Raw genomic sequence first — 84,204 nt, 5'->3', positions numbered from 1 at the left:
CTGGCCGCCCTCACCGGCCTCGTCGCCACCGCCGCGGGTGAACATCCAGATGCCACCGGCGGCGACCAGCACGAAGACGAGCAGCAGGATCAGAAGACAGCCGACCCACCAGAAGCGCTGGATGAAGCTCTTCTTCGGCGGTTCGCCCGCTCCGGTCGAGGCGGTCCAGCCGGATCCCGTGTCGACGCCAGGAGAACCCTGGTCATAGCCCTGCGCGGGGTAGTCCGAGGCCGAGCCCTGGCCGTATCCCTGTGAGGGAGAGCCCTGGCCGTAGCCGGGGGCGGGGGAAGCCTGGCCGTAGCCCTGCGCGGGGTGATCCGAGGCCGAGCCCTGGCCGTATCCCTGCGAGGGAGAGCCCTGGCCGTAGCCCGGGGCGGGGGAAGCCTGGCCGTAGCCCTGCGACGGAGAGGCCTGGCCGTAGCCGGGGGCGGGGGAGGCCTGGCCGTACTCCTGGCCCGCGCCCTGCCCGGCTCCGTCACCGTGCTGGGCCGCGACACCACCTGCGGCAACGCCACCTGCGGCGGCGCCCGCGGCAGCGGCCGAGCCGGCTCCCGCACCGGAGCCGTCGCTCTGCTGACCGTACTGGTCCTGGGCGCCGTAACCGTCTGCCGCAGCGGGCTCAGCTGTCTCGTAAGGGGCCTGCTGCGCGAGACCGGCCTCGAGATCAGGGCCCTGGTACTCGGCGGTGTCCGCAGCGCCTGCGTCCGGAGCGCTTGCGTCCGCAGCGCCTGCGTCCGCTGCGGGGGCGTCCTCCGCCGCTGCGGCCGTCTCCGACGTGCCGGAGGCGGCGGTCAGCGGCGCCTGGTCGTCGGCGGGCGCCGCGTCCAGGACGGGCTCCTCGGCGGCGGCGCGCTGGCTCGAGTCGGCGACATGGGTGGCGTCGTCCTGCTCGGAGCCGTCGGCGCCGCCGAGCGGGGCGGGATCCGCCACGTGCCGTCCACGGTGCTCCTCCGCCTGGGGCGCGGTGGTCTGCGGGGTCTCGGCCTGCGGCGCCGCAGAGCCGTACGGGTTCATCGACCCGTACTGACCGGCTGCTGCCGGGGTGGTGCCCTCGGTCGCGGCCGGCTCCTGCTCCGAGCGCTCTCCGGTCGATGCCACCCGGGTCGCGTCGTCCTCGCCGGTCGGGGCCTGCTCACCGGTGGAGGCCACATGCGTCGGATCGTCATCGGTCGTCGCAGCGGGGGCCTGCTCACCGGCGGAGGCGACGTGCGTGGCATCCTGGTCGGCGGCGGGCGCGGCATCGTCGGCGGCGGGAGCGGCCGGAGCCTGGTCGTCGGCGACCCAGAAGTTCCAGCCGTCCGGAGCGGGGCCCCACGACGGATCGGGCTGCCAGCCGGGAGGCGGGCTCCAGTTGGCATCCTCGATCGGCCAGTTCGGCGGAGGATTGAAGCGATATGCCATCGGGTAGCACCTTCCGGGGCGATGTGCGTGGACGGGCTCCCCCTCGGACCCCGACTCTCTCTCGCCCCGTATCGTAGAGCACAAGGGATCGCCGAGGCGTCAGCTCTCGCCCCTCGCCACCGTCACCAGGGGCCGTCCGCAGCCCCCCGCTCACGCATCAGGAGTCCGCATGACCGACGTCATCACCGAGCCGCGCAGTGTTCTCATCACCGGAGGGAACCGGGGGATCGGCCGCTCGATCGCCGAGGAGTTCCTACGCCGCGGCGACAAAGTGGCCGTGACCAGCCGCTCCGGTGACGGCGGCCCCGAGGGCGCCCTCACCGTCGCCGCGGATGTCACCGACGGGGACAGCCTCGACGCCGCGATCCGGAGCGTCGAGGAGGCGCACGGTCCGATCGAGGTGCTCGTCGCGAACGCCGGGATCACGGACGACCAGCTGCTGTTGCGGATGAGCGATGACTCCTTCGAGACCGTGCTCGACACCAACCTCTCCGGTGCCTTCCGCACCGTCAAGCGGGTCATCAAGTCCATGATGCGCAAGAAGAAGGGCCGCATCGTGCTCATCAGCTCCGTCGTGGGCCTGTACGGCTCGCCGGGACAGGTCAACTACGCGGCCTCCAAGTCGGGCCTCATCGGCATCGCCCGGGCGCTCACCCGTGAGCTGGGCTCCCGGGGGATCACCGCGAACGTGGTCGCTCCCGGCTACATCGACACGGAGATGACCCAGGCGCTGTCCGAGGATCTCCAGGCCTCGTACCGCAAGGCGATCCCGGCGGGACGCTTCGCCGATCCGGTCGAGGTGGCCAAGGCCGTCGCCTTCCTCGCGAGCGACGACGCGGCCTACATCTCCGGCGCCGTGATCCCCGTCGACGGCGGCCTCGGCATGGGACACTGACCCGGACCCGTCCCCACCCCGAACGTAAGGCGTGAACCCAACCCGATGTCATCCTCCGACCCCGACAGTCGCCTGCTGCTCCTGATGCGTCATGGCAAGGCGGAGAACGGCTCCGGCCGCTCCGACCACGACCGAGCCCTGGCGGACAAAGGCGTGACCCAGGCGCAGCTGGTGGGGGAGTACCTCCACGCGCAGAACGTGCAGGTCTCCCGGGTGCTGGTCTCCGATGCCCGCCGCACCGCCCAGACCTGGGAGGCGACAGTCTCGACGATGCCCGGCTTCGACGGCGAGGTGACCCTGGACGAGGACATCTACACCGGCGGTGCGGCGGAGGTTCTCTCCCTGGTCCGCTCCGTGGACCCGCAGCATCCGGTGGTGATGGTGGTGGGTCACGAACCGACCATCTCGACCCTGACCTCCCTGCTCGCCGTGGAGGAGTCCGACGCCGGCGCCGTCGCCCAGGCCAGGATCGGCATGCCGACAGGGGCGATGGCGGTGCTCGCCGGGCAGCTGGAGAGCTGGCAGGACCTGCGGGAGGGCTCGCTGACCCTCCACACCATCGTCCGTCCCTGACGGGCGGGCGCCGGTCCCACCTCAGCGCCGGTCGCGCCTCAGCTGCGGGCCGCGGACTGGAGATGCGGCCAGGCGTCCAGCAGGGAGGCGCCGTCGATCACCACATCGGCGACCTCGCGCAGCGCCGGCTTGGCGCGGAAGGCGATCCCGGTGCCGGCGGCCAGGAGCATCTCCCGGTCGTTGGCGCCGTCGCCAAGGGCGACGATCCGGGAGGCCGGCAGGTCGTAGCGGGCGGCGAGCTCCTCGAGGGTGCGGCGCTTCGCGGTGCCGTCGATGATCGGGCCGGACACCCGTCCGGTGAGCCGACCATCCGCGATCTCGAAGCGGTTGGCCTGGACGTGGTCGATGCCCGTCCGGTCCGCGAGCTCGTCGATCACCTCGTGGAAGCCGCCGGAGACCAGCGCGACCACCCAGCCGTCGGCCTTCGCCCGACGCACCAGCTCGAGAGCGCCCGGGGTGGGCACCAGGGCGGAGCGGACCTCGGCGAGCACCGATCCGTCCAATCCCTCGAGCAGCGCCACCCTCGCGCGCAGCGACTGGGCGAAGTCGAGCTCTCCGCGCATGGCGGCGGTGGTGATCTCCTCGACCCGGTCGCGCACGCCGGCATGCTCCGCGACCAGCTCGATCACCTCCTGGGTGAGGAGGGTCGAGTCGACGTCGGAGACCAGCAGCCCGGTCGCCACCACGGGGGACGCGTCGATCCCAGGCTCGGCCGTCACGGGGTGATGACCGTGCCCTTGCCGAGCACGGTGATGCCGGACTCGGAGACCACCCAGCCACGGGCACGGTCCTTCTCCGCATCCAGTCCGATCTGGGTGCGCGGCGGGACCACGACGCCCTTGTCGATGATCGCCCGATGGATCTGGCAGTGACGGCCGACGATCACGTCGTCCATGAGCACCGAGTCCGAGACGGTCGACCACGAGTTCACGCGCACCCCCGGAGAGAGCACGGAGCTGGAGACGGACGCGCCGGAGACGACCACGCCGGGAGAGATCACCGAGTCCACCGCGGAGCCGACGCGGCCGGGGCCGGCGTGCACGAACTTCGCCGGCGGCGTGTTGCGGTGGCCCGTGAAGGTGGGCCATTCGTCGTTGTACAGGTTGAACACCGGGTGGATCGAGATCAGATCCATGTGCGCCTCGTAGAAGGCATCCAGCGTGCCCACGTCCCGCCAGTAGTCGCGGTCGCGGTCGGTGGAGCCCGGGACGACGTTGTGCAGGAAGTCGTAGACCGCGGCGTCCTCCTGCGCGACGAAGGAGGGCACGATGTCACCGCCCATGTCGTGCTTGGAGGTGTCGTCCTCCGCGTCGCGGGTGACGGCCTCCACCAGCGCCTCGGCGGTGAAGATGTAGTTGCCCATGGAGGCGAGGATCGAGCCGGGGTCGTCGGCCAGCCCCTCGGTCTGCGTCGGCTTCTCGACGAACGCCGTGATGGTGGTGGGGTCCGACGGGTCGGTCTCGATCACGCCGAACTGGTCCGACATCTCGATCGGCTGCCGGATCGCTGCGACGGTGCAGGACTTCCCGGAGGCGATGTGGGCGTCCAGCATCTGCGAGAAGTCCATGCGGTAGATGTTGTCGGCACCGACCACCACCACGTAGTCGGGCTTCTCGTCGTGGATCAGGTTGAGGGACTGGGCGATCGCGTCAGCGCTGCCGCGGAACCAGTGCTTGCCCATGCGCTGCTGCGCCGGGACCGGAGCGACGTAGTTGCCCAGCAGCGAGCTCATCCGCCAGGTCTGCGCGATGTGCTTGTCCAGCGAGTGCGACTTGTACTGGGTCAGGACGACCACCCGCAGGTAGCCGGAGTTGACGATGTTCGACAGCGCGAAGTCGATGAGGCGGTAGATGCCGCCGAACGGCACTGCGGGCTTTGCCCGATCGAGGGTCAGCGGCATCAGCCGCTTTCCCTCACCGCCGGCGAGGACGATGGCGAGAACCTTTTTGGACGACATGGTGCGAGGATAGTCCAGACGTGGCACCCGTCACGCGCTGTCCCGTCCATTCGGACGACATGACGATCCGACATGACGAACCGACATGACGAATCGATCTGGGATGCTGGAGCGAGCACCCGCTGAAGGAAGAGGAGACGGACATGCGCGTCGATCTGCTGACCAAGGAGTACCCGCCCGAGGTCTACGGCGGGGCCGGGGTCCACGTGGCCGAGCTGACGAAGGTGCTCCGCCCCCACATCGACGTGCGGGTGCGGGCCTTCGGGGCCGCCCGCGAGGAGGAATCTACCTTCTCCTACAGCACCCCGGCGGAGCTCGAGGGCTCCAACGCCGCCCTCTCGACCCTCGGCACCGACCTGCTGATCGCCGCGGACTGCGCTGGATCGGACCTCGTTCACTCGCACACCTGGTACGCGAACTTCGCCGGTCACATGGCCTCGCTGCTGCACGGCGTCCCCCATGTGCTCTCCGCGCACTCCCTCGAGCCGCTGCGTCCGTGGAAGGCCGAGCAGCTCGGCGGAGGCTACGCCGTGAGCTCCTTCGCCGAGCGCACCGCCTATGAGGGGGCGGCCGGCGTCATCGCGGTCTCCGCCGGGATGCGCGAGGACATCCTGCGGGCCTACCCCTCGGTCGATCCGGCCACGGTGCACGTGGTCCACAACGGCATCGACATCGAGCAGTGGTCCCCGAACCCGGAGACCTCCGCGCTCACCTCCCGCGGCATCGACCCCGACGCGCCGACGATCGTGTTCGTCGGGCGGATCACCCGGCAGAAGGGGCTGCCGTACTTCCTGCGCGCCGTGCGCGAGCTGCCGGCGGAGCACCAGGTGGTGCTGTGCGCGGGCGCCCCGGACACCCCGGAGATCGCGCAGGAGGTGAACACGCTGGTGGAGGAGCTGGCGAGGGAGCGCGGCAACGTGCACCTGATCACCGAGATGCTGCCCCGCCACGAGCTCACCCAGATCCTCACCCATGCCACCACCTTCGCGTGCCCGAGCATCTACGAGCCGCTCGGCATCGTGAACCTCGAGGCGATGGCCTGCGGGATCCCCGTGGTCGCCTCCGCGACCGGCGGCATCCCCGAGGTGGTCGCCGACGGGGAGACCGGCTACCTGGTCCCTCTCGAGCAGGTCACCGATGGCACCGGCATCCCGGTGGACCCGGAGAAGTTCATCGCGGACACCCGCGACGCGCTGGTGAGGATGGTCTCCGATCCCGCGCGGGCGAAGCAGATGGGCGAGGCCTCACAGCGGCGCGCGGCCGAACACTTCTCCTGGACCTCGATCGCCGAGCGCACCCTGGACGTCTACCGCATGGTGATCGCTCAGAGCTCCTGAACCCAGCACCTCCAAGCCCGGAGCTCCGGAGCTTCGGACGACAGCCTCCGTGACGAGGGCTCAGCCCGTCTCCGCTGCGGCGATCCGCTCGAGGGTCTCCACGAGCGCGCCTCGCGCCGCATCGTGCAGCTCGTCCAGCAGCCCCCGGCGCGTGAGCGCTTCGGCGAGGTGCACGGTGTGGCCATGGCCCTCCTCGATCTCGGCCCGCGTGAGCAGCAGGGTCCGCGCGGTGAGCACCAGCAGGTGCGCGGCCGAGGGCTCCAGATGGCGGGGGAGCGCGGTCGAGGTCCAGGTGTCGGGGATGCGGGCCGTCTCGACGGGCTCCTCGGGGACCAGGTCGAGGTCCACGCTGCCCCCGGCGGTGCGACGCAGCGCATGCAGAAGCTCCTCGCGTGCACTGCCTGAACTCGCCGTCGGCGGCACCTGGGCACCCACCGGGGCGGGGACCTTCACCCAGGTGACGGCGCTGACCGGACGACCCTCGTGCTCGACCGGGGTGGTGATCGGGATCAGGGTGTGATCGGCGATGCCGGCGGCGGTGACCACGATCGCCTGCTCCGCCTCGAGCGCCGGACCGATCGCCGCCGGCGGGCCGACGAGCCCGGCGAGCCGGCCCGGGGCCGGCAGCACCAATCGCAGCTGGGCCAGCGGCAGCCGGCGCAGCCCTGACATCCACTCGTACAGGTCCTCGCCCTCTCCGCTGGGCCCGGAGCGACCCACCCCGAAACTCATCTGGGCCGCGTCGTCGGGCCCGAGGTCGCCGCGCAGGTAGGCGGAGGTCCACAGCATCAGCACGGCGGCGCGGGGGAGGGCGATGAGCTCGCGCCCGGCGGCGGCCTCGCTCACGCTCCGCGCCCGTCGGCCGCGGACCCCGCGGCAGCAGCGACGAACTCCGCTCGTCGACCGGCCGGATCCACGGACTCCAGCCGCACGGTCACGACCTCGCCGACGGCCGCGTCCATCGGCACCCAGGCGGTGACCGGGGGATCAGTCAGCTGGACCTCGACCCGGGTGGGGGCTCCGTCGCCGTTCTCGGAGGTGCTCGCCTCCCGGCGCTCGATGACCGAGGCCTCGAAGACCTCACCCACCCAGGCCTGGAGCGCCATCGCCTCCACGAGCTCGAGCGCCGCCCGCTCGAGGTTCCCGGACTGCGCACCGGTGGCCTGCATCGCCTCCGGGATCACGCGCAGCGCCTCCAGCAGCTCCGGGCTCGGGCCGCCGCCCGTGACGTGCGCGTGGCAGACCAGCAGCACGAAGCGGTCCACCAGCCGGCGCAGCGGCGCCGTGGTGTGGGCGTAGGGAGCGGCGATCGCGGCCTGTTCCGCATCCTCCGGCACGTCCTCACCTCTGGTGAACGCGACATAGGAAGCGCCGCGGAAGAGCGAGGTGGCCTGGTTCAGCAGTGCCAGGTGCACCGGGTCGCGCCAGTCCAGGGAGCGCAGGAAATCGCCATATCTCTGCTCGGTGGGCCAGGGATGGCCGAGCGCCTGGCTCTGGCGGCGGAAGCGGTCCACCGCCGACTGCTCCGCAGCGGGCATGGTGCGCAGGATCCCGGCACCGTTCTCGAGCATCAGCTGGGCAGCGGCCATCCCCGTCATCAGCGAGATCTGGGCGTTCGCGTCCTCGATCGGATTGGGCCGGCGCCATCGCAGGTGCACCTGTCCGTTCTCGGCCACCACCTCCTGCTCGGGCACGTTCAGGCTGGCCCCTCCGCGCTGGGCCTCCAGAGCGGTGCGCAGGGCACCGATCTCCTGCAGCAGGAGCATCATCGGTGGGCCCTCACCGCGATCGAGATCGTCCTGGACCTGGTCGTAGGCCAGCTTCTCCACCGAGCGCACCAGCGCCCGCTCCAGGCCGATCTCGCGCACCTCGCCGGCCGCGTCCAGTTCCAGCACCCACACGAAGGCCGGAGTGACCTGATCCGGGAGCAGGGAGCCGGCCCCTTCTGAGATCACCCCCGGATGCAGCGGGATCCGGCGGTCGGGCAGGTAGAGGGTCTCTCCGCGGCGCCGGGCCTCGAGGTCGATCGGCCCGTCGAGGTCGACGAAGGAGGGGACGTCCGCGATCGCGTACAGCACCCGGTACCCGCCGGAGGTGCGCTCGAGGTGCATCGCCTGGTCCAGGTCCGTGGACGTCTCGGGGTCGAGCGTCACGAAGGGGACCTGGGTGCGGTCGGTCCGCTCCCCGTCCTCACCGGGCTGCCGCGCGGCCGCCGCCTCCGCGGCGGCGAGGACCTCCGGCGGGAACTGGAGCGGGACCTCGCCGTCGTGGTCCGCGAGCAGGGCGTCGATGCCCGCCCGGAGCTCGTCGGCCGCGACCGAACCGCGGGGTGCGTGCAGGGAGAGCGGGTGATGGGGCACGGTGACCTCCTGGGAGGGACGGTTCGGGCCTGGTCAGTCTATGGGCGGGAGCACGCGCGGATGGGCCGGACGGGGCCACGGAACCGATAGGCTCGGGGCCATGTCCGTCGCAGCAGCAGCCCTGAACGATGTCACCGTCCGCCGCAGCGGGAGCGCGATCCTCGATGCGGTCTCCCTCGAGGTGGGGGAGGGCGAGCGCTGGGCGGTCCTCGGCCCCAACGGCGCCGGGAAGTCCACCCTGGTGCGCCTGCTGTCGGCCCGCATGCACCCCACCTCAGGACGCGTCGAGATCCTCGGCGAGCGCCTCGGCAAGGTCGACATCTTCGAGCTGCGCCCCCTGATCGGGCTGGCCAGCCAGGAGCTCGCCGACACCATCCCAGCCCAGGAGACCGCGGAGAACGTGGTGGTCACCGCCGGGTACGGCGTGGTGGGTCGCTGGCGCGAGGAGTACGACGAGCTGGATCTGGACCGCGCCCGCACCCTGCTGGCCGCCTTCGGCGTGGGAGACCTGACCGAGCGCATGTTCGGCACCCTGTCGACCGGGGAGCGCAAGCGCGTGCTCGCCGCACGCGCCCTGATGACGGATCCCGAGCTGCTGCTGCTGGACGAGCCCGCCGCCGGGCTGGACCTGGGCGGCCGGGAGTCGCTGGTGCGCACGCTGGGCCGGCTCGCGAAGGATCCCGCGACCCCGGTGACGGTGCTGGTCACCCACCACGTCGAGGAGATCCCGCCGGGATACACCCACGTGGCGCTGCTGCGCGAGGGCTCCGTGGTCGCCGCCGGACCGATCGCCGAGACCCTCACCTCCCAGAACCTCACCCGCACCTTCGGGCTGCCGCTGGTGGTCGAGCAGCGCGGTGAGCGGTTCACCGCCCGCTCGCTCTCGCTGAGCTGACCCCCGGTGGAGAACCCGCAGCTGCGGCGGATCACCGACCTCGCCGATCCGGCCCTGGACGACTACCTGCGCATGACGGACGTGAAGCTGCGCTCCCGCGTCGAGGTGGAGCGGGGCCTGTTCATGGCCGAGAGCTACGAGGTGATCTCCCGGGCGATGGACGCCGGCATGGCGCCGCGCTCCTTCCTCATGAGCGAGAAGTGGCTGGCGAAGTTCGCGCCGCTGTACGAGCGGTTCCCCGACGTTCCGGTCTTCGTGGGGGAGGAGGGACTGCTCGAGGAGCTCACGGGATTCCACCTGCACCGCGGCGCGCTCGCGGCGATGCAGCGGCCCGAGCTGCCGACGGTCCGCGAGGTGCTGCGCACCGCCCGCACGGTCGCGGTGCTGGAGGACATCGTGGACCACACCAACGTCGGGGCGATGTTCCGCTCCGCCGCAGCCCTCGGCGTCGATGCGGTGCTGGCGACCCCGCAGTGCGCGGACCCGCTGTACCGCCGCTCGATCCGGGTGTCGATGGGCACCGTCTTCCAGGTGCCGTGGACCCGGCTCCCGGCCTGGCCGCATGAGGGTGTGAACCTCCTGCACGAAGCAGGCTTCGACGTGCTCGCCCTGGCCCTCAGCGAGGAGGCGGTGGCGCTGGACCAGGTGGACCTGCGCTCGGAGCGCAAGGTCGCCTTCGTCCTCGGCACCGAGGGTCACGGGCTCACGCCTGCGACGCTGCGGGCGGTGGATCAGCACGTGGTGATCCCGATGGCCCAGGGAGTGGACTCTCTGAACGTCGCTGCGGCGAGCGCCGTGGTGTTCTGGCAGCGCCGCGCGCTGGTGAGCTAGCGGGCGGCGTTCCCCTTGCCCGCCCGTGCTGCGGGCGATACCGTCGGAAGCGCTGGTCAGGCAGCACCCGGTCCGCGGGAAGGGCTCAGCCCACCTGGAGCAGGATCCGGAGCGTGCTGTGACTGCCTCCTTTCGCCCGTCGATGCGGACATCGGGCCCGTCGAGAGGAGGTCCGCATGCCGACCCGTGAACTGCCCGATCATCCGAACCCGATCATCTGCGCGGCCAGGCCCGAGCCCTCCAGCGCGCCGTCCGCGCCGGGGGCGCGGAGGCACTCGCACGAGTGGCCGAGCGCGCGCCCGGAGATGTCACCGTGGACGCCGCGGCGTTCCCTCTGCATCAGGCGCAGCTCGTCGTGGCCCGTGATCACGGGTTCCCCAGCTGGGCACGGCTGCTCCAGTATCTGCAGACCATCGCCGCGCACCGCTGGGACCCCCGGGAGGAGGCACCGGATCGTGCCGAGACGTTCGCCCGTCTCGCCTGCCTCACCTACTCGTCCGCGGACGGCCCGGAGCGATGGGCCGAAGCCCGCGCGATGCTCGCCGCAGATCCGATGCTGGCCTCGAGGGACCTCCGGGTCGCGGCCATCGCCGGGGACCTGGCAGCGGTGATCCGTCTGCTCCGGGAGGACCCCTCCTCGGGGGCACGGCGCGGCGGCCCGTTCGGGCTGCTCGAGCAGCCCGATGTCGTGATAATGCCGGAGGGTCTTGACCGTCGTAACCCCGAGCTGGGCGAGACGACGGGTGCTCCATGCCATCAGGTCCATGCGGCGGAGCAGCAGGATGTCGCGCATGCCCGCCAGTATCGCGGGCGATGCCGGGCACGGGCAACCCTGCCGGCGCTCCGTGTCTCCTTGCTCAGCATTCACCGTGCCCCTGGGTCACGGTCTCGGCTTGAGCACAGGGAACTCCAGCAACGAGAGGGTCTGACCATGCCGACACCCCACAGCCCGGACAACAGCCCGGACGCCGTCGAACGACCTTTCGGCGCCCATCTCTCCATGCGCTGGTGGGCACCGGTCCTGCTCACCGTGATCGTCGTCGTCGCGACCTACGGCCTGCAGGCACTGTTCCTGGGCGCCGCCGCGCCCGTCGAAGTCGGCTTCTGGGGGAAGGGCCCGCAGGACGCCACCCTCACCCCGCTCACCTATCTCGCGAACAACCTCTCGATCATGCTGCTCGTGCCTGTCACGCTGCTGGCCCTACGGGCCCTGACCGGTACGCCGTGGCGCAGCGTGCTGGCCCTGAACAGGGCGTTCTCCTGGCGTCGCCTCGGGGGCTACACGGCACTGTTCATCGGGCTGATGGTGGTCCTGAATATCTGGTCCACCTCGTCCAGCCCTGTCCGGGCTCTGCCTTCGCCGTCACCGGGACCACGATCGCCCTCCTGGTGATCGTGCTCCTGACGACGCCGCTCCAGGCGGCCGCCGAGGAGATCGCCTTCCGCGGGGCGCTCACCGCCTCGTATACCGCGTGGATCCGTCCGGCACGTCCCGCTCTCGTGGTCGGGATCAGCCTGTCGACCGTTCTCTTCGCCCTCCTGCACACCAGCGCCGACCCGTGGATGCTCCTGAACTATCTCGGGCTCGGCGCGAGCACCGCGCTCATCGCCCTGATCAGCCGGGGCCTCGAGGCCGCCATTGCCTTCCACGCCATGAACAATGTGTTCGCCATGGCGATCGGATCCCTCTTCGCCTATGGCGGCGGCATCACTCAGGACCGATCCGCCGGTGCCGCCGGCCCGTACATGCTGCTCTTCCTGCTCGCCCAGGGGGCCGCCGTCCTCCTGGTGTGGCAGATCGAGAAGCGCCGCACCGCGGCCGCGGTGGAGGGCTGACCTCGAAGAACGCTCGAAGGCTCGTGAGCCGTCTGGTGGGTGCTGTCGTCGTATCGTGTCGGTGCGGCCGTCAGGGGATCGGTCGCCTGCACCCGACTTGCGAGGAGTTCCTCCATGCGTTCAGCCCGCCGCCCTCGCGGCTTGATGATCACCGTCGTCGGCATGGCCGCCCTCGCCGCCTGTGGGAACGCGGGCGGCGAGTATTGCGCCACGCTGACGGACCACAGCGAGGTCTCGGCCATGGTGTTCACTCCAGTCATCCCCGGCATGAACGACCAGGAGGGTCTGGACCTGCTCGCCGAGGTGGAGGATTCTGTCCCCGAGGAGATCTCGGAGGACGTCACCACTTGGCAGGCCTACCTCAAGGAGGTGGAGCCGCTGATCGGCTCCTAGGATCCCGAGGACACCACCGCACTCATCGGCGCGGGGACCGACGAGGTGTACGCCGCCGGGAGCGCGCTGTCCGAGCACTACACCGGCACCTGCATGGACTGAGCCTGGCGAGATCGTCACCGACCGCCCCTTCTGCATCGCGTCGACGACTCGGCGAAGGACCTGGTGGACCTCTTCGGGCAGCTTGATCGGATCTTCGGAGCCGCCGACGACGCAGTGCCGGGGAACCGACGCCCGCCGGTCCCGATCCACTCCCGCAGCACCGGCTCCACGATCTACAACACGATCGCCCAGTCCATGCGCGTCCCTCCCACCCGCGGGCCCGAGCGGTCTTCCTTCGCTGCGCACGGCATCAATCGCCTGGTCCGGGAGCTCACCGACCACGGTGCCAACTACCGCGCGAAGACCTTCGTTCGCGCTGTGAACGCGCATGCATCGCGACATCGTCATGACCTCATGCACCTAGAAGTTCGACCGTGCCGTTATCGGGGGCACATAGTCCCAGCAAGGCGCGGATCGTCGTGGTCTTCTCTGCGCCGTTCGGGGCGACAAGACCGAGCATGGTCCCGCGAGGCAGGGTGAAGGACAGGTCATGGATAGCGAAACCAGTGCGTTGCACCGTCAGGTTGTCGAGTCCTGCGGCGTGTTGGGTCATCGGGCTCTCTCAGGCCAGCGGCAGGTGGGGGACGAGCTCGTCGTGGGCGTAGTGGGCCGCCGACGATCGGGCCGAGGGGGCGCCCTCCTCCGAGGTCGGCCCGGGCAGCAGGAGTCCGTCGGCGGTCGGCGCGTGGGGCCCGTACCGGACCAGCGAGATCCAGGAGTCTCCGCCGATGGCGGGCCAGGTTCCCTCGATGGGGACGATCTCGAGGCATTTGAACAGACCGAAGTAGGTGGGTCCTCCGCTGGCCGGTCCGTCGTTGAGGCCGTTGCCGATCCGGGCGACCTCGCCGTAGGGGGCGTCGAGCGGACTGCCCAGCCCGGTCATCCGGCGTGCCGCGCGACGGAGGGCCTCAGCGGCCTCCGCCGGGTCGCTCAGGCCAGTCGGGAGCCCGCCGGTTTCGAGGGATGGCGTGAGCTGGCTGTTGTCCATGACGACGTCGCCGACGGCGAAGTGGTCGTGCGCCCACAGGTGGAAGAGCAGGTAGCCGCGGCTATCTGCATCGGCGCGACGGTTCCAGGCGCGCAGGACATCTACGGCCTCGGTGAGCTCGGCGATTCCTGTGCAGGCGGTGAGGAGGTCGTCGAGGACGATGTCCGCCAGGTGCGCCCGGGTGTCCCATTTCAGGTCCAGCAGATCCTGCGGCGAGATCGGACCGGGACGGTCCAGGGCCGCACGGGAGAGCGGGGACCGGATGTCACGGAGCTGGTCGGGAGCAGGCGCGATGCCGTCGGGGTACTGCGCAGGATCCAGCGGCGGGTCGCAGAACCACCAGGGCGTTTCGTTCACGTTCTGGACCCAGCCGCAGCGTGGATTCACGACCCGGGGCAGGCTCTGCGGTGGGTTCAAGCAGGTCCAGAGCTGGCCGGGATCATCGCCGGGCAGCAGTCGCCGGGAGTCGTTGAATGTCCCTCCGGGGCGAACCGGCGTGGCTCCGCAGAAAGCTGCACCGATCGACCCGCTCGAGTCCGCCGCGAGAATGTTGAACATCGGCAGCGGCCACTGCTCCTGCACATCGAAGAGCTGCTCCACGGTCTCGGCGAGGGACATCTGCCACCAGCACTCGAGCGCGGTTGTCACCGGCTGGTGCAGCACGCCGGCGACCCGGATCGCGACAGGGGTGCCGTCGGGTGCTTCGATGACCGGGCCGTGGAGGCTTCGTCGCTCTGTCACGCTCACAGGGTCGCTGTCACGCACGGTCACGAAGTGCTCGTGCGTTTCGAAAGGCACTCGGTCACCGTCGTGGAGGTAGCGGTCACCAGTCGCGTCCAGTGCGTAGACCCACAGCTGAGGGAGCGGGTTCACGGTGTGGGTCCACCCGATGTGCTTCGTGTAGGCGAAGGACTGCCAAGGCAGCCCGATCGGTGTCGCGCCGTGGCAGTTGCGCCCCGGCGAGAGGGTCCGCGCCTCGAACATCCGGTACGGGGCGATCCACGGAATATGGGGGTTGATCAGTAGCAGCGCCTCACCCGTCGACGACCTCTCCGCCCCGACGGCCCAGGCGCTCGATCCACCGCCCAGGAGACCTGGACCGCCGACGGGCGGGAAGGCCAGCCCCTGATCCCAGAAGCGTGAGAACTCGAAGAACATCGAGAAAGTGCGGGCCACGACATCGCGGGGGCCGACGGGCAGCACCTCTCGACGGTCCCCGCCGAGGGAAGAATTCTCCGCGCAGGCCTCGTTGATTCCCTCGCAGAATGCTTGCAACCTCGTGCGGGTGGCGGCGCTCTGTGCCTGCCACCAGGTCTCCACGGCGGCCTCGAGGCCGAGCCTCGCATGCTGGACATCGCTCTTGAGGAACTCCTCGCCCCACAGGGCCGCAGCGCTTCCCCGGGAGATCCCGTAGAGCTCCAGGATCGCGGTGGCGTGGGTGAGGGCCTGCGCGCGGCCGAATCCCCGGCAGGCCTCCAGCTCATCCTCGGCGGTGATGGTGGCCATCCCGTGCTCGTCCCAACTGATGTCCATGCTCACTGCTCCTCGTCGGTTGTGCGGTTCTGCGGGGGTGTCATTACAGGTAGGTCGCGAAGTGCTCCGCGATCGCCTGCTGAAGGCGGATCTGATTCTCCGGGTTGCCGAAGCCGTGCCCCTCGTCGTCGGCCAGGAGATAGCCGACTGCGACGCCTCGTTCGCGCAGCGAGGCGACGAGGGTGTCGGACTCCGTGCGCTGGACCCGGGCATCGTTCGCACCGTGGGCGATCAGCAGGGGAGTGGTGATCCGGTCGGCGTGGGTGAGCGGGGAGCGGGCGCGCATGTCCGCCTCCTGCGACGGGTCCTCGGGATCGCCGACGTAGGTGAGCCAGTTGCTGCGCAGGTAAGGGCGGCTCACCGGGGGAAGGCTTTCCAGGAAGCTGGCCAGGTCGGCGATGCCGACGATGTCCACGGCCGCGGCGAAGCGCTCAGGGGTGAAGGCGGCACCGACCAGGGCGGCGTAGCCGCCGTAGGACGCACCGAGGATCCCTACCCGGTTCGGATCGGCGATTCCCTGCGCGATCGCCCAGTCCACCGCGTCGAGCAGGTCGTCGTGCATCGCTCCGGCGAATTCTCCGATCGCCGCGAGGGTGTGGCGCCTGCCGTATCCGGACGAGCCGCGGTAGTTCACCTGCAGCACGGCATAGCCGCGGCTTGCCAGGTATTGTGCCTGCGGGTTGAAGCCCCAGCTGTCGTGCACCCAGGGGCCTCCGTGCACCTCAAGCACGAGAGGCAGGTCCCGCGGCGGGTGTCCAGGCGGGAGGGTGAGGAAGCCGTGCAGGGGCAGACCGTCCCGGGCGCTGAGCGCGACGGGCTCCATGTGGGCGAGATCTTCTGGGTCCAGGTGAGGGGAGGGCGGGAACAGTCGCCGGCTCTCCCCGGTGGTGCGGTCGTGGAACCAGGCCACATGCGGGTCCCGGTCGTGAAGGTAGGTCGCGACCCACCGGTGTCCGGAGAGGTCCGAGGACAGGGAGCCCAGCACGCCATCGGACAGCTCGGACAATGCGGCGTGCACCTCGGCGAAGGCGGGATCGATCACTTCGATGTGCGGTCTCGGTCCGGTGAACCGGGCGGCGAGGATCTCTCCGCTACGCCGGTCGGTGTACAGGGTCGGCGGCAACACGCCCGGAGCGAGCACGCTGAGGATGTCGAGGCTCCAGCCCTCTACCGCGGCGAGCACGCGGATCTTCCCGGTGCTGCGGTCCACGCGCACCAGTTGCATGTCGTCGCCGTCGAGATAGCTGCCGAGCACGAGGCCGGAGCCGTCGGGTGTCGCCTGCTGGATCTCCACCCCCATCGGGTGGTCCGCGCCGCCGACCCGCAGCAGCACCTGGTGCTGCCCGGAGGCCGGATCGATCGCGGAAAACTCTGTATCGCCCTCTTCGGTGACGCGGGCGAGGAAAGCCGGTGCGCCGTCACCGTCCAGCAGCAGATCCTGCCCGGGGCCCGGCTGCTCGTGATGGAGGTGGATTTCGCCTGAAGGCACGTCGATCAGGAAGGTGTCCAGCGCGGCGGGGCGACGGTTCATCGTGGCGAGCACCGTGGCAGGCCGGGACCGCAGTGGCTCTGCGGCGAAGACCCGCGATCCCGGGGGCAGCGGCGTGAGGTCGACGGCGGGTGAGCCCGGAGATCGCAGGTCGACCCGGAACAGGTGCCAGTCCTCGTTGCCGTCGGTGTCCTGGAGGTACAGCAGCCAGCGCGGGTCCTCGCAGAAGAAGAACGTGGAGATGCCGCGCCGCTCGTCATGGGTGACGCAGCGGGCGTCGTCATGGTCTTGACCGATCCCGCGTACCCAGATGTTGCGCCTCCCGTGTGCGGGCGCGAGGTAGGCGATCCGGTCCCCGTCAGGGGAGATCAGCGGGCTGGCAAAGGCGGGATCAGCGAAAAGCTCCTCGGCCTCGAGTCGGCGTGGGCGGCGATCGGTGCTGGTCATACGATGTGCTCCTCGGGGCGCAGTCACGAACGCCCTCATCCGACACCGTGCCCCAAGGGCACGGTCAAGGTCCCACTTCCCAACCTTCGTCCGACCTGTGACGATGGGAACATGGTCAAGGTGCCGAGAATCCGCTGATGGCGTGGAGTACGCGCCAGCTTGCCGCCCTCGTGGGCACCACGGTGAAAAGTGTGCGCCACTATCACGATGTGGGGCTGCTCGAAGAGCCCGCGCGTGCGGCGAATGGATACAAGCGGTACGGCACGCCCCACCTGGTGCGACTGCTGCAGATCACTCGGCTGCGAGACCTGGGGATGTCACTGGCGGAGATCGCGAAAGCCGGGGAGTCTGACGAGAGCTACCTCGACGCTGTGCGCGAGCTCGACGCCCAGCTCGCCGACTCCATCGCACGCCAACAAGCCGTTCGCACCGAGCTGGCTGGCCTGTTGGCTCACCCTGCAGGGCCAGACGTCCCCGCAGGCTTCGAACCCATCGCCGACAGCCTCACCGAGGCAGATCGGGCGATGATCACGATCAGCGGCGTGCTCCTCGATGAACAGGGCATGCGGGATCTTCGCCGAATCGCCACTGATCACCAGGAAGCCGACGAGGAGTTCAACACCTTGGCCGCTGATGCGGACGAGGACGCCGTTCGAGCCGCCGCGGCGAAGCTCGCACCAGTGTTGCGGACCATCCACGAGCGCTACCCCGGCACGCGGACTTCACCCGTGGCGGCCGATGGTCGGGAGCAAGAAGCGAAACAGGCGCTGAACCAGGCGGTGACGGACCTTTATAACCCCGCCCAGCTCGAGGCCCTGCGCCAGGCGTACCACTTCGCGCATCTAGGCGCCGAGCACGGATCCTGCGACTGACGGAGCTGCCGCGCGGATAGGGGACATCTGATCTGGCTTGCCCGTAGGGCGGCCTGTAAGGATGTGCACCATGCCCGCTCCCTACCCTGCGCCATCAAGGATGTGTTCTCCGGTCGAATCGTGGGCTTCTCGATCAGCGACCGCATCAAGGCGCGGCTTGCAGTGAGTGCCCTGGGCAACGCGATATCCAGGCGTCGCAACGCCGCTGGCTGCATCGTTCATTCGTACAGGTGACCTCAGTTCAGGTCACGGAAGATCGTGCACGCCCTGAACCGTCATCACCTCATCGGATCGATGGGCCAGGTCGGTGCCGCCGGCGACAACGCCGCGACGGGATCTTTCTTCTCGCTTCTTCAGAAGAACGTCCTGGCCCGCGAGCGCTGATGAACTCGAGAGGAGTTGCGGATCGCGATCATCACCTTGATTGAGAGGGCCTATCACCGCCGCCGTCAGGCTCGGCTGCGCCGATTGACCCCCCTCGAGGACGAGCCTTTCGGCGCATCCGGGCGCACTTATCCACACGGAAGGAGGTCTGCGAAGCTGCCTCGATCTTGTAGCCTCCGCGCGGGGTGGCCGGGGCATGTGAACAGCCTCCGAGAGTCCCTCTGGGATCGACCTGCGAGCCGTTGCACCGTCACCCTGCGCTTGCCGCTTCATGACAGCGTGATCTGCAGCTTCACATCCGTCGGCCGCCCCTCGAGGAAGCGTTCGAAGGCGCCGACCGAGTCATCGAAGGTGAAGGTCTCGCTGACGAAGCGCGAGAGGTCCACGGCGTCGCTCGCGGCGAGGTCGATCGCCTTCTGGTAGACGTTGGCGTAGCGGAACACCGTCTCCAGCGAGATGCCTCGGCTCTGCGCGGTGGCGATGTCGAAGGGCACCGGATCCACCGGCATGCCCACCAGAACGATGCGGCCGCCGGGGGCGGGCAGCTCCCAGAGCTTCCTGTAGGCGGGGGCGGCGCCGGTGGCCTCGAAGACCACCTGCGGGCCCCAGCCGCCGGTCTCGGCGCGGACGCGCTCACCGAGATCCTCCTTGGTGGCGTCGACCGTGACGATTCCCTCGAGCCCGTCCAGCAGGGCGAGCTTCTGAGGGAGCACGTCGGAGATGTAGACGGTGCTGGCGCCGCCGGCGCGGGCGGCGAGCGCGGTCATGATCCCGATGGTCCCCGCGCCGACCACTGCAGCGACGTCACCGGGGGAGATGCCGGCCTTGGTCGCGGCGAACATGCCCACGGAGAACGGCTCGATGAGCGCGCCTTCGGCGAAGCTGAGGCTGTCGGGCAGCTTGTAGGTGTAGGCGGCGGAGTGGATCACCTCGTCGGCGAGGCAGCCGTGCACGGGCGGGGTGGCCCAGAACTGCACGCCGGGATCCACGTTGTAGTTGCCCTCCTTGACGGCGCGGGAGGTGGGGTCGGGGACCCCGGGCTCCATCGCGACGCGGTCGCCGGCGGCCAGGTGCGTGACGCCCTCGCCGACCTCGACGACGGTGCCGGCGCCCTCATGCCCGAGGATCATCGGGGCCTCGACCACGAAGGGCCCGATCTTGCCGTCGGTCCAGTAGTGCACATCCGAGGCGCAGATGCCGACGGTGTGCATCGCGATGCGCACCTGCCCGGGACCGGGGGAGCCGACGGGGGCGACCTCCTCGATGGACATCCGGTTCTTCTCGTGCAGCATCAGCGCGCGCATGCGGGGTCTCCTCCGACGTTGGGGAAAGCGGTTCAGTCGTGTGCTGGAGACTCTGCCATACCGGTGCCATCTCGGCCGATGCCGGGTCGCCGCGTGGGCGGCGCGGCAGGGCGGGCCGGGGCCGGATGCACCGGCAGTCGCCCTATCCCGCAATGGTCCCGGAAGAGTGCGAAAGGTCTCGGGAGGGGGCGGGGTTCACGCTCTCGCAGTTCCCGGACAATTCCTCGGCGGGTGGCGCCAATCCATTATCACGAGGTGCTGACATATCAATCCGCTGCTCCCGCCGGACGATGACGACACGAACTGTCCCACCTGATCGCGGGAGCGGGAGTGAGATGCCGTCGATGCGCCCCGGATCAGGTAGTTCGCAGCGCCGAGCGGGCTGTCAGCAGCGCGGGAGCACCGTTCCTCCACCGCGACCACTTCTCCACATTTCCGGAGAGACCCTTCCTCCACACAAAGGCCTTATCCACATTATTTGCAGGTATCTGGGGGGCCCTTTCCAGCGGCACCGGGCGACGATAGAATCAGAGGAAAGGAGAAGATCTTCTCGATTCTCGCGGCGACATCGTCGGCGACCATATCGGGAGTCATGCCGGGAGGGGGTGTGGAGCATGGAAGACCTGCGCGATGGCGGGAGCGTGCCTTTCGAAGGAGAGGCCGCCCACGAACGGTCGATACCGCCCGATGATCCCGGCCACCTCGCCACGGCCGGCGATGACGCCGACGGCTCCGGCCCGGACCCGGAGCCCACTCCCGCTGCACCTGTGCTCCCGGAGCACCTGCGTCCCGTGCACGAGGCGTCGGTCGAGGAGAGCCGCCGCCTCGCCGCCCGCTTCACGGCACTCGCGCCGTCCTACCGTGACCCGGAGCGCGCGCAGCCCGACGAGGACGCGGCCGAGGCCGAGCTCCTCTCCGTCGCGCTCGCCCTGCGGTGTACGCGCACGGTCGCCGATCGCGTCCTCCACGACGCCCATGTGGCGGTGCACCAGCTCCCGCGCACGCTGCTGCGCCTGGAGTGCGGGGAGTTCCCAGCGGCCTGGTTCGACCGGATCCTGCGCCGCATCCGACACCTCACCCCGTTCCAGATGGAGCAGGTGGATGCCGCCGCCGCGCACTGGCCCACCACTCTCACCACGGAGCAGTTCCACCTCCGCCTCTCCCGCCTCCTCAGCCGTCTGGAATCCCAGCAGGAGACCCCCGCACATCTCACCCCGGAGGGGCGGCGCCGGGTGGAGCTGCTGCCCACCCGTGACGACGGGATCGGATGTCTGCGCGTGGTCGGCCCCGCCCCGGAGATCCTCACCCTTGCCCGGCGGCTCGATGACGCCGCCCGCGCGGTCCAGGCCGCTCAGCGCCGCGCCTTCGAGGCGGGGGAGAGACCGCCGGTGGACCCGCGAGGCACAGTCGCCGCGACGGGGATGACCGCCTCCCTCGCCCTCATCCAGTACGACCTGCTGGGCGGCGCGGCCTTCGACACCGATGGGGTCCATGTCCCCCAACCCCGCTTCCGCCTCAACGTCACCGTGCCCGTCCTGACGCTGCTCGGCGGCTCCCAGGAGCCCGGCATGCTCGAGGGCACCGTCCCGATCCCCGCCGCGATGGCGCGCGAGCTGGCCGGGCAGAGCGAGACCTGGCACCGAGTGCTCACCGATCCGTGCACGGGCGCCTTCCTGCCGCTGCCCGCCGAGCGCTACGCCCCCACGCGTGCCATGCTCGAGCACCTGCGCCTGCGCAACACCACCTGCGCGCTCCCCGGCTGCACACGCTCCACCTCCTGGGCCTCCGAGGCCGACCACATCGAGGAGTACGACCACGGAGATCCCGAGCACGGCGGTCTCACCGAGATCGAGAACCTCCATCTTCTGTGCTGGCAGCACCACCGTGCGAAGACCACCGGCCTGCTGGACCCCACCCGCCTGCCCAGCACGCCCGGGCTTCCGGGGCGGACCGCCTGGTCCATCGACGAACGGGTCCACGTGATCGTCCGCGACAACGAGGACCTCGCCAGCCCGCACATGACCAGGGAGCTCATGGACTCCTGGACCCGCTACCAGGCACGGATCGAGGCAAGGCGACGAGCCCTCGAGCGGCGGAAGAATCCACCGCTCCCGCCCTACTGACCTCGAAGCCCGTCCGGCTTGCTGGCAGAAGGTGGTCAGCGAACGAGCCGGACCTCGGCGAGGTCCAGCGTCTCCTCGACATGACGGGCACCATCAGGAGTAAAGCCGTTGCGCTCGTAGAATCGGCGCGCGCGGGGGTTCTCCGCGGCGACCCACAGCTGGGCGGGGACGTCGGCAGGCAGCACCGCATCGAGCAGAGCCTGGCCGACCCCGCTGCCGTGATGCGCGGAGAGCACATAGAGCGAGTACAGCTCATGATCGCGCACCGGCGCATGAGGACCGATCTGCCGCCCCGCATGCGCGATGGCGAGGCCGATGATCTGCCCAGCGGATTCCGCGACGGTCACGGCAACCCCGCCGTCGAGCCATCGCTGCCAGGTCGCAGCACGCTGCTCGAGCGTGTCGGTCTCCCAGTGCGACGCCGGAAGCAGCGCGGAGTAGGTCTCGACCCATGACGTGTGATGCACCGTCGCGCAACCATGGGCGTCGTCCGCCGTGGCGGAGCGGAGGGTGAAGGTCCGGCCCGGATCGGCCTGCCAACGAACCCACGCTGCCACTGTTCCGGGCCACGGCGCTGCGGTCGGCACGAACCCTTCCCGTTCGTAGAACCTGCCGGCATTCGCGTTCTCCGAGACGTACTCGGTGAGCAGAGCGCGGCCCTGCGCCCGCGCCCGATCCTTCGCAGCGGCGATCAGCTCGTGACCGATTCCTGAGCGCTGCTGCGAGGGCAGGACGTAGAGCTTCCACAGGACCAGATCATCCCCGAGCTCCGCGATCTCAGCCATGCCCACGATCCCCTGCGCGGTCTCGGCGACGTCGATCCCGCCGGCCTCGATGGCGGCACGGAGGGCATCGGCGCTCCAGTAGGTATCCAGCGCATCAAGGACATAGTGGGCACCCTTGAGCGGCCCATAGGTGGGAGGCCACGTCGAGAAGCCGATGAAGCGCACGGCGTCGAGATCCTCAGCGACGGCCCGACGGATTGTGATGCCCATGAACGGCATGTCTACCAGCCCTCGCACTGATCGATCCAGTCCGCACCTCCTCCCTCCTGCAGCTCGGAGCCGCCCCACCCCGTCTGTCACACCCCTCCCCGAGGCTTCGCATGTACGTTCGAAGTCACGACCTGGACACCTTGAGCACCACCTCTCCGAGGCGTACAGTTCGAACTCCTGTTCGAATATGTGTGCGAGCGGAGCGGCAAGGGCCGGGGAGGAGGAAGCGCGATGGGCACAGCCCTGCAGATGGAAGATCGCGAGCAGCGCCTGTCCCGGGCCCGGGCCGCTCTGGGCGCGGCCGAGCGCTCCGCCGCCCGCTGGGGCGGCCGCATCGATCGCACCGCCCTGCAGCCCTCGGCGCAGCCCGTCAGCGAGGCCGCCGACGACGGGCTCGGCACCCGCCTGCCGGTGCCCGGGGCGCTCACGACGCTGTTCCCCCGCAGCAGCCTGCGCGCGGGCAGCTCCGTGGCGCTCGAGGGCGCGGCGAGCACCTCGCTGCTGCTGTCCCTCGCGGTCGCCGCAGCGGGGGAGGACTCCTGGTGCGCGATCGCCGGCATGCCCGACCTGGGCCTGCGCTCCGCCCTCGACGCCGGCCTGGACCCCTGCCGCCTCGCCCTCGCCCCGGCGGGCGGCGACCAGCGCCCCCAGGTGCTCTCCGCCCTCGCCGACGGGGTGGGGGTGCTCGTGCTCGGTTCCGACCTGGACCTCGCCCCCGCGCTCTGGCGCAGCCTGCTGGGCCGGGCCCGCACCGCGGACACCCTGGTCCTCGCCGCGACCCCGCCCGGGCGCGCCGACCTCACGCTGCGCGCCCGCACCCAGGGCTGGACCGGCCTCGGTCAGGGCTCGGGACGACTGCGTCGGCGCCGCCTCGAGATCACCGCCGAGGGGCGAGGGATCGCCGGGCATCGCACCGCCGAAGTGCTGCTGCCGCAGGTGGACGGCATGATCGCGACCGCGCCGCAGAGCAGGTCGCAGCGCGCGGAGTCCCGGGAGCCGATGCGCCTGCTGCAGCCGGTGCGGAGGGCGAGCTGATGAGCGCCCCCGCAGCCCCCACCGTCCTCGCCACCCCCACTCCCACAGCCCTCGCCACTCCCGGGGCCGCCCCCACCGCGACCCGCACCGTCGCCGTCACCGTCCCGGACTGGCCGCTGGTGGCGGCGCTGGACCGCCACCAGCGCCGCAGCGAGAACGAGGCAGCAGCAGGGGAGGCCCCACCCACCCTCGACCTCGCCGCCGACCCCGTGATCCTGCTCGACCAGCACCGCGTCACCCATGCCGGTGCCGCTGCCCGCGCGGCCGGGGTGCTGGTGGGGATGAAGCGTCGCGCCGCCCGCGCCGCCTGCCCCGAGGCGCTCGTGCTGGAGGCCGACAGGGAGCAGGAGAGCTCGCTGTTCGAGCTGGTCGCCGCCGCCGTGGACACGATCGCCGCCGGGGTGGACGTGCTGCGCCCCGGCGTGCTGCTGATGTCCGCCCGCGGCCCTGCCCGCCACCAGGGCGGCGAGGCGGCACTGGCGGAGCGGATCCTCGACGCGGTCGCCGAGCTCACCGGCTGGGACTGTGCGGTCGGGATCGCCGACGGTCCCTTCGCGGCACTGCTCGCCTCACCGCCGGGTCGGATCGTGCGCGAGGGGCGGAGCGCCGAGTACCTCGCCCCGCACCCGATCCAGGCCCTGCGCAGCGCGCCCGTCGGTCCCGGCTGGGGACATCGCGGCCAGCCCTCGGCCACCCGGCCGGAGCGACGGCTGGGCCTCGCCGAGACCGTCGATCTGCTGCAGCGGCTCGGCATCGCCACCCTCGGGGACCTCGCCGCGCTGCCGCCCGCCGCCGTCGCCGACCGCTTCGGGCCGGACGTGGCGACCCTGCACCTGCTGGCCCGCGGGTGGGAGCCCACCCCGCCCGCGGCGCATCATCCCACCCAGCCGATCCTCGCCGAGACCACGCTGGAGACCCCGCTGGTGCGCACCGATCAGGCGGCCTTCATCGCTCGCCCACTGGCCGAGCAGCTGCACACGATGCTGGTCGCGAACGGTCTGGTCTGCACGAGGCTGCGGATCGTGGCCCGCACCGAGGGCGGCGAGGAGATGGAGCGCACCTGGCGGCACGACGGCGCCCTCACCGTCGCCGACGTCGTGGACCGCATCCGCTGGCAGTGCGACGGCTGGATCACCCGTGCCCGCCTGGGCGGCCCCGCGACCGGCGCGATCACCCGGATCGGCCTGCATCCGCTGCAGCTGGCCCCGGCGGGGGAGAACGCCCCCGCCCTGTGGGGCAGTGCCGGGGAAGCGGCCCAGCGCGCCTCCCGAGCCCTCGCCCGCGCGCAGGGGCTCGCGGGGGAGGAGGCGGTGCAGGTGCCGGCCCTCGTCGGCGGGCGGCTGCTCACCGAGGAGGTGACGCTCGTGCCCTGGCGCAGCGAGAAGCCCGCCCGCCGCGAGGGGCCCTGGCCGGGGTCCCTGCCGCGCCCGGTGCCCGCCACCGTGTTCCGCGAGCCACCGTCGGTGCGGCTCGAGGATGCCGCAGGCCGGCCCGTCGTGGTCACCGCCCGCGGGCTGCTGAGCGCCCCGCCCTCCCGGCTGCTCATCGCGGCACCGGGCCTGCCCGCCCTGCAGCGGGCGGGACTTCGTGCCGGCTCCGCCTATCCGGTGCTCGGCCACGGCGCCCCCGTCGTGATCGACGAGCGCTGGTGGGCGCCCGGCGGCCACCGCGCCGCCCGCCTGCAGCTGGTGGTGCGCGGCGCGAGCGAGGAGGAGACCGCGGTGCTGGCGCTGTCGCGGACGGGGGAGTGGACGCTGGAGGGGATCTATGACTAGGAAGAGACGCTGATGGCCCGCTGGTTCCTGGGCCCGCCCGCGTGGAAGGACCTCGAGGCGATCCTCTCGGACCGTCCCGCCGAGGTGGTCTCCCCGCCGGTCGTCATCGAGCACACCGGGCAGGTCACCGACGATGCCTACCGCCCCGCGCGCACCGTCGACTATGCGGAGCTGCACGCCCACTCCCACTTCAGCTTCCTCGACGGCGCCTCGAGCCCCGAGGACATGGTGGAGCAGGCGGCCCGGCTCGGGCTGGGGGCGATCACCCTGGTCGACCACGACGGCCTGCCCGGGGCGGTGCGCTTCGCGAAGGCTGCGGCGGAGGCGGGTGTCGCCACCGTGTTCGGGGCCGAGCTCACCCTGGGCCTCGAGCCCGGGGCCGGGGCGGCGAGCACCACCCCGATCATCTCCGCGCCCCGCACCGGCGTGCCCGACCCGGCCGGAGAGCATCTGCTGGTGCTGGTGCGGGATGAGACCGGGTACCGGCAGCTCTCCTCCGCGATCGCCCGCGCCCACCTCGACAGCGGCGAGAAGGCCGTCCCTCGCTACCGGCTCGCGGAGCTCTCGCGCCTGGCCCGCGAGGGGCACTGGCTGATCCTCACCGGCTGCCGCAAGGGTTCGGTGACCCGCGCCGCGACCCCGCATCTGGAGGCCGGGGATCTCGAGGCGGCCGCGCACGCCGCCGCGGAGGCCATCGCGCGACTGGTGGAGCTGTTCGGCCCCGGCAACGTGACCGTCGAGCTGATCGCCGGCGGCGGGGGAGAGGCGGATGAGCTGCACGACGCGCTCGCCCAGGGCGCCCGCCTGGTGCGGGAGAGCCACGGCCTGGATGCGATCTCCCTGCCGCTGGTGGCGAGCACCAACGCCCACTACGCCCGCCCCTCGGACAAGCGCCTCGCGGACACCCACGCCGCCCTGCGCGCCGGGGTGCCGCTGGCCCAGGCCGACCCGTACCTCTCCTCCCGCCCCGCGCACCTGCGCAGCGGCGAGGAGATGGCGCAGCTGCTGCCCCGCTATCCCGGCGCGATCGCGCAGTCGGCACGGCTGGGCCGGGACTGCGCCCTGGACCTGCGCCTGCTGGCCCCGGACCTGCCGCCCTTCCCGGTGCCGTCCGGGCACGACGAGGCGAGCTGGCTGCGCGAGCTGGTGGAGATCGAGGGCCGGGAGCGCTACGGACCGCGGCCGACGGCGGAGAGTCCCGAGCGGATCCCCGGGGCGTGGGCGCAGATCGACCACGAGCTGAAGGTCATCATCGACCTGCACTTCCCCGGCTACTTCCTCATCGTCCACGAGATCGTCGACTTCTGCGCCAGGGAGGGGATCCTCGCCCAGGGCCGGGGCTCGGCCGCGAACAGCGCCGTCTGCTACGCGCTGGGCATCACCGCGGTCGAACCCGTCGGCCACCACCTGCTGTTCGAGCGCTTCCTCGCCCCGGAGCGGGACGGCCCGCCGGACATCGACATCGACATCGCCTCCGACCGACGCGAGGAGGTGATCCAGCACGTCTACGACCGCTACGGCCGGGAGAACGCCGCCCAGGTCGCCAACGTCATCACCTACCGGGCGAAGCTCGCCGTGCGCGACGCCGCGAGGGCGCTCGGCTACGACCCCGGCGCGCAGGACGCCTTCGCCAAGCGGATCGAGCGCTCCTTCTCCTCGCTCGCCGACGCCGACATCCCCGGTGACGTGATCGAGCTCGCCCAGCAGCTGCGCGACGCGCCCCGGCACCTGGGCATCCACTCCGGCGGGATGGTGCTCGCGGACCGGCCGGTGATCGAGGTGTGCCCGGTGCAGTGGGCCGCGATGGCGGACCGCTCCGTGCTGCAATGGGACAAGGAGGACTGCGCCGATGCGGGCCTGGTGAAGTTCGATCTGCTGGGACTGGGGATGCTCACGGCGCTCGACCACGCGCTGCGGATCGTCGCCGAGCATCACGGCCAGCACTTCGAGCTGCGCACTCTGCCGCAGGAGGATCCGGCGGTCTACGACATGCTGTGCGAGGGGGACAGCGTGGGCGTGTTCCAGGTGGAGTCCCGTGCCCAGATCTCCACCCTGCCGCGCCTGCGGCCCCGCGTGTTCTACGACCTGGTGGTGGAGGTGGCGCTGATCCGGCCCGGCCCCATCCAGGGCGGCTCCGTGCACCCCTACATCCGGCGCCGCGCCGGCGAGGAGGAGGTCACCTTCCTGCACCCGCGGCTGGAGAAGTCCCTCGACCGCACGCTCGGGATCCCGCTGTTCCAGGAGCAGCTGATGCAGATGGTGGTCGACATCGCCGACTTCACCCCCGCCCAGGCCGATCAGCTGCGCCGGGCGATGGGCTCCAAGCGCTCCACCCAGAAGATGCTCGAGCTCTCCGACGCGCTGTTCGAAGGGATGGCGCACCACGGGATCGTGGGGGACGATGCCGACGCGGTCCACCGCAAGCTGCTCGCCTTCGCGAACTACGGCTTCCCCGAGTCCCACGCCTATTCCTTCGCCTATCTCGTCTACGCGAGCTCGTACCTGAAGTGCCATTACCCGGCGGCGTTCACCGCGGCGCTGCTGCGCTCCCAGCCGATGGGCTTCTACTCCCCGCAGTCGCTGGTGGCGGATGCCCGCCGGCACGGCGTGCTCACCCGCGGCCCGGACGTGCTGCGCTCCCGGGCCCGCACGGATCTGGAGACCGACGAGGAGCACCGCGGCTACCGGGTGGATCCGCCGCGCGCGCAGGTCCAGGGGAAGGCCGCGGCGCAGGGGCCGGCGATCCGACTGGGGCTGGATCAGGTGCGGGGGATCAGCACCGGGACCGCAGAGGCGATCACCGAGGAGCGGGAACGGGGCGGGGCGTTCGTCTCGGTCCCGGATCTCGCGAGGCGGGTGCGGCTGAGCGCCCGACAGCTGGAGGCGCTGGCGACGGCCGGGGCGCTGGATGCGCTCGCGTCCTCCCGTCGGCAGGCGCTGTGGGCCGCGGGCGCCGCCGCCCAGGAGTCCCCGGGCACCCTGCCGCATCTCGCGATCGGTGCGCAGGCGCCGATGCTGCCGGGGATGAGCGAGGCGGAGCTCGCCACCGCCGATGCCTGGGCCACCGGCATCACCCTGGACGACCACCCGATGGCACTCGTGCGCGAGGAGCTCACCGCCGAGGGGGTGCTCTCGATCGCCGGCACCCGGGAGGCGGAGGACTCCTCCCGGATCCGGGTCGCCGGGGTGATCACCCACCGCCAGCGCCCCGCGACCGCCGGGAACGTCACCTTCCTCAGCCTCGAGGACGAGACCGGGATCCTCAACGTGGTCTGCTCCCAGGGGTTCTGGGTACGGCACCGGGCTCTGCTGCGCACAGCCCGGGCGATCACGCTGCGCGGCATCGTGGAGAACCGCACCGGAGCGGTGAACCTGGTCGCCGACGGCGTGGAGCCCCTGGACCTGGCCGCCGCCGGCCGGTCCAGGGACTTCCAGTGACCAGGGACCTCCAGCGACTCAGGCCATCGCGGGGACCGGCCGGGCGCCCACGTGCTCGGAGCGTCCCGCCAACCGTGCGCGGCGCGAGGCCGCCAGGGTCGCCACCAGCGAGACCGCGGCCCAGGCGAGGATCGCCAGCAGCGTGCTGGACGTGCTCACCAGGGTGCCGCCGAGCGCGGCATGCACCAGCCCCTGGGTGACGATCGACAGCGGCATCAGGGAGCTGACCGACTGCAGCAGCTCGGGAGCGGTCTGCACCGGAAGGATGCCCACCAGCGTCACCACCTGCAGCACCATCAGCACGATCGAGGCGAGACGCCCGATCCTGGCCCCGAGCACCGTCAGCAGCGCCTGGTGCAGGGCCGCGAACATCACCGCCCCGACGAAGGCCACCAGACCGACTGCCAGCGGGGAGACCGGGGAGATGCCGATGCCGGTGAGCACGGCGAGCGCCGCCACCGTCTGCACCACCGCGATCAGCAGCGCCGGCGCCAGCGAGCGCAGCACCACCTGCCACATCGGCAGCGCCCGGTCCAGCAGACGGCGCGAGAGCGCCGGCAGCAGCAGGAAGGTGGCGAAGGCGCCCAGCCACAGCGCGAGCGCCGTGACGAAGGGGAAGGTGGCGGTGTCCGCCCCGTTCGCCTCGTTCTCGCGCTCCACGTCGGTGCCGACGGGCGCGGCCGCCATCTCGCCCATCCGGGCACGCTCCGCCGCGTCATAGGAGGGGACACCGTCCGCTCCCTCGCGCAGGCCGGTGGCGAGCTCGTCACTGCCCTCGGCGAGCTGCCCGGTGCCCTCGGACAGCTCCTCGGCGCCGTCGGCCAGCTCTCCGGTGCCGTCGGCCAGCTGGCGGTTGCCCTCGGCCAGCTGCTCCGCGCCGGTGCCGAGCTCGTCGGCGCCCTGGGCCAGCTCCCCGGTGCCGTCGGCCAGCAGATCCGCGCCGTCGGCGCTCGAGCGGGTGCCCTCGGCCAGCAGACCGGCTCCCTCGCCGAGCTGATCGACGCCGGCCGCGTACTCCACCAGGCCGTCGCGCAACCCGCTCACCCCGGTCACGAGCTCGCCTGCGCCGTCGGCGCTGGTGCGGGCGCCCGTGGCGAGCTGCTCCGCGGAGGCGGTCAGGCCCGGGTTCTCGGCGGTCCCGTCACCGGTGAAGGCGATCTCGATGCCTTCGGCATAGGTGACCATGCCCTGAGCTCCCTGGACGAGTCCCGGCTGCTCCTGGGTGCCGTTGATCCCGTCGGCGAGCTGCTGGACGCCGTCGGCGGCGGTGGTCGCGCCCTCGCCCACGCCCTGTGCGGTGGCGGTGAGGCCCGGGTTCTGGGCGGTGCCGTCGCCGTGGACGATGGTGTCCAGACCACCCGTGTACCCGGCCACGCCGTCGACGTACCCGGACATCCCCTGAGCCTGCTGGCACAGGCCCTGTGCCTGAAGATCATCGGGGTACCGCTCGGCGAGCGCGCAGGCGGACTGCTCCATCGACTCCGACAGTGCGGGCATGCCCGGATTCTCGGCGGTCCCGTCACCTTCGACCAGGGCGGTCATCCCGGGGTTGTCGGCGGTGCCGTCCCCCTGAAGGACCGTGGAGATCCCCTGGGAGTACTCGGCCACGCCCTCCGCGCCCTGGACGAGGCCCGGCTGCTCCTGCGTGCCGGCCAGCCCGTCGGCCGCGGCCTGGGCGCCCTGCCCGATCTCCTCGGTGCCCTCGGCGACCTGCTGCGCGGTGGGGGCCAGGCCCGGGTTCTCGGCAGTGCCGTCCCCGGTCACCGCGGTGCCGGCCTGGGAGACGCCGTCGGAGAACTGCTCGAGACCGGTCGCGAGCTGCTCCGCGCCCGCCTCCAGGCCCGGGTTCTCGGCGGTGCCGTCCCCCTCGACGCCCGCCGCGAGCTGCTCGGCGCCGTCCAGCAGGCCGGGCTGTCCGTCGGCCCCGTGCATGCCCTGCTGGAGGCCCCCGATGCCCGTGGCGAGCTCCTCGCTGCCGGTGGCGAGATCATCGAGCCCGTCGGCGAGGGTGCGGGTGCCGTCGGCGGACTGCCAGGTGCCGTCGGCGAAGGTCCACACGCCGCCGGAGAACCGGCTCGCGCCCTCGGCCGCCTCGTCGGAGCCGTCCGCGAGCTCGCGGGTGCCCTCGGCGAGGTCCGAGGTGCCCTCGTCGAGCTCCGAGGTGCCCTCGGCGAGCTCGCGTGCGCCCTCGGCGGCGTCGTCGAAGCCCTCCCCGAGCTCGTTGAAGCCGAGGTAGAGGCCGTCGAGGTACTGCTCGGCCATCTGCCCGCCCATGGTGCTCGCCGAGGCCTCTGCGACCGCCGTGCCCACCAGGGCGTTGATCTGTCCGCTGGCGTCGTTGGTGGTGACCTCGAGGATCGCCTGCGTCGCCTCCGGGCTGCCGATGCTGGCCAGGTCGTGGGAGAAGTCCTCGGGGATCACGACGACCGCGGAGTAGGTGCCGTCCTCGAGGCCTGCTTGGGCGTCGTCCTGGCTGGTCAGCTGCCAGTCGAAGCCGGTGGTCCCCGGCGTCTCCTGACCGTCGACGGTGCCGGGCTGGGTGAGGGAGCCGGCGAGCAGACGGCCGAAGGGCACGGTCTGCACCTCGCCGTTCTCGTCCTCGATCTCGGCACCCTGGTCGAGGTTGACGACGGCGGCGGGCACGGTCTCCAGGCGGTCCACACGGCCGCTGAGCGCCCACATGCCCAGGCCCACCACCAGCAGCGGCAGCACCAGGACGACGATCAGGGTGCGGGGGTGCGTGAGGCGCTTCATGCGGAGGCTCCTTCGAGGATCGGGGCGGTGGAGCGCTGGACGGAGAGCCCCTGCAGGCGGCGGGGGTCGCGCAAGCTGCGCTGCAGGTGGCGTTCGGCGTCGAGCGGGGAGGCGGATCGGGAGCCGACGATGACCGTCGCCCCCGCCGCGAGCAGTGCATCGAGGCGCTCGACGAGCAGGTCGTCGCTGACGGCGGCGGCGTGGGCGAGGTCCTCGATCTGCTCGATGAGGATCACCGCCCGCTGCAGTCCGTGACCGCCGATGTCGGCCAGTCGACGGCCGACGGGCTCCCCGGCGCCGATCCAGTGCGCACGACCCTGGATGGTCCCGAGGTCGCCGGGCACCAGACGGTCGTGGACGGCGAGCACTCCGGTCTCCGGAGCATGCCGGCCGGCGGCCAGAGCCAGGAAGGTGTCGCGGGCGGCGTCATCCGGGGCGCGCACCACCAGCAGTGTGCCGGGGGTGATCGCGCCGGTGAGCGGGCCGAGGGTGCCGGACGCTCCCAGCAGAGGGGCGACGGCGTCCTCGAGCCGGAGAGCGTGAGGACCGTGCTCCTCGGTCCAGCGGCGGTGCTCGAGCACGGCGACCAGTCCCTCACCCTCGACGTCGACCGTGGGCAGCAGTCGGTCGAGCCACCCGGGCAGCCACCAGGCATGGCGTCCCAGCAGGGCGAGGACAGCGGGCACGAAGGTCATCCGCACCACGAAGGCGTCCACCAGCACGCCGACCGCCAGGGCCACGGCGATCGGCTGCATCATGAACCAGCCGGCGCTGACGAAGCCGGCGAAGACCGCGACCATGATCAGGGCGGCGGCGGTGACCACCGGGGCGTTGGCCGTGAAGCCGCGCTCGATCGACCGACGGGCGTCCCCGGTGTGCACGAACTCCTCGCGCATGCGGGAGACGAGGAAGACCTCGTAGTCCATGGCGAGCCCGAACAGCACACCCATCACCAGGATCGGCATGAAGGAGACGACCGGCCCGTTCACCGAGACGAACAGGGCCTCGTTGAACCAGCCGTACTCGAACACCATGGCGGTCACGCCGAAGGCGGCGAGCACCGAGAACAGATAGCCCACGGAGGCTTTCAGCGGCACCCAGATCGAGCGGAACACCATGGTGAGCAGGATCAGGGAGAGGCCGACGACGAAGAGCGCGAAGGGCAGCAGCGCATCGGCGAGCTTGTCGGTGACGTCGATGCCCACCGCGGTCGCTCCGGTGACGGTGATGTCCGAGATCGCGAGCTCGTCCTCCCACCCGGCGGCGCTGCCGCGGAGCTCCGCGACGAGATCCTTCGTGGTCTGATCGGTGGGCCCGCCCTCCGGGATGACGACGACCACCGCCATGTCGGCGCCACGGTTCGGGGTCGCCAGCTGGATCTGCCGGACGTGGTCGAGGGAGGCGATGTCGCTCTCCAGCTCGTCGACCACGCCGAGCGGATCGGTGGTGTTGATGATGTCGGCGGTGACCAGGAGGGGGCCGTTGAAGCCGGGCCCGAACTCCTCGGCGACCAGGTCGTAGGTGTCACGGGCCGGGCTGCCCTCGGCCTCCGTGCCGAGGTCCGGAAGGGCGAGCTCGAGGTCCTTGAGCGGGATCGCGAGAGCGCCCACGCCGACGACGACTACGAGGATCGTCAGGGCCGGCACCTTGGTCACCAGCCGCACCCAGGCCAGTCCGAGCCCACGGCGGGGCTGCGCGGTGCGCTCCGGCTCCGGCTCCGGTTCCGGGAGCCGGCCGTCGTGCTCGGCCATCAGACGGCGGATCCTCCGCGGACGCAGACGCTCGCCCAGGATCCCCATGATCGCGGGGAGCATGGTGAGGGCCACCACCACGGACAGCGCCACCGTGGCCGCCGCCGCGACACCCATGAGGGTGAGGAAGGGGATGCCGGTGACGAACAGGCCCACCAGGGCGATCACCACGGTCAACCCTGCGAAGATGACAGCGCTGCCGGAGGTGGCGAGCGACGTGCCGATCGATTCCTGGACGTCATCGCCCTCGGAGAGCTGGTCGCGGTGCCGGGACAGGATGAACAGCGCATAGTCGATGCCGACGGCGAGCCCCAGCATGGCGCCGAGCGCCGTCGTCACGGAGGGGACGTCGACCCCGGCCGAGAGGGCCATCAGGGCGGTCATCGAGACGCCGACGCCGACGACCGCGGTGATGATGGGGATGACGGCGGGGAGCAGCGAGCGGAACACGATCGCGAGGATGATCAGGGCGATGACGATGCCGACGATCTCGCCCGCGCCGAAGGGCACCTCGGAGCTCTGGAGCACCTGCCCGCCGATGCTGGCTTCGAGCTGCGACGTGCTCGACTCCTCAGCGAGGCGAGTGATCTCCTCGACGGACTCCATCGGGAACTCACCCGTCTGGCCCTCCATCTGGAACTGGCCGATGATCGCCGTGTCGTCCTCGGAGCGGGTGCCGGGGGAGAGGTCATCGAAGGGGGAGGGGGACACGGAGACCCCCTCGACCTCGGAGATCTCCGCCATCAGCTCATCGATCTCCCCCTGATGGTCATCGACCGTCGAGCCGTCCTCGGCGACGAAGACGATCTGACCGGCGGTGCCGGCCATCTCGGGGAACCGGTTGGCGAGGGCGTCGATGCCGCGCTGCCCCTCGGTCCCAGGGATCTCGATATCGGAGGTGAAGGTGCCGCCGAGGCCGACGGCGAGGCCGCCGAGGATCACCAGCAGCACGATCCAGGCGCCGACCACCTTCCATCGCAGCGAAGCCATCAGTCGACCGAGGCGGTACAGGGACGAGGACACAGGACCTCCAGGACGGGTGCGAGCGGGACGGACGACGGACCCCCCGACTCGAGACGCCCACGCATTCGATACACGAATGTATCGGTGCGATACTATCGGCTCATGCGTGGGAACCTCAACGTCGGCCGGACGGTCTCGCCGTGAGACGCGTCCCACCCCGTCGTCCCCACGAGGAGCCATGACCGAACTGTTCGAGCCGCTGCCCGAGTCCGCAGGCACCCGGCGCAAGGAGAACACCCGCACCAAGCTGGTGCGGGCCTCGCTCGACGTCTTCGTGGAGAAGGGCATCGACGGCGCCACGGTCGATGACCTGGTCAAGGCCGCGGGCTTCACCCGCGGGGCCTTCTACTCGAACTTCTCCCTCAAGGAGGAGGTCTTCACCGAGCTGTTCGACGAGGTGACCGCCGAGCTGATCTCGCTCGCCAACAGCTCCGTGCAGGAGGCGATCGAGCAGGTGCCGGCGGGGCACCGCGCCCGGATCGCGGAGATCGACGATGCCGGGGTGATGCTCACCGTCTTCGAGGCCATCCGGCCCTTCGGTCGACAGTGGTACCTGCTGTACTCCGACGCGATCGCCCGCTCCCTGCGGGACGAGACGATGCGGGCCGAGCTCGCGGTCCAGCGCGCTCGCCTGCGCGACGGGATCGGGGAGCTGCTCGCGGCCCGGCTCGAGGCCTCGGGGGACCGCGCGCTGCTGCCTCCGGAGGATCTTGCTCAGCTGCTGATGGGCATCTTCATCGACCTCATGCTGCGCGAGCAGATGGATCAGCGGGATGTCACCGAGCTGGCGGCGACGACGATCCTGGGCACGTTGCGGGCCTTCATAGCTCCTCGAGCGGACACAGCTCCTCGAGCGGACACAGGTCCTCGAGCGGACACAGCGCCCACTTCCCGCTGATCTGCCCGTTTCGTCGCGACACGCCGAGTTACGGCGGTGCCTTCCTCGCGGGGCGGCCGGAGGACGTACGGTGACCGCGGTGTGACGCCCGTCGCACCGTACCGCCTCCAGATCCCGGCCCGGCTCTCCTCGATCCCGGGTCACCTTCCGTTCCCTGCTTCCCCCAGGAGACGACATGTCGTCATACCGCCCACGCCACCTGACCCCTCCTCCTACGAGCCCTGCACCCGTCGGCACGTCCCGCCGCTCCCTGCTGCGAGGCGGTGTGCTCGGCGCGACCGCCCTCGGCGTCGGCACCGCCGCCCTCGGGGCCCCCGCCGCGCAGGCCGCCGGCATCTACGGACAGGACGTCTCCGGCTGGCAGGGCGAGGTCGACTGGGCCGCCCAGGTCGAGCTCGGCTCCCGCTTCGTCTACGTCAAGGCCACCGAGGGGCGCACCTACCGCAGCCCCGCCTTCTCTCATCAGTACTCCGGTGCCGGGAACGTCGGGATGGTCCGCGGCGGCTACCACTTCGCCCGTCCCGACTCCGGCGGTCCCGAGGAGCAGGCCGATTTCTTCCTGGACAACGGCGGCGGCTGGAGCGAGGACGGCATCACGCTGCCCGGCATGGTCGACTTCGAGGCGTACAGCGGCCTCCCGCGCGACTACGGGCTCTCCCGTCAGGAGATGCGGGAGTGGATCGTCGGCTTCTCGAACCGGTACCGCGAGCAGACCGGTCGGCGACCGGTGCTCTACACGAATCTGCACTGGTGGAACGACGTGGTGGGGGACTGGACCCCGCACAACTCGCCGCTGTTCCTGGCCGCCTACCGCGACAGCCGCCCCACCACCCTGCCGGGACGCTGGTGGGGCTGGGAGCTCTGGCAGTACTCGGACTCCGGCCCCTTCGCCGGCGACTCCAACCTCTGGCACGGCAGCGAGGAGCAGTTCCAGCGCTTCGTCGGCGAATACGACTACGGCGCCGACGGCATCTGAGCCCCCGCAGCACGTGGGCCGGGTCGCGACCATGAGGTCGCGGCCCGGCCCGCTGTGTACCCTTCCCCGGTGACTACACAGCAGCCCCTGTCCTCCTCCGCTCCTCCGACGTCTGGACGCCCGGCCGGCGCCGTCTACGCCGACCGGGGAAGCTCCCACTTCGACATCCTCCTCGCCGCCATGGTCACCGTGGTCGTGCTGTCGGGGATCGGCGCCGCCAAGGGCGTCAGCTTCGGCACGATCCCCGGCATCGGCTTCGAGATCATCACCGACGGCGGCTTCTTCCTGTTCCCGCTCGCCTACGTGCTGGGCGACATCATCACCGAGATCTACGGCGCCCGCAGCGCCCGCCGCGCGATCATCACCTCCTTCGCCGTGAGCATCCTCGCCTCGATCAGCTACCAGGTGATCATCGCCCTGCCTCCGTTCCCGGACGACTACGGCCTGGCCAAGCAGGAGGCCCTCGAGCTCGCGCTCGGGCCGGTCTGGATCGTGGTGCTCGCCGGCCTCGCGGGCTTCCTGGCAGGTCAGAGCCTGAACTCCTTCGTCGTCACCCGCATGAAGCGGCGGATGGGGGAGCGGGGCCTGATCGCCCGCCTGTTCACCTCCAGCGGCCTCGGAGAGCTGGTGGACACGATCATCTTCTGCTCGATCGCCTCGGTCGCGATCGGCATCACCAGCATCGAGCAGTGGGCCGAGTACACGATCCTCGGAGTCGTGTACAAGGTCGCCGTCCAGTACGCGATGATCCCGGTGACCTCGGCCGTGATCCGCTGGATGAAGCGCACCGACCCCAGCTACCAGGCGGGGCTGGCCGCCGCGCAGCAGGGCAGGGACTGACGGAGGGTCCTTCCGACCGAGTCCCGACATCGACCCACCGGGAGTCGGCCATCTCCCGTCCGACCAAGGTCGGTCTGGCGGTGGCCGGCTCCCGTCCTGTCGGAGCTCATCTGCGGGTGCGCTGGCGGACGCCGCTGCTGATCGTTCCGACGCTCGTCGTGCTGATGCTGGCGATGAACCTCTCCCTGGCGGCCGGTGCGCTCCTCGCCGGCGGCGAGGGGATGGTGATCGCCCGCTCTGTGGGGACAGGCGGCCTGTTCATGCCGGTGTTCATCGCCGTGGACCTGGCGGCGGCCTGCCTGGTGCGGGTGTACGGGCGGCGCCGCCGTCCCTAGGATGTACGGATCGAGCTGGGCGGGATCCCTGTGATCCTCCTGGCTCGACGTCTGCCCGCCCTGAAAGGACCCCTGTGGCTTCCGCCGCCGACGACATCCCCTGCGAGGATCCTCGCGAGGAGCCGCCCACCTCCACCGGCTCCGTCCCCACCATCACCGGTGCCATCCCCACCATCACCGGCGCGATCCCCGTGCTCGAGGATCCGGCCGATCACGACTCCGCCCACCTGCCCAGCGAGGACGAGCTGCGCCGCACCCGCGGCAAGGTGACCGCGATGGTGATCGTCGTGCTGACCACTCTCAGCGCGATCGGCCCGCTCGCCACCGACATGTACATCCCGGCGTTCCCCGAGGTCGCCTCCGAGCTCTCGACCACCGCCTCGCGGATGCAGCTGACGATCACCGCGTTCTTCCTCGGCACCGCGAGCGGACAGGTCGTCGCCGGACCGCTCTCGGACCGGATGGGGCGCCGTGGCCCTCTGCTGATCGGCATCATCCTGTGTCTGCTGGCCTCGATCGGCTGCGCTCTCGCGCCGAACGTCGAGCTGCTGCTGGTGCTGCGCGTGCTGCAGGGGATCGGCGGCGGCTTCGGCATGGTGCTGGGCAGGGCGGTGCTGATCGACATGACCGACGGCCCCGAGCTGTTCCGGATCATGAACATCATGCAGGGCGTCGGCGGCGTCGCCCCGATCGTCGCGCCGCTGCTGGGCGGCATCATCCTGGTGTTCGGCCAGTGGCGCGAGATCTTCTTCGTCATCGCCGCGATGTCGCTGATCTCGCTGCTGGGAGTGCTGTTCCTGATCCCCGAATCGCTGCCCGTCTCCAGGCGGCACTCGGGCGGCTTCCGCACCTTCCTGCGCAATGTGCGCACCCTGCTGCGCCGACGCATCTTCGTCGCCTACATGCTGGTCAACGCCTTCTCCGCGTTCGCCCTCATGGCCTACGTCTCCGCGTCATCCTTCGTGGTCCAGGAGATGCTCGGCTTCACCTCCACCGAGTACTCGGTGAGCTTCGCGATCAACTCGATGGGCATGATGGCGATGTCCCTGCTCTCGGCACGGCTGACCCGCAGCATCCATCCGCGCAAGCTCATCCGGGTGGGGCTGATCGTGGTGTCGCTGGCGAGCTTCGCGCTGCTGATCGGGAGCCTGTTCCTGGACACCCCGGCGTGGATCGTGCTGCCGGCGTTCTTCTTCACCGTCGCGCCGCAGGGCATGATCTTCGGCAACGGTGGAGCGCTCGCCTCGGACCAGGCGCGGGAGTTCGCGGGCACCGGCTCGGCGATGCTGGGCCTCGGCTTCTCGTTCTCGGCCTCGATCGCCGCGCCCCTGGTGGGCATCGCCGGCACTCATTCCTCGCTGCCGATGGCGATCGCGATGGTCGTCGGCTGCCTGATCTCGGCGACGTTCTTCGTGCTGGCCGGCCGGGGGAGCAGCACGGAGAATCCGCACACCGCCGCGGCCTGATCCCGCCGGCGGAGGTGCGGCAGCCGGGAAGTGCTCTCGCTCCGATCCGGCTCAGCTGCCCGCCTGCGCGAGGACGGCGAGGTCGCGCTGGGCGTAGCGCAGGTGCTCGACCTCCTCGGTGACCACCACCTGCAGGCAGCGCCGCACCCGGTACTCGCGCTCGGGATAGCCGGGTCCGGGGGAGCGGTCGCACACCCGATCCAGCTCCTGCTCGGTGAGCTCAGCGAGCACCCGCTCCACGTCAGCATGCCGTGCCGCACGCATCTCGAGGACCTGTGCGAGGTCCGGACGCGCAGCGGGATCCAGGGCCAGCTGGTCCATGATCCGCTGCGGGGTGCCGCCCGGAGGCAGACCCCAGGGGTGATGCGGTGAGGCCTCGGAGAGGATGGCGGTCCCGATCCAGGCATCGGCCGCGAAGCGGAGATGCCGGAGCGTCTCGAGGAGCGACCACTCACCGTCCACCGAGCCGTGCGCCCGGGCCGCCGGAGCCTCCCGCAGATCCTTCAGCAGCGCCTCCCAGCGGTCCTGCACGAGGCGCCAGGCCGTCCGGAAGTCGTCGGCGGTGACGGCGTCGCGGGACTCGCGGCGCCCGGGATGGCGTGCATCGAGGACAGCTCTCACATGGTCGGTGACGTCGACGCCCTCGACGATCACCGCTCCCAGCGCGCCGCTGATGCTCACCGTGGCGCCGAGGCTGTCCACGATCCGCAAGCCGTCGATCTCGCAGTCCCGGATCTCCAGGCCCCGCAGATCGCTGCCACGGATCCGGGCGTCGCGCAGCACGGCGCCATCGAAGAGCCTGCTGGGGGAATCACCGTTGTCCATGGGGTCAGTCTGCGCCCTGGGGCCGACGCCCGACGAGCGGGCGACCCGTCACCTGCATACTCATATGACCTGCGAAGATGCAATGAATATGCAGGTCAGGGGATCTACGGGGGAGCAGGGCGCGGGGGAGTCGTGCCCTGGAGATCGCTCCTGGCTTCATGACAGCGTCAGAACGACGTCTTTACGTTCTCAGCGGCAGAACGTGGTGTCAGCTCGAGATGCCGACTGCTGGACCTCGTCCGACCCGTGCCGCAGGAGAACGGCCGACGTGACGTCGACGTGGACATCACGAAGAACGCTGCAGCACACAGCACGGACCCGACAGCGATGCTCGGCGCGCCACACGGCGTCGCCGGCGACAGTTCGACGCGAAGCATGAGGATCGCCGCGCGGCACATACGAGCGTGACGCAGGGCCGCAGCACCCTGGCGTCGCCCCCAGGCGCAACGCCGATAATGTACGTTATGTAAAGTGGAATGGCAGAGAAGCCCGGAGAACTCTCCCCTGAGATTCCGGACTCCTGACCCCGGCTGGGTCATCGTCCGCGGGACCGTCAGTCATGTCCGCGATCACGGCCAGCGTCGACGCCCCGCTGCCACCGACGACGGCGCCGCTCAGAACGCGGCGACGACTCCGCCACCGTCGTTCCAGGCGGCACGGAGGCGCACGGTGCCGTCGAGGTCCCCGAGGGTGCGGGCGATGGTGAAGGGCGCGCCGTCCAGGAGCTCGTCCCCGGTGGGCAGGCTCTCCCCCTCGTCGGCCTCGAGGCTGAGCGTGACCGCCTGCGGCCGGGTCTCGATCAGCTGGCCGTCCTCGGAGTAGATCTGGAGCTCGGCCTGCGTCTGCTCGCCGCAGAGCGCACGCCGGAAGCAGTCCAGCGCGACCTCGTCCCCGAGGCCGTCGTAGACGAAGCGCTCCCCCAGCACCGAGTGCTGCATCGTGGTCAGCAGCTGCGCCTCGGCGCCCTCGACCGGTGCGGAGCGGTACGCCAGCGGCAGGTGGTAGGTCGTCTCCCCCACCCGTACCAGGTGACACTCCACGCCCACCTCGCCGTCGGGGTCGTCGAAGCGGTAGGCGCCGAGGAACTCGAGCTTCCCACTCTCACCCCAGGAGCGGTCGGCCAGGAAGTCGCGCAGGATCTGCGGCTTGGTCGGACTGAGCTCTGCCTGGTAGATGATCGCCATGCCCCTACGGTAGCCGTCCGCTCCCCTGTGGAGGAACCTGTGGCGGAACCTGTGGCGGAGCGCAGTCAGGCCGTGTCGTCTGCGGCGATCCGCTCGTCGGTGAATGCCGTCACACTAGAGTCGTGAAAGGGGTGATGGCCAGGGCAGATGGTGTTCTCGACGAAGGTTGGGCAGTAGCCCCCAGTGCCTGCGGGGGCTGTCCCCGGACGGCATGCGGGGGATCGCCTCAGACCCCGTACGGCCCGGCGGGGGTCAGCTGGTCGTGCAGCTCCCGCAGCGAGGTCACGCGCCGGGAGTCCCCGGCATCGAGCGCGATCCCCGGCGTCTCCAGCAGCACGCCGCGCACTCCGGCGGCCGCTGCGGCGGCGACGTCGACCGGACGGTCGCCCACTGCGAGGCAGTCCTCGGGAGCCAGACGGTGCCGCTCCAGGAGCACGTCCACCATCTCCGGGTCGGGCTTGCGGGCGTATCCGTCGGGGGCGCAGACCAGGTCGTCGACCTCCAGGTCGAGCGAGTCGAGCAGGGCGGAGGCGCTCTCCCGCTCGCGGTGCGTGGCCACCAGATTCAGCCCGCCCTGGGCCCGCACCGCGGCCAGCAGCTCGCGCGCCCCGTCCATCAGTGGTGGCGGGCTGACGCGCCACTGCTGTGTGGTCGACTCGTAGGCGGCGCGCAGCCGGGCCTCGGGGACCCGGTGGCGGGCAGAGAGCGTGCTGATCGCATGGGAGCTGGAGACTCGGGTCAGCAGGCCCACCTCGTGGAGCAGCTCGTCCCCCGGGTGCGGGTCCAGCGCTGTGGCCAGGGCGCGATCCACATCGGGATAGGTGTCCAGCACGGTCCCGCCGAGATCCCAGATCAGTGCGCGCATCCGTGCAGTGTGCCAGGACACGGACCGATTCGTCATCAGCTCCGGGCGGGTGTTGACTGCTGCTGTGCCTCTGCTGGACCAGCTGCTGCAGCTCTCCGCCCTGACCCTCGTGCTGCTGATCGGTGCCGCCTTCGTGGCGGGCTGGGTCGATGCCGTGGTGGGCGGAGGCGGTCTGATCCAGCTGCCGGCACTGCTCACCTCCCTGCCGGCCGACGCTTCCACCGGCGAGGTCCTGGGCACCAACAAGCTCGCCTCCGCGGCGGGGACCGCGGTCTCCTCCTGGACCTATGTCCGCCGCATCATGCCGGTCGCCGCGACGGTCGCTCCCCTGGTGCTCTGCGCGCTCGCGGGCAGCGCCGCAGGAGCGGGCTTGGCGAGCTTCCTCCCCCGCCCCTGGCTCTCCCCCATCGTGCTGGTCGCCCTGCTCGCCGTCGGCGCCTACACGCTGCTGCGCCCGGCGATGGGCCTGGTGCACGCACCGCGGCACCAGGGCCGTGCCCACGTGCTGCGTGCCGGCGGCATCGGCGGCGCCGTCGGACTGTACGACGGGATCCTCGGACCCGGCACCGGCAGCTTCTTCATCATCGCGATGGTCGCCGTGCTGGGGTACGGGTTCCTCGAGGCGAGCGTGCATGCCAAGCTCGCCAACCTCACCACCAACATCGGCGCACTGCTGGTCTTCGGGATGCAGGGCGAGGTGTGGTGGGTCCTCGGCGCGGTGATGGCGGTCGCGAACCTGCTCGGCGGCTATCTCGGCGCACGGCTCGCGCTGAAGCTCGGATCCCGCTTCGTGCGGTGGGTGTTCCTGGTGGTGACCGGCGCACTCGCGCTGCGCCTGGCCGCCGACTCGGTGACGCTGTTCACGTGAGCCGTACGCTCCCGGGGGAATAGTCCTCGCCGCACCCCCGTTGAACCGGGCGTCACCCGCGCCGCCGAGACAGCGGCCCGCCGCCCTGGAGGTCATGATGGATCCGACGACCCTGTTCAGCTACGAGCGCCACGTCGACTCACGCGCCCTCACCGGTCGCACCCTGCTCGTCACCCTCGGCGCCTACAGCGATGCCGGCGAGGCCCAGCAGCTGGTCGACGACCAGCTGCTCAACTCCCTCTCCAGCCGCGTCGTGGGACGGCTGGACATGGACCAGGTCTACGACTACTCCGGTCGGCGCCCCGAGGTGACCCTCCAGCTCGATCACTTCACCGACTACGAGAAGCCCGAGATCCTGCTGCACGAGGTGACCGGGCTCGACGGGGAGACGTTCTTCCTGCTCACCGGTCCGGAGCCGTCGTTCCAGTGGGAGCGGGTCGCGAGCGCACTGCAGATCGTGGTGGAGCAGCTCGGCATCGAGCGCACCCTGCTGCTGCAGGGCTTCCCGGCACCCGTCCCCCACACCCGTGAGCTGCCGGTCACGCGCTTCGCGGGCGATCCGGAGACGATCAGCGTGCGCCGCACCATGCCGGGGACCTTCCGTCTGCGGGCACCCTTCACCGCCCTGCTGACGATGCGCCTGGCCGAGGGCGGCCACGAGGTGGTGGGTCTGACCGTGCACGTCCCCCAGTACCTGCACGAGATGTCCTACCCGGACGCCGCGATCGCCCTGCTCGCGGCCCTGCCCGAGGAGCATGGTCCGCAGGTCCCGACCGCTTCTCTCGAGTCGCAGGCCGGACCGGTGCGCGAGGCCGTCGCCGCCCAGATCGACTCCCAGCCCGCACTGCAGGAGATGGTCTCCGGTCTCGAGACCCGGTTCGATCGGATGATCACCTCCGGGGCGGGCGCCGAGGTCCCCACCGCCGACGCCATCGCGGCCGAGGTCGAGGAGTACCTGGCGAGCTTCGACGCGGAGGGCGAGGGCAAGGGCAAGGGCTCTGACGGCCCCGGTTCCGAGTCTTCGAACCCCGGAGACCCGGGCGGCGCAGGACAGTCCCCGGCCGCCGACTGACCAGCCGCGGACCGAACGTCCACGGCCCTGGTCCGACTGCTCGCAGCGCACCGCCTCAGCGCAGCACGATCCGCTCCCGAGGCACCTCGCGGGGCAGCGCCGGATCCACCACCGCGGTCACCTGGATCCCGGTGAGCACCACGTTCCCGGCGAGAGTCGTCATGAACGCGGTATCGGCCGCATCCTGCCCCGTCGCGATCCGCATCATCGACGCGCGAGGAGCCAGGTGCGTCGCGTCGACCACCTGCCACTGACCCGCGACCATCGCCTCCACGACGAGGTGGAAGTCCATCGGGCTGAGCCCCGGGGCATAGACGGACGAGCAGCGGGCAGGGATCCCTCCTGCGCGCAGCAGGGTCGCGGTGAGATGCGCATAATCCCGGCACACGCCCTGCCGCGACACATAGGTGGAGCGCGCCGAATCCGTGATCGTGCTGGAGCCGGGGACATAGTCGAGGTGCTCGTGCACCCAGTCGACCACGGCGTCGAGCGCGTCCGCACCCTCCCGGCCCCCGATCACGTCGGCGGCGATCCTCTCGAACTCGTCCACCTCGCAGTATCGCGAGGGTCGCAGATGCAGCACCGCATCCGCCTCCCCGCTGCCGGGCACCTGGGCGGGGCCCGCACCCCGCGCCTCGTAGGTGATCTCGACCGTTCCCTCCGGGAGGCCGTGCACCAGGTGCAGGCGGTTGCCGAAGCGATCCCGGGTCTCGGTGACCGGGTGCTCGGCGCCTGCCGCGAGCACCCGCAGCTGCTCGTCCGCGATCGGGGCGTCGGAGGCAGCGACCAGCAGGGCGACGTCGGTGCCGGCGGCCACGTCGGCCCTGATCCACGAGTGTGCATGTCGTTCCACCGCACCAGTGTCCAGCATCCGCCACGGCGCGGCATCCCCGGGCGGCGGTCACGCCCGGCCCTTTGCCGCGACGTGAGGAGGGACATAGGGTTGTGACCCAGTCGTCATGACCAAGGCGTCGCTGCTCATACCGACCCTCCCGAAGGAGCCCTCCGTGCCCCAGACCTCCCCTCGCCCGCTCGGTGTCGCCATGATCGGCTACGCCTTCATGGGTCGCGCCCATTCCCAGGCATGGCGCACGGTCGCCTCCGCCTTCGAGGTCCCTGCCGTGGCGCGGCGCGTGATCGTGGGCCGTGACGAGGAGGCGGTCGCCGAGGCCGCCGACCGCCTGGACTGGGAGGAGCACGCCACGGACTGGCGGGAGGTGATCGCTCGCGAGGACATCGACATCGTGGACATCTGCACCCCCGGGTTCCTCCACGCCGAGATCGCGATCGCCGCTCTCGAGGCCGGCAAGCACGTGCTGTGCGAGAAGCCGCTGGCCAACGACACCGCCGAGGCGGAAGCCATGGTCGCGGCGGCCCTCGCCGCCCAGGACCGAGGACAGATCGCGGCACTCGGGCACACCTACCGTCGGGTGCCGGCGCTCCGCCAGGCCCAGGAGCTCGTCGCCTCCGGCCGGCTCGGCGAGATCCGCCAGGTGCGTGCCGCGTACCTCCAGGACTGGCTGACCGATGAGAACGCCGGCATGTCCTGGCGGCTGCGGAAGGAGACGGCCGGCTCCGGCGCACTGGGCGACATCGGCTCGCACGCGATCGACCAGATCCAGTTCGTCACCGGTCTGTCCGTGACCGCCGTGCGCGGGCGCCTGGCCACCCTCGTCACCGAGCGGCCCGGGCCCGACGGCCCCGAAGCGGTCACCGTCGACGACGCCGCCTGGGCCACGCTCGAGCTCGACGGCGGGGCGATCGCCTCCGTCGAGGCGAGCCGCATGACCACCGGGCGGAAGAACGCGCTGAGCCTCGAGGTGTACGGGACGCGCGGCGCCCTGAGATTCGATCTCGAGAACCTCAATGAGCTGTGGTTCCTGGATGCGACGCTGCCCGCTGCCGAGCAGGGCTTCACCCGCGTGCTGGTCACCGAGCCCGAGCACCCCTATCTGGCGGCCTGGTGGCCGCAGGGACACGTGCTGGGCTGGGAGAACGCGTTCAGCAACCAGGCCCGGGACCTGCTCGTGGCGGTCCGGGACCGCGAGACCGCCGAGGCGCCGGGCTACTCCCCCGACTTCGCCGACGGCCTCGCCCTGCAGCGGGTGCTCGACGCGATCATCGCCTCCGACGCCGCCGACGGCGCCACAGTCACCCTCTGACCCTCCCCGCACCACCGCACCCTCACAGAAGGAGTTCGCCCCCATGGCGCACCCGCACACCCTGTTCACCGGCCAGTGGGCCGATCTCAGCCTCGAGGAGGTCGCGGAGCTCGCGGCCGGCTGGGGATACGACGGTCTGGAGATCGCGGTCTCCGGTGAGCACCTGGACGCCTCCCGCTGGGACGATGACGACTACATCGCCGAGCGCCTGGGGATCCTGGAGAAGCACGGCCTGAAGTGCTGGGCGATCTCCAACCACCTCAAGGGCCAGGCCATCTGCGATGACCCGATCGACTTCCGTCACCAGGCGATCGTCGGCCCCACCGTCTGGGGCGACGGTGACCCGGAGAGCGTGCGCCAGCGCGCCGCCGAGGACATGAAGAACACCGCCCGTCTCGCCCAGAAGCTGGGCGTGAAGACGGTCATCGGCTTCACGGGGTCGAAGATCTGGAAGTACGTGGCGATGTTCCCGCCGGTCCCCCAGGACGTCATCGACGAGGGCTACCAGGATTTCGCTGACCGCTGGAACCCGATCCTCGACGTCTTCGACGAGTGCGGAGTGCGCTTCGCCCACGAGGTCCACCCCTCCGAGATCGCCTACGACTACTGGACCACGCAGCGCACCCTCGAGGCGATCGGGCACCGGGAGGCGTTCGGCCTGAACTGGGACCCCTCCCACTTCATGTGGCAGGAGATCGATCCGGTCTCCTTCATCACCGACTTCGCCGATCGGATCTACCACGTGGACTGCAAGGACATCCGTGTGCGGGTCACCGGACGGAACACCCGGCTGGGCTCCCACCTGGCCTGGGGCGACCCCCGCCGCGGCTGGGACTTCGTCTCCTTCGGTCGCGGGGACGTGCCGTGGGACGCGGCCTTCCGCGCCCTGCGCTCCATCGGCTACGAGGGCCCGATCTCCATCGAATGGGAGGACGCCGGCATGGACCGCCTCCACGGGGCCAAGGAGGCCATCGAGCTGCTGCGCACCCTGGACTACCCCGCCTCCGAGGTGTCCTTCGACGCGGCGTTCAGCAGCCAGGGATGAACCGCGCCGGACAGTACGAGGAGCGGGAGGAGTTCGCCCGCACCTTCCTCGCGCTCGGTCCCGCAGCTCCGACGATCCTGCCGGGGTGGGATGCCGAGGAGCTGCTCGAGCACCTGCTGGGACGCGAGCGTCACCCTCACCTCGTCGTGGGTCCGAAGCTTCCCGGCGTGATCGGTCGGCGCGCCGAGCAGGCTCGGGCGGCCCATCGGGCCCTCCCCTGGACGACGAGGGTGGAGACCTTCCGGCAGGGTCCCGGCAGGCTCTCTCCCGTGGGGGCGCTGGATCGGTTCAGCGGTGAGGGCGAGCTGCTCATCCATCACGAGGACCTCCGCCGTGCACAGAGCGGTGTGGAGCCCCGCCGCCTCTCCCCCGCCGTCGCGGCCGACGCCTGGCGGTCAGTGGGCCTGATGGCACCGCTGGCGATGCGGGTGCGGGCCGATGTCACCCTGGTCTCTCCGCTCGGCGGACGTCAGCTCCGCTCGCGCCGAGCGGAGGGGAGCCTGCGGGTGCATGGAGAGCCGCTCGAGCTGCTGCTGTGGATCAGCGGCCGGGACGAGGTCGCACGGGTCCGGGTCCACGGGGATCGGGGCGGGATGCGCGCCCTGCAGGAGGGCCGACGAGGGCTGTGAGGCCCAGGCTGTGATGCTCGGGCCGTGAGACCCAGGAGGCGACGCCCGTTCCGGGGAGGCCCGGGCCGGCCGGCTCAGCCGCGCTCGAGCAGGAAGAGCCGCGGATGGTGGCCCTTCTGGAAGAAGCGGTGCTCGCCGCTCTGTCGCCAGCCAGAGGGGGCCGTCTCCAGGACCCGGTGCATGCGGGCGATCTCGTGGGTGAGCACGCCGAGCCGGGCCTGCGGTGCGGCCAGCTCGGCGGCGCGGGAGAGCAGCTCCGCGAGAAGCTCCTCATTGGTCTCGTGCTCGCCGTGCAGCGTGCCCCAGGGCGGATTGGTCACGATCCGGGTGAAGCCGCCCTCGAGCTCGGCGGTGAGGACGTCGCCGAGCACCCAGTCGATGCGTCCCTTGCGGCGCGCCGCTCGCTGATGCTCCCGAGCGGCGTCGATCGCAGCGGGGTCCCGGTCGACGCCGACGGCGCGCGCGGGCGCAGTCTCGTGCAGCTGCTCGACCAGGAAGGTGCCGGAACCGCAGGTCATGTCGAGCAGCGAATCCTCCGCACCGATCTGCAGCTGATCCAGCACGGTCGCGGCGATGGTGGCGTTGACGGCGCCCGGATAGTTCACGGTGCGCCAGGCGCGGGTTGCGAGCGGTCTCGGCGTGGTGCGCAGCAGCACCTGCCAGGTGACGGGCGCGGCACCCTTCCGCACCCGCACCACCAGGTCGCCGTCGGAGGCGACCGGCAGCCCTGCGAGCTCGGCGAGAGCGGAGGCGAGGCGTCGCATGTCCGGGGTGTCAGACCCGGCGGCCTCGAGCCGGAGCCCGTGGAACCGCTGCCGGGGGCGCTGGCGGCGGATCTCCTCGAGAAGCGCGGCCAGCTGCTGCTGCACCGAGGTCTCCAGCAGCTCTCGCGGCCGACGCGCCGGGACGGTGAGTCCCGTGGAGACCGCCACCACACGTCGCAGCGAACGCACTGCGTCGAGATCCTCACAGCTCAGGGCCAGCTCGGTGGGTGCGATGAGCCGGGCGAGCCCGTGCTCCCGTGCCTCGGCAAGAGCGCTCTGGCCGCACCCGTCGAGCACCTCGAGCACTAGATCGTGCGTGATCTGCGCCATCGACTCCCCCTCCGTGACTTCCGTCGGCCGATCCTCTGACCGCTGTCGGATGATCCACGCAGGCTACCCGCACGTCGCGGTGCGGCGGGACGGGCTCGGGTCGGTAGACTGGCGCATGTGTTCATCGTGAGTGTGTGTTCCCTGAAGGGCGGCGTCGGCAAGACGTCCGTGACCCTGGGCCTGGCGTCCGCCGCCCTGCATCAGGGGGTGAACGCCCTGGTGGTCGATCTCGATCCGCAGGGCGACTCCACCCTCGGTCTGCTCGGTGAACCCGCCAGCACCCTGGACATCGCCGAGGTGCTCACCTCCCCGCGCACCGAGACCATCGACCGGGCCATCATCGAGACCCCGTGGTCCGCCGACGCGGCCTCCCACCTGGACATCATCCCCGGATCGAGCCGGTCCTCCGTCATGGACTCCCCCGCCCCGGGGCCCAAGGAGGTACGCCGACTGCATCACGCGCTGGACAAGCGCACCCACCAGTACGACCTGGTCCTGATCGACTGCCCGCCCTCGCTCAACGGTCTCACCCAGATGGCGCTCGCCGCCTCTGACCGTGCACTGGTCGTGGCCGAGCCCGGCTTCTTCGCCGTCACCGCGGCGGATCGCGCGCTCAAGCTCGCCACGGAGATGCACGAGAACGGCATCGCCCCGCGCCTGCAGCCACTGGGCCTGGTCGTGAACCGCTATCGGCCGCGGTCGGTCGAGCACCAGTACCGCCTGGCGGAGCTGCGGGAGCTGTTCGGTGCCTCCGTGCTCGAGCCGGTGATCGAGGAACGTGTGGGGCTGCAGCAGGCCCAGGGCGGCGCCGTGCCGCTGCACTCGTACGAGGGCGCCTCCGGCAAACGTCTCACCGAGGACTTCGATGCGCTGCTCGAGACCGTGATGGATTCCCGCCAGAACTCCTGAGGGCGTGCGGGCCCCATCGGCCCGTTCCGCGACGCACGACCAGACTCATGGGCTGAGCCGCAGCCGGCTCACGGCCCGGCCCACAGCCGGCTCACGGCATGCAGAGGCACCCTCGACGACGAAGAACGGCGAGTCCCTCCCCGGGGCTCGCCGTTCTCTCGGTGCGCAGTGGCGGTGCTCAGCCGGCCTGGCGTGAGCGGCGACGCGCGGCCAGCTCGTCCTGCAGGGCGAGGGCTGCGTCATCGGCCGGGTTGACCCCGGGCAGGCTCAGCAGATCGCTCTCGACCTCGCGCCAGACACGGCCCACGGCGATGCCGAACACACCCTGACCACCCTGGACCAGGTCGAAGACGTCCTCGGCGGAGGTGCACTCGTACACCGAGGCGCCATCGCTCATGAGGGTGATGCCGGCGAGGTCGTCGATGCCGCGTTCACGCAGAGCACTGACGGCGACGCGGATCTGCTGGAGGGAGACACCGGTGTCGAGCAGGCGCTTGACGACCTTCAGCACCAGGATGTCGCGGAAACCGTAGAGGCGCTGACTGCCGGAGCCATGCGCGGCCCGGACCCCGGGCTCGACGAGTCCGGTGCGGGCCCAGTAGTCGAGCTGGCGGTAGGTGATGCCCGCGGCCTTGCAGGCGGCCGGACCGCGGTAGCCGAGCTCTCCGGGCGTATCCACCACATCGTCGAAGAGCACGCCCTGGGCGGGCTCTGCGGGGACGGTCGACTGTTCAGAGCGATCATCGCCTCGAGTGGCGTTCACGGCTACCTCCGGGTTCCGGCTCTCCGAGGGGGAAGGACGAGAGCACTCACCACAGACTAGCGCCAAGACCACCTCGGCAGGCAGCAACTCGCCGCGCGAAGGTCACGGAGGGATGACGGAGCGGCGCCCTCATCCCTCCCGGAGCTTCGAGCGCAGCACCGCGCTGTGGAGGGAGATCATAGATTCGCCCAGGTCACGCGCGAAGTCCTCAGCCTCCCCGCGGGCGGCGGCATCCCCGGAGCGCGAGCGCGGCCGTGCGATCGACCGGATCATGTGGGCCTCCCGCTCCGCAGCGGTGCGAAGCATCACCAGGTGGCGCGGGTGCAGACCCTCCTCGGCCAGCGCACGGGCTGCGCTGACGATCTCCAGCTCCGTGGCGCCGTAGAAGAGGCCTCCGTCGGCGAGCAGACCGAACTGCTCGAGCTCGACCAGGAACTCCTCGTCGACTGCCGCCTCGCGAGCCAGGCCGTGACGGTCCAGGCGCACCGCCTGCAGCGTCGAGCTGGGTCCGGGCCGGGAGGCGATCGAGGTCACCTCCGAGTCGACCCCGTGCTCGAGAAGATGTTCCTTGATCACCTTGAGCGGCCAGAAACGATCCCTCTGGGCGCGCAGCACGAACCGGAGGCGGTCCACATCCTCGCGGCAGTACTTGCGATAGCCGGAGGCAGTGCGCTCAGGCGTGATCAGACCCTCGGACTCGAGGTAGTGCAGCTTCGAGTGCGCGAGATCCGGGAACTCGTCACGCAGGATCTGAAGCACCTGCCCGATGCTGAGCCGGGCCGCAGTCGACGTGCTCGGCCTGCGCGAGGCGGAGGCCGCCATCGGATCAGGCCGTCCCGTGGAACGGGTGGTACGTGAGGCGGTACTTGCCGATCTGCACGTCCTGCCCGGCGTGCAGACGGGACTCGTCCACCCGGTCCTTGCCGACATAGGTGCCGTTGAGGGAGCCCAGGTCACGCACCATGAAGCCATCCCCGTCCCGCACGAACGCGGCGTGCTTGCGGGAGACGGTCACATCGTCCAGGAATATCTCGCTCTTGGGGTGACGACCCGCGACGGTGGTCTCGGAATCCAGGAGGAAGCGTGCCCCCAGGTTCGGACCCTTCCGCACGATGAGCAGCGCACTGCGCGGAGGCAGGTTCTCGATCGCCCGACGATCCTGGGACGAGAGGCCGGACTCGACATCCTCCACGGGGTCACTGGGCGAGATCGCACTCAGCTTCGACGTGTGATCAAGATTCTCGTCGTTCCACTCGGTGTTCCCTGACACCGCGCACCCCTTCCTGGCCTGCTGCGGATCCTGAGCGATGAGCGCTCGGAATTCGGCCCGCCCATCTTCGCATGCCATCGGTGGCCTGCGGGCACTTCTCGACCACGTCAGGCCAAGACTTGACGATCACTTGACCACTCGGGCGTGCTCGGGGGTCCCGAGCTCCACAGTGGCCTCGATCCGGACCTCGTCATCCGAGACCGCGGAGAGGGTCCCGCCGTCACCCGCCACCGAGTCCGCGGCGCCGCCGGGGATCCGCAGCGCGGGTTCCATCACGGCGGGGTCCCCGATCGCCCGGAGCTCGTAGGGCGCCTCGATCGCGGTGCCGTCCACGAGCAGGCCCCCGTCGGTCGCCGTCGTGATGGAGGTCGAGGCGACCACCCGCACATCGCCGATCTGGATGACCTCCGCGCCGGCGTTGCGCAGCTCCTGCACCACGCCCAACAGGGTCGAGGCGCGCAGGCCCTGAGAGGGATCCGCGATCAGCACGACGATCCCTCTCCCGTGGGCCGGCACCGTGCCGGCGATGATCTCGAGCTCCGTCAGGCGCTCCTCGGCGGCGTTCCGCGCCGAGATGTCACCCTCCTGCCCGGAGCGCAGAGCGTCCAGGGTGCGCTCGAGCTCGGCGTTCTCGACCTCGAGATCCGAGGAGTGGCGACCGGACTCGTCCAGAAGCCGCACCAGCTCCTGCTGGCTGGATCCCTCGAGGGAGTCGTCGGTCTGGCTCACCTGGGCGGCGATCGAGAGACCCAGCAGCAGGCACAGCACGCCGACGATCAGGTGCGCGGGATTGGCCTGTGGGCGCAGGGAGTCACCGAGACGCCGCCAGACCAGCCGCTGCTGGTCCGGGGAGTCAGGGGTGCGGGTGCCATCGCTCATGACCGGAACAGCAGTCGTCGGATCGCCGCGGCGTTCGAGAAGATGCGGATCCCCAGCACCACGATCACTGCCGTCGAGAGCTGCGAGCCCACCCCCAGCTGGTCGCCGAGGAACACGAGGAAGGCTGCGATGAGCACGTTGAACAGGAACGATGTGATGAACACATGGGAGTCGAAGGCACCGTCGAGACTCGCGCGCAGTCCTCCGGCGAGGGTGTCCAGCGCCGCGACGACGGCGATGGGGAGATAGGGCTGGAGCCCGGCGGGGACGTCCGGCTGGATGATCACGCCCAGCACGATGCCCAGCACCAGTCCGATGATGGCGATCACGGTGACTCCTCCTCGGTGCCGCGCTCGGCGGCGTTCGATGCGCTACGTGGTCAATCGCTCGTGGAATCGCTCGGCGAATCGCTCGGCGGGGTCTCCGCCGCGGCGTCGCCGGAGTCCTCGAGCGCGGTCGCCTCCCGGAGAGTACCCGTCGAACGGGCCGGTACCGACAGCTCCTCCCCATCCTCCCAGGACAGCCGGATCCCGAAACGGGTGGAGATCTCGGAGAGGTACGCGCCGGTCTCCGACGCATCGACCGCCGTGCGGAGCTGTTCGGTGTCTCCGAGCGCCGTCACCCGGTAGGGGGGTGAGAGCGGGCGGAAGTCCACCAGGATCGCCGAACCGGCCGTGCGGATCGCGGTCGTGGGGCCGATCCGCTGGCCGTTCACCGAGATCGCCTCTGCGCCGGCAGCCCACAGGCCGTTGACGGCGATCTGCAGATCACCGTCGGTGACCCGGTTCGCTGCGCCGTCGGCGGCCCCCGGGCTCGAGGGCAGCGGCGCGGAATCCTCGAGCACGAGGACCGTGCCCGGTCCGGACATCGGCACGCCGGCTCCTGCGGATTCGAACTCGGTCAGTCGCTCGGCCGCGCCCGAGTCATCCTGTTCGAGCACGGCGCCCTGGGCCTCGGTGACCTGCCCTTCGAGCTCGATGCGGCGCTCCTCGAGCTGCTCCGCCTCGGCACGGGTCTCCCGCACCTCCTGCTCGAGGAGTGCGCGGGGGCTGTCCTCGGCGGCGGCCTCTCCCCGCAGGTCCAGCACGGAGACGGCGACGACGAAGCCCAGCAGGAGGGCGAGCAGGAGGGTGGTGACGCGGGTGTACCGGTTGTCCGGCGGAGCGGCCTCGGCAGCCGGATGCTCGTGCTCGCGCAGGGTCGCCACGCCATAGGGATTCGCGGTGAGCGCGCGCAGCAGCGAGGTCGGCGAGTACGGGGTCTCGCCGTGCGGGGTGGTGTGCTCGGCATCGCGCATGGCTGGAGTCTAGGAGCGGGGAGGGTGCGGGGCCGTCAGACCCGCGGGACGGCCGGGTGCTCGTCCAGCAGCTGCGAGAAGTCGGTGCGTCCGGTCCGTGCAGGTTCGGGGATGCTCGCCTGCACCAGGTACCTGCTCACGGTCGCGCTGAACGGTCCGGTGCGCAGCCGTGCGTGCAGGTGCTCGAGCACGTCGCGGTGCCGGCCCACGTCGAGTCCCTCCGGCGCGCCCCACGGAGCCCGGCGCAGAGCGCGCAGGAGCGTGGGGACGTCGTCGATCTCGCAGCGGCCATGGAAGGCATCCGCACGTTCCACGGTGAGGCCCGCGACGGTCAGGGCATGCACGGTGTCCTCGAGCGAGGCCCTGGGACGCGGGGCGTCGTGCCCGAAGAGCGCACGGATCTCCTGACCGTCGTCCCCGCCCACCTGCTGGGTGAGGAAGGTGCCGCCGGGTGCGAGCACGCGGGAGATCTCCGTCGCGTCGAAGGGCTCGTGGTGACACAGCACCAGGCCGAAGCCGCCGTCCCCCACCGGCAGGAGGGCGCCGGTGTCCGGGCCGTGCTCGAGCACCTCGATCCCCAGCGGAGCCAGCCGCGCACGGGCGAGGGCCAGGGTCGCGGTGCGACCCTCCGTGGCGACCGAGCCCTCCGGAAGCACGTCGGCCAGGGCGGCGAGCACCTCTCCCCCGCCGGTGCCCAGATCCAGCACCCGGTCCGCCATCGGTGCGAGGTTCTCGACCAGGGTCCGCCAGCGCCAGGGCGGTTCCTGATCGCAGCGCCCGGGAGGGGAGGAGTGGCCCCCGTCGGCGGGATCAGTGGAATCGGTGGGATCTGTGGGGTCCTCCGCGAGCGCCTCGCGCCAGCGCTGCCGCTCCTGCTCGTCGGTCGTCATCGAACCTCCTGCGCGTCGGACCGGGTGACCGGTCGGAGTGGTGCGTGCTCTCGTGCCGCTCCTGCGAGCCCACTATCGCATCCGAGGCGCACCGCGCGACTGCGGCACAGGTGCCGCAGGTCACGCACCTCTCGATTGGATACCAGGTCCCTGCTCGGGGTACTGTGTTCCTCGGTCCTCCGGTCGCGGAGGATCACGCATGATCTCGGGCTGTGGCGCAGCTTGGTAGCGCACCTGACTGGGGGTCAGGGGGTCGCAGGTTCAAATCCTGTCAGCCCGACAAATGCCCTGGTGAGAACAAGTTTCTCACCAGGGCGTTGTCTTTTTTAGCGGCGATGTGACCGCTAGAGTGACCGCTAGAGTCGCGCCGGCTGGAGACCGCACGAGCCTCGGGGTCACCATCACGACGGCGATCGACCTTCGAGTGCCGCTCCTGGACCAGGGGCACGCGGGGCGAGCACAGAACGGGGCCGGCTGGTGGCCAGGGCCAGAGTCTCCCCCATGTTCTCTCGTCGCCGCGACTCAAGACCAGGCAGGCCGTCTCGCCCGTCGCAAGGCTGCCCTTCCCGTCGGAGCTCCCACGTGGGGAAGAACTGCGGCAGTGTCGGCGCGGCCACTCTCGGCTGCCGGGGCATCGATAGCGCTTCGCCCTCACGGGTCATCCACTGGGTCACCTCCCACGTACACCTCGAAGTGCCCCTGCACCGCGGCTACCCGTCAGGGCGAGCTGGACCCACGTCGCGGTGGGAAGGCATCCCGCTGCACCGAAACGCATACTTGGCCGTGCGGGCACCATCTGCGGAGTGCTCAAGTTCTATGCGTCAGGCTCCTCCAGCTGATTGCTGAAGAGGTGTCCGGCCCTCTGTTGATGAATTTCGCATGACACGTGAAATCAACGTCCGATAATGGCGCTTACCGGACATTGAGCCATTCCGGGGTACCAGCAACTGTGGAACCCACTGTTCCCGGCAGCCACCATCAATGCAGCAGCGGCTACATTCCGGGTTGCACGCACTTCACGTCCGCCGTGCACAATCTGCGTGCCACTCGAAATGACGATTCGGGTATGGAATGCTTTGTTGATGCCGACCGTCCGCAGCACGAAGCCGAATCCCGACGAGCAGTTCCCCGTGGCCCTTGCCGCGCGCATCGTCGGCATCGACCGTTCCTCCCTCGCGCATCTGGTCGATCACGGGCTGATACCCCGTCTCGATCTCGACACCGTTCGGGCGTTGGCCGGCAGTGGCGAGGTGGCCGCCAAGACCACGGATGCACCCGGCCATCTCGTGATCCGCATGGATGTTGACCCCGCCGTGCAGCGGATCGCGGACATGAGCGACGAGGACCTGTCCCGCAGTATCGAGGGCCCATACCGCCTTCCTGGCTCGACGGTGGGCCGCGAGTTCCTGCTCTGCGTGCGGTCCTTCGTCATCGCCACCGGGCACCTCGACAGCCTCGGCGATCCGATCCCGCGGCGCACCGATCGACGAGGTCGCGAGATCACTGGCCGGACCATCTCGGTCAGCATCGACCACCGCCTGAACAACCTCACCTCACGCCCCTCGAAGCCGGTCGAGAATTCTCGGTGGCTCGGCCGTCGGGCCCGTGTCGGCTCCGGAGGCGCGGTGCTTCCTCTACAGTCCTGATGCCCAGGGCTTACCGCCGCAACGAGGCCGACTGTCGCCACGATCCGCATCTCTGAGATCTCTCACCTGCGCCCGATGCTTCGTCACGCTCCTGTCCTGTCACGGGGTGCTCGCGCCCACTGCACCAGTACCCGGAAGGGCCGGGTCACGAGGAGCAGGAGCCGCCATGACCACCATTGCCCAGCACGCCGCACCCCGTCCCGTCGAGGATCCGCACGCCGTACAGACTCTCCTTCGGACTGCCGAGTTCAGCGTCGACCCCGAAGTGCTGGATGACCTGGCCCGAAGCGAAGTAGCCGGCGAGGTGCTGCGGAAGATCGCACACAACCCCGCAACCTCCGCGGACACGCTGGAGCACCTGATCGAGCTCGACCAGCGGTGGCTGGCCTACCCCGTCACGCGCCGCCGGGACCTCTCCCCCGAGTTCATCGACTGGATCGCCCGCCGACTCACCGACCGCAACGCGATCTTCCACGCCTCCTCCGCACCGAACGCGGCCCCGGAGACCCTCCGCTACCTGGCGGCTCATCCATCCGCACCTCCGGCCACGTTAGAGACCGTCGCGGAGCGCATCGGCGCGATGGCCCTGTCGGTGGCGTGACAGTGAAGACTGCAGTCCTGCACTTAGCGGTTGATGGCATGTCTGCTGGGTATTGCGCTGTCTGTCCTCGACGTTCTGGGACGTGAGGTGTCCGCGATAGCGTGAACATTCCATCCGGATCCTGATCTGCCACTTCTTCAGAGCACAGGGCGATCAGAGGGAGGAGGCGACGTGGCGCTGACGCACTACGAGACACTCGGCGTGTCCCAGGACGCCTCGAGAGCCGAGATCACTGCTGCCTTCCGTGCTCAGATGCGGGCCCTTCATGGCGATGCTGGCGGGGACGACGAGCTCGCCAAGCACGTCAGTTCCGCGTACAACGTCTTGGCCAATGCTTCGCGGCGGGCCACCTACGACCGCACCCTGGCACTCCGTACCCCTGGTGCCGCTTCCGCACCGTCACCGGCAGCGGCACGGCGCCGCGTATTCCATCCCGAGCACGGGACTCGAGCCAGGTCGATGCTTGACGTCGATCCCTCGCAGTGGGACTGGTACGTCCCGGCCGAGGAGAGCGCAGCCCGAGCGAGAGTAGAGGCTCCCCGCCGCTGGCATGTACGTACGATCCTGCTGGTGGTCGCGTTCGTGGCGTGGGCAGCTGCCGGGGTGGCCGCCGGGACGACGCTCGGACTGCCGCTGGCTCGCATCGACGCGGTCTCGACGCCGGTGGCGCTGCTGTGCGGCGTGGGAGCTCATCTGATCTGGTCGGCCCTGGTGGTCACGCGAAGCATCCTCCGACGGTGGGGCCTCATCGCGGCCCTACTCGTTACGGTGGCCGGCGCCGTGTGCATCTACCTCGATGCTGGCACACCCCTGCCCATGCTTGGCAGCCCGTTGTGCCTCATGGCGAGCACGCTCACGACGTACCTGTCCTTCGGCGTAGTGTTGTCCCGCTCATCCCGGGACGGGGACGTCATCGACTCCTCGTTCATCACGCAGGTCGGCACTACCGCGCTCGGCTCCCGCAGCACTGACATCGAGCGGCTGCTCGGCGCCCTCACGGGAGCCTTCGGCCACCGGGACGGAGTGCGCGTAATCCTGCTGCCCGACCGCGTGACTCCGCGGCCCAACACCTGCCTGGTGCGGTCGCAAGTAGCAATCGTCGTCGGCCGGTCCGTGCACCTGATCGCGATCCCTCCGCTCGGCGCCGACGGCCTGGAGATCTCAGGAACCGAGATCATCACCGACGGCCAAATGCACCGCAATGTCGTCCACGACGAGGTGCAGGCACTCCGTAGGCGCTTCGGCCGCGGCTCGGACGTTCATGGGTATGTCGTGCCCACACTGCTCGCAGCCGCCCCGACAGGGATCGAGCAGGCTGGCGGAGTCTCGTTCGGCTCGCTCACCCAGATCCTGGATGCGGTCGCGACCGACGCCGGCACGAGCCTCGACAGGCCGAACGCTCTGTTCCGCCATCGAGCACTGGAATCCATGTCGCTGCTGGTCTAACTCGGTGCTGTCCATCCTGCGGCCGCCGCGATGGCGCTCTCGAAAGCGTCAAGCGCTGCGGTGATAGTCGGCGAAGAGGTCACGGGCCACTTCCAGAACCTCCTGCAGGCGCGAACCGAGCTCACGGCGCGCCGCCGGCGCGGTGATTCCAAGACATTCGACGATCTCGGCTCGGGTGGGGTACTCCCCGATCGCGTGGTGGGCGAAGTAGAGGCGTGCGACGTCGGCAGCCTGGACCGGTTCCCGCTTCAGTCGTCGAGTGCGCGTCTGCTCCCGCTCCTGGTCGAGCTGCTCGCATCGGACGATGACGGCCAGGATCCGATCTGACCAGTTCAGCGGCCCCGAGTCCGCCGACGCCATGGCCGGCATGCGCGCATCGGCCCCCACTGACACCTCTTCGAGCGGCACTGCCCGTGCGGTGCGCAAGTCACCCCGCGTGATGAGAACTGCTTGTCGGGCTGCGTCCTTCCGGGTGGCGCGCATCCGGTCGTTATGGAAGGCGACGAGCTCGTCATCTGCTGGCGGACGCCCATGCTCGGTCTCGAACAGCTGACGGGACTTCGTGACATGCGCGGACTTGCGGTCCTGTGCACTGGCACCGGGCACGCCCGCGGTGCCGTCGAGTAACCCCTGGCGCCGGTCGTCGCGGATGCAGGATCTCGTCTCGGACTCGAGGATCATCGGGATGTTCGCGGTGTAGTTGAACACCGGGCTGGTGCCGGGGCCGTCCTTGGCGCGCCAGCGCTGCGTCACCATCCGCAGGAGCGCCTGACCGAAGTACGACAGCACCACGTCGTCGTCATCCCACTGCAGACGCGCGACCCGCTTGACTCGCGCGAGGACTCGACGCACCTCGAACCTCCGGTCTTCGAGGAACTCCTCCAGCCGCCAGCGCATTTCCGCCTCACAGTCCGCATGCAGCACTGCGCACAGCTCGGCTTTCCATGGGGCGTCGAGCGTGTCCCGATCGCACTCGCAGCGGCTGTGGTGCTGGAAGACGCGGGTGGCCGCGGCGGCGCGGACTCTCACGCCCTCACCCCCGACGCCACCGGCATGACCAGCCCCTATGGCCCGACCATCGCATCGAACCGCGCGACGTGCACAACGCATTCTGGAGGATCCACTCGGGGGCAGTATGGCATCCGTGAAGATGGGTCATCCGTGGGCTCCTCCTCGGCGTCATGGATGGCTCAGGTGGCACCGGGAGATCCCGTTGGGCATGTCTAACCTGTGTTGGGCATGTCTATCAGGTAGTGTCAGACATGTCTAAGAGGATGGAGGACTTGTGGACAGAGACGATCCCGGCCCGGGCAACCAGGACGCACTGGGCATGCCGCAAAGGCTGCGACTCCTCGTGGACCTGTACGCCGTCGAGCACGGGACCGAGCCCACCTACCCCGAGATCTCCGGACACTTGGAGGCACGCGGAGTCAGCTTGAGCCGGGCCCGCTGGAGCTACATGCTCAACGGACATCGCGAGGTGACCGATCCCGACCTTCTCGAAGCGATCGCCGACTTCTTTGGCGTGCAGTCAGACTTCCTGCTCAGCGATGGCCCCCTCCCTGAGCAGGTCGAATCGCAGCTCGAGCTCATCCGGGTGATGCGCATCGCGCGGGTCAGATCGTTCGCTGCGCGCACCTTGGGGGACGTGTCTCCAGGTGCCCTCGACGCCATCACCCGGTTCCTGGATGAGGAAGCAGCAGGTCGGACCGAAGAGAGGTAATCCATGGCGCGCGCTGGTCGCCGAACTCAAACGACTGATTCATCACTCGGAATCGCGCTACCCGAATTGTTCGCGATGGAAGACATCGTGTCCGCCATCGAGCAGGAACGTGATACGACGATCAAGGTCGTAGAGTTTCCCGAGATCAGTCCAGAGGACGGTCTCTTCGGGATCTGGCTCAACACGAAGTTCGGGGACTATGTTCTTCACGCGCCTGCCCCATCCGAGTTGCATCGCCAACAGATCATCCTCCACGAACTTGCGCACATGATCCTCGGCCATGACCTGGCAGTAGGGCAGAGTAACGCGTCTAAACTGTTTCCCGATCTCCCCGAAGATGCTGTCGTACGCACACTCGCGCGAGGTCACGACGACAACCAACTTGAACGCGAAGCCGAAACACTGGCAGACCGCCTCGCCCACTCACTGCGCGTGAACGCCCAGCAGTCATCGTTTACAAAGGTGTTCGGATGACCCAGGTCCTCATCGCTACAGCTCTCTGGCTCGCGGTCATCGGGCTCATCATCCTCAGAGGCCACGGAGCAGCGGACCGCTCCACCATCAACGCGACAGCATCGGTCGGAGTGGGCTTATCCCTCAACATCTCACCGCTGTACATGACGGTCGACGCCTGGCTGGGCGGGCACAACCTCACTGGCCTCATCGCCAACATCGCCATCATCTTCGGGATGTCCTCCCTCGCCCGTGCCGTCGCCCGCGCATCAAATGAGCAGATCTGGCTCAGCAAGCTCGTGCTGGGCCCCCGCCGAACTTGGCTCACCGTGGCCATCACCGTCGCTGCCATCTCAGCCATCGCGTTCTCGCAGGTCGAGATGGAAGGAACGTCCGCACGCTTCATGATCGACTACGGCGACCAGCTGGCCGCCGCACTGTACTCGGGCGTGCAGCACGTGTACTTCGGCGCCGTCACTGCTTCCCTCGCCATCATTTGCGCACGCGAAGCCAAGAGAGTCCGCGGCGCGAAGCGGCTCGCAACAATCGTTCTCATGCTCGGCGGAGCAATCCAGACCGTCTCGTGCGTCGACGTCCTGGTGATGGATGCTTCCCACGTCGCCGGCTATGAAGGGGTCCTCACTGCTGCGCAGAGCATCTACGACTACGTCAACGCAATCAGCTTCCTGCTCATCACGGCCGGGTTCGTACTGCTCCCCCTCGGACGGCTCATCGACAATCGCAGCGACAACAGGCGATCCGCCCACCTGCTCGGGATGCTCACCCAGGCTTGGGAACGCGCACAGAATCTCAAGCCGCTCGGCCCACAGGTCGAGAAGTCCGATGATCATGGCTCAGCTCTGTACCGGCTCATCGTTGAGGTCCGCGATGTTCAGGCCACCGTGGGTCACGGCTTCACCTTGACGACCGACGAGGCCGCCGCTCTCGACGAGGCAGAGCGCCACCTCATGGGTGAGCATCCCCCAGTTCGTGCCCATGCGTAAGCCGACAGTGCCGCTGGTGGTCGCCGGGGGTGCGGTCCTCGCCCTTGCTCTCGCGGGTGCAGTCGGCTGCGCCATCGCCCGCACCCTCACAGCGCCGTACAGCGGCCGGAGGTACTCCACTCGGATCCTGGGTGTCTCGAGGAACGACGACCAGTCGACGGTGACCCTCGGCGATACCTCCCAAACCCGACAGCAGGGCAGGTACGGCGCGTTCCTCCCGGACGGCCGCCACATCCGATTCAGCACCGCCATCGTCACATCAGCCACCGGGGTGGCCCGGGAAGTGTCCGCTAGTGCCGCTGACGCGCTGGCTGGCGTCGAGCGCGTCTCGTGGACCGGTATCGAGTTCCCGACACCGAACGATGCGGGCCTCCATGCCCTCGATGCAAACATCGAATCAGAGCATGGCCCGATTCCCGCCTGGGTAATCGACAGTGACTCGCGTGCGACGTGGGCGGTGCACATCCACGGTCTTGGCAGCTCGCGCGCCGGCACCCTTCGCGGCGTCCAGATCGCCTCCGAGCTTGGCCTCACGTCGCTCGTGACCACGTATCGGAACACGGTCGACGGTCCACAGGTCGGGTCGAGGCGACCGACACTCGGCATCGATGAGTTCCACGACGCCGAGCGAGCCCTTGAATACGCGATCGAGCATGGCGCCGAGCAGATCGTCTTGTTCGGCTGGTCGATGGGGGCGAGTATCGCGCTTCGCCTCGCACACCACTCCGCGTGGAGTGATCGGGTCCTCGCGGTAGTGGCCGAATCCCCAGTCCTGGACTGGCGTGCGACCTTGTCCGCCAACCTCCCTGGCGCCGGTCTACCCTCCTGGACTGCCTACCTCGCCTACCCCTGGCTGACCTTCCCCCAGCTCGCGCGCCCCATGGGTCTGGCCAGCGAGATCGACCTGGATCTCCTCGACTGGAGCGCTCGAGATCGCATCCGGATTCCCACCCTTATCCTGCAGGGGCGCTATGACCGCTCCACGCCGTGGCGCCTTGCCGAGCAGGTCGCAGCGGTGAACCCGCATGTCACGCTCGAGCTGTTCGAGGCCGACCACACGATGACCTGGAACTCCGACCCGGGACGCTGGCGCACCGCAGTGTCGGCCTGGCTGACGCCCCGACTCGACAAGCCCGACTGACGGATTCCGAGCTTCGAGGCGCCGTTGCTCAGAGGGCGTCGTCGATGACCGAGCTCAGTGCTCCCGCCACGGCATCATCGCTGCGTGCGAGGTAGGCGTCGATCATCTCTTCGATCTGCTCGTGGGAGAGCTCGGCGCGTACCCGCTCCATCGGCCAGCCTGCGGCGTCCAGTAGCTCGATGTCCTCGTGCAGCTGCTCGAACGGAGCAAGGGTCGGCGTCACCATGGCGGTTTCTCTTTCGTTGTGGGGTGGATCAGCGGGGTGGCATGGGCAGGTAGTACGAGCCGTTCGGGACGTCTGCGCGGATCCGCAGGGCGGTGCGATCCAGGACGCGCCACGACTGACGGGCATGATGCCCGCACAGGTAGATTGGACCGGTCACGTAGAGCACCTTCACCTTGGCCAGCGCGGCTGGGCAGCGGTCACACGAGGTCCACTCGGAGGCGACGGTCGGTGTCTGCCCGAACAGGGTGTCTGCACGCCGGGGCGGGACCGACAGCGGGGTTGCCTTGAGTGCACGGTGCGTCGTGGTGGTCATGCCCGCCCAGTGGGCGCTGTCCTGCCGTCACGGGACGATCAGCGGCGAGTCTCTGTCACGACGGCCCCGCGGGGGACGTAGCCATCGTCGTCGACGCGGGCGTACGGCTCGATCACCGTGTTGTCCTCGATGACTGACCGCTCCCCCACTTCCGCGCCGTATCCCGTCTGGGCGCCGTGCCCGACCGTCGCGTCCTCACCGATCACCGAACCGTTGAGAACGGAGAAGTCACCGACTCTCGCCCGATCGCAGATGTCCGTGTCTGCTCCCGTGATCACAGCGAGTCCGACTTCCGCCGATGAGCCGACCAGGGTGCGCTCCCCGAGCCTCACGCCCGAGCGGATGGTGGCACGGTCCAGCACCTCGCAGTCCCGGTCGATCTGGGTGACGACCTCGTCCGGGTAGGCGCCGCTGGGACCGTGGATCTGAACGGACTCCCCGATCTCCGTCCCATCCTGGAGAGTGAACGTCCCGTCGAGAGTCGAGCCGGCACCGATCGTGATCGTGCCGTGCAGCTCACTGGCTCCGCCCCGGCCCTTGATCGTGACTCCTTCCCCGGTGGACAGCACTCCGTTGACCACGGCATCGGTGAGGGTGGTCTTGTCCCCAAGTTGCGTGTCATGCGCGAACCTGGAGCTGGCCCCGCCATCCACTTTCACTCCGTCGCCGACCTGGACGTTTTCTCCCCAGGTGCTGCCGCCGAGCAGCCTTGAGCGGGTCCCGACCTCGAGTTCGTCGCCGAACGTTCCTTCGAGTCGGTTGCGGCTGCCGATCCGCGAGCCGTTACCCACGCTCGAACTGGCGTGGATCTCCGTGCTCTTCCCGATCGTGACCGAGTCACCGACCCGGCACGTATGCCGGATGAGCGCCCGGTCCTCGAGCACGCAGTCCTCCCCGACCACAACACCTTCATCGATCGTCACCTGGGCACCGATGCACGTGGACTGCTCAACCTGCACATCCCGACCGAGCCGCGCACTCGCACCGACCGAAACCTCCTCGTCGAGCACGACCCCGTCGCCGACCACGGACCCGGCCTGCAGGATCACGCCCTGACGGATGGTGACCTTCTCCCCCACGCTGGCGCCCTGTGCGATCGAGGCATCATCTTCGATGCTCGTGTTGGCGCCGATCTGGGCCCCCTCACGGATCACGACTCCCTCCCCGATGCTCGCGCCGGCGCCGATCGTGACGTCTTCCCCGATACGAGAGCCTTCACCGATACGCACACCCTCTCCGAACTGGGCGCTGGCCGCGATCTGGGCATCTTCCCCGATGATCGGGCGGGCCTCGGCGTTTGGTGCTGGGATCGGGATGTCCGCCTCGCCGCGGGACACGGCAGCGAACTCGCCCTTGTTGCCCCGCTCGCCGGTATCTCGCTTCCGCACCTTCGAGCTGAAGCTGCTTACCGTCCGGGCCTTCGTAGCCATCATGGGGTCCTCCTCGTCGTCCACCCGTAGCCCGGGCAGAGTTCTGCGTGCCGGGGTTCAGGGACAGTCGGACAGTCGGACTCGAGCCCCGTACTGGACAGATCAGCCTCGACACGGGCGGTGAACGGGATCGCGGCACGAAGCCCATCGAAGATTTGTCCGAGCTCGGTGCGGTGGTGGTACCCGTACAGCGCAACGAGGATGATCGCGAGCAGGCCGATCAATACTGTGCGGGCGCGCGAGAAGCGGGACTGAGGGTTCCTACTGCTCATGTCCGCCCCAGTGGGCGACAGCTGCGCCTCGCGGGACGCGACCTCACTGGTTCAGGTAGTCCTCATCCGCATCGGACTCGAACTGCTCAGCGAGCTTGGGGTGCTTCTCGACGTAGTAGGCCCTGGTCATGGCATCGAGACGGTGCTTCTCCTCGAGCGCTGTGGTGCCGTGCTTCTCGGCGAGGTTCTGGGCGATCACCGGGCGCATCCGGGCCCGCCACGCCGTCCGCTGCTCCTGGTTCCGTCGGGACTCGGCGAACTCCGGCAAGGTCTCCCCCGCGGTCCGTTCGAGGTTGATCGCATCGCCCAGCCCCCTCGCCCAGGCCAGCTCTGCGTCCCGCTCGGTGGAGATCACTTCGCGAACCTTCCCGGCATCCCCGAGGTCTTCCTCGAAGCGCAGCGGCTTGCCGTTCTTCGACACTGCTGCGGCGAGCTTCTCCGCACGCTTCCGTGCCCGCTTCTGGGCCGGGGTCAGCTTCGCCCATGCGTCCCGTCGCTCCCGCTCCCGTTGGGCATCAAGCTCGTCCGGCGTGTGCATTTTCGTCGGCAGCGACGTTGCATCACCCACGGGTGCCGAGGGATAACAGCTCGTGCACGCGCGGTGGCCTGCAGCCGTGACGATTGCGTCCTCATCGGCGCCGGAATAGTCAGTCAGCCACGCGTACTGAGTCGTGGGCCGGCACGTCGAACAGCCCATGCTCGAATGCACGTGGCCGTTGCCGTTCGCGACAAGGAATGCGCGGTTCCAGCCGCCACGGATCCGGAACGCCTCCTCGAGCCCGTCGACCTGCTCCCGGGCCCGATCCACCTCCGCCTGGGCAGCCTCAACATCACGCAGCGGCCCCCGGATCTGCGACCCAGTCGCCTCAGAAGCGGCACCGCCATCGGCGAGGATCACCCAGTCGCGGGCCGCCGTGAGCACCTGCTCATCAGTCTTAACCCAACCGTCACGTGGGCTGCGCCGATCCCCGACGGCCCGGTGTAGCTCGTCGAAACGGCCGCGCAGACGTGATCGGGTGGTGGCGAGGGCCTTGCCGGCCGCCGCGCCGTGCTCATCAAACTCGGTCGGGTCCGCGGTGCGTACGTCGAATCCGAACCGCTCGAGCAGAGCCGGGCCCGCGTGAGAGCGCTCATCGGAGCTGGTCGCCACCTCGACGTCCGCCTCTCGGCGCGGCACAGAGCCGAACTCTCCCGCGTTGCCTGCCTCGCCGGTGTCCTTCTTGCGCATGATGCCGCTCATCGCCTGCCTCCTCGGGACGCTCCTGTACCTGAGGAAGTGGGCGACCCGCGATCGTCACAGGACGCAACGGACATCGCAAATTCGACTCCGGACAAGCCCGGCAAATCGTATGCTCATCGCGTCACCCACCAGCGCGGGCGGGAGGTAGCCGGATGAAGCTCTCCACGGAGCAGCGAGATGACGTCGCCGACGACGCGGCCATCCGCTACCGGGCCGGAGAATCCTGGGCCGAGATCGGGGCCCGCTACGACCTCACGCCTCAATACGTCTACCGCCTCACGACCGCCCGCCACGACATCACCTTCCGTCGCTGGGGACGGCAGCCTTTCGCCGACGTTGACGAGGTCGTCAGACGCCGAGAGGACGGGCAAACCCTCGAGCAGATCGCGGAAGACCTCGGTTGCTCCCGACAGGCGATCCGCACCGCCCTCGAGACGGCCGGGCGCACACCGCCGACCCGCTATCCGCGGCTTGCGGAGAGTCGCACACCCACCGCGGACGAGATCGCTGAATTGCGCGGACTGTATGAGGCGTGCCCGCAGGCGCCACGCGCCCGAGCCGTCCGCGGAGAAGAGGGCAGGGTACTGGCCGGGGCATGCCGATCCGTCGTCGACGACGGCGTCCCCATGCAGAGACTCTCGGTCGCGCTCGGCCGCGGCGCAACGTGGCTCCACTGGCTCCTCAGCTGCCACGATCTTCGACCCGAGCTGCGGAAGGCGCGGACGACCACCCGGCGCACCAGAAGCTAGGCGCGCGAGTAGCCGCTCGCGCGTTGCGCACTCCCTCTCTCGGTCACTCGCGCATCCTCGACCCCGGCACAACACTCGGGGTTCGCTCCATGGCTCGACTCGGAGGGGCGATGCTTACTACTCTCCAAGCGGCACGAGCTTTCGCTCTCGAGCAGCTACCGGCTCCCGAATTGGTCATCGGGTGCTGTATGGTCAGCGCATGCTGACTAAAGCTTCGCGTCTTGAGGTCATGAATCGGCTCGGCCGGGCCATGGCCGACCCCACTCGTTCCCGCATCCTGCTGTCCCTCCTCGACCATCCCGGCTATCCCGCGGTACTGGCGGAGGAGCTGTCGCTGACCCGTACGAACGTATCCAATCACCTCTCCTGCCTGCGCGGCTGCGGCATCGTGGTCGCATCCCCCGAGGGGCGACGCACGCGCTACGAGATCGCCGACGCGCACCTGAACAAGGCGCTCTCGGTCCTGGTTGATACGGTGCTCGCGGTTGATGACGGCCTTCCGTGCACTGACGAGGACTGTGACGTCCCGATGTGCTGCGACGCCTCCGTTGAGGTGCGCTCCGAGGCGGGTGCGCGATGAGCGACGACTGCTGCGGTCCCGAGAAGCCCGCACTCCCCGTGGCCCCAGTGGTGGAAGATGCATGTTGCGGAAGCAGTGGTCCGCCGGAGGCGCTCGAGCTCGAAGAGCCCACACCGTGGTGGCGCGATCGTGCGCTGATGCTGCCGGTCGCGTCCGGTGTCTTGTGGGTAGCGGGGCTCTTGATCGGTTGGGCAGGGCTCAGCACGGCCGCTCTCGCGGCCCACGTTCTCGCCCTGCTGGCCGGGGCCTGGACCTTCGTCCCCGGCACTTTGCGTCGCCTTGTGCAGGGCCGTGGACGCGGTCGGCTCGGTGTGGGCCTGTTGATGACCATTGCCGCGCTCGGTGCGGTGCTGTTGGGGCACATCGGCGAAGCCGCCGCATTGGCGTTCCTGTTCTCCCTCGCAGAGGCGCTCGAGGACCGGTCGATGGATCGTGCGAAGCAGGGCCTGCGGGCACTGCTCGCACTCATCCCCGAGACTGCTCGCGTCTCACGCCCGGGAGGGTCTCAGACCATCGCGGCTGCGGAGGTCCGCACCGACGACGTGCTCCTGCTCGGCGCGGGCGACAAGGTGGCCACGGACGGGGTCATCGTCTCCGGGCGCTCCTGGATGGATACCTCCACGATCACGGGCGAGTCCATACCGGTCGAGGTCGGCCCTGGGGATGAGGTGCATGCAGGTTCCGTCAACGGCTCGGGCTCGCTATCGCTGCGTGCTACGGCTGACGGTCGAGACAACTCGCTGACCCAGATCGTGCGCCTGGTCGAGCAGGCCCACGCCGCCAAGGGTGAACGTGCGCGCCTCGCTGATCGCATCGCCCGTCCCCTCGTCCCCGTGGTGCTGATTGTCGCCGCACTGGTCGCACTGTTCGGCGTCCTCACCGGAGAACCGGCGATCTGGATCGAGCGTGCCCTGGTGGTGCTCGTCGCCGCGTCGCCCTGCGCGTTGGCGATCGCTGTGCCGGTGACGGTGATCTCCTCGATCGGCTCCGCGAGCAAGCTCGGTGTGGTCATCAAGTCCGGCGCCGCCTTCGAGCAGCTGGGGACGATCCGCACTGTTGCACTGGACAAGACCGGGACGCTCACCCGCAACGAACCCAGGGTCGTGGATGTCGCCACAAGCGAGGGCCGCAGCCGTGAGGAGGTCCTCGCAGCGGCCGCTGCTCTCGAATCCGCCAGCGCTCACCCCCTCGCCACCGCCATCCTCGCCGCAACAAATACCACGGTCGACGCCGACGATGTCCAGGAAACTCCCGGACACGGCATCACCGGCAACATCGGTGGCCGGTTGATGCGCGTAGGAAGTCCCCGCTGGATCTCCCCTGGCCAGCTCGAGAACCGTACCCACGAGATGGCCGCAGGTGGAATGAGCATCGTCATGGTCGAGGAGGACGGCCAGGTGATCGGCGCTGTCGGCATCCGCGACGAGCTGCGCCCGGAAGCTGCCGCGACGGTTGCTGCGCTGCACGCCCAGGGCATTCGCACGGTCATGCTCACCGGAGACAACACCCTGACCGCTCGCGCGATCGCGGCGCAGGCCGGTATCGAGGAAGTTCATGCCGAGCAGCTGCCCGCCGACAAGGCCGCCCACGTCCGTCGCCTCTCGGAGCAGGCCCCGACCGCGATGATCGGAGACGGCATCAACGATGCGCCCGCCCTCGCGTCAGCGACCGTGGGCATCGCGATGGGAGCGACCGGCACGGCAGCAGCGGTCGAGTCGGCCGACGTCGCCTTCACCGGCACGGACCTGCAACAGATCCCCGCCGCTCTGGCACATGCTCGCCGGGGCCGCCGCATCATGACCGGGAACATCGCCCTCGCGCTGGCGATCATCGTGGTGCTGTTCCCCCTGGCACTGTTCGGGGTGCTGGGTCTGGCCGCGGTGGTGCTCGTGCACGAGGTCGCCGAAGTCGTGGTGATCGCCAACGGCATGCGGGCCGCACGCACACAAGGGGTGGGCGCGCAGGAGCCGTCCAGGCCGATCCGGCAGGATCTGCGCGAGACGTCGACTGTGGGAGGACCCGCCGCATGAGCAGGAGCACGAAATTCACCCTGGCACTGATCGCAGCAGCTGCGCTGGTCCTCGCCGGGTTCATCATCTTCCTCAACCCCGACGAGCAGGAATCGGCGCCGGCCGAGGGCACGGGTTCCGCGTCAGCCCAGCTCGTGCGCGAAGACAGTCCCACGCTGTCCGAGGGCAGCAGCGACGTCGTCTTCGTGGAGTACCTCGACTTCGAATGTGAAGCCTGTCTATCCCTGTATCCCGCGGTCGAGGAGATCCGCGCCGAGTACGGCGACCGCGTGACCTTCGTGGTGCGGTATCTGCCGCTGCACGGAAATTCTGTCGAAGCCGCCAAGGCGGCAGAGGCCGCAGGTGCGCAGGGCGAGTTCGAGGCCATGTACAAGGCGCTGTTCGAGAACGCGGAGGAGTGGAGCCATCAGGAGACGTCCCAGCGGGAGGCGTTCTTCGGGTATGCCGAGGAGCTCGGCCTCGATATGGAGCGCTTCGAACAGGTCTACGACGATCCGGCCACCCTCGCGCGCATCGAGCAGAGTGCTGCCGACGCCGAGGCGCTCGGAGTCACCAGCACTCCCACCTTCTTCGTCGACGGGGAGCGCCTGGAGCCCACCCGCGTCGAGGACCTCACGGATCCTCTCGATGCCGCACTCGAAGGCTGACGGCCCAGCCGTCGGGCCACCTCGGGAGTCGAGGGCGCCACGCGGCCTGGGGATGCTCTTCACCGTCACCGGGGCTATCGGCCTGGTCATGGCCGTCGTGCTGCTGGTCGAGAAGATCGCTTTGATCGAGGACCCCAGTTACGTCCCCTCGTGCAGTCTCAATCCGGTGCTTTCCTGCGGCTCCGTGATGGACACCCCGCAGGCCTCGGCTTTCGGCATCCCGAATCCGATCCTCGGCATCGCCGGCTTCGCGGCCGTTCTCGCCCTCGGATTCGCGTTCCTCGCCGGTGCGCGCGTGGCGCGCTGGATGAGTGTGCTCATCCAGGTGGGCGTGACCTTCGCGGTGCTCTTCGTGCAGTGGCTGATCGGGCAGAGCCTGTACGAGATCGGGGCACTGTGCCCCTACTGCATGGTCGTGTGGGCAGTGACGATCCCGTTGTTCTGGTTCACCACGATCCACCATCTCCGCGCGCTGGCAGACAGCTCTACCTCGACCGGTCGGCGGGCGCTCGGTCTCGTGATCGAGTTCCGCGTCCCGGTGCTCGTGGCCTGGTACCTGGTGATCCTGGCACTCATCGCCGTGAGGTTCTGGGACTACTGGTCCACGCTGTTCTAGGCCCGGACGAGCTCACGTCCTGCCCCTCCACCTGACCCTCGCAATCACCTTGAAGGAGCGAGCACATGCGCGCCCACTCCCGCCGACGGATTCTGTACGCCACCGGTTTCTTGGCCGCCACCGGTCTGTTCACTGCCTGCGGCAGCACTGATACCGGCGATCGCTACGACTCCGAGGACGCCGGGTACGTCTCCGGCAATGGGGTGACCACGGAGATCGCTCCCGCCGATCGCGCCGAACCCACAGTGTTCACCGGGACCAGCTACGAGGGCGAACCCTTCGACTCCACAGAGCACTGGGGATCGGTGCTGGTGGTCAACGTCTGGTACGCCTCCTGCCCGCCATGCCGGGTGGAGGCCCCGGATCTTCAGGCCATCCACGAGGAGTACGCCGACCAGGGCGTGTCGTTCATCGGGATAAACGTCCGTGACTCGGCAGGGCCCGCCGGGGCCTTCGAGGAGACCTACGGGATCACCTACCCGTCGCTGCCGGACTCTGACGCAGAGATCATGTACCAGCTGCGCGGCCAAGTCGCGCCCAACGCAGTCCCCACTACTCTCGTCCTTGACCATGACGGCCGAGTCGCAGGTCGGATCTCTGGAGCGATCGACCCTTCCATCCTGAGATCGATGCTCGACGCCGTTCTCGCCGAAGGAGCCGCGTGAGCACCAACGGACTCGCGGAGACCTTCCAGTCGATCGCCCTGTCCGGGTCTCTTCTGCTGGCCATCACCGTCGCCGCGATCGCAGGCCTGATCGCGTTCCTCTCACCGTGCGTGCTGCCCATCGTGCCGGGCTACCTCGGTTACGTCTCCGGGCTCGCCGGACAAGGACTGAAGACCACCAAGCCACCCCGGGGCGCCCGCGGGAATACCGGGAGTGCGGGACGACCGACGACCTTTTTCCGTGAGGGAACTGGGAGAATGCTGGGCGGTAGCTTGCTGTTCGTCGCGGGCTTCGCGGTGGTATTCATGGCGCTGGGCGGGTTCGCCGGCGCGATGGGATATCTCCTTCAGGCGCACGCAGTATGGATCAATCGGGTGGCGGGCATCGTCGTCATGTTCATGGGACTCATTTTCATGGGCGTGTTCCCTCGATTGACGGGAAATCTCCAGGTGTCCAGGAAACGTCCTGATGCCGGCCTTCTGGGAGCCCCATTGATGGGCTTCGTCTTCGGGCTGAGCTGGACCCCATGTATCGGCCCCACCTACGCCGCGATCATCGCCCTCTCCCTCGATGCCGGCGCCGACGGAGCGTCCGCAGCTCGGGGCGCGACCCTGGCGCTCGCGTACTCGCTCGGACTGGGTGTTCCCTTCGTCCTCAGCGCCCTGCTGCTCGACAGAGCAATGGGTGTGAGCAGGGCACTTGCCCGACATCGCCGACTCATCGGAGTCCTATCCGGGGCGCTACTCATCGCGATCGGCCTGCTGCTGCTCACGGGGGTGTGGGCCTCATGGATGGATCAGCTGCAAGGCTCCATCGCCACGTTCCAGCCCGTCGTGTGAGCCGCACGAACGCATCCTCCTCCTGCCGACCTGCTGCCGGTGACCGACATGGGGTCCGTCCACCTCGACTGCGACTCGTGACGTCTACCCCATTGCGGCATCGGCGTTTGGTAAAGAGAGGGTGTGGCCCCGGGGGCTTGCGCCTCGAGAGGGTTCAAGAGAAGGCGAAATCGTCGGTCGGGGTTGCTCATGGCGCTATTCCGAGGCCCCCTCGGTCGATACGTTGGTTCCACCGGTGACGAGGTATGAGAGTTTCTTCGCGATGCTTGCCCAGCTGTCGACGTTGCCGCGAACCAATGCCAGACGACCCCGTGCATAAACTCGGGGATATTCACGGAGAACATTCATGGCCACGAGCAATTCCCATCGCGCGGCCGGCCGCGCAGTCACCCCCCTTCGCCACAGCGGACGCGCCCTGCGCGGCACTGGAGGCGCCGCCGTCCTCGGCACCGTGCTCCTCGGCTCCGCCTTTGCTGGTGGTGCGGCCCAGGCAGCGCCCGCAGCTCCGGCAAACGCGCCGTCCGCGGTCACGCAGGCCGCCGCACCTGCTGCCCCGGCGCCGGCACAGGCTCTGTCGTCCTCCGAGAAGCTTCGCTGGGGATCCCAGGGGTCCTCGGTCGAGCAGCTCCAGTCCGCACTGAACGATGAGGGTTCCTCGCTCGCCGTCGACGGGAAGTTCGGCCCGCGTACCCATGGCGCGGTGAAGGACTACCAGCAGGCCAACGGTCTGCAGGTCGATGGCGTGGTGGGTCCCGAGACGCGCGGCTCGCTGAACGGTTCGGCCCCCGTTGTCGGCGGTGGTGGTGCGTCGGTTCCTGCGCCCGCATCCTCCTCGAGCAGCACCGGGCAGGCGATCGTCGACGCCGCACGGACCCAGATGGGCGCCGCCTACTCCTGGGGCTCGAGCAACCCGGGCGTGAGCTTCGACTGCTCCGGCCTGACTCAGTACGCCTACAAGCAGGTCGGCATCGACCTTCCGCGCACCTCCGGCCAGCAGGTCGACGCCGGCACCCAGATCTCCAAGTCCGAGGCCCAGCCCGGCGACCTCGTCGTGTGGCCCGGCCACTTGGGCATCTACGCCGGCGGCGACAAGGTCGTCGATGCAGGCCGCTCTCCCGGCGCCGTCACCGAGCGCACCATCTGGGGCAACCCCACCTTCGTCTCCTTCCGCTGAGCCCAGCGACTACCCGCGGCGCGCACCCCACCCCCGAGTGGGATGCGCGCCGCTTTGTCGCGCTCCCCTGCGGCCAGGGGACGTGCGGATCGGTGCAGGCTACGTGTGCAGGGTGCGCTCGGATTCGCCTCGATGCACGGACGGGCTCTCCAGCTGGATCGTGGCGTGCTCGAACGCTATCGGGAAGTGCGTCCTGACGCAGACATGGACCTCTTCGAGGATCCGCAATGCGTGGGCCGATTCGAAGCACTCCTCCCCGACGACGACGTGCGCCGAGAAGATCGGCAGATTGCTCCCAATCGCCGAGGCATGCAGGTCATGGACATCCTGGACGTGGTCGAGCGCAAGGATGTGCTCGCGCACCTGATCGAGATCCACACCCTTCGGGGTGTACTCCATGAGGATCCGCAGCGTCTCGGCCATGATGCGGAACGCCCGAGGCACGATCAACGCGGCGATGAACAAGCCGGCCAGTGCATCGGCCTGCTGGAACCCGGTCACCTGGATCACGATCGCGGCCGTGATCACGCCGAGCGAACCGAGAGCGTCATTGAGAACCTCGAGGAACGCGGCACGCATGTTCAGGCTCGAATCCTTGCCTCCAGCCAAGATTAGGATCGCGGCGATATTCGCGACCAGCCCGATCACACCGAAGATGAGCAGCTCACCCGAGGCGATCTCTGGGGGATCCGTCAGTCGCGAAATGCCCTCAACAGCGGTGTAGGTCCCGACCACGATCAGGAGCGTGGCCTGGGCCAAGGCCGCCAGCACCTCGATACGAGCAAAACCCCAGGTCCGGCCGCTGCTCGCCGGGCGCAGCATCATGGTCGCCGCGATCAGCGCGACCAGCAGTCCGGAGGCGTCGACGAGGGCGTGCGCCGTGTCCGTGAGCAGGGCAAGACTTCCGGTGACGACACTCCCGACCGCTTGCGCGAGCACGATGACGGAGGTGATCGCGAAGGCGATGGCGAGTCGCGTCCGGGCGGTGCTCGACCCGCTGCCGCCGTGCGAGTGGTCGTGTCCTGAGTTCATCAGAGGTCCCCGTCCTCGAGGTTCTCGTGGTTGCGGTGGTTCTTCAGGGACAGGGTGGTCCCGGAGGTATCGAGCAGGTCGTCCGCCACCTCGAGCAGATCGCTCAGTCGGCGCAGATCGGCGAGGGCGAACCAGGATGCGCGGCCTTCAGTGCGCGCGGTGACCAGACCGCAGTCGCGCAGGCACGAGAGATGCTTGCTGACGGTCGACTGGGCAAGGTGCATGTGCTCGACAAGGTCGCGAACTCGGTGCTCACCGGTCGAGAGGTGCTGAAGGAGAGCCAAGCGTGTGGGTTCGGCGAGAGCATGGAAGAGCGCGGCATGACTGTCTGCCACCTCGAACTGCGGCTCGGCCGGGATCGAATCAATCGTCATATGACGATGATATCGCCGTTTGGGATTCTGTGAAGGGATGGCACTGGACGAATCGATCCTGGGAAATGCGCGAAGGGGTCGCTCGTGGCACGTCGCTACACTCGATATGCCCCGGTCACGGGGACAAAACAGCCCGCACGAGGGGTCACCCGAGGAGAAGAACTTCATGACGGCGGACACGACGGCTGCGCGCCGAACCACCGAGGCGACGGCGCGTATCATGCTGGCCAGCCTGGTCGGGCTGCTCGCCGCCGTGCTGATGCCGCTGGGGGTGCCCACCCTGTTGCCCGCAGCATCGGCGCACGACACCTTGATCTCGTCGAGCCCGGCAGCCGGCGAGAGCTTCGAGCAGGCTCCCGAGATGCTCGAGCTCACCTACAGCGACGAGGTTCTCAACCTCACTCCGGTCGTTCGACTGACCACCTCCGCCGGCGAGGAGATCTTCACCGCGACGCCCACCGTGTCCGGTAACACGGCATCGATCGACCTGCCGCCGCTGCCCGCCGACGACTATCAGGTCCTGTGGCGTGTCGTCTCCTCGGACGGCCACCCGATCGAGGGCACAGTCGACTTCACCGTCACGGTCGGCGCCGAGACCACGGCCACAGCAGACTCCAAATCAGATGAGGAGGCGCCCGCCCCCAGCACGGAGGAGTCGAGCGCCGAAGCCACCGCTGCCGAGCAGGCAGATGCCCCGCAGAGCGAGAGCGGCCTCCCCCTGGGGATCATCTTCGGCGGCCTCGCCCTGCTCCTGGTGCTCGCCGTCATCGGCGCGATCACCGTTCGCCTCCGCCGCAACTCCGGTCGCGGCACCGACTGACCCGCCTCACCACCTGACCACCAGGCACCCGCTGAGGGGCAACTCGTCACGACGAGCCGGGCCTAGGGGCTGAGCGAGCTCGCTGCCACGCTGGGGCGTCACGATCGGCCGAGAGTCCGTCGCTGCGTCGGCGTGAACGCGGTATCAGTGCGCCGTGCAGGACCGCCAGCACCAGCACCATCGCCAGCAGCAGCCAGCCACCGAGTCGTTGATCCCCGAGCGCATCGGCGCCCCAGGTCCGCCCCATGGCCGCGAACCAGTCGGGCTCCACGACCGGGAGCGCCAGCGCCAACACAAGCGCCAGGCCAGCAAGGACGCCGGTCCCCACAGCAAGGGCCACCCAGCGCTCCACCCTAGCGACCCTGCCACCGCCCAGCGCCCTGCCCTGGAACGGCAGTGCCACCGCAGCGCCGACCACCACGGCGGCCGTGAGGATGACCAGTCGGCCCGGCGCGGTATGCAATCCCGCGCCGAGTGCCGGTGTCAGGTAGATCGCCGCGAATCCCGCCGCGCCGAGCAGCGCCAGCGCCGCCGGATGAGTGAGCCACTGACCCACGCGAGAGCCCGGCTTCCAGTCGACGAGCTCGCGCAACCCTGCAGACCCATCCGACCGAGGAGCGATCCGCCCCCGCACGAGGTCACCGAAACGACCGGCGACCAGCAGCGGGGCCGCCACCAGAGCAAGCAGGGCGTGCTGGCCCAAGTGCGCAGAGAACTGCACCGTCGCGTACACCCCCGGCGCCCCGCTGGTTGCCCAGAGGATGACCGCGCATCCCGCGATCCACGCCGCCGTCCTCGCCACGGGCCAGGTCCGCCCGCCTGTCTCCGGCACGAGGCGGCGCATCCGCACCCAGAGGTAGATGACAGCGAGACCGAGGGCGAGCGCCATCCCGGCGACGTCAACACGCCAGGTCGTGAGCAGTGCCGTCAGCTCGGGCGGAGCGGGCAAGGGGTAGTCGGTCAGCGCCTCAGCCGTCGAGGTGACCGGTTCGGGCTCGTCCGGCACCGGAGGCGCCGAGTTCGATAATGCGGCAGCGAGTCCGGTCGCCGCGGCGATCAGGAAGACTTCTCCCGCGGCGAGCCACAGGAAGTCTCTCCGGCGGTCCGAGTCCCGCAGGCGGACCAGCACCCGACGGCGTTGCCACCAGCCTGCTCCGCCCAGCAGCACCAGCAGCGCCGTCTTCAGCACGAGCATCCACCCGTACGCCGTGGTCACGAGATCCAGGGGAGCGGAGAGCCGGACCAGGGCAGAGGCGACGCCGCTAGCGGCCAACGCTCCGTAGCAAGCAAGTGCCAGGACGCTGAATCGTTCGGCGGCGTCCCCCAGTCGTGCTCCGAGCCGCCCCACGAGCAGCACGAGCAGCGCCAGGCCGCCGAGCCACACTCCGGCAGCCACGAGGTGCACGATCATCGCGCTCGTGGCCGCTTCGTGAGAGGTCTGCCCCGCGGCATGCCCCGTCATCGACTTCGTCACCAACGTCGCGAACACCAGGCTCAGCGCGATCAGGAGTCCCGTGCGGGACCTCACGACGATCAGCATCGTCGAGGCAGCAGCGACGAACACCGCGCCGGCGAGCTGGTACTGACCGAGCTCGAGCCGGGTGATGTACATCAGGAGGTCGGAGCCGAAGCGCGGAGAGAAGGGTGCCTGGCCCGCCGCCAAAGCGTAGCCAAGCACCATCCGGACGACCAGCAGCATCGACCACACCGCTCCCAGGCCCATGCCGAGGTCGAGCGCCCGCTCGTACGCCGGATGGAACCGAGACACGGCAGCGCGATCCTGATCAGCCTCCGACGCGGACGGCTCCGCACGGCGGGGCAACACGAAGAGTGCCAGCACGAGGCACGCAACGGTAGCGGCACCGACCAGGTCGCCGAGGACGTCGACGATCGGCAACCCCCACCGCACCACTGGGCCGGCATCGATGAGCTCCATCGAGACCGGTGCTCCCCCCAGGGCGGCCGCGATCACCGTCCACAGCAGTGCCCACGGGGCCGCAGCACCAACGACGAGGATCCTGGTGCGCATCGAGCTCACCAGGTCGCCCCGCATCGAGTCCCGGAAACCGCTGCGCGGACCGGCGAGACGACCATCCCTGCGTCCTTGCGGGTCATTCCGTTCGCCCCACGGGAAGCCCCCCGGCGCGTACCGATCATCAACATGCTGTCCAGTCTCCCGTTCACCGTTGCGCCAGCTACTCCACTAGCCCCGGTCAGGCTAGCCATCGACCGGCGCGCCCTGGAACTCAGACGCGCTCACCATGAGCAAGCCCTCCCCGTTGAACGTCGGGAACTCGTCGGGGCTCAGGTACGGTCCACGATCAGACGATGCCGACGTGACGAAGCGTCCCGAGTCCAGGATCCGAGACTGATCTGTCGAGCCCGGGACCTGTGTCCGCTTTGGCCGAGTCAGAGGCCGAAGGCTCCGCCGCTGACCAGGATGACGATGCCGAGACCGATGAGAACGATGGGGAAGAGGATGTGCTCCCAGCGTTCGAGGACTTCGGCGATCGGTGGGCGGGTGGCGACGAACTTGGCCAGCACCACCAGGACCGCGACGAGTGCGAGGAAGACGATGCAGTAGGCGACCACTGCGAGAGGCTCCACGCTCAGGAAGACGGGGGTGTAGACACCGATGTTGTCACCGCCGTTGGCGAAGGTGACGCCTGCGACCGTCCACGCGCCGACCTTCTTGTCGGCAATCTTGGCGTCGTCGTCGTCGTCATCGTCTCCGCGTAAGGCTTGCCACGCGGCCCAGAGACCGAGGCCCAGGGGAATGAGTCCGAAGTACGGGATGGCTGCCGATGGCAGGAACGCTCCGGCGCCGATGGTCACCAGGACCGCGGCACCGAGGATGCCGGCGAACCCGAGGTACTGCCCGGCCAGAATGCGGGCGGTGGTGCCGCGCTGGCCCGCGCCTCGGGCGAAGAAGAGGGAGAGCACGATGATGTCGTCGATGTTGGTCGCCACGAACAGGCCCATCGCCTGCAGGACGGCGGCGAGGATCATGCGCCCTCCCCTGCTGTGTCGCATCCGGGAACGGAGCAGGCGGGATCGATGCACGGGGCGTCTTCGTCCACCGCGAGGGTGGCGTCGACCAGTGCCGTCAGGGCCTGCGCCAGGTGGGAATCGGCGATCTCATACCGTGTTCGACGACCCTCAAGCTCGGCGACCACGATCCCGCAATCCCGCAGGCACGCGAGGTGGTTGGACACGTTGGGGCGCGTCAGCTCCAGATCTCGGGCCAGTTCCGCCGGATAAGCGGGCCCATCGAGCAGAGTTAGGATGATCCGGGACCTGGTGGGGTCGGCCAGCGCGCGACCCAGCCGGTTCATCACGTCGAGACGAGAAGCAATAGTCAGCATGCACTGAACTATATACCGACTACTGAACAGTGTGTCGACCGCGGCCAGGTGATCCCGAACTCGCTCCCCCGACAATCGAGGCCTCGTTCCGCAACGCTGAACGTCATGGGCTCCGGCGAGCATTCGACCGTGTCCGTCCTAGCTGCGACTTCGTGGTCACGAAGCTTGATCGGTTGATCCAGGAAGGAACCCGTCCGAAGTGCCCCTGATACTCGGCGTCACCAATATTGCCACGCACAAGCCGAAAGGCAGCGCCGCCTATCCGACGAAGCCACGGCGGGTTCGGGCCTGGTTGACACGGCCAAGGACGAAAAGGACCGGCTCTCAGCGGGACGATCAGCAATCGCCGTTCGGCTGGTGAGTCATCGCCCGACAGAAACCTCGATCAGTTGCGGGCTGCTACAGCAGGCGTCGCCGGCTGGCGCGGGGGCGTCGCAGCTGCCGCCGAGGTCGGTGGTGCAGACCCCGGTCTCGGGCAGTTCGAGGTGGACGGCGTCTGCTGCTTCGCGGTCGCCGGCAAGGGCTGCCGCGATGGAGCGGACCTGTTCGTAGCCGGTGGCCATGAGGAAGGTAGGGGCGCGGCCGTAGCTCTTCATGCCGACGATGTAGAAGCTCGTCTCCGGGTGGGCGAGGACGCGTTCCCCGTGGGGTTCGACGGATCCGCAGGAGTGGAACTCGGGGTCGATGAGCGGTCCCAGCTGTGCGGGTGCCTCGACGGCCGGGTCCAGGTTCAGGCGGAGCTCGGAGAGCATGCCGAGATCGGGGCGGAACCCGGTTGCCGGCACCAGCACATCGACGCTCACCTCTCGTTCCCCGTCCGGAGTCACCGCGTGAACCGTCAACGCGTCCTCGAGGCTGAAGCGGGTGATGGTGAACGAGGTGAGAACTTCGATGCGTCCGGTGTCGACCAGCGTGCGCAGTCGGGTGCCGAGTGCCCCGCGTGCTGCGAGTTCGTCCTGCTCGCCGCCCCCGTAGACGCGGGTGAGGTCTGCGGTGCGGACTGCCCAGAAGATCGTGGTGGCAGCGTCCAGTTCTGCGAGGTCCAGCAGGGTGTTGGCAGCCGAGTGGCCGGCACCCGTCACCAGGACGCGCTTGCCGGCGACGCGCTCGCGATCACGGCCCTGCACGTCGGGCAGCGGCGGCGTGATGCGACCCGCGGCGAGGGCCTGTCGTTCACCGGGCGCGAGGAGCCCGGCCTGGCCCAGCGGGTTGGGGGTCGACCAGGTGCCGGACGCATCGATGACAGCAGAGGCGAGGACGTCGTCGCTGCATCCGTCGGTGGTCTCGATCCGGACGAGGAAGGGGGTCTCCTCGCGGCGTGCGGTGCGGGTCTTGTCGATGCCGGCGCGGGAGACCGCGGTCACACGCGCGTCGTAGCGGATCGACTCGGCGAGCTGAGGAAGCTGCGCGAGGGGCTCGAGGTACTGCTCGCGAAGCTCGTGACCGGTCGGCAGAGCCTCCGCGTCAGGGGCGGTCCAGCCGTTGGCCTCGAGGAGACGCTGAGCGGCAGTGTCGAGGTTGTACTGCCACGGGGAAAACAGCCGGGTGTGTCCCCAGCCGGTGATCGCCGCTCCGACTTCGGGTCCTGCCTCGAGGACGACGAAGGGAAGGCCGCGTTCGGCGAGATGGGCGGCAGCGGCCAGACCGATGGGACCGGCGCCGATGATGACCACGGGATGCGACGTCATGGAGGTGGTGAGCATGAGATCTCCTAGGTGCCGAGGCGGGTTCAGTTCGAGGCCTGGGTGAGGTCGGTCAGGAGCGCGCGGACGCGGGTGTCGATGTCATCGCGGACCAGGCGCATCCGCTCCATCCCTTCGATGCCGCGCTTCGAGGGTTCATCGGTGTGCCAGGTGGTCACCGGAGCGGTCATGCCCTCGACGGGTTCGATGACGGCTTCGCCGCCGATGACGATCACCTGATCGACGCCGCGCAGCAGCTCTGGGGTGACCGGCTTTGGGACGGCGGAGGACATGTCCGCACCGACCTCGGCGATCGCCTCGACGGACTGGGCATTGATGGAGCTGCCGGGCCGGGTGCCGGCGGAATGGACCTCGACGGCATCTCCGGCGTGGTGGCGCATGAGGGCGGCGGCCATCTGGGACTTGCCGCCGTTCTTCACGCACACGAACAGGACTGCGGGGCGCTTCGTGGTCATCGCGAGTTCATCCTTCTGCTGGGTCATCGGGTGGGGACGGTGGGGTCATCGGGGAACAGGCGGCGGCCCATCGCGAGGGCGACGTAGACGAGGGCGACCAGGACTGGGACCTCGATCAACGGACCGACGACACCCGCGAGGGCCTGACCGGAGGTCACGCCGAAGGTGCCGATCGCGACGGCGATGGCGAGCTCGAAGTTGTTGCCTGAGGCGGTGAAGGCGACGGTCGTGGACTTCGCGTAGTTCAACCCGATCGCGCGACCTAGCAGGAACGAGCCGAGGAACATGACCACGAAGTAGACCAGCAGCGGCAGGGCGATGCGGGCCACGTCCCCCGGGGCGGAGAGGATCGCGTCGCCCTGGAGGGAGAACAGCAGCACGATCGTGAACAGCAGGCCGTACAGCGCCCAGGGGCCGATCTTCGGGAGGAACTGCTCCTCGTACCAGGTCCGGCCCTTCACCCGCTCCCCGACCACGCGGGTGAGGAACCCTGCGACCAGGGGGATGCCGAGGAAGATCAGCACGCTGAGGACGATCGCGCCGATCGAGAACTCGGCCGAGGTGGTCGGCAGGCCCAGCCACGACGGCAGCGCCTGGAGATAGAACCAGCCCAGAGCACCGAAGGCGATCACCTGGAAGACGGAGTTGATCGCGACTAGGACGGCGGCCGCCTCGCGGTCTCCGCAGGCGAGGTCGTTCCAGATCAGGACCATCGCGATGCAGCGCGCGAGGCCGACGATGATCAGACCGGTCCGGTACTCCGGGAGGTCGGCCAGGAAGATCCACGCCAGGGCGAACATCAGGGCCGGGCCGATCAGCCAGTTCAGCACCAGCGAGGAGATCAGCAGACGCTTGTCGGCGCCGATGCGGCGGGTCTCGTCGTAGCGGACCTTCGCGAGGACCGGATACATCATCACCAGCAGCCCGATCGCGATGGGCAGGGAGACGGAGCCGATCTTCACCGCTTCCAAAGCGGTGTTCAGGCCAGGGATGAACCGTCCCATCAGGAGCCCTACAACCATCGCGGCCAGGATCCACACCGGCAGCCAGCGATCCAGGAAGGACATCTCCTTCATCACGCGTGGCTGCTCCACGTCCTTGGTGGTCGTACTCATCAGTGCTCGGCACCTTCCATCGACGGATATCGATGCGAACGCTATGCTGTACATCGATGACTGTCAATGTAAGGTGAGGGCATGTCCACGACAACTGAGATCGCTTCTGCCGGACTCGACGCGGGTCGCGAGACCGAGGAGTGCTGCACGCTGTCGTCCGGACCGGTCAACAGTGTTGACGCGGAGAGACTTGCCTCCCTACTGAAGGCGCTGTCCGATCCGACGCGCCTCCGGCTCCTCTCCCATGTCGCGGCCCAGGGCTGCGATTCGGTCTGCGCCTGTGATCTCACTGAGCCGCTCGGGATCAGTCAGCCGACCGTCAGCCACCACATGAAGAAGCTTGTCGACGCCGGCCTGCTCACGCGTGAACAGAAGGGCCGCTGGGCCCACTACTCCGTCGTCCCGTCGGCCTTCGCTGAACTCCGCGCCTTCCTCGATATCGCCTGATTCCCTGCTGCCTGTTTGGAGATCCTCATGACCGCACGTCCCAGTGTCCTGTTCGTCTGTGTCCACAACGCCGGCCGCTCGCAGATGGCAGCCGGGTGGCTGCGTGAACTCGCCGGTGACCGCATCGAGGTGCGTTCCGCCGGTTCCGCGCCCGCCGACTCGATCAACCCCGCGGCAGCCGCGGCGATGGCGGAGGTCGGCATCGACATCTCCCACCAGTCCCCGAAGATCCTCACCCCCGAATCCGTCCAGGCCTCCGACGTGGTCATCACCATGGGCTGCGGGGACGCCTGCCCGATCTACCCCGGCAAGCGCTACGAGGACTGGAAGCTCGCAGACCCGGCCGGGAAGGGTGTCGACGAGGTCCGCCCCGTCCGCGATGAGATCCGCGCCCGCGTCGAGGAGCTCATCGCCAGCCTCCTGCCGCAGGGCGCCCCGACCGCCCCGGCTCAGAACTGAGGATCAAGATGGCATCGCAGCGTGAGACCCCCTCGCTCCTTAGTGCCGAGCACGTCCTTCACAGCATCGCCGGCGATCTCTCTCGTCGCTTCATCGGAGTGTTCGCTGCCGAGACGGTCGACCGGTACGTCTTCGAGTCGTACACCGCTCTGGCTCGGACCTCCAAGATCACCTCGCATCTGCCCTCGCTCACCGAGCGCTTCGCCCGAGACCGATTGACCGCGCTCGCACAAGCCAAGGGCGCCGCCCCGCACGACGTCCCCGAGGTGCTGCTGGTGTGCGTCCAGAACGCAGGCCGCTCCCAGATGGCCGCCGCACTGCTGGATCACCACGCTGCCGGTCGAGTGCACGTCCGCTCCGCCGGATCCACCCCCAGCGACGCGCTGCACCCACGCGCGGTGGAAGTCATGCACGAGATCGGGATCGATCTGACTTCCTCGTTCCCCAAGCCCCTCACCGACGATGTCGTCCGCGCGGCCGACGTCGTCATCACCATGGGCTGCGGAGACGCCTGCCCCATCTACCCCGGCAAACGCTACGAAGACTGGGACCTTCGCGACCCCGCAGACAGCACACTCGAGAAAGCACGCGAAGTCCGCGACGAGATCGACGCCCGCGTCCGCCACCTACTGACCGAAATTCTCCCTGCACCCACAATGCCCCACTGACTGACGCGCGGAGAAACTTGGCGCCACAATTTTCTGGTTGCCGGGGGCGGCATCGTTCGCCTGTGCACTAGTTGTTGCGTGTCATGACGTTGTAGTCACGGAGCGGGGATGAAGGAACGGGCCCCTTGACTGCACGATGGGTGGTGCTGAAGCCGTCCATCGGCCGGAAGAGACCCGTTCCATGACCCACCGTAATTCGCCGCTGACCCCTGC

At 69.5% G+C, this 84,204-nt stretch carries 80 protein-coding genes, 1 tRNA gene and 3 pseudogenes; 46 read left to right on the top strand and 38 right to left on the bottom strand.

All coding sequences use genetic code 11. The annotated features are described in order from the left end of the window. Positions 1–1,401 (bottom strand): annotated as a pseudogene (locus VF289_RS06485) (hypothetical protein); the annotation flags it as partial. A gap of 169 nt (positions 1,402–1,570) precedes the next feature. Here VF289_RS06485 and VF289_RS06480 point away from each other — a divergent pair. Together VF289_RS06480 and VF289_RS06475 are read left to right on the top strand one after the other, a co-directional pair. After that, complete coding sequence (locus VF289_RS06480; protein ID WP_330882293.1) at positions 1,571–2,296, top strand: beta-ketoacyl-ACP reductase; 726 nt, start codon at positions 1,571–1,573, stop codon at positions 2,294–2,296. Positions 2,297–2,341: 45 nt separating this feature from the next. Beyond that, complete coding sequence (locus tag VF289_RS06475) at positions 2,342–2,869, top strand: SixA phosphatase family protein (RefSeq protein ID WP_330882292.1); 528 nt, start codon at positions 2,342–2,344, stop codon at positions 2,867–2,869. Positions 2,870–2,907: 38 nt separating this feature from the next. Here VF289_RS06475 and serB read toward each other — a convergent pair whose 3' ends face one another. Next, entirely contained in the window at positions 2,908–3,588 is a 681-nt protein-coding gene (gene serB, locus VF289_RS06470; RefSeq protein ID WP_330882291.1) for a phosphoserine phosphatase SerB, read from the bottom strand. Beyond that, positions 3,585–4,826, bottom strand: a complete 1,242-nt coding sequence (gene glgC, locus VF289_RS06465; RefSeq protein WP_330882290.1) for a glucose-1-phosphate adenylyltransferase — start codon at positions 4,824–4,826, stop codon at positions 3,585–3,587. The genes serB and glgC overlap by 4 nt, the downstream gene beginning before the upstream one ends. Before the next feature lie 143 nt (positions 4,827–4,969). Here glgC and glgA point away from each other — a divergent pair, with 143 nt between their 5' ends. Then, positions 4,970–6,163 carry a glycogen synthase gene (gene glgA, locus VF289_RS06460; RefSeq protein ID WP_330882289.1) on the top strand — a complete coding sequence of 398 codons (1,194 nt, stop codon included), beginning with the start codon at positions 4,970–4,972 and terminating at the stop codon, positions 6,161–6,163. Positions 6,164–6,223: 60 nt separating this feature from the next. Here glgA and VF289_RS06455 read toward each other — a convergent pair whose 3' ends face one another. Continuing rightward, positions 6,224–7,009 (bottom strand): hypothetical protein, encoded by a 786-nt coding sequence (locus tag VF289_RS06455; RefSeq protein WP_330882288.1) that lies wholly within the window; start codon positions 7,007–7,009, stop codon positions 6,224–6,226. Continuing rightward, entirely contained in the window at positions 7,006–8,523 is a 1,518-nt protein-coding gene (locus VF289_RS06450) for an RNB domain-containing ribonuclease (RefSeq protein ID WP_330882287.1), read from the bottom strand. Before VF289_RS06450 ends, VF289_RS06455 begins: the two co-directional genes overlap by 4 nt. Positions 8,524–8,623: 100 nt before the next feature. Here VF289_RS06450 and VF289_RS06445 point away from each other — a divergent pair, with 100 nt between their 5' ends. Both VF289_RS06445 and VF289_RS06440 read left to right on the top strand, forming a co-directional pair. Continuing rightward, on the top strand, positions 8,624–9,418 hold the full coding sequence (locus tag VF289_RS06445; RefSeq protein ID WP_330882285.1) for an ABC transporter ATP-binding protein: 795 nt from the start codon (positions 8,624–8,626) through the stop codon (positions 9,416–9,418). A 6-nt stretch (positions 9,419–9,424) separates the two neighbouring features. After that, positions 9,425–10,249, top strand: a complete 825-nt coding sequence (locus VF289_RS06440) for an RNA methyltransferase (protein WP_330882283.1) — start codon at positions 9,425–9,427, stop codon at positions 10,247–10,249. Between the two features lie 199 nt (positions 10,250–10,448). Here the strand turns inward: VF289_RS06440 and VF289_RS06435 are convergent, their stop codons facing one another. Beyond that, positions 10,449–10,619 carry a hypothetical protein gene (locus VF289_RS06435; RefSeq protein WP_330882281.1) on the bottom strand — a complete coding sequence of 57 codons (171 nt, stop codon included), beginning with the start codon at positions 10,617–10,619 and terminating at the stop codon, positions 10,449–10,451. Between the two features lie 561 nt (positions 10,620–11,180). On the opposite strand from VF289_RS06435, the gene VF289_RS06430 reads away from it, so the two are divergent. The 4 genes and pseudogenes from VF289_RS06430 to VF289_RS19615 form a co-directional block, all read left to right on the top strand. After that, on the top strand, positions 11,181–11,642 hold the full coding sequence (locus tag VF289_RS06430) for a hypothetical protein (protein WP_330882279.1): 462 nt from the start codon (positions 11,181–11,183) through the stop codon (positions 11,640–11,642). After that, a complete protein-coding gene (locus VF289_RS06425; RefSeq protein WP_330882277.1) occupies positions 11,639–12,085 on the top strand; it encodes a CPBP family intramembrane glutamic endopeptidase in 447 nt (148 codons plus the stop codon). The genes VF289_RS06430 and VF289_RS06425 overlap by 4 nt, the downstream gene beginning before the upstream one ends. Before the next feature lie 114 nt (positions 12,086–12,199). Then, positions 12,200–12,478 (top strand): hypothetical protein, encoded by a 279-nt coding sequence (locus tag VF289_RS06420; RefSeq protein ID WP_330882275.1) that lies wholly within the window; start codon positions 12,200–12,202, stop codon positions 12,476–12,478. 327 nt (positions 12,479–12,805) lie between these two features. Further along, positions 12,806–12,940: pseudogene (locus VF289_RS19615) on the top strand (IS481 family transposase); the annotation flags it as partial. Here VF289_RS19615 and VF289_RS19610 read toward each other — a convergent pair. The 3 genes from VF289_RS19610 to VF289_RS06400 all read right to left on the bottom strand — a co-directional run bounded on the left by VF289_RS19610 (position 12,933) and on the right by VF289_RS06400 (position 17,037). Then, on the bottom strand, positions 12,933–13,040 hold the full coding sequence (locus VF289_RS19610; RefSeq protein ID WP_422652976.1) for a hypothetical protein: 108 nt from the start codon (positions 13,038–13,040) through the stop codon (positions 12,933–12,935). The pseudogene VF289_RS19615 and the gene VF289_RS19610 overlap by 8 nt on opposite strands. 102 nt (positions 13,041–13,142) lie before the next feature. Further along, complete coding sequence (locus VF289_RS06405; protein ID WP_330882271.1) at positions 13,143–15,101, bottom strand: penicillin acylase family protein; 1,959 nt, start codon at positions 15,099–15,101, stop codon at positions 13,143–13,145. Between the two features lie 43 nt (positions 15,102–15,144). After that, positions 15,145–17,037, bottom strand: coding sequence for a S9 family peptidase (locus VF289_RS06400; protein WP_330882269.1), 1,893 nt, complete (start codon positions 17,035–17,037; stop codon positions 15,145–15,147). 137 nt (positions 17,038–17,174) lie between these two features. Here VF289_RS06400 and VF289_RS06395 point away from each other — a divergent pair, with 137 nt between their 5' ends. Both VF289_RS06395 and VF289_RS06390 read left to right on the top strand, forming a co-directional pair. Beyond that, the gene (locus VF289_RS06395; protein WP_330882268.1) at positions 17,175–17,909 is read left to right on the top strand and encodes a MerR family transcriptional regulator; all 735 of its coding nucleotides are present in this window, start codon (positions 17,175–17,177) and stop codon (positions 17,907–17,909) included. A gap of 87 nt (positions 17,910–17,996) precedes the next feature. Continuing rightward, positions 17,997–18,398 (top strand): annotated as a pseudogene (locus VF289_RS06390) (IS3 family transposase); the annotation flags it as partial. Between the two features lie 164 nt (positions 18,399–18,562). Here VF289_RS06390 and VF289_RS06385 read toward each other — a convergent pair. Continuing rightward, positions 18,563–19,597, bottom strand: coding sequence for an NAD(P)-dependent alcohol dehydrogenase (locus VF289_RS06385; RefSeq protein WP_330882266.1), 1,035 nt, complete (start codon positions 19,595–19,597; stop codon positions 18,563–18,565). Positions 19,598–20,211: 614 nt separating this feature from the next. On the opposite strand from VF289_RS06385, the gene VF289_RS06380 reads away from it, so the two are divergent. Further along, a complete protein-coding gene (locus VF289_RS06380) occupies positions 20,212–21,720 on the top strand; it encodes an HNH endonuclease signature motif containing protein (RefSeq protein ID WP_330882264.1) in 1,509 nt (502 codons plus the stop codon). Positions 21,721–21,755: 35 nt separating this feature from the next. Here VF289_RS06380 and VF289_RS06375 read toward each other — a convergent pair whose 3' ends face one another. After that, positions 21,756–22,715, bottom strand: a complete 960-nt coding sequence (locus VF289_RS06375) for a GNAT family N-acetyltransferase (RefSeq protein WP_330882262.1) — start codon at positions 22,713–22,715, stop codon at positions 21,756–21,758. A gap of 231 nt (positions 22,716–22,946) precedes the next feature. Here VF289_RS06375 and VF289_RS06370 point away from each other — a divergent pair, with 231 nt between their 5' ends. Genes VF289_RS06370 through VF289_RS06360 form a run of 3 tightly spaced genes read left to right on the top strand, consistent with a single transcriptional unit; the run spans position 22,947 to position 28,963 of the window. Further along, positions 22,947–23,750 (top strand): hypothetical protein, encoded by an 804-nt coding sequence (locus VF289_RS06370; protein ID WP_330882260.1) that lies wholly within the window; start codon positions 22,947–22,949, stop codon positions 23,748–23,750. Further along, complete coding sequence (locus VF289_RS06365) at positions 23,750–25,525, top strand: DNA polymerase Y family protein (RefSeq protein WP_330882258.1); 1,776 nt, start codon at positions 23,750–23,752, stop codon at positions 25,523–25,525. The genes VF289_RS06370 and VF289_RS06365 overlap by 1 nt, the downstream gene beginning before the upstream one ends. A gap of 12 nt (positions 25,526–25,537) precedes the next feature. After that, on the top strand, positions 25,538–28,963 hold the full coding sequence (locus VF289_RS06360) for an error-prone DNA polymerase (RefSeq protein WP_330882256.1): 3,426 nt from the start codon (positions 25,538–25,540) through the stop codon (positions 28,961–28,963). 18 nt (positions 28,964–28,981) lie between these two features. On the opposite strand, the gene VF289_RS06355 is transcribed toward VF289_RS06360, so the two are convergent. Both VF289_RS06355 and VF289_RS06350 read right to left on the bottom strand, forming a co-directional pair. Further along, a complete protein-coding gene (locus tag VF289_RS06355; RefSeq protein ID WP_330882255.1) occupies positions 28,982–31,717 on the bottom strand; it encodes a YhgE/Pip domain-containing protein in 2,736 nt (911 codons plus the stop codon). Next, entirely contained in the window at positions 31,714–34,458 is a 2,745-nt protein-coding gene (locus tag VF289_RS06350; RefSeq protein ID WP_330882254.1) for an MMPL family transporter, read from the bottom strand. Before VF289_RS06350 ends, VF289_RS06355 begins: the two co-directional genes overlap by 4 nt. A 211-nt stretch (positions 34,459–34,669) precedes the next feature. On the opposite strand from VF289_RS06350, the gene VF289_RS06345 reads away from it, so the two are divergent. The 5 genes from VF289_RS06345 to VF289_RS06325 all read left to right on the top strand — a co-directional run bounded on the left by VF289_RS06345 (position 34,670) and on the right by VF289_RS06325 (position 39,006). Then, on the top strand, positions 34,670–35,389 hold the full coding sequence (locus VF289_RS06345; protein WP_330882252.1) for a TetR/AcrR family transcriptional regulator: 720 nt from the start codon (positions 34,670–34,672) through the stop codon (positions 35,387–35,389). A gap of 175 nt (positions 35,390–35,564) precedes the next feature. Then, positions 35,565–36,365 carry a GH25 family lysozyme gene (locus VF289_RS06340; protein ID WP_330882250.1) on the top strand — a complete coding sequence of 267 codons (801 nt, stop codon included), beginning with the start codon at positions 35,565–35,567 and terminating at the stop codon, positions 36,363–36,365. Positions 36,366–36,434: 69 nt separating this feature from the next. Further along, positions 36,435–37,205 carry a queuosine precursor transporter gene (locus VF289_RS06335; RefSeq protein ID WP_330882249.1) on the top strand — a complete coding sequence of 257 codons (771 nt, stop codon included), beginning with the start codon at positions 36,435–36,437 and terminating at the stop codon, positions 37,203–37,205. Between the two features lie 80 nt (positions 37,206–37,285). Beyond that, a complete protein-coding gene (locus VF289_RS06330) occupies positions 37,286–37,540 on the top strand; it encodes a hypothetical protein (protein ID WP_330882247.1) in 255 nt (84 codons plus the stop codon). Between the two features lie 74 nt (positions 37,541–37,614). Next, positions 37,615–39,006, top strand: a complete 1,392-nt coding sequence (locus VF289_RS06325; protein ID WP_330882245.1) for a multidrug effflux MFS transporter — start codon at positions 37,615–37,617, stop codon at positions 39,004–39,006. Positions 39,007–39,057: 51 nt separating this feature from the next. Here the strand turns inward: VF289_RS06325 and VF289_RS06320 are convergent, their stop codons facing one another. From VF289_RS06320 to VF289_RS06310, 3 genes are all read right to left on the bottom strand, one after another. Next, positions 39,058–39,831, bottom strand: coding sequence for a DinB family protein (locus tag VF289_RS06320; protein WP_330882243.1), 774 nt, complete (start codon positions 39,829–39,831; stop codon positions 39,058–39,060). Positions 39,832–40,445: 614 nt separating this feature from the next. Further along, entirely contained in the window at positions 40,446–41,015 is a 570-nt protein-coding gene (locus tag VF289_RS06315; RefSeq protein ID WP_330882241.1) for a maltokinase N-terminal cap-like domain-containing protein, read from the bottom strand. A 226-nt stretch (positions 41,016–41,241) separates the two neighbouring features. Next, on the bottom strand, positions 41,242–41,880 hold the full coding sequence (locus VF289_RS06310; protein ID WP_330882239.1) for an HAD-IA family hydrolase: 639 nt from the start codon (positions 41,878–41,880) through the stop codon (positions 41,242–41,244). 64 nt (positions 41,881–41,944) lie between these two features. Between VF289_RS06310 and VF289_RS06305 the strand changes: the two genes are divergently transcribed. Next, positions 41,945–42,748, top strand: a complete 804-nt coding sequence (locus VF289_RS06305) for a TSUP family transporter (RefSeq protein WP_330882237.1) — start codon at positions 41,945–41,947, stop codon at positions 42,746–42,748. A 94-nt stretch (positions 42,749–42,842) separates the two neighbouring features. After that, entirely contained in the window at positions 42,843–43,820 is a 978-nt protein-coding gene (locus VF289_RS06300; RefSeq protein ID WP_330882235.1) for a PAC2 family protein, read from the top strand. Between the two features lie 55 nt (positions 43,821–43,875). Here the strand turns inward: VF289_RS06300 and VF289_RS06295 are convergent, their stop codons facing one another. Then, on the bottom strand, positions 43,876–44,673 hold the full coding sequence (locus VF289_RS06295; RefSeq protein ID WP_330882233.1) for a transglutaminase family protein: 798 nt from the start codon (positions 44,671–44,673) through the stop codon (positions 43,876–43,878). A 190-nt stretch (positions 44,674–44,863) separates the two neighbouring features. On the opposite strand from VF289_RS06295, the gene VF289_RS06290 reads away from it, so the two are divergent. The 3 genes from VF289_RS06290 to VF289_RS06280 are packed head-to-tail and all read left to right on the top strand — an operon-like array spanning position 44,864 to position 47,656. Then, positions 44,864–45,982, top strand: coding sequence for a Gfo/Idh/MocA family protein (locus VF289_RS06290; RefSeq protein ID WP_414644451.1), 1,119 nt, complete (start codon positions 44,864–44,866; stop codon positions 45,980–45,982). A 43-nt stretch (positions 45,983–46,025) separates the two neighbouring features. Further along, positions 46,026–47,027 carry a sugar phosphate isomerase/epimerase family protein gene (locus VF289_RS06285; protein WP_330882229.1) on the top strand — a complete coding sequence of 334 codons (1,002 nt, stop codon included), beginning with the start codon at positions 46,026–46,028 and terminating at the stop codon, positions 47,025–47,027. Then, the gene (locus VF289_RS06280; RefSeq protein ID WP_330882228.1) at positions 47,024–47,656 is read left to right on the top strand and encodes a TIGR03085 family metal-binding protein; all 633 of its coding nucleotides are present in this window, start codon (positions 47,024–47,026) and stop codon (positions 47,654–47,656) included. The genes VF289_RS06285 and VF289_RS06280 overlap by 4 nt, the downstream gene beginning before the upstream one ends. Before the next feature lie 74 nt (positions 47,657–47,730). Here the strand turns inward: VF289_RS06280 and VF289_RS06275 are convergent, their stop codons facing one another. Continuing rightward, on the bottom strand, positions 47,731–48,750 hold the full coding sequence (locus VF289_RS06275; RefSeq protein ID WP_330882227.1) for a methyltransferase: 1,020 nt from the start codon (positions 48,748–48,750) through the stop codon (positions 47,731–47,733). A gap of 117 nt (positions 48,751–48,867) precedes the next feature. Here VF289_RS06275 and VF289_RS06270 point away from each other — a divergent pair, with 117 nt between their 5' ends. Next, positions 48,868–49,659 (top strand): ParA family protein, encoded by a 792-nt coding sequence (locus VF289_RS06270; protein ID WP_330882226.1) that lies wholly within the window; start codon positions 48,868–48,870, stop codon positions 49,657–49,659. A gap of 178 nt (positions 49,660–49,837) precedes the next feature. Here the strand turns inward: VF289_RS06270 and VF289_RS06265 are convergent, their stop codons facing one another. The 7 genes from VF289_RS06265 to VF289_RS06235 form a co-directional block, all read right to left on the bottom strand. Continuing rightward, positions 49,838–50,422 carry a MerR family transcriptional regulator gene (locus VF289_RS06265; RefSeq protein ID WP_330882224.1) on the bottom strand — a complete coding sequence of 195 codons (585 nt, stop codon included), beginning with the start codon at positions 50,420–50,422 and terminating at the stop codon, positions 49,838–49,840. Positions 50,423–50,551: 129 nt separating this feature from the next. Beyond that, positions 50,552–51,181, bottom strand: coding sequence for a MerR family transcriptional regulator (locus VF289_RS06260; RefSeq protein WP_330882222.1), 630 nt, complete (start codon positions 51,179–51,181; stop codon positions 50,552–50,554). Between the two features lie 67 nt (positions 51,182–51,248). Continuing rightward, positions 51,249–51,692 carry an FHA domain-containing protein gene (locus tag VF289_RS06255; RefSeq protein ID WP_330882220.1) on the bottom strand — a complete coding sequence of 148 codons (444 nt, stop codon included), beginning with the start codon at positions 51,690–51,692 and terminating at the stop codon, positions 51,249–51,251. Between the two features lie 126 nt (positions 51,693–51,818). Then, on the bottom strand, positions 51,819–52,571 hold the full coding sequence (locus VF289_RS06250; RefSeq protein WP_330882218.1) for a DUF881 domain-containing protein: 753 nt from the start codon (positions 52,569–52,571) through the stop codon (positions 51,819–51,821). After that, a complete protein-coding gene (locus tag VF289_RS06245; RefSeq protein WP_330882216.1) occupies positions 52,568–52,900 on the bottom strand; it encodes a small basic family protein in 333 nt (110 codons plus the stop codon). Before VF289_RS06245 ends, VF289_RS06250 begins: the two co-directional genes overlap by 4 nt. Before the next feature lie 50 nt (positions 52,901–52,950). Then, positions 52,951–53,868 carry a DUF881 domain-containing protein gene (locus VF289_RS06240; RefSeq protein WP_330882213.1) on the bottom strand — a complete coding sequence of 306 codons (918 nt, stop codon included), beginning with the start codon at positions 53,866–53,868 and terminating at the stop codon, positions 52,951–52,953. Positions 53,869–53,903: 35 nt separating this feature from the next. Then, positions 53,904–54,758: a class I SAM-dependent methyltransferase gene (locus tag VF289_RS06235; RefSeq protein ID WP_330882211.1), complete on the bottom strand. Its 855-nt coding sequence runs from the start codon at positions 54,756–54,758 to the stop codon at positions 53,904–53,906. Positions 54,759–54,964: 206 nt separating this feature from the next. Here VF289_RS06235 and VF289_RS06230 point away from each other — a divergent pair. From VF289_RS06230 to VF289_RS06215, 4 genes are all read left to right on the top strand, one after another. After that, positions 54,965–55,038: transfer RNA gene (locus tag VF289_RS06230), tRNA-Pro, on the top strand. 802 nt (positions 55,039–55,840) lie between these two features. Further along, positions 55,841–56,404, top strand: a complete 564-nt coding sequence (locus VF289_RS06225) for a hypothetical protein (RefSeq protein ID WP_330882209.1) — start codon at positions 55,841–55,843, stop codon at positions 56,402–56,404. Between the two features lie 166 nt (positions 56,405–56,570). Beyond that, on the top strand, positions 56,571–57,005 hold the full coding sequence (locus VF289_RS06220; RefSeq protein ID WP_330882208.1) for a hypothetical protein: 435 nt from the start codon (positions 56,571–56,573) through the stop codon (positions 57,003–57,005). Between the two features lie 171 nt (positions 57,006–57,176). Beyond that, positions 57,177–58,451, top strand: a complete 1,275-nt coding sequence (locus VF289_RS06215; RefSeq protein ID WP_330882206.1) for a J domain-containing protein — start codon at positions 57,177–57,179, stop codon at positions 58,449–58,451. Positions 58,452–58,499: 48 nt separating this feature from the next. Here the strand turns inward: VF289_RS06215 and VF289_RS06210 are convergent, their stop codons facing one another. Further along, positions 58,500–59,480: a hypothetical protein gene (locus VF289_RS06210; protein WP_330882204.1), complete on the bottom strand. Its 981-nt coding sequence runs from the start codon at positions 59,478–59,480 to the stop codon at positions 58,500–58,502. Between the two features lie 256 nt (positions 59,481–59,736). Here VF289_RS06210 and VF289_RS06205 point away from each other — a divergent pair, with 256 nt between their 5' ends. The 4 genes from VF289_RS06205 to VF289_RS06190 all read left to right on the top strand — a co-directional run bounded on the left by VF289_RS06205 (position 59,737) and on the right by VF289_RS06190 (position 62,772). Continuing rightward, entirely contained in the window at positions 59,737–60,174 is a 438-nt protein-coding gene (locus VF289_RS06205; protein ID WP_330882202.1) for a hypothetical protein, read from the top strand. 87 nt (positions 60,175–60,261) lie between these two features. After that, the gene (locus tag VF289_RS06200) at positions 60,262–60,648 is read left to right on the top strand and encodes a hypothetical protein (protein WP_330882200.1); all 387 of its coding nucleotides are present in this window, start codon (positions 60,262–60,264) and stop codon (positions 60,646–60,648) included. Beyond that, on the top strand, positions 60,645–61,631 hold the full coding sequence (locus VF289_RS06195) for a hypothetical protein (protein WP_330882198.1): 987 nt from the start codon (positions 60,645–60,647) through the stop codon (positions 61,629–61,631). Before VF289_RS06200 ends, VF289_RS06195 begins: the two co-directional genes overlap by 4 nt. Next, on the top strand, positions 61,600–62,772 hold the full coding sequence (locus VF289_RS06190) for an alpha/beta hydrolase family protein (RefSeq protein WP_330882196.1): 1,173 nt from the start codon (positions 61,600–61,602) through the stop codon (positions 62,770–62,772). Before VF289_RS06195 ends, VF289_RS06190 begins: the two co-directional genes overlap by 32 nt. Positions 62,773–62,800: 28 nt before the next feature. Here VF289_RS06190 and VF289_RS06185 read toward each other — a convergent pair whose 3' ends face one another. The 4 genes from VF289_RS06185 to VF289_RS06170 form a co-directional block, all read right to left on the bottom strand. Next, positions 62,801–62,998, bottom strand: coding sequence for a hypothetical protein (locus VF289_RS06185; RefSeq protein WP_330882194.1), 198 nt, complete (start codon positions 62,996–62,998; stop codon positions 62,801–62,803). A gap of 28 nt (positions 62,999–63,026) precedes the next feature. Further along, a complete protein-coding gene (locus VF289_RS06180; RefSeq protein ID WP_330882192.1) occupies positions 63,027–63,311 on the bottom strand; it encodes a DUF7455 domain-containing protein in 285 nt (94 codons plus the stop codon). Between the two features lie 38 nt (positions 63,312–63,349). Further along, a complete protein-coding gene (locus VF289_RS06175) occupies positions 63,350–64,765 on the bottom strand; it encodes a DapH/DapD/GlmU-related protein (protein ID WP_330882190.1) in 1,416 nt (471 codons plus the stop codon). A 291-nt stretch (positions 64,766–65,056) separates the two neighbouring features. Next, positions 65,057–66,253 carry a hypothetical protein gene (locus VF289_RS06170; RefSeq protein WP_330882188.1) on the bottom strand — a complete coding sequence of 399 codons (1,197 nt, stop codon included), beginning with the start codon at positions 66,251–66,253 and terminating at the stop codon, positions 65,057–65,059. Between the two features lie 152 nt (positions 66,254–66,405). Between VF289_RS06170 and VF289_RS06165 the strand changes: the two genes are divergently transcribed. The 8 genes from VF289_RS06165 (at position 66,406) to VF289_RS06130 (ending at position 73,553) form a co-directional block, all read left to right on the top strand. Beyond that, positions 66,406–67,002, top strand: a complete 597-nt coding sequence (locus tag VF289_RS06165; RefSeq protein ID WP_330882186.1) for a hypothetical protein — start codon at positions 66,406–66,408, stop codon at positions 67,000–67,002. A gap of 199 nt (positions 67,003–67,201) precedes the next feature. After that, positions 67,202–67,582 (top strand): Cd(II)/Pb(II)-sensing metalloregulatory transcriptional regulator CmtR, encoded by a 381-nt coding sequence (gene cmtR, locus VF289_RS06160; protein ID WP_330882184.1) that lies wholly within the window; start codon positions 67,202–67,204, stop codon positions 67,580–67,582. Continuing rightward, on the top strand, positions 67,579–69,612 hold the full coding sequence (locus VF289_RS06155) for a heavy metal translocating P-type ATPase (RefSeq protein ID WP_414644448.1): 2,034 nt from the start codon (positions 67,579–67,581) through the stop codon (positions 69,610–69,612). The genes cmtR (VF289_RS06160) and VF289_RS06155 overlap by 4 nt, the downstream gene beginning before the upstream one ends. After that, complete coding sequence (locus tag VF289_RS06150) at positions 69,609–70,259, top strand: DsbA family protein (protein WP_096803162.1); 651 nt, start codon at positions 69,609–69,611, stop codon at positions 70,257–70,259. The genes VF289_RS06155 and VF289_RS06150 overlap by 4 nt, the downstream gene beginning before the upstream one ends. A gap of 52 nt (positions 70,260–70,311) precedes the next feature. After that, the gene (locus VF289_RS06145; RefSeq protein ID WP_330882177.1) at positions 70,312–70,875 is read left to right on the top strand and encodes a vitamin K epoxide reductase family protein; all 564 of its coding nucleotides are present in this window, start codon (positions 70,312–70,314) and stop codon (positions 70,873–70,875) included. Positions 70,876–70,940: 65 nt separating this feature from the next. Continuing rightward, complete coding sequence (locus VF289_RS06140) at positions 70,941–71,540, top strand: TlpA disulfide reductase family protein (RefSeq protein ID WP_330882175.1); 600 nt, start codon at positions 70,941–70,943, stop codon at positions 71,538–71,540. Next, entirely contained in the window at positions 71,537–72,379 is an 843-nt protein-coding gene (locus VF289_RS06135) for a cytochrome c biogenesis CcdA family protein (RefSeq protein ID WP_330882173.1), read from the top strand. The genes VF289_RS06140 and VF289_RS06135 overlap by 4 nt, the downstream gene beginning before the upstream one ends. Before the next feature lie 346 nt (positions 72,380–72,725). Continuing rightward, positions 72,726–73,553: a C40 family peptidase gene (locus VF289_RS06130; protein WP_330882172.1), complete on the top strand. Its 828-nt coding sequence runs from the start codon at positions 72,726–72,728 to the stop codon at positions 73,551–73,553. Positions 73,554–73,652: 99 nt separating this feature from the next. Here the strand turns inward: VF289_RS06130 and VF289_RS06125 are convergent, their stop codons facing one another. Together VF289_RS06125 and VF289_RS06120 are read right to left on the bottom strand one after the other, a co-directional pair. Continuing rightward, complete coding sequence (locus VF289_RS06125; RefSeq protein ID WP_330882170.1) at positions 73,653–74,585, bottom strand: cation diffusion facilitator family transporter; 933 nt, start codon at positions 74,583–74,585, stop codon at positions 73,653–73,655. Next, positions 74,585–74,959, bottom strand: a complete 375-nt coding sequence (locus tag VF289_RS06120; RefSeq protein WP_329745406.1) for a metalloregulator ArsR/SmtB family transcription factor — start codon at positions 74,957–74,959, stop codon at positions 74,585–74,587. The genes VF289_RS06125 and VF289_RS06120 overlap by 1 nt, the downstream gene beginning before the upstream one ends. Before the next feature lie 166 nt (positions 74,960–75,125). Between VF289_RS06120 and VF289_RS06115 the strand changes: the two genes are divergently transcribed. Next, complete coding sequence (locus VF289_RS06115) at positions 75,126–75,779, top strand: copper resistance CopC family protein (RefSeq protein WP_330882166.1); 654 nt, start codon at positions 75,126–75,128, stop codon at positions 75,777–75,779. Between the two features lie 46 nt (positions 75,780–75,825). Here VF289_RS06115 and VF289_RS06110 read toward each other — a convergent pair whose 3' ends face one another. From VF289_RS06110 to arsB, 6 genes are all read right to left on the bottom strand, one after another. After that, positions 75,826–77,808: a cytochrome c oxidase assembly protein gene (locus VF289_RS06110; RefSeq protein WP_330882164.1), complete on the bottom strand. Its 1,983-nt coding sequence runs from the start codon at positions 77,806–77,808 to the stop codon at positions 75,826–75,828. A 380-nt stretch (positions 77,809–78,188) separates the two neighbouring features. Beyond that, complete coding sequence (locus VF289_RS06105) at positions 78,189–78,788, bottom strand: cadmium resistance transporter (RefSeq protein WP_330882162.1); 600 nt, start codon at positions 78,786–78,788, stop codon at positions 78,189–78,191. Beyond that, positions 78,785–79,144 (bottom strand): Cd(II)/Pb(II)-sensing metalloregulatory transcriptional regulator CmtR, encoded by a 360-nt coding sequence (gene cmtR / locus VF289_RS06100; RefSeq protein ID WP_330882160.1) that lies wholly within the window; start codon positions 79,142–79,144, stop codon positions 78,785–78,787. Before cmtR (VF289_RS06100) ends, VF289_RS06105 begins: the two co-directional genes overlap by 4 nt. A 362-nt stretch (positions 79,145–79,506) precedes the next feature. Next, on the bottom strand, positions 79,507–80,847 hold the full coding sequence (locus tag VF289_RS06095) for an FAD-dependent oxidoreductase (RefSeq protein WP_330882158.1): 1,341 nt from the start codon (positions 80,845–80,847) through the stop codon (positions 79,507–79,509). A 26-nt stretch (positions 80,848–80,873) separates the two neighbouring features. Then, positions 80,874–81,302, bottom strand: a complete 429-nt coding sequence (locus VF289_RS06090) for a low molecular weight phosphatase family protein (RefSeq protein WP_330882156.1) — start codon at positions 81,300–81,302, stop codon at positions 80,874–80,876. 23 nt (positions 81,303–81,325) lie between these two features. Further along, positions 81,326–82,417, bottom strand: coding sequence for an ACR3 family arsenite efflux transporter (gene arsB / locus VF289_RS06085; protein WP_330882154.1), 1,092 nt, complete (start codon positions 82,415–82,417; stop codon positions 81,326–81,328). A gap of 81 nt (positions 82,418–82,498) precedes the next feature. Between arsB and VF289_RS06080 the strand changes: the two genes are divergently transcribed. From VF289_RS06080 to VF289_RS06070, 3 genes are read left to right on the top strand one after another with little or no spacing between them, the layout of a single operon-like run. After that, on the top strand, positions 82,499–82,864 hold the full coding sequence (locus tag VF289_RS06080; RefSeq protein WP_330882151.1) for a metalloregulator ArsR/SmtB family transcription factor: 366 nt from the start codon (positions 82,499–82,501) through the stop codon (positions 82,862–82,864). Positions 82,865–82,891: 27 nt separating this feature from the next. Further along, positions 82,892–83,323 (top strand): arsenate reductase ArsC, encoded by a 432-nt coding sequence (locus tag VF289_RS06075; protein WP_330882149.1) that lies wholly within the window; start codon positions 82,892–82,894, stop codon positions 83,321–83,323. An 8-nt stretch (positions 83,324–83,331) separates the two neighbouring features. After that, positions 83,332–83,991: an arsenate reductase ArsC gene (locus VF289_RS06070; protein WP_330882147.1), complete on the top strand. Its 660-nt coding sequence runs from the start codon at positions 83,332–83,334 to the stop codon at positions 83,989–83,991. Positions 83,992–84,204: the final 213 nt, after the last annotated feature.

Source organism: Brachybacterium sp. (assembly GCF_036379615.1).
Classification (GTDB): Bacteria; Actinomycetota; Actinomycetes; order Actinomycetales; family Dermabacteraceae; genus Brachybacterium.
The sequence above is the reverse complement of the archived record's forward strand: the minus strand, read 5'-3'. Positions and strand labels throughout refer to the sequence as shown.

What these genes read in the sequence shown, in the direction of transcription:
- VF289_RS06340 (WP_330882250.1), top strand. Translation starts at nt 35,565, where the DNA reads ATGTCGTCATACCGCCCACGCCACCTGACCCCTCCTCCTACGAGCCCT.
- cmtR (WP_330882160.1), bottom strand. Translation starts at nt 79,144, where the DNA reads ATGCTGACTATTGCTTCTCGTCTCGACGTGATGAACCGGCTGGGTCGC.
- VF289_RS06290 (WP_414644451.1), top strand. Translation starts at nt 44,864, where the DNA reads ATGATCGGCTACGCCTTCATGGGTCGCGCCCATTCCCAGGCATGGCGC.
- VF289_RS06405 (WP_330882271.1), bottom strand. Translation starts at nt 15,101, where the DNA reads ATGGACATCAGTTGGGACGAGCACGGGATGGCCACCATCACCGCCGAG.
- VF289_RS06375 (WP_330882262.1), bottom strand. Translation starts at nt 22,715, where the DNA reads ATGGGCATCACAATCCGTCGGGCCGTCGCTGAGGATCTCGACGCCGTG.
- VF289_RS06395 (WP_330882268.1), top strand. Translation starts at nt 17,175, where the DNA reads ATGGCGTGGAGTACGCGCCAGCTTGCCGCCCTCGTGGGCACCACGGTG.
- VF289_RS06310 (WP_330882239.1), bottom strand. Translation starts at nt 41,880, where the DNA reads ATGCGCGCACTGATCTGGGATCTCGGCGGGACCGTGCTGGACACCTAT.
- VF289_RS06240 (WP_330882213.1), bottom strand. Translation starts at nt 53,868, where the DNA reads ATGCGCGATGCCGAGCACACCACCCCGCACGGCGAGACCCCGTACTCG.
- VF289_RS06220 (WP_330882208.1), top strand. Translation starts at nt 56,571, where the DNA reads ATGACCACCATTGCCCAGCACGCCGCACCCCGTCCCGTCGAGGATCCG.
- VF289_RS06080 (WP_330882151.1), top strand. Translation starts at nt 82,499, where the DNA reads ATGTCCACGACAACTGAGATCGCTTCTGCCGGACTCGACGCGGGTCGC.
- VF289_RS06155 (WP_414644448.1), top strand. Translation starts at nt 67,579, where the DNA reads ATGAGCGACGACTGCTGCGGTCCCGAGAAGCCCGCACTCCCCGTGGCC.
- VF289_RS06130 (WP_330882172.1), top strand. Translation starts at nt 72,726, where the DNA reads ATGGCCACGAGCAATTCCCATCGCGCGGCCGGCCGCGCAGTCACCCCC.
- VF289_RS06385 (WP_330882266.1), bottom strand. Translation starts at nt 19,597, where the DNA reads ATGCGCGCGCTGATGCTGCACGAGAAGAACCGGATGTCCATCGAGGAG.
- VF289_RS06400 (WP_330882269.1), bottom strand. Translation starts at nt 17,037, where the DNA reads ATGACCAGCACCGATCGCCGCCCACGCCGACTCGAGGCCGAGGAGCTT.
- VF289_RS06225 (WP_330882209.1), top strand. Translation starts at nt 55,841, where the DNA reads ATGCCGACCGTCCGCAGCACGAAGCCGAATCCCGACGAGCAGTTCCCC.
- VF289_RS06075 (WP_330882149.1), top strand. Translation starts at nt 82,892, where the DNA reads ATGACCGCACGTCCCAGTGTCCTGTTCGTCTGTGTCCACAACGCCGGC.
- VF289_RS06300 (WP_330882235.1), top strand. Translation starts at nt 42,843, where the DNA reads ATGATGGATCCGACGACCCTGTTCAGCTACGAGCGCCACGTCGACTCA.
- VF289_RS06140 (WP_330882175.1), top strand. Translation starts at nt 70,941, where the DNA reads ATGCGCGCCCACTCCCGCCGACGGATTCTGTACGCCACCGGTTTCTTG.
- VF289_RS06250 (WP_330882218.1), bottom strand. Translation starts at nt 52,571, where the DNA reads ATGAGCGATGGCACCCGCACCCCTGACTCCCCGGACCAGCAGCGGCTG.
- VF289_RS19610 (WP_422652976.1), bottom strand. Translation starts at nt 13,040, where the DNA reads ATGCTCGGTCTTGTCGCCCCGAACGGCGCAGAGAAGACCACGACGATC.
- VF289_RS06350 (WP_330882254.1), bottom strand. Translation starts at nt 34,458, where the DNA reads ATGGCTTCGCTGCGATGGAAGGTGGTCGGCGCCTGGATCGTGCTGCTG.
- VF289_RS06145 (WP_330882177.1), top strand. Translation starts at nt 70,312, where the DNA reads ATGCTCTTCACCGTCACCGGGGCTATCGGCCTGGTCATGGCCGTCGTG.
- VF289_RS06070 (WP_330882147.1), top strand. Translation starts at nt 83,332, where the DNA reads ATGGCATCGCAGCGTGAGACCCCCTCGCTCCTTAGTGCCGAGCACGTC.
- VF289_RS06280 (WP_330882228.1), top strand. Translation starts at nt 47,024, where the DNA reads ATGAACCGCGCCGGACAGTACGAGGAGCGGGAGGAGTTCGCCCGCACC.
- VF289_RS06185 (WP_330882194.1), bottom strand. Translation starts at nt 62,998, where the DNA reads ATGGTGACGCCGACCCTTGCTCCGTTCGAGCAGCTGCACGAGGACATC.
- VF289_RS06115 (WP_330882166.1), top strand. Translation starts at nt 75,126, where the DNA reads ATGACGGCGGACACGACGGCTGCGCGCCGAACCACCGAGGCGACGGCG.
- VF289_RS06445 (WP_330882285.1), top strand. Translation starts at nt 8,624, where the DNA reads ATGTCCGTCGCAGCAGCAGCCCTGAACGATGTCACCGTCCGCCGCAGC.
- VF289_RS06110 (WP_330882164.1), bottom strand. Translation starts at nt 77,808, where the DNA reads ATGCGCACCAGGATCCTCGTCGTTGGTGCTGCGGCCCCGTGGGCACTG.
- arsB (WP_330882154.1), bottom strand. Translation starts at nt 82,417, where the DNA reads ATGAGTACGACCACCAAGGACGTGGAGCAGCCACGCGTGATGAAGGAG.
- VF289_RS06125 (WP_330882170.1), bottom strand. Translation starts at nt 74,585, where the DNA reads ATGAACTCAGGACACGACCACTCGCACGGCGGCAGCGGGTCGAGCACC.
- VF289_RS06315 (WP_330882241.1), bottom strand. Translation starts at nt 41,015, where the DNA reads ATGGCGATCATCTACCAGGCAGAGCTCAGTCCGACCAAGCCGCAGATC.
- VF289_RS06285 (WP_330882229.1), top strand. Translation starts at nt 46,026, where the DNA reads ATGGCGCACCCGCACACCCTGTTCACCGGCCAGTGGGCCGATCTCAGC.
- VF289_RS06165 (WP_330882186.1), top strand. Translation starts at nt 66,406, where the DNA reads ATGAAGCTCTCCACGGAGCAGCGAGATGACGTCGCCGACGACGCGGCC.
- VF289_RS06360 (WP_330882256.1), top strand. Translation starts at nt 25,538, where the DNA reads ATGGCCCGCTGGTTCCTGGGCCCGCCCGCGTGGAAGGACCTCGAGGCG.
- VF289_RS06275 (WP_330882227.1), bottom strand. Translation starts at nt 48,750, where the DNA reads ATGGCGCAGATCACGCACGATCTAGTGCTCGAGGTGCTCGACGGGTGC.
- cmtR (WP_330882184.1), top strand. Translation starts at nt 67,202, where the DNA reads ATGCTGACTAAAGCTTCGCGTCTTGAGGTCATGAATCGGCTCGGCCGG.
- VF289_RS06120 (WP_329745406.1), bottom strand. Translation starts at nt 74,959, where the DNA reads ATGACGATTGATTCGATCCCGGCCGAGCCGCAGTTCGAGGTGGCAGAC.
- VF289_RS06420 (WP_330882275.1), top strand. Translation starts at nt 12,200, where the DNA reads ATGCGTTCAGCCCGCCGCCCTCGCGGCTTGATGATCACCGTCGTCGGC.
- VF289_RS06355 (WP_330882255.1), bottom strand. Translation starts at nt 31,717, where the DNA reads ATGAAGCGCCTCACGCACCCCCGCACCCTGATCGTCGTCCTGGTGCTG.
- VF289_RS06480 (WP_330882293.1), top strand. Translation starts at nt 1,571, where the DNA reads ATGACCGACGTCATCACCGAGCCGCGCAGTGTTCTCATCACCGGAGGG.
- VF289_RS06195 (WP_330882198.1), top strand. Translation starts at nt 60,645, where the DNA reads ATGACCCAGGTCCTCATCGCTACAGCTCTCTGGCTCGCGGTCATCGGG.
- glgC (WP_330882290.1), bottom strand. Translation starts at nt 4,826, where the DNA reads ATGTCGTCCAAAAAGGTTCTCGCCATCGTCCTCGCCGGCGGTGAGGGA.
- VF289_RS06380 (WP_330882264.1), top strand. Translation starts at nt 20,212, where the DNA reads ATGGAAGACCTGCGCGATGGCGGGAGCGTGCCTTTCGAAGGAGAGGCC.
- glgA (WP_330882289.1), top strand. Translation starts at nt 4,970, where the DNA reads ATGCGCGTCGATCTGCTGACCAAGGAGTACCCGCCCGAGGTCTACGGC.
- VF289_RS06475 (WP_330882292.1), top strand. Translation starts at nt 2,342, where the DNA reads ATGTCATCCTCCGACCCCGACAGTCGCCTGCTGCTCCTGATGCGTCAT.
- VF289_RS06365 (WP_330882258.1), top strand. Translation starts at nt 23,750, where the DNA reads ATGAGCGCCCCCGCAGCCCCCACCGTCCTCGCCACCCCCACTCCCACA.
- VF289_RS06235 (WP_330882211.1), bottom strand. Translation starts at nt 54,758, where the DNA reads ATGACGACCGACGAGCAGGAGCGGCAGCGCTGGCGCGAGGCGCTCGCG.
- VF289_RS06180 (WP_330882192.1), bottom strand. Translation starts at nt 63,311, where the DNA reads ATGACCACCACGACGCACCGTGCACTCAAGGCAACCCCGCTGTCGGTC.
- VF289_RS06320 (WP_330882243.1), bottom strand. Translation starts at nt 39,831, where the DNA reads ATGGACAACGGTGATTCCCCCAGCAGGCTCTTCGATGGCGCCGTGCTG.
- VF289_RS06150 (WP_096803162.1), top strand. Translation starts at nt 69,609, where the DNA reads ATGAGCAGGAGCACGAAATTCACCCTGGCACTGATCGCAGCAGCTGCG.
- VF289_RS06095 (WP_330882158.1), bottom strand. Translation starts at nt 80,847, where the DNA reads ATGCTCACCACCTCCATGACGTCGCATCCCGTGGTCATCATCGGCGCC.
- VF289_RS06090 (WP_330882156.1), bottom strand. Translation starts at nt 81,302, where the DNA reads ATGACCACGAAGCGCCCCGCAGTCCTGTTCGTGTGCGTGAAGAACGGC.
- VF289_RS06170 (WP_330882188.1), bottom strand. Translation starts at nt 66,253, where the DNA reads ATGAGCGGCATCATGCGCAAGAAGGACACCGGCGAGGCAGGCAACGCG.
- VF289_RS06105 (WP_330882162.1), bottom strand. Translation starts at nt 78,788, where the DNA reads ATGATCCTCGCCGCCGTCCTGCAGGCGATGGGCCTGTTCGTGGCGACC.
- VF289_RS06430 (WP_330882279.1), top strand. Translation starts at nt 11,181, where the DNA reads ATGCCGACACCCCACAGCCCGGACAACAGCCCGGACGCCGTCGAACGA.
- VF289_RS06345 (WP_330882252.1), top strand. Translation starts at nt 34,670, where the DNA reads ATGACCGAACTGTTCGAGCCGCTGCCCGAGTCCGCAGGCACCCGGCGC.
- VF289_RS06370 (WP_330882260.1), top strand. Translation starts at nt 22,947, where the DNA reads ATGGGCACAGCCCTGCAGATGGAAGATCGCGAGCAGCGCCTGTCCCGG.